Genomic DNA, 115,343 nt, shown 5'->3' on the forward strand with positions numbered 1-115,343 from the left:
AACGCACGCGCCACCGCCAGCATGGCCAACACCGTCAGCACTGCCAGCGCCAGCAGGCTGATGCGCAGCGACCACCCCTGGGTCACGCGCGTCGTGGCCCACGCGCCCGCGGCTCGTGGCCCACGCGCCCGCGGCCATCGCGAACTGGCTCAGGCCTTCCACCGCCCCGAGCACCCGCCCGCCCGCGGACAACGGGATCAGACTTTGGATCTGCACCTGGCCGGCCATCATCACCAGGGCACTCCCGGCGCCGAACGCGATGGTGGAGGCGAGCACGACGGCATAGTGCGGAGCGGCCGCCATCAGCGTCAGGGCTGTGGCCATGACGGCCCCGGCGACGACGAACCACGGGCCCAGCCGCCGCTTGCCGATCGCACCGAGCGCCACCCCGCCCAGCAATCCACCGCCGGCAATCAGCGCGGTCAGCACGCCGGGTCCGGCCTTTCCCCAGTGCAGCAGGTCGATGGCCAACGGCACGACGAAGACTTCGCTCGCCGCCAGCATCAGAAAGGCCAGCGCGGTCACGACGACGATCGAACGCACGTGGGGTCCGGCGACGGTGCGGACCCCTTTGGCGGTTTCGCGCAGCGCATGCCGGGGACCATCGCCGGTGGCGCCGTGCAGGCGCGCCGCGACGTCCACCCGCACGGTCATTACCGCGGCCACGGCCCCCAGGGCGAAGACGGCGGAGACGCTGAGCGCCGCGGCGGGTGACGTGGAAGCCAGCATCAGGCCGCCCGCGACCGGCCCGATCAGGATTCCCATCTTGTCCGTGGTGCCCAGCGCCGCGTGCGCGCGAACCAGGTCCTGGGGTCGCTGGGTGATGGACGGCAGCAGCGCCGCGGTCGTCGGCCGCACGAACATGGTGGTGGTGCCTTCCACCCCGATCACCGCGACCAGGATGGACACCGCCGGGAAGAATGCCGCCGAGACCGCCGTGACCACAATCGACACCAAGCGCATCGCGAACACCCCGGTCAGGATGCGTTCGTGCGGATACTTGTCGATGACGTAGCCCAGCGCCGGCGACAGCAACGCGGCCGGCAGCACAGCGGCGACGCTGATGGCCCCGACCGCGCCCACCCCGGAGAGGGTGAACGCGTACACCGTGGTGACGGTGTACCACATCCACTCGGCGACCGTCGCCAGCAAGCGCCCCACCACGAGCCGCCGCAGCTTGGGGTTCCGCGACACGGACTCCGGGGTCTGCAGGCGCACCCATCCCACATACCCCCGCCGAGTAACGCCAACCTTCACGACAAACGAAGACGAGACGCGAGTTGCAGCCGCGGGACGAGACGACGACCGCGTGTCATGGGCAAACCGGTGGTGAGCATGAATTTGCAATGATTCGCATAACCATGCAGAATCGACGAAATGGCCGACGTGATAAGAGTGGCGGTTGCCGGTGCCAGCGGCTATGCCGGCGGGGAGATTCTGCGCCTGCTGCTCGGGCACCCGGCCTACGCCGACGGCCGGCTCACGATCGGCTCGGTGACCGCCGCGGCGAGTGCAGGCAGCTCGCTCGGCGAGCACCACCCGCATCTCACACCGCTGGCTCAGCGCGTGGTCGAGCCCACCGAGCTCGACGTGCTCCGCGGGCATGACGTGGTCTTCCTGGGCCTGCCGCATGGGCATTCGGCGGCGCTGGCCGAACAGCTCGGTCCCGAGACCCTGGTGATCGACTGCGGCGCGGACTTCCGGCTCACCGATCCCGCCGCGTGGGAACGGTTCTACGGATCCCCGCACGCGGGGAGCTGGCCCTACGGCCTGCCGGAGTTGCCCGGCGCCCGGGAGCGGCTGCGTGGCACGCGCCGTATCGCGGTGCCGGGTTGCTATCCGACCGCGGCGCTGCTGGCATTGCTGCCCGCAGTGGCCGAGGACCTGGTCGAACCGGCCGTCACGGTGGTCGCGGTCAGCGGCACCTCCGGAGCGGGACGCGCGGCCAAACCCGACCTGCTCGGCTCCGAGGTCATCGGGTCGGCGCGGGCCTACAACATCGCCGGCGCCCACCGGCACACGCCCGAGATCGCCCAGGGGCTGCGGGCCGTCAGCGATCGTGACGTCACAGTGTCGTTCACCCCGGTGCTGATCCCCACCTCCCGCGGCATCCTGGCTACCTGCACCGCGCGCACCAAGGCGCCACTGTCGCAAGTGCGGGCGGCGTACGAAAAGGCTTACGACGCCGAACCTTTCATCTACCTGATGCCCGACGGCCAGTTGCCCCGCACCGGCTCGGTGATCGGCAGCAACGCCGCGCACGTCGCTGTCGCGGTCGACGAGGACGCCGAGACGCTGGTCGCGATCGCCGCGATCGACAACCTGGTCAAGGGGACCGGCGGCGCCGCCGTGCAGTCGATGAACCTGGCGCTCGGTTGGCCCGAGACCCAAGGACTTTCGGTGGTCGGGGTGGCGCCATGACCGACGTCGTCCCCGAAGAGCCCACCGAGGCGCCCGCTGCGCGGCTGGTGCGCACCCAGGGTGTCACCGCGGCCGCCGGCTTCCGAGCGGCCGGAATCGCCGCCGGGATCAAGGCTTCCGGCGCTCGCGACCTCGCGCTGGTGTTCAACGAAGGGCCCGACTATGCCGCCGCCGGGGTGTTCACCCGCAACCAGGTCAAGGCCGCGCCGGTGCTGTGGACCCAGCAGGTGCTCACCACCGGCCGGCTGCGCGCGGTGATCCTCAACTCCGGCGGTGCCAACGCCTGCACCGGGCCCGGCGGATTCCAGGACACGCACGCCACCGCGGAGGCGGTTGCGAGCGCGTTGTCGGACTGGGGAACCGAGACCGGCGCCGTCGAGATCGCCGTGTGCTCCACCGGGCTGATCGGCGACCGGCTGCCGATGGACAAGGTGCTCGCCGGCGTCACGCACATCGTGCACGAGATGCACGGCGGGCTCAGTGGCGGCGACGAGGCCGCCCAGGCCATCATGACCACCGACACGGTGCCGAAAAAGGTTGCGCTGCATCATCAAAGCAACTGGACGGTGGGCGGGATGGCCAAGGGCGCGGGCATGCTCGCGCCGTCGCTGGCCACCATGCTGTGTGTGCTGACCACCGACGCGGTCGCCGACTCCGCGGCGCTCGACCACGCGCTGCGCGCCGCCACCGCGCGCACCTTCGATCGGCTCGACATCGACGGCTGCTGCTCCACCAACGACACCGTGCTGCTGCTGGCCTCCGGTGCCAGCGGGATCACGCCGTCTCAGGCCGAACTCGACGATGCCGTGCGGCAGGTTTGCGACGACCTGTGTCTTCAGCTGCAATCCGACGCCGAGGGGGTGACCAAACGTGTCAGCGTGACGGTGACCGGCGCATCGTCGGAGGCCGAAGCCGTGATGGCCGCCCGCTCGGTCGCCCGCGACAGCCTGGTCAAGACCGCGATGTTCGGTTCGGACCCGAACTGGGGCCGGGTGGTGGCCGCCGTCGGCCTGGCACCGGGGGTGTTCGTGGATCCCGATCGAATCACCGTGTCGTTCAACGGGTTTATCGTATGCGCCAACGGGACCGGGGCTCCGGGCTCGCGCGACGTGGACCTGTCCGGAACCGACATCGACGTCACCGTCGACCTCGGCCTGGGCGACGGCGAAGCGTCGATCCGTACCACCGACCTGTCGCATGCCTATGTCGAAGAGAACTCGGCCTACAGCACATGACGGCGAACATCAACACCGACGAACTGTCCACTCACGTCAAAGCACAAGTGCTCGCCGAGGCGCTGCCCTGGCTCGTCCAGCTGCACGGCAAGATCGTCGTGGTCAAGTACGGCGGCAACGCGATGACCGACGAAGCACTGCGCCGGGCCTTCGCCGCCGACATGGCATTTCTGCGCAACTGCGGAATTCATCCCGTCGTCGTGCACGGCGGTGGCCCGCAGATCACCGCGATGCTGCGCCGGCTCGGCATCGACAAGGGTGACTTCAAGGGCGGATTCCGGGTCACCACACCGGAAGTGCTCGACGTCGCACGGATGGTGCTGTTCGGACAGGTGGGCCGCGAACTGGTCAACCTGATCAACGCCTACGGTCCCTACGCCGTCGGCATCACCGGCGAGGACGCTCAGCTGTTCACCGCGGTGCGGCGCAGGGTCACCGTCGACGGCGTGGCCACCGACATCGGCCTGGTCGGCGACGTCGACAAGGTCAACACCGCCGCGGTGCTGGATCTGATTGCGGCGCGGCGCATTCCGGTGGTCTCGACACTGGCGCCGGACGCCGAGGGCGTGGTGCACAACATCAACGCCGACACCGCCGCGGCCGCGCTGGCCGAGGCGCTGGGCGCCGAAAAGCTGTTGATGCTCACCGATGTTGAGGGCCTGTACACCAGCTGGCCGGATCGCGATTCGCTGGTCAGCGAAATCGACACCGCCACATTGGCGCAACTGCTACCCACTTTGGAGGCGGGCATGATCCCGAAGGTCGAAGCGTGTCTGCGGGCGGTCACCGCGGGCGTGCCCAGCGCTCACGTCATCGACGGCCGGGTCAAGCACTGCGTGCTGGTCGAGCTGTTCACCCACGCCGGGACCGGCACCAAGGTGGTGGCGACGTGACGACCCTTCGTGTCGCCGAGCGTGACACTCGGGAAGGTGGTGGCGCCGTGAGTCGCGCCGGCGACGATGCAGAACGCAGTGATGAGGAGGAGCGGCGCCATGACTGAAGCCGACACCATGCGGCAGCGGTGGGAAGCCGTGATGATGAACAACTACGGCACCCCGGCGATCGCGCTGGCCAGTGGTGAGGGCGCGGTGGTCACCGACGTGGACGGCAAGAGCTACCTGGACCTGCTCGCCGGCATCGCGGTCAACGTGCTCGGCCACGGCCACCCGGCCGTCATCGAGGCTGTCACGCAACAGCTCTCGACGCTGGGGCACACGTCGAACCTGTACGCCACCGAACCGGGTGTCGCGCTGGCCGAGGAACTGGTAGCCCTGCTGGGGGCCGACGCCACCACCCGGGTGTTCTTCTGCAACTCGGGCACCGAGGCCAACGAGATGGCGTTCAAACTGTCGCGACTCACCGGCCGCACGAAACTGGTTGCCGTGCAAGAGGGTTTCCACGGCCGAACGATGGGCTCGCTGGCGCTGACCGGCCAGCCTGCCAAGCAGGCGCCGTTCGAGCCGTTGCCCGGCGACATCACGCACGTGCCCTACGGCGACGTCGATGCGCTGGCGGCCGCCGTCGACGACCAGACCGCGGCGGTATTCCTGGAGCCGATCATGGGGGAGAGCGGCGTCGTCGTCCCGCCTCCGGGCTACCTGGCCGCGGCCCGCGAGATCACCACACGACACGGCGCCCTGCTGGTGCTCGACGAGGTGCAGACCGGAATCGGGCGCACCGGAGCCTTTTTCGCCCACCAGCACGACGGCATCACCCCCGATGTGGTGACGCTGGCCAAGGGGCTCGGTGGCGGACTGCCGATCGGAGCCGTGCTGGCCGTCGGGCCGGCGGCCGACCTGTTGACACCCGGCCTGCACGGCAGCACGTTCGGCGGCAACCCGGTGTGCACCGCCGCGGCGCGCGCGGTGCTGCGGGTACTCGTCGACGAAGACCTGATCCGGCGTGCCGAGGTGCTGGGCAAGTCGTTGCGCCAGGGCATCGAATCGCTGGGCCACCCGCTGATCGGCCATACCCGCGGCCGCGGGCTGTTGTGCGGCGTGGTGCTGGCCCAGCCACGGGCCAAGGACGTCGAGGCCGCCGCGCGTGCGGCCGGATTCCTGATCAATGCCACCGGAGCCGACGTCATCCGGTTGGCGCCGCCGCTGGTGATCACCGAGGCCCAGATCGACAGCTTCCTGACCGCGCTGCCCGGGATCCTGGACAAGGCCGCGGCGTGAGGCACTTCCTGCGCGACGACGACCTGTCGCCGGCCGAACAGGCCGAAGTCCTCGAACTGGCCGCCGAGCTGAAGAAGAACCCGTTTAGCCGTCGCCCGCTGGACGGGCCGCGCGGGGTCGCGGTGTTGTTCGACAAGAACTCCACCCGGACGCGCTTCTCCTTCGAGGTGGGTATCGCGCAGCTGGGCGGGCACCCCGTCGTCGTCGACAGCAGCAGCACCCAGCTGGGCCGCGACGAGACGCTGCAGGACACCGCACGGGTGCTGTCCCGCTACGTCGACGCGATCGTGTGGCGCACCTTCGGCCAGGACCGGCTGGAGGCGATGGCTTCGACCGCGACGGTGCCGGTGATCAACGCGCTGTCCGACGAGTTCCACCCCTGCCAGGTGCTGGCCGATCTGCAGACCATCGCCGAGCACAAGGGGTCGCTGCGCGGATTGTCGCTGTCCTACTTCGGCGACGGCGCCAACAACATGGCGCATTCCCTGATGCTCGGCGGGGTCACCGCCGGCATGCACGTCACGATCGCGGCCCCGGAGGGCTTCACGCCGGACCCGGCCGTGCTGGCCGCCGCCGAGCAGCGCGCCGCCGACACCGGTGGCTCGGTCAGCGTGACCGCCGATGCCGAGTCGGCGGCCGCGGGCGCCGACGTCCTGGTGACCGACACCTGGACGTCGATGGGGCAGGAAGCAGACGGGCTGGACCGGGTCAAACCGTTTCGGCCGTTCCAGATCAACGCGCGGCTGCTGGAGTTGGCTGACCCGAAAGCCATTGTGCTGCACTGCCTTCCGGCTCACCGCGGCGACGAGATCACCGACGAGGTGATGGACGGACCGGCCAGCGTGGTCTTCGACGAGGCCGAAAACCGGCTGCATGCCCAGAAAGCGCTGCTGGTGTGGCTGCTGGAGTGGTTCCGATGACGCCGCGCCGCCGACGATGCAGTGGGGGCACCCCCAGCCGCGCAGCGGCGAGGGGGACGAAGCGACGAGGAGGAGCGGCGCAATGACGCGCAGCAGGGCCACCGCCGACATCACCCGGGCCGGGCGTCAGGCCCGCATCGTGGCGGTGCTGTCGTCCTCGTCGATCAGCAGCCAGAGCGAGCTGGCTGCCAGGCTGGCCGACGAGGGCATCGAGGTCACCCAGGCCACGCTGTCGCGCGATCTCGAAGAGCTCGGCGCGGTGAAGCTGCGCGGCGCCGACGGCGGCGTCGGGGTCTACGTCGTCCCGGAGGACGGCAGTCCGGTGCGCGGCGTCGCCGGCGGCACCGCGCGCTTGTCGCGACTGCTGAGCGAGCTGCTGGTGTCCACCGATGCCAGCGCGAACCTCGCGGTGCTGCGCACTCCGCCGGGCGCAGCTGACTATTTGGCCAGCGCAATCGATCGCGCGGCGTTACCGTACGTCGTCGGCACCATCGCCGGAGACGACACTCTGTTCGTGGCCGCCCGGGAGCCGATGACCGGCGCCGAGCTGGCCCGAACATTAGAACAGCTCAAGTAAACCTAGGAGATTGATTCATGTCAGAGCGCGTCATCCTGGCGTATTCCGGCGGTCTGGACACCTCGGTGGCCATCAGCTGGATAGGCAAGGAGACCGGCCGTGAGGTCGTGGCGGTTGCGATCGACCTCGGCCAGGGCGGCGAGGACATGGAACTCGTGCGCCAGCGGGCGCTGGACTGCGGTGCGGTGGAAGCGGTCGTCGTCGATGCCCGTGACGAGTTCGCCGAGGGCTACTGCCTGCCGACGGTGCTCAACAATGCGCTGTACATGGACCGCTACCCGTTGGTGTCCGCGATCAGCCGGCCGCTGATCGCCAAGCATCTGGTCGCGGCGGCCCGCAAGTACGGCGGCAGCATCGTCGCGCACGGATGCACCGGCAAGGGCAACGACCAGGTCCGCTTCGAGGTCGGATTCGGTTCGCTGGCACCGGATTTGGAGGTGCTCGCGCCGGTCCGCGACTACGCGTGGACACGGGAGAAGGCGATCGCGTACGCCGAGGAGAACGCGATCCCGATCAACGTCACCAAGCGCTCGCCGTTCTCCATCGACCAGAACGTGTGGGGTCGCGCGGTGGAAACCGGCTTCCTGGAACACCTTTGGAACGCGCCCACCAAGGACGTGTACGACTACACCGAGGACCCGACCCTCAACTGGAGCACACCCGACGAGGTGATCGTCGGCTTCGAGCGGGGCGTCCCGGTGTCGATCGACGGCAAACCGGTGACGGTGCTCGAGGCGATCGTGGAGCTCAACCGACGGGCCGGCGCGCAGGGGGTCGGACGCCTGGACGTCGTCGAGGACCGCCTGGTGGGCATCAAGAGCCGGGAGATCTACGAGGCGCCCGGCGCGATGGTGTTGATCACCGCGCACGCCGAACTCGAACATGTCACCCTCGAGCGCGAATTGGGCCGATTCAAGCGCCACACCGACCAGCGCTGGGCCGAGCTGGTCTACGACGGGCTGTGGTTCTCGCCGCTGAAACTCGCCCTGGACAGTTTCGTCGCCAAGACCCAGGAGCACGTGTCGGGCGAAATACGAATGGTGTTGCACGGCGGGCACATTGCGGTCAACGGCCGGCGCAGCGCGGAATCGCTCTACGACTTCAATCTGGCCACCTACGACGAGGGTGACAGCTTCGACCAGTCGGCGGCCAAGGGCTTCGTCTACGTGCACGGGTTGTCGTCCAAGCTGTCAGCCCGCCGGGACCTGGCCGCCGAGGCGTGAGTGTGAATTTCACGACGAGACACGCCGTCGAACCGTCGCAGGGTTCACACTCGCCTCGGCGTGCGGGCGGAGTGAGGGCCCGGCGTGCGGGCGGAGTGAGGGCCAGGTGACCACCAACGAGGGATCCCTGTGGGGCGGACGGTTCGCCGACGGCCCGTCGGATGCGCTCGTCGCGCTGAGTAAGTCGACGCACTTCGACTGGGTGCTGGCGCCCTACGACATCACCGCGTCGCGCGCGCACACGATCGTGCTGTTCCGGGCCGGGCTGCTCACCGAGGAACAGCGCGACGGGCTGCTGGCCGGCCTGGACAGTCTGGCCGAAGACATCGCCGACGGCAGTTTCGGCCCGCTGGTCACCGACGAGGACGTGCACGGCGCGCTGGAGCGTGGGCTGATCGACCGGGTCGGCCCCGAGCTGGGCGGGCGGCTGCGGGCCGGGCGGTCGCGCAACGACCAGGTGGCCACGCTGTTCCGGATGTGGCTTCGCGACGCGATCCGCCGGGTCGCCGCCGGGGCGCTAGACGTCGTCGCCGCGCTGGCCGTCCAGGCCGACGCCCATCCGACGGCGATCATGCCGGGCAAGACGCACATGCAGTCCGCCCAGCCGATCCTGCTGGCCCATCACCTGCTCGCGCATGCCCACCCGCTGCTGCGCGACGTGGACCGCCTCGCAGACTTCGACAAACGCGCGGCGGTGTCGCCGTACGGTTCGGGAGCGCTGGCCGGCTCGTCGCTGGGCCTGGATCCGGACGCGATTGCGGCAGACCTGGGTTTCGCCACCGCCGCCCCCAATTCGGTCGACGCGACGGCCGCCCGCGACTTTGCCGCCGAGGCGGCGTTCGTGTTCGCGATGATCGGGGTCGACCTGTCCCGGCTCGCCGAGGACATCATCATCTGGAGCTCGACCGAGTTCGGCTACGTCACGCTGCACGACTCCTGGTCGACCGGCAGCTCGATCATGCCGCAGAAGAAAAATCCCGACATCGCCGAGCTGGCCCGCGGGAAGTCGGGGCGCCTGATCGGGAACCTGGCCGGGCTGCTGGCCACGCTGAAGGCACAGCCGCTGGCCTACAACCGTGACCTGCAGGAAGACAAGGAACCGGTGTTCGATTCGGTCGCCCAGCTGGAGTTGCTGTTGCCGGCGATGGCCGGGCTGGTCGGCAGCCTGACGTTCCACGTCGAGCGGATGGCGGCGCTGGCCCCGGCCGGCTACACCCTGGCCACCGATATCGCGGAGTGGCTGGTGCGGCAGGGAGTGCCGTTCCGGTCCGCGCACGAGGCCGCGGGTGCGGCCGTACGCACGGCCGAAGGCCGCGGTGTCGGCCTCGAGGACCTGACCGACGACGAACTGGCGGCCATCAGCCCGACCCTGCGGCCCGACGTCCGTGAGGTGCTGACGGTCGAGGGCTCGGTGTCCTCCCGCGACGCCCGCGGAGGCACCGCGCCCGACCGCGTCGCCGACCAACTGCGCGATGTCCTGGAAAGCTGCGCCGAACTGCGGTCAAGGTTGGCCGCGCAGATCGAAAGATGACTTACGCCGCATAATCGGCGGTTTGCTGTGGCCATTCTCTCAGGTCAGGGCCTTATTGCGGCGGTGCTGGCACAAAAGGAATAAACTTGCGGCTCGTAACCACAGGCTTGAACCCGTCGACCTGCATGTTCGTCACCAAGGGGTGGGACCAATGAGCGTCATCGCAGGAGTATTCGGTGCGTTGCCGCCGTATCGCTATTCCCAACGAGAACTCACCGACTTCTTCCTCAGCATTCCCGGCTTCGAGGACTACGAGGACATCGTTCGGCAGCTGCACACCAGCGCCAAGGTCAACAGCCGCCATCTGGTCATCCCGCTGGAGCGTTATCCCCGGCTGACCGACTTCGGCGTCGCGAATCAGATCTACATCGACAATGCCGTTGAGCTGGGCAGCGAGGCGCTCGCCGGCGCGCTCGACGACGCCGGCCTGCAGCCACGCGACGTCGACGTGCTGTTCACGACCACGGTCACCGGGCTCGCGATCCCATCCATCGACGCCCGGATCGCCGGTCGGCTCGGGCTGCGCGACGATGTGCGGCGGGTGCCGCTGTTCGGCCTGGGCTGCGTGGCCGGGGCGGCCGGTGTGGCCCGGCTGAACGACTATCTGCGCGGCGACCCGGACGGCGTGGCGGCCCTGATCTCGGTCGAACTCTGCTCGTTGACCTACCCGGGGTACAAGCCCTCGCTGGCCGGTCTGGTCGGCAGCGCCCTGTTTGCTGACGGCGCCGCATCCGTGGTTGCCGTCGGTGCGGACCGCGCGGCGGCGATCGGCGCCGGCGGCCCGGACGTCCTGGATTCGCGCAGTCATCTCTACCCCGATTCGCTGCGCACCATGGGCTACGACGTCGGCACCGAAGGGTTCGAGCTGGTGCTGTCCAAGGACGTCGCGGCCGTCGTCGAGCAGTACATCGAAGACGACGTCACCGGTTTCCTGGGGGCGCACGGGCTGACCGCGACCGACGTCGGCGCCTTTGTCAGCCACCCCGGGGGCCCCAAGGTCATCGAGGCGATCACCGCGGCACTCAGCCTGCCGCCGGACGCCCTGGAACTCACCTGGCGATCGCTCGGCGAGATCGGCAACCTCTCGTCGGCGTCGGTGCTGCACGTGCTGCGTGACACCATTGCCAAGAAACCGCCCAGCGGAAGCCCGGGTCTGATGCTCGCGATGGGGCCCGGTTTCTGCTCGGAGCTCGTCTTGCTGCGCTGGCACTGATGCGAGCGTATGGATCCTGGCTCGTCTCGTAGCCCCATGAATAGCACTCCTGATGAGCTGATCAAGGCGCTGCGCGCGTCGCTCAAGGAAAGCGAGCGGCTGAAGCGGGAGAACCGCGAGTACCTGGCGTTGCTCACCAAGGAAGCGACTGAGCCGGTTGCCATCGTCGGGATGGCCTGCCGGTATCCGGGCGGGGTGGACTCACCAGAAGCCCTGTGGGACATAGTGTCCGAAGGCCGCGACGTCGTCACCGACTTCCCGGCCGACCGCGGCTGGGATCTGGCCGAGTTGTTCGACCCCGACCCCGACGCGACCGGCAAGTCGTACAACCGCTGCGGTGGATTCCTTTCCGACGTCGCCGATTTCGACGCCGCGTTCTTCGGGATCGCGCCGAGCGAGGCCCTGGCGATGGATCCTCAGCAACGCTTGCTGCTTGAGGTGTCGTGGGAGGCGTTGGAGCGGGCCGGGATTGACCCGATCACGCTGAAAGGATCGGCCACGGGCGTGTTCGTCGGTATCTTCCACGGTTCGTACGGCGGTCAGGGCCGCGTCCCGGGGGATCTGGAGCGGTACGGCTTGCGCGGTTCGACGCTGAGTGTCGCGTCGGGCCGGGTCGCGTATTCGCTGGGCCTGGAGGGCCCGGCGGTATCGGTGGACACGGCGTGCTCGTCGTCGCTGGTGGCGTTGCATCTGGCGGCGCGTTCGCTGCGCTCGGGTGAGTGCGATGCCGCGCTGGTCGGCGGCGTGACCGTGATGGCCACCCCCGCGATGTTCGTGGAATTCAGCCGCCAGCGGGCGCTGTCGGCCGATGGTCGGTGCAAGGCGTATGCCGGTGCGGCCGACGGAACCGGCTTCTCCGAGGGCGTCGGCGCGCTGGTGCTGGAGCGGCTGGCCGACGCGCGGCGGCTGGGTCACCGGGTGCTGGCCGTGGTGCGGGGTTCCGCGGTGAATCAGGACGGCGCGTCCAACGGGCTGGCGACCCCCAACGGCCCGGCCCAGCAGCGGGTGATCCGGGCGGCGCTGCAGAGTGCCCGATTGGGCACCGCGGACGTGGATTTGGTGGAGGGCCACGGGACCGGCACCACGCTGGGCGATCCCATCGAAGCCCAGGCGATCCTGGCGACCTACGGCCAGGATCGGCCGGCCGATCGGCCGTTGTGGCTGGGCTCGATCAAGTCCAACATGGGCCACACGTCGGCGGCGGCGGGCGTGGCCGGGGTGATCAAGATGGTGCAGGCGATGCGGCACGGCGTGATGCCCCAGACGCTGCACGTGGATGTGCCTACGCCGCATGTGGATTGGTCGGCGGGCGCGGTGTCGTTGCTGACCGAGCAGCGGTCGTGGCCCGCGCTGGATCGGCCGCGCCGCGCGGGGGTGTCGTCGTTCGGGATCAGCGGCACCAATGCGCACGTGATCCTGGAACAGGCTCCGGTGGTGGAAAGCGTTGCGGCTGAAAGCGATATGCCGGTGGCCCCATGGGTGTTGTCTGCCCGGTCGCCCGAGGCGCTGGTAGGTCAGGCGCGCCGACTGCTGGCACACGTGCAGGCCGATCCGCGGCTCGGCATCGCCGACGTGGGGTGGTCGCTGGCGTCGACGCGCTCGGCGTTCGATCATCGGGCCGTGGTAGTCGGTGCCCGCGACGAGCTGATGGCCGGGCTGGCCGGCCTGGCGGCGGGGGAGCCGGGCGTCAACGTCGTGGCGGGGCGTGCGCAGGCCGTGGGCAAGACGGTGTTCGTGTTTCCCGGCCAGGGCTCGCAGTGGGTCGGCATGGGGGCCCAATTACTGGACACCGCACCGGTATTCGTCGAGCAGTTGAACCGGTGCGAGAAGGCGCTCGGCGAGTACGTCGAGTGGTCCCTGATCGATGTGATCCGCGGCGCCGCGGGTGCCCCGGGGCTGGATCGGGTCGACGTGGTGCAGCCGGTGCTGTGGGCGATGATGGTGTCGCTGGCCGAATTATGGCGCTCGATGGGTGTGCGGCCCGACGCGGTCATCGGCCACTCGCAGGGCGAGATCGCGGCGGCCTACGTGGCCGGTGCGCTGTCGCTGGAGGACGCGGCCCGGGTGGTGGCGCTGCGCAGCCGGCTGCTGGTGCAACTGTCGGGCGCCGGGGGCATGGTCTCGCTGGCGTGCGGCCAGGACCAGGCGCACGAGCTGTTGGCGCCCGCCGGAGATCGCCTGAATATCGCTGCGGTCAACGGCGTTTCGGCCATCGTCGTTTCCGGAGAGGTCGACGCCCTCGAGGAGTTGATGCGCCGTTGTGAAGGTGCCGGTGTGCGAGCCCGCCGGATCGACGTCGACTACGCCTCGCATTCGGCGCAGGTCGACGCGATTCGTGAGCCGCTTGCCCAGGCCCTGGTCGGCATTGAGCCCCGATCGTCCTCGATCACCTTCTTCTCCACCGTCACCGGTGAGCCCCTCGACACTTCGGCGCTGAACGCCGATTACTGGTACCGCAGCATCCGCCAGACCGTGCAATTCGCGCCGGCGGTGCGCACCGCCGGCGAGGCCGGCTTTCGGGTGTTCATCGAATCCAGCCCGCATCCGGTGTTGGTTGCCGGCATCGAAGGCACGGTTGCCGACGATGCCTTCGTCATTCCGTCGCTGGGCCGCGACGACGGCGGGCTGGACCGGTTCTGGTTGTCCGCGGGACAGGCGCACGCCGCCGGTGTGACGGTGGATTGGCGCCCCGTGTTCTCCGGTGCCCACCAGGTGCAGTTGCCGACGTACGCCTTCCAGGGCCGACGATTCTGGTTGCCCCCCATGGGCATTGGTGGCGGCGATCTCGGTGGATTGGGATTGGCCGGAACCGAGCACGGCTTGCTGGGTGCCGTGGTGCAGCGGCCCGATTCCGGCGCGGTGGTGCTGACCGGTCGACTGTCGCTGTCCGCCCAGCCGTGGCTGGCCGATCACGCGGTCGCCGGGGTGGTGTTGTTCCCCGGCGCCGGGTTCGTGGAGCTGGCGTTGCGGGCCGGCGATGAGGTCGGCTGCTCGGTGGTCGATGAGCTGACCCTGTCGGCCCCGATGCTGTTGCCGGCGTCCGACGGCGTCGCGGTGCAGGTCGTGGTCGGGCCCGCGGGCAGCTCGGGGCGCCGGACGGTCTCGGTGTATTCCCGTGGCATGCAACCTGATTCGGAATGGACACTACATGCCGACGGTGCGTTGAGCGCTGGCGGGGAGCATACGGGCGCGAACTTGTCGGTATGGCCACCGGTCGGGGCGACGGCCGTGGACGTCGCCGATGCCTACGAGCAACTGACCCGGCGGGGCTACGAATACGGCCCCGCTTTCCAGGGCCTGCAGGCCCTGTGGCGCCTCGGGAATGAGGTCTTCGCCGAAGTCGCCGTGCCCGAGGTCGCCGGGATGAGGGTTGACGGTTTCGGAATCCATCCGGTGCTGGTCGACGCCGCGTTGCACGCGATGGGTGTGGTCGGCGACCAGGCCGAGACCATGCTGCCGTTCTCCTGGCAGGGCGTGTGTTTGCATGCCGCCGGCGCGTCCCGGGCGCGGGTGCGGATCGCCCCGGTCGGGGTGAGCGCGGTGTCGGTGGACCTGGCCGACGGCGCCGGCCTGCCGATCCTGTCGGTGCGCGAGCTGGTGGTCCGGCCGGTCTCGACGGCCCAGCTGACCGCGGGGGCCGCGGCACCCCGCTCCGGCGGCGGATTGCTGGAGGTGACCTGGTCGCCGGTTACCTTGCAGCCCAATGCTGTTGGCGGACAAGATGTGACGGTGTGGGAGCCGGGTTCGGGCACCACGGTTGAGTCGGTGTATGCGGCCACTCGTGAGGCGTTGGGTGTGTTGCAGTCGTGGTTGGCCGGCGGCGATGCGGGACGGTTGGTTGTGCTGACTCGCGGCGCGGTGGGGCTGGCCGGTGAGGGTGTGTCCGATCTGGCGGGTGCGGCGGTGTGGGGGTTGGTGCGGTCGGCGCAGGCCGAGCAGCCGGGCCGGGTGGTGCTGGTCGATTCGGACGGTTCGCTGGATGTTGCCGAGGTGATCGCTTGCGGTGAACCGCAATTGGTGGTGCGTTCCGGCGTCGCGCACGCGGCGCGGCTGATCCCGTCGCGGTCGGTGTCGACATTGCCGGCGGGGCAGTGGCGGATGAGCGTGGGTGGCGGGGGCACCCTGGAGGATCTGGTCGTGCGCCCGCTTGCGCGCGCGGAGTTGGGCGCCGGGCAGGTGCGGGTGGCGGTGGCCGCGGTCGGGGTGAACTTCCGGGATGTGTTGGTGGCGTTGGGGATGTATCCCGGGGGTGGCGAGCTCGGCGTCGAGGGCGCCGGCGTGATCGTCGAGGTCGGTCCGGGGGTTGCCGGGTTGTCCGTGGGCGATGCGGTGCTGGGCTTGCTGGGGGTGGTCGGATCCGAGGCGATTGTGGATGCGCGGTTGGTGGCGGTGGTGCCGGCGGGCTGGTCGCTGCCGCAGGCGGCGAGCGTGCCGGTGGTGTTTTTGACCGCCCTGTACGGGTTGTCGGCGTTGGCCGGGCTCAAGGCCGGGGAGAAGGTGTTGGTGCACGCCGCGACGGGTGGGGTGGGGATGGCGGCGGTGCAGTTGGCCCGGCATTGGGGTGCGGAGGTGTTCGCCACCGCCAGCCGTGGCAAGTGGGACACGTTGCGGGCGATGGGCTTTGACGACGACCATATCGGCGATACCCGGACGGTGGATTTCGAGGAGAAGTTCCTGGCGACCACCGGCGGGGCCGGGGTTGATGTGGTGCTCAACTCGCTGGCCGGGGAGTTTCTCGATGCCTCGCTGCGGTTGCTGGTCGGCGGCGGACGGTTCATCGAGATGGGCAAGACCGACCTTCGCGACCCCGCGTCGATGGCACCGGGCGTGCTGTATCGCGCCTTCGACCTGATCGAGGCCGGCCCGGACCACATCGCGACCATGCTGTCCGGCCTGATCGAACTGTTCGACGTCGGCGTGCTGAAGCCGTTGCCGGTCAAGACCTTTGACGTACGATCCGCGTCGTCGGCGTATCGGTTCGTCAGCCAGGCCCGCCAGATCGGCAAGGTAGTTCTGACCCTGCCGGACGGCCCGGACGATCCGGTGCTGGCGAGTTCGGGCGGCGGCCTGGCGGGCGGCAGCGTGCTGATCACCGGCGGTACCGGGATGGCCGGCTCGGCGGTGGCCGCCCACCTGGTGGCGCGCTACGGGGTGGCCCATGTCGTGTTGGCCAGCCGCGGCGGCGCCCAGGGCGAGGGGGTGGCGGAGTTGGTGGATCGACTCAGGACGGCCGGGGCCGAGGTGTCGGTGGTGGCCTGCGACGTCGCCGATCGGGATGCCTTGGCGGCGTTGATCGCCGGGTTGCCGGCGCGGTACCCGCTCAAGGGTGTGTTCCATGCGGCCGGGGTGCTCGACGACGGGTTGATCGCGTCGTTGACGCCGCACCGCATGGACACGGTGTTGCGGAGCAAGGTCGATGGTGCGTGGAACCTGCACGAGCTCACCCGGGACATGGATCTGTCGGCGTTCGTGATGTTCTCCTCGATGGCCGGCATCGTCGGGTCCCCGGGCCAGGGCAACTACGCCGCGGCCAACAGCTTCCTCGACGAATTGGCGACCTACCGGCGAGCCCACGGCCTGGCGGGATTGTCGATCGCCTGGGGACTGTGGGAACAGGCCAGCGGCATGACCCGACACCTCGACGAGCGCGACAAAGCGCGCATGAGCCGAATCGGGCTCGCCCCCATGGCAACCGAGCAGGCACTGCGCCTGTTCGACACCGCGATGCTGGCCGAACGCCCGGTGCTGGTCGCCGCGCGCATCGATCCCGCCGCGTTGGCCGACAACGGCGCAACACTGCCCCCGCTGCTCAGTCAGCTCGTCGCCCGCCCCATCCGGCGTGTCATCGACGAGACCGACACCACCGCCGCCTCGACGACCAGCCTCGTCGCCCGCTTGCAGGGTCTGTCCGCTGAACAGCGGCACAGCGAACTGGTCGACCTGGTCAGCCGCAACGCCGCCACCGTGCTGGGCCGTCCCAATGCCGGAGACATCAACGCGGGCAGCGTCTTCCAGGACCTCGGGTTCGACTCGCTGACCGCTGTCGAACTGCGTAACCGGCTTAAAACAGCCACCGGACTGACCCTTTCGCCGACCCTGATCTTCGACTACCCGACACCGATCGTCCTGGCCGAACACCTCGACACCCGGCTGGTGGTTCCTCATGCTCCGGACTCCGCCGGGCAGCCCGACCTGATGGCCCGTCTCGCACGTTTCAATGACATCACCCGGGAGCTGCAAACGCTGCTGAACCAACCCGATTGGCAGCCAGAAGACAAGCCGCACTTGACCACCCGCATCCAGACGTTGCTGACCACCCTCAGCGCCCACCTGGATCCACACGACCAGCGGGAAGGCGACGACGAGGACATCCACACTGCCAGCGAGAGCGAACTGTTCGCGATCCTCGACGAAGAACTCGGATCGTAAGACGCCAAGGAGCGCCCGTGTCGGACACCGACAAACATCTTGATTACCTGAAGCGGCTGACCGCCGATCTGCGGCGCACCCGGCGCCGGGTGGCCGAACTGGAGGGCAAGCTGTCCGAGCCGGTTGCGGTGGTCGGGATGGCGTGCCGGTATCCGGGTGGAGTGGATTCGCCGGAAGCATTGTGGGACATGGTGGTTGAGGGCCGTGACGCCGTGTCGGATTTTCCTCCGGACCGGGGCTGGGACGTGGCGGGGTTGTACGATCCCGACCCCGATGCCCCCGGCAAGATGTACGTGCGGCAGGGATCATTTCTCGGCGACGCCGGCGATTTTGATGCCGGGTTCTTCGGTGTCGGCCCCAGCGAGGCGCTGGCAATGGATCCACAGCAGCGCTTGATGCTGGAGCTGTCGTGGGAAGCGCTGGAGCGCGCGGGAGTCGACCCGCTGGGGTTGCGGGGCTCGGCGACGGGCGTGTTCGCCGGCGTGATCCATGCCGGTTACGGCGGGCAGGTGGAAGGCGAGCTGGAGGGCTACGGGCTCACCGGCTCGACGCTGAGCGTGACCTCCGGCCGGGTGTCGTACGTGCTGGGCCTGGAAGGCCCGGCCGTATCGGTGGACACCGCGTGCTCGTCGTCGCTGGTGGCACTGCATCTGGCCGCGCAGTCGTTGCGATCGGGGGAATGCGACTTGGCCCTGGTCGGTGGCGTCACGGTCATGGCCACCCCCGCCGCCTTCGTCGAATTCAGCCGGCAGCGAGCCTTGGCCCCCGATGGCCGCTGCAAGGTGTACGCCGGGGCCGCCGACGGCACCGCCTGGTCGGAAGGCGCCGGTGTCCTGGTGGTGGAGCGGTTGGCGGATGCACGCCGCGCCGGGCACCCGGTGTTGGCGATCGTGCGGGGCACCGCCGTCAACCAGGATGGCGCGTCCAACGGGCTGACCGCCCCTAACGGGCCCTCCCAGCAGCGCGTCATCCGCACCGCGCTGGCCAGCGCGGGCCTGACCGCGGCCGACGTCGACGTGGTCGAGGGCCACGGCACCGGAACCGTGCTGGGCGATCCGATTGAGGCGCAAGCGTTGTTGGCGACCTATGGCCAGGATCGTCCGGCGGACCGTCCGCTGTGGCTGGGGTCGATCAAATCCAACATCGGTCACACCTCGGCCGCCGCCGGCGTCGCCGGGGTCATCAAGATGATCGAGGCGATCCAGCACGGGGTGTTGCCGCAAAGCTTGCACGTGGATGTGCCTTCGCCGCATGTGGATTGGTCGTCGGGCGCCGTGTCGTTGTTGACCGAGTCGCGCGCCTGGCCGAGTGGCGACGGGCCGCGGCGGGCCGGCGTGTCGTCGTTCGGGATCAGCGGGACGAACGCCCACGTGATCATCGAGCAGGCACCGGCTGCCGAAGCCGAAGACGTTGTCGCCGAACCGGATCCGCGCGAGACGGCGTGGGTGCTGTCGGCTCGCTCCGAGCAGGCCCTGGCCAATCAGGCCAAGCGGTTGCTCGCCCACGTGGCCGGGGACGCGAAGCTGAGCCCGGTGGACGTGGGGTGGTCCCTGGTGACGACACGCGCGGTGTTCGACCATCGGGCCGTGGTGGTCGGCGCGGACCGGGACCGCCTGATCGCCGGCCTGAGCGAGCTGGCCGCTGGTGACCCGGGTGCCCGCGTCACGGCAGGGCGGGTCCGCTCGGCGGGCAAGACCGTGTTCGTGTTTCCCGGCCAAGGCTCGCAGTGGCTGGGGATGGGCCAGCAGCTTTACGAGCGCTTTCCGGAGTTCGCCCGGGCGTTCGACGAGGCGGTCGCCGCACTGGATCCGCATCTGCGGTTGCCGCTGCAGCAGGTGATCTGGGGCGAGGACGCCGAGCTGCTGCAGAGTACTGAGTTCGCGCAGTCGGCGCTGTTCGCCGTCGAGGTGGCGGTCGCGGCGTTGCTCGCGCATTGGGGCGTGCAGCCCGACGTGGTGACCGGGCATTCCGTCGGTGAGATCACCGCGGCCTACGTCGCGGGCGTGCTGTCGCTCGCGGATGCGGCGAAAGTGGTTGCGGGACGCGGCCGGTTGATGGCGGCGTTGCCGGCCGGGGGCGCGATGGTCGCGGTTGCCGCCGGCGAAGCCGAAGTCTTGCCGTTGCTGAGCGCGGATGTGAATATCGCGGCGATCAACGGCCCTGACGCCGTGGTGATTTCGGGCCCCGAGGCCGCGGTCACCGCGGTGTCCGACGAACTCGCCGCGCGGGGCCGGCGGGTACATCGACTGGATGTCTCGCACGCTTTCCACTCCGCGCTGATGGAGCCGATGCTCGGGGAGTTCGCGCGGCTGGTTGCCGCAGTGACACCCGCACCGCCGCGAATCGGGTTGGTGTCCAACCTGACCGGCGAATTGGCCGGGCCAGGCTACGGGTCGCCGGAGTACTGGGTCGAGCATGTGCGCCGGCCGGTCCGGTTCGCCGACGGGGTGCGCACTGCCGAGTCGTTGGGCGCCCGGGCTTTCGTGGAGGTCGGTCCGGGTCGCGGTCTTACCGCTGCCGTCGAGCAGTCGTTGACCACCGAGCAGGCGACATCGGTGGTCACAGTGGCCAAGGACCGCCCCGAAGCGGAGTCGGCACTCCAGGCGCTCGGGCAATTGTTCACGATCGGCGTCCCGGTGGACTGGGCCGCGGCGGTGGGACACGGGCACCGCGTCGACCTACCCACGTACGGCTTTGTCCGGCAACGATTCTGGCTGCCCCTCGGGGCGGTGGGTTCGGGCAATGTGAGTAGCGTTGGGCTGGCCCGCGCCGCACATCCATTGCTGGGCGCGGTGGTGGAGCGGCCCGACTCCGGCGGCGTGGTACTGACGGGCTCGTTGTCGGTGAGCGGATCGCCCTGGCTGGCCGATCACGTCGTCGACGGTGTGGTGTTGTTCCCCGGCGCCGGGTTCGTGGAGCTGGCGCTGCGGGCCGGTGACGAGGTCGGCTGCTCGGTGGTCGACGAGCTGACCTTGTTGGCGCCGTTGGTGTTGCCGCCGGGCGGCACCGCGCGCGTTCAGGTCGTCGTGGACGCCGCGGGCGAGTCGGGTTCGCATGCCGTGTGGGTGTATTCGCGTGGTGCGGCGACGGATTCGGTCTGGGTGCTGCACGCCCAAGGTGCGTTGAGTGCGGCGGCGCCCGAACCCGCCGCGGACATGTCGGTGTGGCCGCCGGTCGGGGCGTCCGTCGTCGAGACCGGCGACGTGTACGAGGTGCTCGCGGCTCGGGGCTACGACTACGGGCCCGCGTTCCGGGGTCTGCGAACCCTGTGGCGGCGCGGCCAGGAGGTCTTTGCCGAAGTGAGTGCCGGCGAGGGTGTGACCATGGGCGGCTTCGGGATTCATCCCGTGGTGCTGGATGCTGCGTTGCACGCCTGGGGGATTGCCGAAGGTGGTGATTCCACCATGCTGCCGTTCTCCTGGCAAGGAGTCTGTTTGCATGCCGCCGGGGCCTCCCGGGTCCGGGTGCGCATAGCACCGGCCGGCGCCGGCGCGGTGTCGGTGGACCTGGCCGACGGAACGGGGCTGCCGGTTTTGTCGGTGCGGGAGCTGGTGGTTCGACCGATCTCGATCGGTGCGCTGTCGGCCGCCTTGGCCGCTGCTGCCGGCGGCGGTGGTGGTCTGTACGAACCCGCATGGTCGCCGGTTGCCCTGGAGGCCAAAACCATTGGCGGACAGGACGTGACGGTGTGGGAGCCGGGTTCGGGCACCACGGTTGAGTCGGTGTATGCGGCCACTCGTGAGGCGTTGGGTGTGTTGCAGTCGTGGTTGGCCGGCGGCGATGCGGGGCCGTTGGTTGTGCTGACTCGCGGCGCGGTGGGGCTGGCCGGTGAGGGTGTGTCCGATCTGGCGGGTGCGGCGGTGTGGGGGTTGGTGCGGTCGGCGCAGGCCGAGCAGCCGGGCCGGGTGGTGCTGGTCGATTCGGACGGTTCGCTGGATGTTGCCGAGGTGATCGCTTGCGGTGAACCGCAATTGGTGGTGCGTTCCGGCGTCGTGCACGCGGCGCGGCTGAGCGCCGTCGGGGCCGGGGCCGTGCTGGAGCTGCCGCCCGGCGGCTGGCGACTGGCCGCCGGCGGCGGCGGCACCCTGGAAGACGTGGTGGTCGCTCCGGCCGCACCGGCGGAGTTGGTTGCCGGGCAGGTGCGGGTGGCGGTGGCCGCGGTCGGGGTGAACTTCCGGGATGTGTTGGTGGCGTTGGGGATGTATCCCGGGGGTGGCGAGCTCGGCGCCGAGGGCGCCGGCGTGATCGTCGAGGTCGGCCCCGGGGTCCAGGGGTTGTCCGTGGGCGATGCGGTGCTGGGCTTGCTGGGGGTGGTCGGATCCGAAGCGATTGTGGATGCGCGGTTGGTGGCGGTGGTGCCGGCGGGCTGGTCGCTGCCGCAGGCCGCGAGCGTGCCGGGGGGGGTTTTGACCGCGGTGTATGGGGTGTCGGGGTTGGCCGGGTTGAGGGCCGGCGAGCGGGGGTTGGTGCACGCCGCGACCGGTGGGGTGGGGATGGCGGCGGTGCAGTTGGCCCGGCATTGGGGTGCGGAGGTGTTCGCTACCGCCAGCCGTGGCAAGTGGGACACGTTGCGGGCGATGGGCTTTGACGACGACCATATCGGCGATACCCGGACTCTGGATTTCGAGGAGAAGTTCCTGGCGACCACCGGCGGGGCCGGGGTGGATGTGGTGCTCAACTCGCTGGCCGGGGAGTTTCTCGATGCCTCGCTGCGGTTGCTGGTCGGCGGCGGACGTTTCATCGAGATGGGCAAGACCGACCTTCGCGACCCCGCGTCGATGGCACCGGGCGTGCTGTATCGCGCCTTCGACCTGATGGAGGCCGGCCCGGACCACATCGCCTCGATGCTGTCCGGCCTGATCGAACTGTTCGACGCGGGTGTGCTGAAGCCGTTGCCGGTCAAGACTTTTGACGTACGATCCGCGTCGTCGGCGTATCGGTTCGTCAGCCAGGCCCGCCAGATCGGCAAGGTGGTGCTGACCCTGCCGGACGGCCCGGACGATCCGGTGCTGGCGAGTTCGGGCGGCGGGCTGGCGGGGGGCAGCGTGCTGATCACCGGCGGTACCGGGATGGCCGGCTCGGCGGTGGCCGCCCACCTGGTGGCGCGCTACGGGGTGGCCCATGTCGTGTTGGTCAGCCGCGGCGGCGCCCAGGGCGAGGGGGTGGCGGAGTTGGTGGATCAGCTCAGGACGGGCGGGGCCGAGGTGTCGGTGGTGGCCTGCGATGTGGCCGATCGGGATGCAGTGGCGGCGTTGATCGCCGGGTTGCCGGCGCGGTACCCGCTCAAGGGTGTGTTCCATGCGGCCGGGGTGCTCGACGACGGGTTGATCGCGTCGTTGACGCCGCAACGCATGGACACGGTACTGCGGAGCAAGGTCGATGGTGCGTGGAACCTGCACGAGCTCACCCGGGACATGGATCTGTCGGCGTTCGTGATGTTCTCCTCGATGGCCGGCATCGTCGGGTCCCCGGGCCAGGGCAACTACGCCGCGGCGAACAGTTTCCTCGACGAATTGGCGACCTACCGGCGAGCCCACGGCCTGGCGGGATTGTCGATCGCCTGGGGACTGTGGGAACAGGCCAGCGGCATGACCCGACACCTCAGCGATCGCGATAAGGCCCGGATGAGCCGGGCCGGGTTGGCGCCGCTGTCCACCCCGCATGCGCTCCAGCTGTTCGACGAGGCCATGCTCGCCGACCGTCCGCTGCTGGTGGCCGCCCGCATCGACGCGGCCGGGCTGGGCTCGGGTGGCGCCGTCCCGCCGGTGCTGCGTGACCTGGTCAGGCGACCGGGTCGGCGACTGATCAGCGACGCCGACGCGGCGGTGTCGACATCGGGTCTGGCCACCCGGTTGCAGGGACTCAGTCCCGAGCAGCGTCACCACCAGTTGGTGGAACTGGTGTGCACCAACGCCGCCACCGTGCTGGGCAGGTCCAACGCCGACATCGAGGCTCAGCTGCCGTTCCAGGACCTCGGGTTCGACTCGCTGACGGCGGTGGAACTGCGCAACCGCATCAAAATGGCTACCGGACTTACCCTTTCACCGAGCCTGATCTTCGACTTTCCCACTCCCGCGGCGCTTGCCGAACACATCGACGGACAACTCGGCTCGGTGACCACGAGCGCGCACGCGGCCGCGCCGGACCAACTCGCTCGCTTCAATGACATCGCCCGCGAGTTGCAAACACTGGTCAACCAACCCAATTGGACGCCGGACGAAAAAAGCCGCTTGGCCGCCCGCATCCAGGCGATCGCCACCGAGCTGGCATCCCCACCACCGCTGACCAGCGAATCACACGTCATCGACGATGACATCACCACCGCCACCGAACGCGAACTCTTCGCGATCCTCGATGACGATCTCAGCCCCTGATGTCAGCCACTGACGTCGCAGTCATCGGCCTCGCCTGCAGGTTGCCCGGTGCCGCCACCCCGCGGGATTTTTGGCGGCTCGTTCGCGAGGGGTTGGAGGAGAATCGGCTACCCGGCGACATCGCCGAGTTCGACGCCGACTTCTTCAATCTGTCGCCCCGCGAGGCCAGTGCGATGGATCCGCGTCAGCGGGTGGCCCTCGAACTGGCCTGGGAACTGTTCGAGGACGCCTTTCTGGTACCCGAAACCCTGCGTGGCGAACAGGTTTCCGTCTACCTCGGGGCGATGACCGACGATTACGCCGTGCTGACGCTTCGCGACGGCGAGGACAACCTCGACCATTACTCCTTCGGCGGGGTCACGCGCGCCATGATCGCCAACCGGATCTCCTATGCGCTCGGCTTGCAGGGGACCAGCATGATCGTCGATTCCGGCCAGTCGTCCTCGCTGGTCGCGGTGCACCTGGCCTGCGAAAGCCTGCGCGCGGGCGAGTCTGCGCTGGCGATAGCCGGCGGGATCCACCTCAACCTGGCCGACGAAACCGCGATGCTGGAAACGGAATTCGGCGCGATGTCGACATCCGGCCACACCTACGCCTTCGACAGCCGCGCGGACGGCTACGTGCGGTCCGAGGGTGCCGGCGTGGTTCTGTTGAAGCCGCTGGCCGCCGCGCTGAGAGACGGAAACAGAATCCGCGCTGTCATCCGCGCCAGTGCGGTCGGCAATGCCGGCCACAGCTCCGCCGGCCAGACCGTGCCGTCGGTTCCCGGGCAAGCCGACGTCATCCGGCGGGCGCTCGCCCGGGCCGGCCTGGGCGCCGACGACATCGACTATGTCGAGGCGCACGGCACCGGAACGGAAGTCGGTGACCCGGTCGAGGCGCGGGCACTGGGTGAGATTTTCGCCGAGCGCCAGCAGAACCCGGTACGGGTGGGCTCGGTGAAGACCAACATCGGCCACACCGGCAGTGCCGCCGGAATCGCGGGCCTGCTCAAAGCGGTTCTGGTCGTCGAAAACGCGGTGATTCCGCCAAGTCTCAACTACGACCCAAGCGCTGTCGGCAATGACCTGAAAAGCTATGGGCTGCAAGTCAATACCGCACTGACGCCGTGGCCGAACGGGAACCGGCCGCGGCGGGTCGGTGTGTCGTCGTTCGGAATGGGCGGGACGAATGCGCATGTGATCGTCGAGCAGGCGCCCGCGCAGCCGGAAAGTGTTGTCGCCGAACCGCAACAAGTGACCCCGCTGCCCTGGGTGCTGTCGGCGCGCTCGGAGCAAGCCTTGATCAACCAGGCCGGGCGGTTGGCCGCCCACCTCGCCTCCGACGACGCCGCGACCGTGACGGACGTGGCGTGGTCGCTGGCGACCACGCGGACGGCCTTCGAACAGCGGGCGGTACTGGTGGGCAGCGATCGTCCAGCGCTCACCGCGGGCTTGACCCGGTTGGCCACCGGAGAGCGGGCCGCGATCACCGGCCGCGCTCGAGCAGCCAAGACCGCGTTCGTGTTTCCCGGCCAAGGTGCGCAATGGTTGGGGATGGGCCGCCAGCTCTACGACCGCTTTCCGGTCTTCGCCCGGGCATTCGACGAGGCCCTCGACGCGTTGAATGTCCACCTGCGTTCGGGGTTGCGCGACGTGATCTGGGGCGTCGACGCAGAGTTGTTGGCGAATACCGAGTATGCGCAGCCCGCGCTGTTCGCCATCGAGGTGGCGGCGGCGGGATTGCTGCAAAGCTGGGGAATCGAGCCGGATCTGGTGATGGGTCACTCGGTGGGGGAGATCACCGCTGCGCACATCGCCGGCGTGCTCACGCTCGACGACGCCGCACACCTCGTCGCGGCCCGGGGCCGCTTGATGGCGGCGCTGCCGGCCGGTGGCGTGATGATCGCGGTGGCCGCCAGCGAGGACGCCGCAACCCCGTTGCTCACCGACGGCGTGGCCATCGCGGCGGTCAATGCCCAGAACTCCGTGGTGCTTTCGGGCGCCGAAGCCCCGGTGGCCGCCGTGGCCGACCGGCTGGCGCAGCAGGGGGCGCGGGTACATCGCCTCGCGGTCTCGCATGCGTTTCATTCGGCGCTGATGGAGCCGATGATTGACGAATTCGCCCGCTTGATAGCTGACGTCAAAGCCGACGAACCGCGGATTGGCTTGGTGTCCAACGTGACTGGTGAGCTCGCCGGCGCCGACTACGGAACGGCAGAATACTGGGTTGAACACGCGCGCCGGCCGGTCCGCTTCGTCGACGGCGTTCGGTTGGCGGAATCGTTGGGGGCCAACACGTTTGTCGAGGTCGGCCCCGCCGCGGGCCTGAGCGCTGCGGTGGAGCAGTCGCTGAACACCGAGCACGCCGCCGCGGTGGCCACGCTGGTCAAGGAGCAGCCCGAAATTGACGCGCTCATGAGCGCGGCCGGGCGACTCTTCGTCAACGGCGCGGCGGTCGACTGGCCGTCGATCGTGGCCGGTCTGGGTGGACGGCGTATCGATCTGCCGACGTACGGCTTTGCCCGGCAACGGTTTTGGCTGGGGTCACGCGCGGACGCACCGGCGCTGCTAATCGACCGCGCGGCGGATCTGGCCGAGCAGTTGCGCGCGATGGCACCCGAGGACCAGCACCGTCAGCTGGTGGAACTGGTGCGCGCGCATGCGGCAACGGTGCTGGGGCACTCGAGCGCTCGCGACATCGACACCGAGCGCGCCTTTTCCGACATAGGCTTTGAATCGCTCACCGGCGTCGAACTCCGCAACCGTCTGAAAGCCGCCACCGGGTTGGCCTTGTCGCGCACGCTGATCTTCGATTTCCCCACCCCGTCGGCGTTGGCCGATCAGCTGCGTCGGCAACTGCTGCACGGCGAACGCGAAGCGTCCGACGACGAGAAGACGTGGGCGGCGCTGAGGAAAATTCCGTTGGGCGACCTTCGGCGAACGGGCTTGCTCGACAAGCTCTTGCTGCTCGCGGGCGACGCGGAAACCCCGCGTGCCGATCCCCAAGTCAACGAGGACGTCATCGACTTGTTGAGCACCGACGCGTTGATCGCTATGGCGTTGGAGTCCAATAAATCCGATGATGGTGAATGACGAAATCCCTGCTGGGGGGCCTGATTCCGCGCGACTCTCCCGGGCTGTATCCGACACATGTTGAATAGCCGTATCTTTGCGGCCCTGAACCAGACCGCATAAACTTCCGTGCAATGGGGAGGGAACCGTTTTAGGTAGAGGTCAGGTATGAGCGTCATCGCAGGTGTGTTCGGTGCAGTGCCGCCGCACCGTTACAGCCAGGGCGAGATCACCGACCAATTCGTCAAGTTCCCGGTCTTGCAGGAGCACGAAGCGATCGTCCGGCGTCTGCATGCCGGCGCGAAGGTCAACAGCCGCCATCTCGTGCTGCCTCTCGAGCAATACCTGTCCCTGACCGATTTCACCGAAACGAACGAAATCTTCATCGAAAATGCCGTCAACCTCGGCTGCGAGGCGCTACTGGGTGCTCTCGACGAGGCGGGACTGCAACCCCAGGATGTCGACATAATCGCCACCACGACCGTCACCGGCGTCGCGGTGCCGTCGTTGGACGCCCGCATCGCCGGGCGGATCGGCCTGCGCCCGGATGTGCGCAGGATTCCGCTCTTCGGCCTGGGCTGCGCGGGCGGCGCGGCAGGGGTGGCGTCCCTGCATAACTACCTGAGGGGCGCGCCGGACGGCGTCGCGGCCCTGGTGTCCGTCGAGCTGTGCTCGCTGACCTTTCCGACGGTCAAGCCGACCGTATCGGGGCTGGTCTCGACCGCGATGTTCGGCGACGGGGCGGCCGCCGTCGTGGCGGTCGGCGGTCGTCGCGCCGACCAAGACGGGCAATTGCGCGCCAGCGGGCCCGACATCGTCGACTCCCGCAGTCGCCTCTACCCGGAATCACTGCACATCATGGCGTGGAACGTCGGCCCCGCCGGGCTGCAGCCGGTGTTCTCCCCGGAGCTCGCCACGATCATCGAGCGCCACCTGGCCGGCGACGTCGACCGGTTCCTCAGCGGGCACAGCCTGACCAGGGCCGACATCGAGGCGTGGGTGGCCCATCCCGGTGGACCCAAGGTGATCGACGCGATCGGCAAGAGCCTTGAGCTGCCTCCCGAGGCACTCGAGCTGACCTGGCGCTCACTGGGTGAGATCGCCAACCTCTCGTCGGCGTCGGTGCTGCACGTCCTGCGTGACACCATCGCCAAGCCGCCGGCCAGCGGCAGCCCGGGCCTGATCGTCGCGATGGGCCCGGGATTCTCCTCCGAGCTCGTGCTACTGCGCTGGCACTGAGTCGGCGATTTCGACGACCAGTCCCGGGGTGGGACTGAGCGCGGCGAGGTTGGCCGCACGGATTCGCTGAGCGGGCAATCGCAGCGTCGTCCGGGCCACCAGCCGGGCCAGCATGACCGTCATCTCGGTCGTCGCCATCACGGCCCCGATGCAGCGGTGCAGCCCGCCACTGAACGGAATGAACTCATGCGGTGCGGGCTTGCGGTACTCCGGCGCATCCGGGTCCCAGCGGGCCGGGCGAAACGCGCGTGGGTCCGGCCACACCTCGGGCAGCCGGTGGGTGACATAGGCGCTGAAGATCAGCAATCGGCCGGCCCGGATGCGGTGTCCGTCGAAGGCGAGGTCGCGCATCACCCGGCGGGCGGAGATCACGCCGGGGGAGTACAGCCGAAGCGTCTCCTGCACGACGCCGTGCAGGTAAGTCAGCGCGTCAAGGTCGGCGGCGGCGGGCGGCTCGTCGCCAAGTATCCGCCGGACCTCGTCGGCGGCGGTGTCCCAGGCGCCCGGCAGGGTCAGCAGCGTGTAGATCGCCCAGGCCAGCGCACCGCTGGTCGTCTCGTAGCCGGCGGTGATCAGCGAAATGATCGAGTCGCGAATCTCGTTGTTGCTCAACGAATATCCCTCGTCGTCGCGACCATTGATCAACATGGTCAGCATGTGGTCGTCGGGTCTGGGCGCGGTGCGGGCGTCGGCGATCAGGCTGTCGATGAAGTCGTCGAGGCGCTCGCGGGCAGCCATCGCGCGCCGCCATCCGCGGGAGTTGAGACGCCGCTGCAGCTCCACGACCTGGGGCAGCTGGTGGGTGAGGTCCAGTAGCGGCTGGAGTTGTTCACCGAGGAAGTCGGAGTGCATTGCCAGGCGTGGGCCGAACAGGCTCTCGGCGGTGCTGCGCCGCACCGCGAAGCGGCACTGCTGGTAGATGTCCAGCCGTTGCCCTGGCCGCCAGCCGTCGATCACCGCGTCGATGTTGGAGACCATGGTCTGCACGTAATCCTGGATCTGCCGGTGACGCAGCCCCGGGGCCACCACGCTGCGGCGACGGCGGTGATCGTCCCCGTCGCTGACGATCAGCGCGGTGGGCCCGTCGACCCAAGCGAGGCTCTGGAAGGTCTGCGCCCAACTGAACGCGTCCGCGTTGGCAAACACGAACTTGTTCGCCTCGGGGCCGAGCAGATAGGTGTAGCCGTGCCGGCCGACGCCGGAATTGATCACCGGGCCCCGCAGCCGGTACAGCGCGAGCAACCCTTCGCCGGGAAGGTAGCGAACCGGTCCGTGCGTCTGCTTCCTCATCGTGACTACTCGAGCACTTCCGAGAGCTCGAGCCACCGGCTCTCCAGCGTGGTGACTTCGTCTTCCAGGCCGCGCAGCTCGCCGGTCAGCCGGTGGATGCCGACGTGGTCGGACTGGTCATGGTCGGCGAGTTCGACGTGTTTGGCCGCGATCCGGTCGGCCAGCCGGGCGAGCTGGCGGTCCACCGACGCGAGCTCCTTTTCGGCGGCGCGACGTTGGGCGCCGGACATCGCCTCGGGTTCGGGTGTCGCGGGCGCCGATGGTGCAGCACCCCTCGACCGGGCGGCCAGGCGCAGGTACTCGTCGACGCCGCCCGGCAGGTGGCGCAGGCGGCCGTCGAGAATCGCGTACTGCTGGTCTGTGACGCGCTCCAGCAAATAGCGGTCGTGCGAGACGACGATCAGGGTGCCCGGCCAGGAGTCGAGCAGATCCTCGGTGGCGGTCAGCATGTCGGTGTCGACGTCGTTGGTGGGCTCGTCGAGCAGCAGGACGTTGGGCTCGGAAAGCAACGTGAGCATCAGCTGCAGTCGCCGCCGCTGTCCGCCGGACAGCTCGCCGACGCGCGCCGAGAGCTGGCCGCGTTCGAACCCGAGCCGCTCCAGCAGCTGGGTGGGGGTTACCTCGCGGCCCTCGACCTCGTAGCCACCGCGCAGGCTGGTCAAGACGTCGGCGATCCGATCGTCGACATACTGGTTCAGCAGGTCGCCCTGTTGGTCGAGCACCGAGAGCGCAACGGTCTTGCCGCGCTTGACCCGCCCGGTGTCGGGCGTGACGGTGCCGGCGATCAACCCCAACAGCGTCGACTTGCCCGCTCCGTTGGCGCCGAGGATGCCGGTCCGTTCACCCGGGCCGATGCGCCATTCGACGTCGCGCAGCACCGGATGCCCTTGAAAAGGCGGGAACGAGACCGACACGTCCAGCAGATCGATCACGTCCTTACCGAGCCGGGCGGTGGCGAGCTTGGCCAGCTCGACGGTGTTTCGCAGCGGCGGCACGTCGGCGATCAGCTCGTTGGCGGCATCGATGCGGAATTTCGGCTTGGAGGTCCGCGCCGGCGGACCCCGGCGCAACCAGGCCAGCTCCTTGCGCATCAGGTTCTGCCGCTTGGCCTCCACCGCGGCAGCCTGCCGGTCCCGTTCGACGCGCTGCAACACGTACGCCGCGTAGCCGCCCTCGAAGGGTTCGACGATTCCGTCGTGCACCTCCCAGGTCGTGGTGGCGACCTCGTCGAGAAACCAGCGGTCGTGCGTCACGAGCAGTAGCCCGCCGGTGTTGCGCGCCCAGCGCTGTTGGAGGTGGCCGGCCAACCAGGTGATGCCTTCGATGTCGAGGTGGTTGGTGGGCTCGTCGAGGGCGATGACGTCCCACTCGCCGATCAGCAGCTCGGCCAGCTGCACCCGCCGCCGCTGCCCACCACTGAGCGTGGAAACCGTTGCATCCCAATCGATATCCGCTACCAGCCCACCGACAACGTCGCGGATGCGCGGATCGCCGGCCCACTGGTGCTCGGGCATCTCGCCCACCAGCGCCCAGCCGACGGTGTGTCCGGGGTCCAGAGTGTCGGCCTGGCTCAGCGCGCCGACCCGCAATCCGCTGCGCTGGGTGACCCGTCCGGAATTGGGCGTCAGCTGACCGCTCAGCAGGCGAAGCAGGCTGGACTTGCCGTCGCCGTTGCGACCGACGATGCCGATGCGCGCGCCGTCATTGACCCCGAGCGAGATCGAATCGAAGACGACTTGAGTCGGGTATTCCAGGTGAACGGCCTCGGCCCCCAGTAGGTGCGCCACCGGCCGACGCTAGCAAGGCGGGCCCGGACGCCGCGGCTAAGGCTGTTGTTGAAGATCCCCGAGCTGCTGCTGGAGAGCGCTGACGACCGCCGCGACGGTGTCTTGGAGCTGCTGCTCTTCGTCTTCGGAGGCCGCGATCGTGGCCGCCTGCGCCTTACGTAGGGCCTCGTTGAGGCGCTGCTGAACCGTTTCGGCGCCCATCCGCAGCAGACCGGGTTCGATCCGCAGGCCAGTGAGCCAGCGATCTCCGTTGACGGTTACCGTTACGGTCTCGGTTTCGTCTGTGGCAGTGAAGGTTCCGGTGCTCATGCGAAATGCGTCATCCTCGAAGGCCGAGACGAACCGCTGCAAATGCTGCAGCGCTTCGGTCACCTGCGGGTCGGTCTGGCCGGTCATCCGAAGTCCTCACTCGCGGCACACTTTCGCCGGAGCATACCGATTGTGTTCTCGGCCGGGCCGATCGTCGGTGTACAACGTTTTAATGCTGGGTGACCGAAGAAAGTTTCGCGCCCGGACCCCAGCGGCGGCGCTGTTAAGCTGACGCCCCACATGGCGTCACGCAATCGGCACCGGGCGTATGCCGACCAGAACGTGCTCGTTGACAGATCCGGCTGGTGTAAAGGGGCTGCGTCGAATGGTGAACTGGGCTAGCTTAACCAGTCTGGTTTTGAAACTTACGGCTAACTCCGCAGGCGCCTGGAAGAGTTACGCCCTGGATGGCGATATCGCCGGTATGAGCATCAGTATCGGCACGACATTTCAATTGGTTCTCCAGGAAGGGTTAAAGGCGCTCCCCGGTGACGGCATCAAAGATATGCTCGAACTGAAGCCGACACTCTACCTCGAGAACGCCGTCGCGCTGGTCAGCCTGTTGGAATGGTTCAACGGGTTCGGCAAACCCGACAAGGGGACAGTGCTGTCGGACGCGGCGAAACCGAATTTCGATGCGGCCCTGGCTAACTTGAAACTCGCGGCGCCTGATGACCTGCACTGGTCCGGCAAGGCGTCGCTCGCCTACGGGCAGTTGATCCACGAGTTGCAAGAGTGCATCAAGGCGGTGCAATCTACCGACAAGGACCTGCAAGGCTATCTGAAATCCGAAGCCGAGCTGGTTTTCAATGTGCGGCAGCAATTCGGATATACAAAAGCCGCACTCGCCGCGTGTATTCCGGTGGCCTGGGCGATCTACTTTTATGCCTTGGCTGCAGCCTCCGCCGAAAATGTCCTTTGGATCCCCCCGCTTACTCCTCAGATAATTGCTCTGCAAACTACCAAGAGATGGCAGATTGCATTCATCGTGGCCGCGCTCGGAGCCCTCGGGGTCGAGACGGGAATTCACATTGACAAAGTCGCGTCGAACGCTGCCGCGATGCAGGCCGCCGTGCCGGCGAAGTATGACGCCGCTCGCGGCGCCCTGACCATGCCGAATCCGTCGAATGCCGCCGGAGCCCACCAGGCGGTGTCGGCGGCAGGCGGGGGATCGATTGCCCCCGGCTTCCGCACGCCGTCCGCTGTCGGGGGCACCGCCTCGGGCGCCCCTTCGGGGCGGCACGCCGTGGCGACCGGCACGAGGGCGCGCGGAGATCTCCCGGCGAGGGAGCACGCGCAACCGGAAGCGCCGGGCGCAGTGCCGAGCGAGGCCGCTGCAACGGCTCCGCCCGCACCGGCGTTCACGTCGCCCGCCGTCTCGCACCCGGTGCCAACCGCGGTGTCGCAGCCCGCGAGACACCGCAAAGAGACTGGGGCGGCGGCCGGGCAGGCCACCGGCGGAGAGTCCGCGCCCGGGGTAGAGGTCGCCGATGTCGGAGCGGCTGCCGGTGCGGCGGGTGCCGAGCGTGCGCCGATCGACGTCGAGTCGGTCACCGCCGAGCAGGCACCGGATGCAAGCGCGACCAGTCGTTAGGGAACCAAACCTGTTGCAAGAGAAGCAGTTTCGTTCAAGGAGACCAGCGCTGTGGAAAATGTAATAGTCGATCCGACCTACATCGACAAGCTGCGCGACGCCCTTGCCGCCGTCCGTACCAGCGTTGACGCGGCCTTTGGGGCACCACGATCTGTGACAGGCGGATACCCCGACAAACTCATAGACAGCCACGGGCTTACCGCCCGCGCGGGCGCCAACGCCATGATGGCAGCGCTGGATGGGAACCGCGCCGCCGTGCAAGCGCGCCTCGCCGCATGCCTGACAGCGTGCGACCAAGCGCTGCAGGCGGCCAAGGCGATGTACGCGGCGACCGACGGGGCGCAGCGTGATGCGCTCGACCATCAGCTGGATGCCGGCAACTGACCGAGGTACACGACTCGAAGAAAGAGAATGCGATGCCCCGAGACGACGACGGCCAGGACGACGTTTCCGCCCTTGTCTTCTTCGATACCAACCAGCCCGGTGCTGACGACGACGGGACCGCGGACAGACAAGCCCTGACCTTCGACGCCGGCGGCGATGTCGATGCGCCCTCGGCTGTCGATGCGTTGCGAGCTCAGGGGACGACGAGTCAAGCCGTGGACGCGGAGCGAGAAGACGACGACGGGTCCGGCTTCCTGGCCAAGGTGACCAATCCCCCCGGAACGGTCTCGATCACCGCGCTGCCGGATGGCAGCGTCGTGCAGATCGACCTTTCTCCGAAGGTGACGAGCATGACGGAAGCAGCGCTCGTTGACGAAATACTTGCCATGGCCGAGCTGGCCCGGCAAAAAGGACTGGCCGGCCAGCAGGCGTTTGTCGTCGATGCGGTGCGGGCTCTGGGATTGGGTCCTGGCGACGGAGTGGACGACGAACTCATCGTCGGGGCCGCGGAATTGCCGACACCGGAACAGGCCGAGGCGGCACAAGCGCATCTGTTCGCCAGCCGCTACGTCAATACCGACTGATCGTTCGACACGGCGTTTCAGCCGCTCCGCGCTGTCAACACTGCAGACGAGGAGAGGACATGACGATGGTCTATCCCGGCGTCGGCCCCCAGGCCGAATCCGTCCCATGGCCCGCCGAACAAGCATTCCGTGCCGGTGCACGCGCGGAGCAGGCATTCCTGCGGGCCAGAGCGGCGCAGCGGTCCGCAGCAATAAGCTTGGACCACTCCGCGGCCAGTCAGGACCGAACGGCCAAGGCCTTCGAAGACGTGGCCGAACGCCAGCGCTGCGACCGTCAGCGTGACCGATATCTGGCCTACGCCGCCCGACACCGCGCGTTCGCGCAAGAGGATCGCGAGATGGCCTGCCGGCTACGCCAGACTGCCACCACCTGACTCACTTTGTGCCGTCGGCGGCTTCCGGCGGAGGCGCAACAGGTTCGACCCGGCGTGGCCGACGGCCAATGACACCTTCGGTCCACGGCCGTTCCTCGGTGTAGATGGCCGAGTCGTCGGGATCCACGCGTTTAGCTTTGCTGGCGTTCTGGTCCTGCGGAGGCATGCCGGGCATCGGGGGCATGCCACCGACCTTCGCGCCATGAGCTCCCGCGGCGGAGTCCGACGCCGAGCCGGGGACACGAGGCGTGAGCTCCGAGGCGGGCGCGGGCCGCGGGCCTCCCTGCGGGAGGCCCGGCCCCTGCACCGGAGCGTGCACCGGGGGTGCCAGCGGATGTTCCACTCGCGGCGGCGGGCCGGCGCCGGCGCCGGCGAGCGGTATGTTGACCCCGCCGCCCATCGTCCCGCCCGCCCCGGCCCCGTGCGTCACGTTGGGTACATGCCCGCCCGCGGGGGTACATGCCCGCCCGCGGGCAGCGGCGGCACCCACGGCACACCCGGCTTGGTACCGCCCGGGGGTACGGGAGGCGTCTTGGCCGCCATCCCTTTTGCCATGTTCGCGAACTGGTTTACCGTGCCCATCAATTTCGACACCGACGGGACCTTCGGCGTGCCGGCGCCGACCGACTTGGCCAGGGCGGCTTGCTGAGCGCCCATGGATTTGGCGAACGCCTGCTGCTGCTCCTTGGCCTTCTCGTGTGCCTCGTCGGCCATGTCTTGTGCCTGTTGTCGTGCCTTGCGCGCCTCTTCCTGCGCATCTTGTCGCGCCTTGCGCCCCTCTTCGAGTGCTTCCCGCCGCGCCCTGCGGGCCTCTTCTTCGGAATCCTGCCGTGCTTTACGCGCCTCTTCTCGAGCCTTCTCCGCCTCTTCCTTCTGCGCTTTCAGCATCGCTTGCATCGGCTGCATCGCCCGTTGCTGTTGCTTCTCCGCTAGCTCCTCCGCCTTCTGCTCGGGCGTCTTGAAGAGGTCCGCGTCGGCGCGGTCCGGTGGCATCGAAAGGTTGATGAGCGACCACGGCAATCCGGCCTGTTTGCGGTATTCGGCCCGCACGTCCTCGGACATTTTCTGCAGCCGCTTATAGGCCTCGTAGTCCCGGCTGGAGATCCTTTTCGCCAGCAGTTTGTTGTGTAGCGGCTCTACCTGTGCCGAAGTGGGGTGTTGAACGACGGCGACACAGTGTGCCGACGCGAGCGCCCGCGCCTGTTGGCCGAGTAACGCGCAGTTTGCTGCCATCTGGTTCAGCCAGACCCGGTGCTGCTCGAACTGCTTCTCGACCTGGGTAACGGCCGTGCCGCGCCATGATTCGAACGGCCGGAACCGAATCGCGGCGTCGCGCAATTTCCCTTCGTACATGCTCCAGCTGTCGGCAAATCGGAACAATGCCGTCGCGCGCGCATCACCCGCGTTGATTTGTTTCGCCGCGTCCCGCACCCGAAGAAATACGTTATCCGACTGTGCCACCAACAATTTCGATCCGTCCCCGATCCATGACGGGGTGGCGGGCGGGGGGACGAACGAGCCGACAGCGTCGGGTTGGAGCTGATATGTGGACGGTTGCCTCAGCGTGGCCGAGAAAGCCGGCATGGCCGATGCCACTTTGTTCGCGGCGTCCGCGTCGACCCCTTCGTATTTTTTGGCGGCTTCGACCAGCAACTGGGCCAGACGCCGCCACCGCTCTTCGCCCGCCTTGAGGGCCATCGCCACGTTGTCGGCGGATCGCTGCAGCACCGTGGCTGCATTCCGGACCATCGCCAGCTCGCACGGAGCCTTGGGCTGTTCATCGGGCCATTGCGGCAGGGCTTCGGCCAGCTGCTTGGCCCTGTCGATCAACTCCTGCGGCTCGACACTGAGCGTCGATTGCGGACGTTCCGGCGGCTTGACAACACTCGGCACGCGCGGTTGCTGGACGCTGATCGCCGGCAATCCGCGTGACGAAGGTGGGAGTTTCACCATCGCAATCCTGTTCTGCGGCTACCCATCCAGTAAGCACAGGGGGTGTCGCTATGAGCCGATCCGCATTACCGCCGGGGTGATTTGTCTTCCCGAGACAAACCCGACCTCTGGGAGCCTAAACGACAATCGACTTTTCGTCGTGAGATCACCGCAGTTTCGGCGATGAGTCAATCCTGTAGTCGCACTGGCGGATTGATTGAACAACCGGTGTAGAGAAAGTTAATCGGGGACCGCCGCCGCGGATTCGTCGTAAAAGTCGGCTGTTCGCCGGCGATAGGCCGGATCGTTAAGCGCGGCTGCGTGCAGTGCGGCGAGGTATTTCCAATACAGCCAATCGGCGATTGCCGAGCGCCGAGTCTCCGCGTCGACCCGACGGTGCGCCGCCTTGAGGGAAAGCTGTTCGGCCTGAGCCGCATAAGCGTGAAACGCCCGCAGGTGCGCATCCTCTCGGCCGGTGTCGGTGCTGAACATCGGCTCCATGACCTCGAACCAGAGCATGCCCTCTTCTTCGGCCGGAGGGCTGACTTCGACGGGGGCGGGCGGCAATCGGTCGCGCAAACTCTCGTCGGGGACTGCGGCCAGCCACTCGGCCGCCTGCGGATCCACCACCTCCAACCTGGACCGACCGATCATTTCCCCGCTGTCCGGAATGTCGTCCGGCTGCAGCAGGAACTTCTCCACCCCGGGTTCGGTATCGGCCAGCTGTTCTTCGGTCGCGATGACCGCCCGAAGCTGGTAGCCGTGGTGATTCGCCCAGCCCTGCACGGCGATCACCGGGTAGGTCGCCCAGCTCGCCCGGTCAGCCGCCGCGATCTCGTCGTCGGCGCTGGCCAGGAACACCGGTTCGGGCAAGTGAACCCCGTCCGGGATGTAGGCGATTCCATAGCTGTTCGCCAACACAATCGCACCGTCGGTCGTCACCGCGGTCACCCAGAAGAAACCGAGATCGCTCGCGCCGTCGTCTGAGTCGTTACCGTCGTCGCCGTCCTGAGCGTTCAACGCGGCGGCGATGCGCCGGGCCAGCAGCAGCGGATCCACGCCGTCGCGTCGCGACGCGTCGGTAGTGGCGGCCTGGGCGACGGCATCGCGTTCGGCCAGCGCCGCCGACACCGGGATCGATGCCATCACCGCATCGCGGCCGCGCGGCGCCGACGGCGCGGCGAGCGACGCGCTCGCCGGCTTGGATCCGGTATCGGTGCTCGGCTCGGCGGCGACGGGGGAGGTGGCCGGCGTCGACGGCTGTGCTGGCAGGCCCGGCGAAGCGGCGGCCGCCGGACCGGATCCGCCGCCGCCCGTCTCCGGCATCGCGGACGGCGCAGGAGCCTGCGGCATGGCCGGAGCTGCGTGTGAGATCGGTGAGGCCGTCGGACTCAGCGGCACGGCGGGCGCCGCCGGAGCCAGTGGCGCCGCGTGCCCGCCGCCGGACCCGACCGGCATCGGGCGAGACTGCTGGCCCGGTGCCGACGGCGGCGGCGCCGTTGGGGGGTGTGCCGGCGCGGCGTGCGCTGCCGCGGGTCGGTGTGGCGCGACCGCCGGCTTCGGCGAGCCCGCAAGGGACTGCGGGATTCCCCGGCCACCCGCGCCGGTACCGGCTTGGGAAGCCGAAAACAACCCGCGACCGCCCGCTCCGGCACCCCGCTGCGGCACCGACGCCGGCCGATCCTTTTGCGCTGCTGGATCGGTCGCGGCTCGCGGATCGCCCGGTTGTTTCGCACCATCCGGTGTTGCCGCACCCGGGCCGTTTTGCGTGCCCGGACCGGGCTCGACCGGCCCATCCGTCGGTCCCGGGCCATCGGCCGTATCCGCATCATTCGTCGTTCCCGGGCCACCGTCCGTCCCGGGAGCATCGTCGGTGCCCGGACCATCCGGGTCCAGCTGATCCCCGGGGTTTCCGGACGGGTCCTGATCCGCCGGTCCGTCGCCCGAATCGGTCGCGCCGTCGTAGGAGGCGGGTTTCACCGCGCCGTCCGCTGCTTCCGGATCGGCGACACCATCCCATGCCGCGGAGTTGAAAGGGTCGTCCGCCCCTTCGGCTGCGGGTGGCCACGCCATGGGGTTGAACGACTCCTCGGCCGCTTCCGGATTCGGCGCGGAAGCCGGCCCGCCGCCGGCGATGCCCGGGTCGGATGTAGTCGGACCCCCAGCGCCCGGCGCCGTCGGGTGCGGCGATTGCTCCTGGGCCGGGGGTGGTGCAGAAGTAAGCTGCGCGCCGCCGACCGCTGCCTGCGGTGCGGGTGCGGACTGCGTGGCGTTGAGCTGTGGTTTAGCACCTTTGCTGTTGTCGCCGGTGAATTGCGCCCGGTCGAGTTGGTTGCCCAGCTTCTTGTCGGTCTCGGCGTACATGCGGGCCGCGGCGGCGATCTTTGATCCCGTCGCCGTGATGGCGGCTTGGGCGGCGGGTAACCCCTCAGTCACCGGGGCCTCGATCATCGGCATGGTCACGTTGAGCGCTTCGGACACCGCATCCGCCCCGGTCGCGGTCAATGGCGGCGGCGGCTCGGGCAGCATCTGACTCTGTAATGTGGCGCCGGCGAGCTCGAGATGGAACGGGTCGACGATCAGGTGTTCAGGCATCGCCCAAACCCATTGCGTAGCAACGCATTCGATACCCCCCGACGCAGTACATCGGTTGCAACACGATCGCGAACCGGCCCGCAACAGCGAGCAAACACAACGCCGGGCCGTCGGGAGCTTAACAGTTACCCGACCCGCGGCTGGAGATGTTTCAACGGCGTTGGCCTGGCGGGCGTACAGGCGTAACCATGCAGCCTCTGACTTCGCCGCGCGAGCAAACAGCCTGACCAGAACCGCCAAGGACGGCGATGTGCCATGATGTCTCAGCTGTCGAGAGTGGGGAGCAGCGGTGGATCTGAACTTGTCGATGATCACGCGGCCGGTGGAACGACTGGTCGCGACGGCCCAGAACGGCCTGGAGGTCTTGCGGCTGGGGGGCCTCGAGACCGGCACCGTTGCGTCGCCGTCGCAGATCGTCGAAAGCGTGCCGATGTACAAGCTCCGGCGCTACTTTCCGCCCGACAATCGCCCCGGCCAGCGTCCGGTGGGCCCGCCGGTGCTGATGGTGCACCCGATGATGATGTCGGCGGACATGTGGGACGTGACCCGCGAAGACGGTGCGGTCGGCATCCTGCATTCGCATGGGCTGGACTGCTGGGTCATCGACTTCGGTTCACCCGACAAGGTCGAGGGCGGCATGCGCCGCAACCTGGCCGACCACATCGTCGCACTGAGCCAGGCGATCGACACGGTCCGCGACGCCACCGGCGCCGATGTGCACCTGGTCGGGTATTCGCAGGGCGGGATGTGGTGCTATCAGGTCGCCGCCTACCGCCGTTCGAAGGCGCTGGCCAGCATCGTGACCTTCGGCTCGCCGGTGGACACCCTGGCCGCGTTGCCGATGGGCATCCCGGCAAACTTCGCCCCACCCGTCGCCAACTTCATGGCCGATCACGTCTTCAGCCGCCTGGCCATCCCGGGTTGGATGGCGCGGGCCGGCTTCCAGATGCTGGATCCGCTCAAGACCGCCAAGGCCCGCGTCGACTTCGTGCGTCAGCTGCACGACCGCGAGGCGCTGCTGCCCCGCGAACAACAGCGCCGGTTCCTCGAGCGCGAGGGTTGGATCGCCTGGTCCGGTCCGGCGATCTCCGAGCTGCTCAAGCAATTCATCGCGCACAACCGGATGATGACCGGCGGGTTCGCTGTCAACGGACAAATGGTCACGCTCACCGACATCACCTGCCCGGTGCTGGCCTTCGTCGGTGAGGTCGACGACATCGGCCAGCCGGCGTCGGTGCGCGGTATCCGGCGCGCCGCACCCGACGCCGAGGTCTACGAAGCCCGTATCCGCACCGGTCATTTCGGCCTGGTCGTCGGATCCAAAGCGGCAGAACAGGGTTGGCCCACCGTCGCCGCGTGGATCGAGTGGCTCACCACCGGTGGCGACAAGCCCGACAACATCGACCTGATGGCCGATCAGCCCGAAGAGCACACCGACAGCGGCGTCGCGCTGAGTTCGCGGCTTACGCATGGCATCGGCGAGGCGTCGGAGGCGGCGATCGAGCTGGTGCGCGGCGCCACCGGCGCGGTGGTCGCGGCCAACAAATCCATGCGGACGCTGGCCGTCGAGACCGCGCGTACGCTACCCCGGCTGGCCCGGCTCGGGCAGATCAACGACCACACCCGAATCTCGTTGGGCCGCATCATCACCGAGCAGGCCCGCAACGCGCCGCGGGGCGAGTTCCTGCTGTTCGACGGTCGTGTGCACACCTACGAGGCGGTCGACCGCCGCATCAACAACGTTGTCCGGGGCCTGATTCAGGTCGGCGTCCGGCAGGGCGACCGGGTCGGCGTGCTGATGGAGACGCGACCCAGTGCGTTGGTCGCGATCGCCGCACTGTCCCGCCTCGGTGCCGTCGCGGTGGTGATGCGCCCCGACGCCGACCTGACCGCATCGGTGCGGCTCGGGCGGGTCGGCGAGATCATGACCGACCCCACCAACCTCGAGGCCTTACGCGACTGGCCGGGCCAGGTGTTGGTGCTCGGTGGTGGTGAGGCGCGCAACCTGCATCTGCCCGAGGACGGCTCGAAGCAAAACCAGGTCATCGACATGGAGCAGATCGACCCGGATGCCGTCGAGCTCCCCGCCTGGTATCGGCCCAACCCGGGATTGGCCCGGGATCTGGCGTTCATCGCATTCAGCGCGGTCGGCGGCGAGTTGGTGGCCAAGCAGATCACCAACTACCGGTGGGCGGTGTCGGCGTTCGGAACCGCTTCGGCGGCCGGCCTGGACCGCCGAGACACCGTCTACTGCCTGACGCCGCTGCACCACGAGTCCGCCCTGCTGGTCGCCCTGGGCGGCGCGGTTGTCGGCGGTACCCGCATCGCGTTGTCGCGCGGGCTGAACTCGGACCGGTTCGTCCACGAGATACGGCAGTACGGCGTCACCGTCGTGTCCTACACCTGGGCGATGCTGCGCGACATTGTCGACGACCCCGCCTTCGTGCTGCACGGTAATCATCCCGTCCGGCTGTTCATCGGCTCGGGTATGCCGACCGGATTGTGGGAGCGCGTCGTCGACGCGTTCGCGCCCGCGCACGTCGTCGAGTTCTTCGCCACCACGGACGGACAGGCGGTGCTGGCCAACGTGTCCGGCGCCAAGATCGGCTGTAAGGGCCGGCCGCTGCCGGGTGCCGGGCGAGCAGAACTTGCCGCCTACGACGCCGAACACGACCTGATCCTGGAAGACGAGCGAGGCTTCGTGCAGGTTGCCGACGTCAACCAGGTCGGGGTGCTGCTGGCGGCTTCCAACGGGCCGATCGATCCGACGGCGTCGGTCAAGCGCGGGGTTTTCGCGCCCGCCGACACCTGGATCTCCACGGAGTATCTGTTCCGCCGCGACGAGGACGGTGACTTCTGGCTGATGGGCCGGCGCGGCTCGGTGGTGCACACTGCCCGCGGGCTCGTCTATCCCGAGCCGGTCACCGACGCGCTCGGCCTGATCAACGGCGTGGACCTCGCGGTGACCTACAACGTGCCGTTCGGCAACCTGGAAGTGGCGGTGTCAGCGGTGACGTTGCTGCCCGGAGCCACCATCACCGCGGCGGATTTGACCGAAGCTTTCGCCGGCATGCCGCTCGGGCTGGGACCCGACATCGTTTGTGTGGTGCCGGAGATGACGTTGAGCGCGACCTACCGTCCCACCGTCAGCGCCCTGCGGGCGGCCGGGATTCCCAAATCCGGGCGGCATGCCTGGTATTTCGACACCGCCAGCTCGCAGTACCGCCGGTTGACTCCGGCGATACGGTCCGAACTGGCCGCCACGTATCGAGGTGACGATGCTTGACCAGACTCTGCTGAGCATTCTGGTGTGCCCGCAGGACCGCGGCCCGCTGCTGCTCGTGTCCCCAGAAGACGGCGACGAGCTGCTCTACAACCCACGGCTGCGCCGTGCTTACCGCATCGAGGACGGTATCCCGGTGCTGCTGATCGACGAGGCGCGCGACGTCGACGAGGACGAGCACGCCCGCCTCACCGAACGGGGCTAGCCGGCGGTGGCTTCCACGATGCTGAACGGCGAGGGTGTCGACACAATCTGAGTCATCTGAAATCCGCTCTGCTGCAACAAATCCCGATATTCATCCCGGGTGCGCTCCCGGCCCGCATTCATGACCAGCATCTCGAGATCCGTCCATTTGGCAAGAGCATCTCGATCGTGCGGGGGTATCACGCATTCGACCAGCAAGACGGTTGTTCCGGTGTGGGTTGCGGCGCGCAGGGTTTTGAGGATCTGCTGGGCTTGGTCGTCGGGCCAGTCGTGGATGATGTTCTTCAGCACGTAGAGGTCGCCGTCATCGGGGACCGCCTCGAAGAACGATCCCTCGATGATTCGCACGCGCTCTGCGACGCAGTGTCTGGACAGCAGTGGTTCGGCGCCGGCGACGACGTGCGGCAGGTCGAAAAGAATGCCGGTCGTCGTTGGGTTTTTGGCGAGGATGCCGGCCAGCAACCGGCCATGCCCGCCGGCAACGTCCACGATGGTGCGATAGCCGGCGAAGTCGTACGCGGCGATCACCGCATCAACGGCCATCTCGGAGACGTTCGTCATCGCCGCATCGAAGACCGCACTGAGTTCGGGGTGGCCCGAGAGCCATTCGAACCCGTCCATGCCACGTAACTTCGGAACGACCGCCTCGCCCGTGCGAACCGCATCGACGCAATGGCTCCAATGTTCCCGCATCTCCGGCGTGCCGACCATCCGGGCCATCCCAGCCACGGAATCGCGTGCGTCCCACCGCAGCGTGCCTGCGAGCGACGTCAGCCCGTACCGGCCGTCGCGGTGCCGGCAGAAGATGCCGCGGCCGATCAGGGCCCGCAGCAACCGGCCCAGCGCGTCCTGTTCGGCGCCGACCCTGGCGGCCAGCTGATCGAGTCCCAGGGGTCCCCCGTCCAGCGCATCGGCGATGCGGAGTTCGGCGGCGACGGCGATCGCCTGGGCCACCCAGGCCCCGGACACGAGTTCCGCCATCACCGCCGGTGCGGGGGCCAGGGACTGGTGAAGCCGCAGAAGCTGCTGACGAAACCGCTGTACTGCGTTGACCATCGGGACCGGCGGGACTCGGGTCGCGATTTTCATGGGGATTCCTCTCGGTGCATCGCTTTGCATTTCGGAACGACTATCCGGCGCCGTGGCGTCGACACCATCGGCCAGAACGCGGAAAAAATGCGGGTGGGGGTCGGAGAACCGCACGACGGCCACCGAAATCTGCGCGGTTTCGCGGATGTTATGGCGCTGGCGAACACTGATGCTGGCTAACATGAGCGAGATTGACCCACGCGCGGGGATACCACCGATGAACGAGAGCGACGTAGGGCTGACAGAGCTACCGACCGGCACGGTGACGCTGCTCCTCGCCGATATCGAGGGGTCGACGCGGCTCTGGGAAACGCAGCCTCACGAAATGGCGCAAGCTGTCGCGCGGCTCGACCGCGCACTCACCGAGCTTATTGCCGCCCATCGCGGTGTGCGCCCGGTTGAGCAGGGCGAAGGCGACAGTTTCGTCGTCGCGTTCGACCGCGCCACCGACGCGGTCGCATGCGCTCTCCAACTGCAGTTGGCGCCCCTGGCGCCGATCCGGCTGCGGATCGGTCTGCACACCGGCGAGGTCCAATTGCGGGACGAAAGCAACTACATCGGACCGACGATCAACAGAACCGCGCGGCTCCGCGACCTGGGGCATGGCGGACAGACCGTCCTGTCCGGCGCAACCGAAGAGATGGTGGCCGACCACTTGCCGCCCGACGCCTGGTTGCTCCCGCTGGGAAGCCACCAGCTGCGTGATCTTCGCCGCGCCGAGCGGGTGATCCAGCTGTGCCACCCCGACCTGCACAACCAGTTCCCACCCCTGCGCCTCCCGGCCGCGGTGTCGGTGGGGCTGCCACCTCAGCTGACCAGCTTCGTGGGCCGCCAGGACCAGATAGCGGAGCTGACGCGCATCATCGCGGAGAATCGACTCGTCACCCTGACCGGCCCCGGCGGCGCGGGCAAGACCCGCCTCGCCGTGCAGGTCGCCGGCCGGATCGCCACCGAATTCGGCGACGGCGCACACTACGTCGACCTGGCACCGATCACCGAATCCGACCTCGTCCCCGCCACGACCGCCCGCACACTCGGGTTGACCGACATTCCCGGGCGCTCCGCGGGTGACGCCATGCTGGGTTTCATCACCGACCGGCAGATGCTGCTGGTGTTGGACAACTGCGAACACCTGCTGGATGCGACCGCCGACCTCGTCGGCCCTATCCTGCGGGCCTGCCCCGGTGTGACAGTGCTGACGACCAGCCGCGAGCCGATCGGCATGACCGGTGAAGTGATCTGGCGGGTGTCGTCCCTGTCGATCATCGATGAAGCGGTCGAGTTGTTTACCGACCGTGCGCGTCTCGTCAGGCCCGAATTCGTCATCACCCAGGACAACGCCGCCGCGGTCGAAGAGATCTGTCAACGCCTTGACGGCATGCCGCTGGCGATCGAACTCGCCGCGGCGCGAGTGCGGGCCCTGTCGGTCACCGACATCCTCACCAGCCTGCACGACCGGTTCCGCCTGCTGACCGGGGGGAACCGCACCGCGGTCCGGCGCCAGCAGACCCTGCGGGCATCGGTGGATTGGTCGCACGCGCTGCTCACCGACGTCGAACGTCTGATCTTCCAGCGGCTGGCGGTGTTTCGCGGCGGATTCCACCTCGATGCCGCCGAAGCCGTTGCCACCGACGATCAGGTGCAGCGCCACCAAGTGCTCGACGAGCTCACCCTGCTGGTGGACAAGTCGCTGGTGATTGCCGAAAACATCAGCGGCCGAACGCGATACCGGCTGCTCGAGACGGTTCGGCAGTACGCCTTGGAGAGGCTTGGCGAATCCGGTGAATCGGATGCGGTTCGCGCCCGGCACCGTGACCACTACACTCAGCTGGCCGTGGTTCTGGATCAGCCGAACTCCGCCGGCCGACGCGAGCATGTCGAACAGGCTGAGAGCGAAATCGACAACCTGCGAGCCGCATTCACCTGGAGTTGCGATACCGACGACGGCAACCGGGCGCTGCAACTCGCGTCCGCCCTGCAGTCCTTGTGGCTCACCCGCGGGCGCGTCCGGGAAGGCCTGTCGTGGATCAAGTCGGTGCTGTCCGACGGGTACTCGCCGCAGGACGGACTGGCGCCCGCCGTTTACGCGCGGGCGCTCGCGGACCACGCGGTGCTCGCCGCAGCGGTAGGTGATCCGATCGGCATGGAGGAACCTCAACGTGCCCTCGCGCTCGCGCGTGAGATCGGGGAGTCCGGCCCGCTGCTCCATGCGCTGGTCGCGTGCGGCTGCACCGCCGCTTTCAACCCAGAGATCTCCGGCCCTTACCTCGATGAGGCGGCAGGTCTGGCCCGCGAATCCGGCGACAAGTGGAGATTGAGTCAAATCCTCTGGTGGCAGAGCTATGCGGCGATATGCGGCGGTGATCCCACCGCCGCGCTCAGGGCAGGGGAGGAAGGTCGCGACCTCGCCAACGAGATCGGCGACGGGTTCCTTTCGCGAATGTGTCGATTCTGGGGTGTCGGAACGGCGTACGTCATGCGTGGGGAACTCGCGCGCGCTAAAGCCGAATTCCTGCAGATCATGGCGGAGGCCGAGGCCGAGCACGACTTGCTCATGCGGGAACTCTGTCACTGCCACCTGGGCCATACCCTGGCGTGGATGGGAGAGGCCGAAGCCGCCGTGGCGGCGGCGGCCGCCGCGGTCGAAGCCGCGTCCGAATTCGGTGATATGGCCGAAGGCATGGCGGGCGGCCCGTTGGCTCTCGCACAACTCGCGGCGGGCGACGTTGCGGCCGCGGTGCAGACCAGCGAGCTGGCGGCACGACGCATAAGCGCGCAGCAGGGACACACCGTGGTCAATGCCAACCCGATCGCCGATGTCCTGCTGGTGCGCGGTGACCTGCCTGCGGCCAGAGGGTGGGCCGACGCGGCGGTTGCGGTAACGGCGGGCTGCCACTTGATGATTGCGCTCAACACTCGCGCCCGCGTCGCGACCGCGCAGGGTCAGCCCGACCAAGCCGAGCGCGATGCCCGCGAAGCATTGGCCATCGCAGCCGCGCTCGGTGCCCACGTGGGCACCCCGGATGCCCTTGAGTGCCTTGCCGGGCTGGCCGGTGGCGCCGGCAGCCACCGTGAGGCGGCGCGCCTTTACGGCGCGGCTGACGCGGTCCGGCAAAACACCGGCGTGATGAGGTTCAAGGTCTACGACGACGCTTACGTCGCGGCGCGCGACGCGGTCCGGGAAGCTCTGGGGCACATCGATTTCGAGAGCGCGTGGGCCGAGGGCGCGGCGCTGTCCGTCCAGGAAGCGATCGCGTATGCCCGTCGAGGGCACGGCGACCGTAGGCGGCCGACAACCGGTTGGGGTGCGCTGACCCCCACCGAGCATGACGTAGTGCGGCTGGTCAGCGAAGGGTTGGCCAACAACGACATCGCCGCACGGCTTTTCGTCTCGCCGCGCACGGTGCAGAGCCATCTCACCCACGTCTACAACAAGCTCGGCATCGGCTCGCGGGTGCAACTCGTGCAAGAGGCGGCCCGGCACCAGTAGGAACGGCCCGACGTCGGCGAAGTTGCCCTGCTGGAAATTTCCGCTTCAGTCCGGCAGATGCGGCAAATCCCCGGTGAGGTAACGCTGCAGGTTGGGCGCGATGGTGCGGGCGATCTGTTCGGCCGGCAGCGACGCGAACGGCTCGAGTTGAAATATGTAGCGTGCCATCACCACTCCCACCAGCTGAGAGGCGACGAACTGGATGCGGATGACGCCGCTGCCCGGCGGATCGTCGACGCGGGAACCCACTTCGACCGCGATGATGTCCTGGATGAACGTGCGGAACAGGTTAACCTCCGCGCCGGCCAGGACCGACCGCAACACCGCAATGAACCCGGTGCCCAGCTCGGAATCCCACAGCGGCAACAACATCGACGGCAGCCGGTAGCCGATCTCCTCGACCGGCACCTCGCGCAACGGACCGATGATGTCCATCGGGTCGATCGGGATGTGCACAGCCGCGGCGAATAGCTTTTCCTTGGTGCCGAAATAGTGATGCACGAGTGCCGAATCGACACCCGCCGCCGCGGCCACCGCGCGAATCGAAGTATTACGAATACCCTTGCTGGCGAACAACTCTCGGGCGCTGGTCAAGATGCGATCGCGGGTGTCGGAATTGCCGGCCGGGCGCCCGGGTCGTCTGCGCCCGGTCTTGGCGGCCGTCACGTTATGGCGTCCGTCGCCGCAGTGTCGCCGCGGCCAGGCACAGCGCCGCGAACGCCGAACCCGCCACCACGGCGATGTCGCGCACCGCGATGCCGGTCAGTTCGGTATGCGAATTGACTTGTTGCAGAGCTTCCAGCGCGTAGCTGGCCGGCATGACGTTGCTGATCCATTGCAGCCAGTCTGGCATCAGCGCTCGCGGGACGATGATGCCGGCCAGCAGCAGCTGCGGCACCATCACCAGCGGGATGAACTGCACGGCCTGAAACTCGGTGCGGGCGAACGCACTACACAGCAAGCCCAGGCCGACACCCAGCACCGCGTTGACGATCGCGATCACGAACACCCACACCCAGCTGCCCTTGGTATCGAAGCCGAGGAACCAGAACGACACGGTGCACGCCACGGTCGCCTGCGCCGCCGCGGCGATCGAGAAGGCGGTTCCGTAGGCGATCAGCAGGTCGAGCCGGCGCAGGGGAGTGGTCAGGATGCGCTCCAGCGTCCCCGAGGCCCGCTCGCGTTGCATGGTGATCGCGGTGATGATGAACATCACGAACAGCGGGAAAAGACCGAGCAGGATCAGGCAGGCATTGTTGAACGGCGCCGGCGTGCCGGGCGGGTGATGGGCATTGCGAAACATGAAGTACATCAACGTGATAACCAGAACCGGAACGGCCAGGATCATCGCGACACTGCGGTGATCGGCGGCCAACTGACGCAGTATCCGCGTCGTGGTGGCGGTGTATCCCTTGAGACCTAGCCGGCTTCGCGCATGATGGTGCGCTTGATGATGGACAGAAACGCGTCCTCCAGTGACGTGCATCCGGTGTCCCCTCGTAGTTGGGTCGGCGTGGTGTGGGCGAGCAGGTTCCCGTCGCGCATCAGCAATAGGTCCATGCAGCGGTCGGCCTCGTCCATCACGTGACTCGAGACCAGCAGGGTGGCGCCCGCACGGGCGAGGTCGTTGAACTGATCCCAGAGGTCGGCGCGCAGCACCGGGTCGAGGCCGACCGTGGGCTCGTCGAGCACCAGCAGCTCGGGCTGGCATACCAGTGCGCAGGCTAGCGACACTCGGGTGCGCTGGCCACCGGAGAGGTTGGCGCAGAACGCGGTCCGGTGATCGGTCAGCCCGACCCGCTCGATCGCAGCGTCGGCGGCGCGGCTGTCGAAGCCGTAGAGCGACGCGAAGTAGCGAACGTTGTCGGCGACGCGCAGGTCGTTGTAGATGGTCGGGTCCTGTGGCAGATAGCCGACCCGGCGGCGCAATCCGGCGGAGCCGGCGGGTTTGCCGAGCACGGTCACGGTTCCCGAAGTCACGATCTGCGTGCCGACGATGCTTCTGATCAGCGTGGTCTTGCCGCAGCCGGACGGGCCGAGCAGGCCGGTGATGCTGCCCTTCCTGATCTGCACCGAAAAGTCGTGCAGAGCTGGGCGTTTGCCGCGGATAACGCGCAGATGGTCGATGTCGATGGCGACTTCGCCGCCGGGGGTGATTAATTCATCACGAGATGAAATCATCATGTGATGAATATTCATCCTCGCGGTGAGGCTTGTCAAGGGATGGTCTGGAGTCAGCCGGGTGAGCCGGGGCGGCGCAACGGCAGATGACCGTGCACGCCCTCGGCGTAGGCGGTCTCGGCGTGCTGGGTGAAGTCGACGCCGGTCGTCTCTTCCTCGGGGCTGAGCCGGAAACCCATCATCCGCTCGATCACCTTCGCGAGGACGAACGTCACCGCGAACGCATAGACCGCGACGACGACGATCGCGAGCGTCTGCTTGCCGAGCTGGCCGAAGCCGCCCCCGTAGAACAGGCCCTGCGGGCCCGACGTCATGACGGCCGTGGCCAGCAGCCCGATCAGGAAGACCCCGACCACCCCGCCGACGAAGTGCACACCGACGACGTCGAGCGAATCGTCATAGTTGAAGCGCAATTTCGCCGTCACCGCGAATGCGCAGACTACGCCCGCGGCGAGGCCGACGGCCGCGGCGCCGAGCGTGTTGACGGTGCCGCACGACGGGGTGATCGCGACGAGGCCGGCCACCACACCGGACGCCGCACCGAACGTCGTGGGCCTGCCGTCGCGGATCTGCTCGACCGTCAGCCAGCCCAGCATGCCGAGGCAGCCGGCGACGAGCGTGTTGAGGAAGATGGCCGCGGCAGTTCCGTTGGCGGCCAACGCAGAACCGGCGTTGAACCCGAACCAGCCGAACCACAGCAGTCCGACACCGACAAAGAGCAGCGGCAGATTGTGCGGCCGCATGGCGTCTTTCTTGAAGCCGATGCGGGGTCCCAGCACCAGCGCCAGCGCCAGCGCCGAGGAACCCGAGACGATCTCGACGACCAGGCCACCCGCGTAATCCAGCACGCCGAGCTTGCCCAGCCAGCCGCCGGGGCCCCATACCCAGTGCGCGACAACCGAATACACGACAATCGCCCAGATCGGGACGAACACCATCCAGGCAGCGAAGCGGGCGCGGTCGGCGATCGCGCCACTGACCAGGGCCGCCGTGATGATCGCGAAGGTCAATTGGAACGTCGCGTAGAGCAGTTCGGGAACCGTGCCGTGCAGGCTGTCGGGCGTGATGCCGAGCATCCCGAGATGACTGAGGTTGCCGATGAACCCGCCGGCGCCGTCTTCGGAGAACGCGAGCGTGTAGCCGAGCAGCAGCCAGGCCACCGTGACAAGCGGGATCGAGACGAAGCTCATCATCATCATGTTGAGCACCCCGGTGGTGCGGACCATCCCGCCGTAGAAGATCGCCAGGCCGGGGGTCATCAACAGGACCAGTGCGGTACTGGCCAGCAGCCACGCGGTGGCAGCGGGGTCGATTGCATGCATTGTTTTGGCTCCTTCGCCACGCGGCAACCGGGAGTTTGCCATGTTCGGGCTCTCGGTAGGTTCGGTGGGTGGGTGCACGCAAGCTGGTAGTCGACCCCGTCGCGGCGGCGCACCGGCTGCTCGGCGCCACCCTCACCGGCCGGGGCGTGCGCGCGATCGTCGTCGAGGTGGAGGCCTATGGCGGAGTTCCCGACGGGCCGTGGCCGGACGCGGCGGCACACTCCTACCGGGGACCCAGCGGCCGCAACGCCGTGATGTTCGGGCCGCCGGGGCGGCTGTACACCTACCTCAGTCACGGGATCCACACCTGCGCCAACGTCTCGTGCGGGCCCGACGGCACGGCCGCCGCGGTGCTGCTGCGCGCCGCCGTGATCGAGGACGGCGTCGACATCGCCCAGGGCCGCCGCGGCGAGGCCATCCGCACCACCGCGCTGGCCCGTGGTCCCGGCAATCTGTGCGCTGCGTTGGGAATTACGATGTCCGACAACGGAATTGATCTGTTCGACCCGGACTCCCCGGTGTCGCTGGCATTGAACCAAACCGACGGCGCGGTGGCGGGCCCGCGGGTGGGTGTCAGCCAGGCCGCCGACCGGCCGTGGCGGCTGTGGCTGGCCGGTCGACCGGAAGTCTCGGCGTACCGGCGAAGTCCGCGGGCACCTGCCCCCGGCGCCAGCGACTAGATTCTTACCCCATGATCCTCGACGAGCTGGGCTGGCGTGGACTGATCGCGCAGTCCACCGACCTCGACGCCCTGGCCGCCGAATCCCAGCGCGGACCGCTGACGGTGTACGCCGGCTTCGACCCGACGGCGCCGAGCCTGCACGCGGGACACCTGGTGCCGTTGCTGGCACTGCGGCGTTTTCAGCGCGCCGGGCACCGGCCGATCGTGCTCGCGGGCGGGGCGACCGGCATGATCGGCGACCCGCGTGAGGTCGGGGAACGCAGTCTCCACGAGGCCGGCACCGTCGCCGAATGGACCGAACGGATTCGCGGACAGCTGGAACGCTTCGTCGACTTCTCGGATTCGGGGGACTCACCGACTGGCGCGATCGTCGCCGACAACCTCGAGTGGACGTCCCGGATGTCGGCGATCGAGTTCCTGCGCGATCTCGGCAAGCACTTCTCGGTCAACGTGATGCTGGATCGCGACACCATCCGGCGGCGCCTTGCCGGCGACGGGATCTCCTACACCGAGTTCAGCTACATGCTCCTGCAGGCCAACGACTACGTCGAACTGCACCAGCGCCATGGTTGTGTGCTGCAGATCGGCGGCTCGGATCAATGGGGCAACATCATCGCCGGGGTTCGGCTGGTGCGCCAGAAGCTGGGCGCGACGGTGCACGCACTGACCGTCCCGCTGGTGACCGCCGCCGACGGCACCAAGTTCGGCAAATCCACCGGCGGCGGCAACTTGTGGCTGGACCCGCAGCTGACCAGTCCGTATGCCTGGTATCAGTACTTCGTCAATACCGCGGACGCCGACGTGATCCGCTACCTGCGGTGGTTCACCTTCCTGTCCGCCGAGGAGTTGGCCGAGCTGGAACAGGTGACTGCCGAACGTCCGCAACAACGCGCCGCCCAGCGGCGGCTGGCCACCGAACTCACCGTCCTGGTGCACGGCGAGGCGGCCACCGCGGCTGTCGAACACGCCAGCAAGGCGCTGTTCGGCCAGGGCGATTTGGACCGTCTCGACGAAGCGACGCTGGCCGCCGCGCTGCGCGAAACGTCGGTCGCCGAGCTCAAGCCCGGCGGCCCCCGCGGCATCGTCGACCTGTTGGTGGCCAGCGGCCTGTCGGCGAGCAAGGGCGCCGCGCGACGCACAATCGGCGAGGGCGGCGTCTCGGTCAACAACATTCGGGTCGACAGCGACGAATGGTCGCCGCAGGACTCGGATTTCCTCCACGGCCGGTGGCTGGTGCTGCGTCGCGGAAAGCGCAACATCGCCGGCATCGAGAAGGTCTAGAAGAAGTATTCAGCGGAGATCCCGTCAATCGGAGGGGAAGCCGATATGAGAGGAGGGGAGCCTCGTTTGGAAGGAGCGACGAGATCCCCGCTGTGAGAACTAGTTTTCCCGGATCGAACGCTCCCGGGTATCCGTCAACCGGTTGAATCGCGGGTGGAAATCCGGTGTCCCCCATTCGGGGGACACCACCGTCTGGCTTGAGCGCGTTTGTGGTTTCAAATCGCTTGGGCGACAACAGATTAGGTGTACCGAGCTGGTCGTCGGTCGGCGGCGGGCCATCAGCGGCGGACCATATTGCACCCGAGATTGTCAAGACGTCAGAGCAAAACGCGGTGGTGTGCAAACCTTTACCTGGCCGTGCCCTAAACGTGACACTCGTTGGCCACTGTAGTCACAATGAATTTGCGCAGCCACCACACAATCGACGAGAGCGAGAGATGACGGCGCAATCAATGGCGTACCAGTGGACCTTGCGGGCCGGTGCCCAGGTCAAGGCCTTCGGGTTTATGGTCTTGACCGCGGCTTTGATCGTCGCGGCGGCATCGATGGCCGCCCCCATTCGCGCTGACATAGCGAGCAACGCCTTCCTGTCCAGGCTGACCAATGCCGGTATTGCCGTCACTGCGCCGGCCGCCACACTGGCGCAGGGGCAGTCGGTCTGCCCGATGCTGGTCCAGCCGGGTCGGTCGTTCGATTCGGTCGTCTCGGAAGTGTCCAGCGGCAACGGCATGACCGAGAAAAATGCGGGCATCTTCACGATCATCGCGATCGCGACCTTCTGTCCTTCGATGATCGCGCCGTTGGTTCCGGACCGGTTCAAGGCGTAGCGAGACCCACACCCGGGTGCCCGTATCCTTTTCGAGGAGACCGGAGCGATCGAGGTGAACGACACGAGTGGGCGACGATAGACAGCGTCACAACGGCGAACGACGCCCGCGCACGGGATCTGGGGGCGCACCGAAGCGGCGCACGGGCCGTGACGTTCCGTGGTCCGGACCGGGCCGCGCCCGCATGGCCCAGCCGCGCAACGCTGCGCAGGACCGCGATCGCCCGGCGGACAGCGGGCCCCCGATACCGCCCGACGTGGACGCCAAACAGCTGGCTCCCGAAATCCGCGGCGAACTGAGCACGTTGGACCGCGCGACCGCCGATGCGGTGGCACGCCACCTGGTCGCCGCCGGTGAGCTGATGGACGAAGACCCGGAAGCCGCCCTGAACCATGCCCGTGCCGCGCGCGCCAGGTCCAGCAGGATCGCCGCCATCCGCGAAGCGGTCGGCATCGCCGCATACCGCACCGGCGACTGGGCCCAGGCGCTGTCCGAACTGCGTGCCGCCCGCCGGATGGGCAGTAAGTCCTCGCTGCTGGCGTTGATCGCGGATTGTGAACGCGGCCTTGGCCGGCCGGAGCGGGCGATCGAACTGGGCCGCGGGGAAGAGGCGGCCCAGCTGTCCGGCGACGACGCCGACGAGCTGCGCATCGTGATCGCGGGTGCCCGCTCCGATCTCGGCCAACTCGAACAGGCGCTGACGCTGTTGTCCACGCCGCAACTGGACCCGAGCCGCTCCGGCGCCACGGCCGCCCGGCTGTTCTACGCCTACGCCGACACCCTGCTGGCGCTCGGCCGCAATGACGAAGCGCTGCAATGGTTTTTGCACTCCGCGGCCGCCGACGTCGACGGCGTGACCGACGCCGAAGACCGGGTCAGCGAGCTGGGCTGACGATGCTGGGTTCGATCAAATGAAAAGCATTGCGCAGGAATATGATTGCCTGCTCATCGATCTGGACGGGACGGTGTTCCGCGGCCACAGTGCCACCGACGGCGCGGTGCAGACGCTCGACGAGGTCAGTAGCCGCAAGCTGTTCGTCACCAACAACGCATCCCGCAGCGCCGACGAAGTAGCGACCCACCTGCGTGACCTCGGCTTCACCGCCACCGGCGACGACGTCGTCACCAGCGCCCAAAGTGCCGCACGACTGCTTTCCGTTGAGCTGCCGCCGGATTCGCCCGTGCTGATCGTCGGTACCGACTCGCTGGCCAACGAGATCTCCGCGGTCGGGCTGCGTCCGGTACGCCGCTTCGACGACGACCCGGTCGCGGTCGTGCAAGGACTGTCGATGACGATAGGCTGGCCCGATCTGGCCGAGGCCGCACTCGCCATTCGGGCCGGCGCGCTGTGGGTGGCGGCCAATATCGACGCCACGCTGCCCACCGAGCGTGGTCTGCTGCCCGGCAACGGATCTCTGGTGGCCGCGCTGCGGGCGGCGACGGGGGCCGAACCCAGGGTGGCCGGAAAGCCCGCCCCGACACTGCTCGACGATGCGGTCGCCCGCGGCGACTACCGTGCGCCGCTGGTGATCGGCGACCGCCTCGACACCGACATCGAGGGCGCCAATGCCGCGAGGTTCCCGAGCCTGATGGTGCTGACCGGGGTGAGCAGCGCGCGCGACGCGGTGTACGCGAGCGCCGAGCAGCGGCCCACCTACATCGGCCGCGACCTGCGCGCCCTGCACCAGGGCAGCAACCTGCTCGCGGTCGGGCCGCAGCCCGGCTGGGCGATCGACGTCGCCGACGGTGCGGTGACGGTCACCGGCAAGGGGCCCGGTGAAGCAGACGACGGGGACGGGTTGTCGATCGTGCGGGCCGTCGCCGGCGCGGTGTGGGGCGGCGACTTTGACGGGCGGCCGGCGCGCATCCGGCCCGGCGACGACCGCGCGCGCGACGCGCTCGAGCGCTGGTCTCTCGTGCACGGGGACTAGCGGATGGCTACCGTAGAACCGCAATGAATATCGATCCCGAACAGATTCGCGCCGACATCGACAACCTGCTGGCGCAACTGCCCGACCTGGCCGACCCGGAAAACCGGGAGACCGGGCCGTCTCTCGCCGAGCTCGAAGACATCGCACGCCGGCTATCGCAGGCCCATGACGTGCTGCTGGCCGCGCTGGAGTCGGCGGAGAAGGGCTGAGGTGCGGGCATGGCACGACGCGCCCGCGTTGACGCCGAGCTGGTGCGCCGCGGACTCGCACGATCCCGTCAGCAGGCCGCCGAGTTGATCGGCGCCGGCAAGGTCAGCATTAACGGCATGCCCGCGGTCAAGCCCGGCACGGCCGTCGCGGCGACCGCGGCCCTGACCGTCGCCGACGACGGCGAGCGCCGGTGGGTGTCGCGCGGCGCACACAAGCTGATCGGCGCGCTCGACGTGTTCGGAATCCCGGTCGCGGGCCGCCGCTGCCTGGACGCCGGCGCGTCGACCGGCGGCTTCACCGAGGTCCTGCTGGACCGTGGCGCCGCCGAGGTGGTGGCCGCCGACGTGGGCTACGGCCAGCTGGCCTGGTCGCTGCGCTCGGACTCGCGGGTGATCGCCGTCGAGCGGACCAACGTGCGTGACCTGTCGCCCGAGGCGATCGGCGGGCGTGTCGACCTCGTGGTGGCTGACCTGTCGTTTATCTCCCTGTCCACCGTGTTGCCCGCGCTGGCTGGTTGCGCCAACCCCGGCGCGGATATCGTTCCCATGGTGAAGCCGCAGTTTGAGGTCGGGAAGGGCCAGGTCGGTGCCGGCGGGGTCGTCCACGACCCCGCGATGCGCGCCGACTCGGTGCTGGCCGTCGCGGGACGTGCCGGCGAGCTGGGCTGGCACACCGTCGACGTCACGGCCAGTCCGCTGCCGGGACCATCGGGCAATGTCGAATACTTCCTGTGGTTGCGCGCCGACACCGAGCGGGCGCTGACCGCCGACGGTCTCGTCGACGCGGTGCGGCGCGCGATAGCGCAGGGCCCGCAATGACCGGCGAACGCACCATCCTGCTGGTCGTGCACACCGGACGCGACGAGGCCACCGAGACCGCGCGGCGTGTTCAGAAAGTGCTGAGCGACAACGGAATTGCGCTTCGCGTCTTGTCGGCCGAGGCCGTCGATCGGGGACCGCTGCCGCTGTCTCCCGACGACGTACGGGCGATGGGCGTCGAGATCGAGGTGGTCGACGCCGAGCCCGACGCCGCGGAAGGCTGCGAATTGGTGCTGGTGCTCGGCGGCGACGGAACCTTCCTGCGCGCCGCGGAATTCGCGCGCAATGCCGGCATTCCGGTGCTGGGCGTCAACCTGGGCCGCATCGGATTCCTGGCCGAGGCCGAAGCCGAAGCGATCGACCGGGTGCTCGAACATGTGGTCGCGCAGGACTACCGGGTGGAGGAGCGTCTGACGCTCGACATCGCGGTACGCCATCGCGGCAAGGTGATCGACCAGGGCTGGGCGCTCAACGAGGCCAGCCTGGAGAAGGGCCCGCGGCTGGGTGTGCTCGGCGTGGTCGTCGAAATCGAGGGACGGCCGGTGTCGACTTTCGGCTGCGACGGCGTCCTGGTGTCGACGCCGACCGGGTCGACCGCCTACGCCTTCTCCGCCGGCGGCCCGGTGCTGTGGCCGGACCTCGAGGCGATCCTGGTGGTACCCAACAACGCTCACGCACTGTTCGGGCGGCCGATGGTCACCAGCCCGGATGCCGCGATCGCGATCGAGATCGAGGCGAGCGGCAACGACGCCCTGGTGTTCTGCGACGGCCGTCGCGAAATGGTGCTGCCCGCGGGTGGCCGCCTCGAGGTGAAACGCTGTGGCACCGCGGTGAAGTGGGCACGGCTGGACAGCGCGCCGTTCACCGACCGTCTGGTGCGCAAGTTCCGCCTGCCCGTGACCGGTTGGCGCGGAAAGTAACGGCGCCGCAGCGGTGCTGACACCATGCTGACCGAAATCCGCATCGAGTCGCTGGGTGCGATCAGCTCTGCCGTCGGGGAGTTCGACCGCGGCCTGACCGTTCTGACCGGTGAGACCGGCACCGGCAAGACGATGGTGGTGACCGGGCTTCATCTGCTCGGCGGCGCCCGCGCCGACGCCAACCGGGTGCGTTCGGGTGCCGAACGCGCGGTGGTCGAAGGCAGGTTCACCACAACCGATCTCGATGACGCCGCGATCGCGCAGCTGGATGAGATGCTGGACGCGTCCGGCGGGGAGCGCGACGAGGACGGCAGCGTAATCGCGCTGCGTTCGGTCAGCCGTGACGGGCCGTCGCGCGCTTATCTTGGCGGTCGCAGCGTGCCCGCGAAATCGTTGGGGGGCTTCACTACCGGGCTACTGACCCTGCACGGCCAGAATGACCAGCTGCGGTTGATGCGGCCCGAGGAGCAACGCGGCGCGCTGGACCGGTTCGCGAAGACCGGCACCGCGCTGGAGCGCTACCGCAAAGTGCGCGACGCCTGGCTCACGGCGCGGCGCGACCTGTTCGACCGGCGCAACCGCATGCGCGAACTCGCGCTGGAAGCCGACCGGCTGAGCTTCGCGCTCAACGAGATCGATGCCGTGGACCCGCAGCCCGGCGAGGACGACGCCCTGGTCGCCGATATCGTGCGACTGTCCGAGCTGGACACCCTGCGCGAGGCCGCGGCCACCGCCCGCGAAGCGCTCTCGGCCGAGGATCTGTCGGGTGGTAGCGCGGCCGACGCCCTCGGACGGGCAAGGGCCGCACTGGAATCCACCGACGACGCCAAGCTGCATGCGTTGGCCGAGCAGGTGCGCGAGGCGCAGACCGTGGTCGCCGACGCGGCCCAGGAGCTCGGCGGCTACCTGGAAGAGCTGCCGGTCGATGCCAGCGCGCTGGAGTCCAGGCTGGCCCGCCAGGCCGAGTTGCGGACACTGACCCGCAAGTACGCCGCGGACGTCGACGGCGTGCTGGCCTGGGCGGCCGAATCTCGCGACCGGCTTGCCCAACTCGACGTGTCCGAAGAAGGGCTGGCGGCGCTGGAACGCCGAGCCGAGGAGCTAGCCGGTGAATTGGCAGAAACCGCAATAGATCTCAGTAAGGCCCGGCGTAAGGCCGCGAAGAAACTGGCCAAGGAGGTGACCGCCGAACTGTCCGGGCTGGCGATGGCCGATGCCGAATTCGCCATCGAGGTGAGCACCGATATCGCGACCGAGAAGGACGACCCGGCCGCCCTCACGCTGCCGTCCGGCGAGCTGGCCCGCGCGGGCGGCGACGGCATCGACCAGGTCGAGTTCGGCTTCGCCGCGCACCGTGGCATGACGGTGCTGCCGCTGGCCAAGAGCGCCTCGGGCGGTGAGCTGTCCCGGGTGATGCTGGCCTTGGAAGTGGTGCTGGCCGCTTCGGCGGCGGGCACCACGATGGTGTTCGACGAGGTGGACGCCGGCGTCGGTGGGCGGGCGGCCGTCCAGATCGGGCGGCGGCTGGCGCGGCTGGCACGCACTCACCAGGTCATCGTGGTGACCCATCTGCCGCAGGTCGCGGCGTACGCCGACGTGCACCTGGTGGTGCATCCGGCCGGGCCGCGGGGAACCAGTGTGGTGCGGCGGGTCACCGACGACGAGCGGGTCGCCGAGCTGGCGCGGATGCTGGCCGGTCTCGGCGAATCCGACAGCGGCCGCGCGCACGCCCGGGAGCTGCTCGCCGGCGCCCAAAACGACGAGATCTGACGGCCCCCTAGTGAGGCCGCCGAGTGTGGGCCCTACGTACGAAACCGGCCCAGTGATCGTCCGTAGGCCACACTCTCGGCGACGCAAAGTCAACTACGAGCCTGATACAGATGTGACACGATGTAACTTCTGGGGCTAATGTTACGGCGCGCCTCCACCCCTGAGCCGCCGATCGCGGACAGAATCGCCCCCATGAAGATGTCAGGGCTGCTCACACGTAATGCTTCCCGGCCGGGTCTGACCGGCACCGCACGGGTGGACCGCAACATCGACCGCCTGCTGCGCCGGGTCTGCCCGGGAGACATCGTGGTTCTCGACGTCCTGGACCTGGACCGCATCACCGCCGAGGCGCTGGTCGAGGCCGACATCGCCGCCGTCGTCAACGCATCGCCGTCGGTCTCCGGCCGTTACCCGAACATGGGCCCGGAGGTGTTGGTCAACAACGGCGTCACGCTGATCGATGAGACCGGGCCGGACATCTTCAAGAAGGTCAAGGACGGCGCCAAGATCCGGCTGTACGAGGGCGGGGTGTACGCCGGCGAGCGTCGGCTGATCCGCGGCACCGAGCGCACCGACCACGACATCGCCGACCTGATGCGCGAGGCCAAGAGCGGCCTGGCCGCCCACCTGGAGGCGTTCGCGGGCAACACAATCGAGTTCATCAAGAGCGAGAGCCCGCTGCTGATCGACGGCATCGGCATTCCGGACGTGGACATCGACATGCGCCGCCGCCACGTGGTGATCGTCGCCGACGAGGACAGCGCCGCCGACGACCTACGCTCGCTGAAGCCGTTCATCAAGGAGTACCAGCCGGTCCTGATCGGCGTCGGCCACGGCGCCGACGTGCTGCGCAAGGCGGGCTATCGCCCGCAGCTGATCGTCGGCGACCCGGAGCAGATCAGCACCGAAGCACTCAAGTGTGGCGCCCACGTCGTGCTGCCGGCCGATGCCGACGGCCACGCGCCCGGGCTGGAGCGCATCCAGGACCTCGGGGTCGGGGCGATGACCTTCCCCGCCGCGGGTTCGGCCGTCGACCTGGCCCTGCTGCTGGCCGACCACCACGGCGCGGCGCTGCTGGTGACGGCCGGCCACACCGCCAACATCGAGACGTTCTTCGACCGGACGCGCACTCAGAGCAACCCGTCGACGTTTTTGACCAGGCTTCGAGTCGGGGAGAAGGTGGTCGACGCGAAGGCTGTCGCCACCCTCTACCGCAACCACATCTCGGGCGGTGCGATCGCGCTGCTGGCACTGACGATGCTGATCGCCGTCATCGTCGCGCTGTGGGTGTCGCGCACCGACGGCGTGGTGCTGCACTGGGTCACCGACTACTGGAATCACTTCTCTTTGTGGATTCAGCACCTGATCACGTAGTCCGTTCTAAGGGGGTGCGCTCATGATCTCGTTACGCCAACATGCCTTCTCGCTGGCCGCGGTCTTCCTCGCGCTGGCCGTCGGCGTCGTGCTGGGCTCGGGCTTTCTGTCCGACACCCTGCTGTCCAGCCTGCGCGACGAGAAGCGCGACCTCTACTCGCAGATCAACGGCCTCAACGACCAGAAGAATGTCCTCAACGAAAAGCTCAGCGCGGCAAACAATTTCGACAACCAGTTGATGAGCCGGATCGTGCACGACGGGCTGGCCGGCAAATCCGTCGTCGTCTTCCGCACTCCGGACGCCAAGGACGACGACGTCGCCGCGGTCTCCAAGATCGCCGGCCAGGCCGGTGGGACCGTCACGGGGACAGTGGCACTGACGCAGGAGTTCGTCGACGCCAACTCGGCCGAAAAACTGCGGACCGTGGTGAACTCGTCGGTGCTGCCCGCCGGCCAGCAACTCAGCACCAAACTCGTCGACCAGGGATCCCAAGCCGGTGACCTGTTGGGTATTGCCCTGCTGATCAACGCCAACCCGGCGGTCCCGCCGGTCGATGAGACGCAGCGCGACACCGTGCTGGCAGCCCTGCGCGAGACCGGATTCGTCACCTATCAGCCCGGCGACCACATGGCGGCGGCGAACGCCGCGCTGATCGTCACCGGTGGCGCCCTGCCGCAGGACGCGGGCAATCAGGGAGTCAGCGTGGCCCGCTTCGCCGCGGCGCTGGCGCCGCACGGCTCCGGCACGCTGCTGGCCGGGCGAGACGGATCGTCGACGGGCGGTGCCGCGGTCGCGGTGGCACGCGCCGACGCCGGCATCAACTCCGCGATCAGCACCGTCGACGACGTCGACGTCGCGCCGGGCCGGATCACCGCGATCCTCGGGCTGCATGACCTGCTCAACGGCGGCCATGTCGGGCAGTACGGCACCGGCCACGGCGCCACCTCGATCACCGTCCCGCAGTAGCTGCTGTCCGGTTGCCGGGCGTGTTAGCCGCGCCCTGGGGTCGCTGGTGTTAGGGTGGATTTCCGTGGGTCGGCAGGCCCAGCTTCTTAAAAGCTAGACGAAAACGACGCCCTGCCCGTCTTCACGGAGGTCGCCTGTGCGTAAGCACCCGCAAACCGCCACCAAGCATCTCTTCGTCAGCGGTGGGGTTGCTTCCTCGCTCGGCAAGGGGTTGACCGCGAGTAGCCTTGGCCAGCTGCTGACCGCCCGCGGATTACATGTGACGATGCAAAAGCTCGACCCGTATCTCAACGTGGACCCGGGCACGATGAACCCCTTCCAGCACGGCGAGGTGTTCGTCACCGAGGACGGCGCCGAGACCGACCTCGACGTCGGCCACTACGAGCGGTTCCTCGATCGCAACCTGTCCGGATCGGCGAATGTCACTACCGGGCAAGTGTATTCAACCGTCATAGCCAAGGAGCGGCGCGGCGAGTACCTGGGCGACACCGTCCAGGTGATCCCGCACATCACCGACGAGATCAAACGGCGCATCCTGGCGATGGCCGAGCCCGACGACAACGGGCGCCGCCCGGACGTCGTCATCACCGAGATCGGCGGCACGGTCGGCGACATCGAATCGCAGCCCTTCCTCGAGGCGGCCCGTCAGGTCCGCCATGACGTCGGCCGCGAGAACGTCTTCTTCCTCCACGTGTCGCTGGTGCCCTACCTGGCGCCGTCCGGCGAGCTCAAGACCAAGCCGACCCAGCACTCGGTGGCCGCGTTGCGCAGCATCGGTATCACCCCGGACGCGCTGATCCTGCGCAGCGACCGTCCCGTTCCCGAACCGTTGAAGAACAAGATCGCGCTGATGTGTGACGTCGACATCGACGGCGTCATCTCCACGCCCGACGCGCCATCGATCTACGACATCCCCAAGGTGCTGCACCGCGAGGAGCTCGACGCCTACGTGGTGCGCCGGCTCAACCTGCCCTTCCGCGACGTCGACTGGACCGAATGGGACGACCTGCTCCGCCGGGTGCACGAGCCGCATGAAACCGTCCGGATTGCCTTGGTGGGCAAGTACGTTGACCTCTCCGATGCGTACCTCTCGGTGGCCGAGGCGTTGCGGGCCGGCGGCTTCAAACACCACGCCAAGGTCGAGATGCTGTGGGTGCCCTCCGACGACTGCGAAAGCGCCGCGGGTGCCGCCTCAGCGCTGGCCGACGTGCACGGCGTGCTGATCCCCGGCGGATTCGGCATTCGCGGCATCGAGGGCAAGATCGGCGCGATTCGCTACGCACGGTCGCGCGGGTTGCCGGTATTCGGGTTATGTCTCGGGTTGCAGTGCATCGTGATCGAAGCCGCCCGCTCGGTCGGCCTAACCGAGGCCAACTCGGCCGAATTCGAACCGTCCACACCGGATCCCGTGATCTCGACGATGGCCGATCAGGAGCACATCGTGGCGGGCAAAGCCGACCTCGGCGGCACCATGCGCTTGGGGGCATACCCCGCGGTGCTCGAGCCGGATTCGATTGTGGCGCAGGCATATGGGGCTACCCAGGTGTCCGAGCGGCACCGGCACCGCTACGAGGTGAACAATGCCTACCGCGACAAGATCGCCGAAAGCGGCCTGCGGTTCTCCGGCACCTCACCCGACGGCCACCTGGTGGAATTCGTCGAATACCCGTCGGACATTCACCCGTTCGTCGTCGGCACGCAGGCCCATCCCGAACTGAAGAGCCGGCCCACCCGGCCGCACCCACTGTTCGTCGCATTCGTCGGCGCGGCCATCGACTACAAAGAAGGTGAGCTGCTTCCGGTGGAGATCCCCGAGCACACGTCCAATGGCAACCAGCATCGAGACAGCGCCGAGCGGTCGATACCTGAACCCGCCACCCGTGGCTGACCACGTCTTCGAGACGGCGTCGAGCGAAACGCTCTACACCGGAAAGATTTTCACCCTGCGCCGCGACGAGGTGCGGATGCCCGGCGGCAACACCGCGGCGCGCGAGGTCGTGGAGCACTACGGCGCCGTCGCCGTCGTGCCGATGCGCGACGATCACAGCATCGCGATGGTCTATCAGTACCGGCACACCTTCGGCCGGCGGTTGTGGGAGCTACCGGCGGGCCTGCTCGACGCCGAGGGCGAAGCGCCCCACCTCACCGCGGCTCGCGAACTCGAGGAGGAAGTCGGTCTGCACGCCGACACTTGGCAGGTACTCGTCGACATCGACACCGCGCCCGGATACAGCGACGAATCGGTACGGGTCTTCCTGGCCACCGGCCTCAGCGATATCGGCCGTCCCGAAGCGCACGACGAAGAAGCCGACATGCAGATGCGCTGGGTCCCGATCGAGGAGGCGCTGCGGCTCGTCTTCAGCGGCGAGATCGTCAATTCCATTGCCGTATCCGGGATTCTGGCCGCACACGCCGTGACGACAGGGTTGGCCCAGCCGCGTCCGGTGGACATCCCGTGGCCGGACAAGCCCACGACATTCGCCGCTCGAAAAGCGGCCGCGCAATGACGACCGCGCTGACGCTCGAGTCGCAGATGCAAGGCTATCTCGACCATCTGACGATCGAGCGGGGAGTAGCGGCCAACACGCTCAGTTCTTACCGGCGCGACCTCCGCCGCTATTCAAAGCACCTGGAAGAACGTGGAATTCACGATCTGGCCAAGGTCGGTGAGGACGACGTCAGCGAATTCCTGGTCGCACTGCGCCGCGGTGATCCCGAGTCGGGAGTGGTGGGTTTGTCGGCGGTGTCGGCCGCACGGGCATTGATCGCGGTGCGCGGACTGCATCGCTTCGCCGCCGCCGAGGGGCTGGCCGAACTGGACGTGGCGCGCGCGGTGCGGCCGCCGACCCCGGGCCGCCGGTTGCCCAAAAGCCTGACCATCGACGAAGTGCTGGCGCTGCTGGAAGGCGCGGGCGGGGAGAGCCCGTCCGACGGTCCGCTGACGCTGCGCAACCGGGCGCTGCTGGAGCTGTTGTACTCCACCGGATCACGCATCTCCGAAGCTGTCGGACTCGACGTCGACGACATCGATACCCAGGCCAGATCGGTGCTGCTGCGCGGCAAGGGCGGTAAGCAGCGACTGGTGCCCATCGGGCGTCCCGCCGTCCACGCGCTGGATGCCTACCTGGTGCGTGGACGCTCGGAGCTGGCCCGCCGGGGCCGCGGCACGGCCGCGATATTCCTCAATGCCCGCGGCGGACGGCTGTCGCGGCAAAGCGCATGGCAGGTGTTGCAGGACGCCGCCGAGCGCGCCGGCATCACTTCGGGGGTGTCGCCGCACATGCTGCGGCACTCGTTCGCCACGCATCTGCTGGAGGGCGGGGCCGACGTGCGCGTCGTACAGGAGCTGCTCGGCCATGCCTCGGTGACCACCACGCAGATCTACACGTTGGTCACCGTGCACGCGCTGCGCGAAGTGTGGGCCGGAGCCCACCCGCGCGCGACGTAACCCTCATTTCACCCCAGGTACTCGGACTCCAGCACCAGGTCGGACACCATCGACTGATATTCCAGGTGGGCCTTGTGCTCCACGGTGTTCCACACCTTGCCCTGCTGCTGGCGCATGTACTCGCGGTACTTCGGCGCGCCGGGCACCCGGACGTTGTCGGCCACCGCGATCGAGCCCCTATGCAGCCAGCCCCGGTCCATGATGCTCAGCAGATCAGCGAGGTAGGCGTTCTTGTCGTGGTCGAGGAACAGGAAATCGAGTGCGCCAGAAGCGAATCCGTGCTCGCTGGCAAGCGCGCCGAGCGTGCGCCCGCCGTCACCGATGGTGCCGACGACGCACGTCACCCGATCGGCGACACCGGCGTGCGCCCAGATCCGCCGGGCGTTGGCGGCGTTGGCCTCGGCGAGCTCGACGGAAAACACCTTGGCGTTCGGCGCGGCCCGGGCGATTCGCAGCGCGCCGTAGCCGCAGTAGGTGCCCAACTCCAGGGCGAGCGCGGGATCGGCCCGGCGCACCGCCGCGTCGAGCAGCAGGCCCTTCTCGTCGCCGACATTGATCAGCATCGACTTCTCGTAGGCGAATTTGTCGATGGTGGCCAGCACGTCGTCGATGTCGCCGGCGCGGGCGTTGGCGACGACGTAGTCGACCGCGGCCGCCTCGCGTCCGTCGCCGATCTGGCCCGTCGTGGTGATGTTGCGAGCTCCGGCGGCCATCCGCCATACCGACCACCGCAGCAGGGGTATCCGTCGTTTGAGGTCCATGGGCCCCACCCTAGCCCCGGCAAGCATGGGCCGAATGTGGCTGGTGTGACTGAAGTTAACTCTGAAAGCCCCGGCGGAGGCCAGTCGCGAAATCCGCACATTTTCCCTGGTTATCTCGCCTGCGGGTCGCCCGGTTTACGTGCGCCTACCCGTTAGACTTTCCGACGATGTTCACCTCCGCAACACCCCGGGCATGACGACCGAGCACCCGGACAGCGCCGTCGAGATCGGCTTGACGGGGCGTCCGCAGCGGGCGATCCCGGAGCCGCAGCCGCGCACCTCGCACGGCCCGGCCAAGGTTATTGCGATGTGCAACCAGAAGGGTGGCGTCGGGAAAACCACGTCGACGATCAACCTGGGAGCCGCGCTCGCCGAGTACGGCCGGCGGGTGTTGCTGGTGGACATGGATCCGCAGGGCGCGCTGTCCGCGGGTCTCGGCGTCCCGCACTACGACCTGGAAAAGACCATTCACAACGTGCTGGTCGAGCCGCGGGTGTCGATCGAAGACGTGCTGTTGTCCACCCGGATGAAGTACCTGGACCTGGTGCCCAGCAACATCGACCTGTCGGCCGCCGAGATTCAGCTGGTCAACGAGGTGGGTCGGGAGCAGACGCTGGGCCGGGCGCTGCATCCGGTGCTGGACCGCTACGACTATGTCCTGATCGACTGCCAGCCGTCGCTGGGCCTGCTCACCGTCAACGCGCTGGCCTGCTCCGACGGCGTGGTCATTCCGACCGAGTGCGAGTACTTCTCGCTGCGCGGCCTGGCGCTGCTCACCGATACCGTGGACAAGGTGCGTGACCGGCTCAACCCGAAGCTCGAGATCAGCGGCATTCTGCTGACCCGGTACGACCCGCGCACGGTCAACGCCCGCGAGGTGATGGCCCGTGTCGTCGAACGCTTCGGTGACCTGGTGTTCGACACCGTGATCACCCGGACCGTGCGTTTCCCGGAGACCAGCGTGGCGGGCGAACCCATCACCACCTGGGCGCCGAAGTCGGCGGGCGCCATCGCCTATCGCGCGTTGGCCCGCGAGTTCATTGACCGATTCGGCGCGTGAACGACACAGCGAATGGTGAGGCGGCAGCGCAGAACGGCTCCTCCACCGGTTTCCAAGTCCGCCTCACCAACTTCGAGGGGCCGTTCGACCTGCTGCTGCAGCTGATCTTCGCGCACCGCCTCGACGTGACCGAAGTGGCGCTGCATCAGGTCACCGACGACTTCATCGCCTACACCCGCGAGATCGGCGCCCAGCTGGACCTGGAGGAGACCACCGCGTTCCTCGTGGTCGCCGCGACCCTGCTGGATCTCAAGGCCGCGCGGCTGCTGCCGGCCGGGCAGATCGACGACGAGGAAGACCTCGCCCTGCTCGAGGTGCGTGACCTGCTGTTCGCCCGGTTGCTGCAGTACCGCGCGTTCAAGCACGTCGCGGAGATGTTCGCCGAGCTGGAAGCCACCGCGCTGCGCAGCTACCCGCGCGCGGTGTCGCTGGAGGACCGGTTCACCGAACTGCTGCCGGAAGTGATGATCGGGGTCGACGCCGAGCGTTTCGCCCAGATCGCGGCGGTCGCGTTCAGCCCTCGGCCGGTGCCGACGGTCTCGATCGGCCACCTGCACGAGCTCAAGGTCTCGGTGCCCGAGCAGGCCCAGAAACTGCTGTCGATGCTCGAAGCCCGGGGCAGTGGCCAATGGGCGACGTTTTCCGAGTTGGTCGCCGACTGTGAGGTGCCGATGGAGGTGGTCGGACGCTTCCTGGCGCTGCTCGAGCTGTATCGGTCCCGGGCGGTAGCATTCGACCAGTCGGAGCCGCTTGGCGTGCTCCAGATTTCGTGGACCGGGGAGCGCCCGACCACCGAAATACGGGACGAATAAATGACTGAAGAATTGCCCGACCTCGATCTCGGCGCGGGTATCGAAGGCATCCCCGACATCGCCGAAGCAGCGCCGCTCGACGACGAGGAGCTGCGCGGCGTGCTGGAGGCGCTGTTGCTGGTGGTGGACACCCCGGTCGCCGAGGAGGCGTTGGGCGCCGCCACCGGGCAACCCGTCTATCGGATAGCGGCGAAACTGCAGCTCATGGCCGAGGAGCTCGCGCACCGCGACAGCGGCATCGACCTGCGCAAGACCGGCGAAGGGTGGCGGATGTACACCCGCGCCAAGTACGCGCCCTACGTCGAGAAGCTGCTGCTGGATGGTGCGCGCTCCAAGCTCACCCGGGCCGCGCTGGAGACCCTGGCCGTGGTGGCCTACCGCCAGCCTGTGACGCGTGCGCGGGTCAGCGCGGTGCGCGGTGTCAACGTCGACGCCGTCATCCGAACCCTGTTGGCGCGCGGCCTGATCACCGAGGCCGGCGTTGACGAGGACAGCGGCGCGGCCACCTTCGCCACCACCGAGCTGTTCCTGGAGCGGCTGGGGCTGGAGTCGCTGACCGACCTGCCCGATATCGCACCGCTGCTTCCCGACGTCGACACGATCGAGGACCTGAGCGAATCCCTGGACAGCGAGCCACGTTTCATCAAGTTGTCGGGCGGCCAGACGCCCGAACAGTCGCTGTCGTTTGACGTGGACCAGGATTGATGGCCGAAGATCAGGGAATCCGGCTGCAAAAAGTCTTGTCCCAGGCCGGAATTGCGTCGCGCCGGGCCGCCGAGAAGTTGATCAGCGACGGCCGCGTCGAAGTGGACGGGCAGGTGGTGACCGAGCTGGGCACCCGCGTCGACCCCGATGCCTCGGTGATCCGCGTGGACGGTGCCAGAATCGCCCTGGATGAATCGCAGGTGTATCTGGCGCTGAACAAGCCGCGCGGGATGCACTCGACGATGTCCGACGATCGTGGCCGGCCTTGCATCGGTGACCTGGTCGAGCGGCGAGTGCGGGGCAACAAGAAGCTCTTTCACGTGGGACGGTTGGACGCCGACACCGAGGGGCTGATCCTGCTGACCAACGACGGCGAGCTGGCGCACCGATTGATGCACCCTTCCCATGAAGTCCCGAAGACGTATCTGGCGACGGTCGCCGGCACGGTGCCGCGCGGGCTGGGCAAGCAGTTGCGGGCCGGCATCGAGTTGGAGGACGGCCCGGCGCGTGTCGACGACTTCGCGGTGGTGGACGCCATTCCGGGAAAGACGTTGGTGCGCTTGACATTGCACGAGGGACGGAATCGGATTGTGCGCCGGATGCTGGCGGCGGTGGGTTTCCCGGTGGAGGCGCTGGTACGCACCGAGATCGGTGGGATCGCGCTGGGCAAGCAGCGGCCGGGCAGCATCCGGGCATTGAGCCAGGGCGAGATCGGCCAACTGTACAAAGCGGTGGGCCTGTGAGTGGAACGAGCGGCGTCGTGGTAGCGATCGACGGCCCGGCGGGAACCGGAAAGTCCTCGGTGTCAAAGGGATTGGCGGAGGCGTTGCGGGCGCGTTATCTGGACACCGGCGGGATGTACCGGATGGTGACGCTGGCCGTGTTACGCGCCGGGGTCGACCCGGCCGATGCCGACGCGGTCGCGCGGGTCGCCGATACGGTGCGAATGTCGATCGACTACCACCCCGAAGGTGATCGTTATTTCCTTGACGGAGAAGATGTCTCGGCCGAGATTCGTGGCGACCGGGTGACTGGCGCGGTGTCGGCGGTGTCGTCGGTTGCCGCCGTTCGGGCCCGGCTGGTCGCCCTGCAGCGCGAGATGGCACATGGGCCGGGCAATGTCGTTGTCGAGGGGCGCGACATCGGGACGGTGGTATTGCCGGACGCGCCGGTGAAGATCTATCTGACCGCATCGGCCGAGACCCGCGCCCGTCGGCGCAATGACCAGAACGTCGCCGCGGGTTTGGCCGACGATTACGACGGGGTCCTGGCCGATGTGCGCCGCCGGGATCATCTGGACTCTACCCGCGCGCTGTCGCCGTTGCGACCGGCGGCGGACGCGGTGATCGTCGACACCAGCGACATGACCGAGGCGCAGGTAATCGATCACCTGCTGGAGTTGGTCAAGCAGCGAAGTGAGGCAGTGCGGTGAGCCAGGACGGCACGTGGTCCGACGAAAGTGATTGGGACGTCGTCGATTCCGATTCGGGAGACTTCGACGAGCCCGGTCCCGCGCCGGTGGTGGCTATCGTCGGGCGGCCCAACGTTGGCAAGTCGACGTTGGTCAACCGGATCCTGGGCCGGCGCGAAGCGGTGGTGCAGGACATTCCCGGCGTGACCCGCGACCGGGTTTCCTACGACGCGCTGTGGACCGGTCGCCGGTTCGTCGTGCAGGACACCGGGGGATGGGAGCCCGACGCCAGGGGCCTGCAGCAGCTGGTGGCCGAACAGGCGTCGGTGGCGATGCGTACCGCCGACGCAATCATTCTGGTGGTCGACGCCACGGTCGGGGCCACCAGCGCCGACGAGGCCGCCGCGCGCATCCTGCTGCGTTCCGGCAAGCCGGTCTTTTTGGCCGCCAACAAGGTTGACAGCGAGAAGGTCGAATCCGACGCGGCCGCGCTGTGGTCGCTGGGTCTGGGCGAGCCGCACGCGGTCAGCGCGATCCACGGCCGTGGGGTGGCGGATCTGCTCGACGAGGTGCTGGCCGTGTTGCCCGAGGTGTCCGAGGCGGCACCGGCGGTCGGCGGCCCGCGCCGGGTGGCGTTGGTCGGCAAGCCCAATGTCGGCAAGAGCTCGTTGCTGAACAAGCTGGCCGGTGACGAGCGTTCGGTCGTGCACGACGTCGCGGGCACCACGGTCGATCCGGTCGACTCGCTGATCGAATTGGGCGGCAAGATCTGGCGTTTCGTCGACACCGCGGGGTTGCGCCGCAAGGTCGGGCAGGCCAGCGGGCACGAGTTCTACGCATCGGTGCGCACGCACTCGGCCATCGATTCGGCCGAGGTGGTGCTCGTGCTGATCGACGCGTCGCAGCCGCTGACCGAACAGGACCAGCGCGTGCTGAGCATGGTGATCGAGGCCGGCCGGGCGCTGGTGCTGGCCTTCAACAAATGGGATCTGGTCGACGAGGATCGCCGCGAGCTGCTGGACCGCGAAATCGACCGTGAGCTGGCGCAGCTGCAGTGGGCGGAGCGGGTCAACATCTCCGCCAAGACGGGACGGGCCGTGCAGAAGCTGGTGCCGGCGATGGAGACCGCGCTGGCGTCGTGGGACGCCCGGATCCCGACCGGTCCGCTGAACAGCTGGCTCAAGGAAGTCGTCGCGGCCACGCCGCCTCCGGTGCGCGGCGGCAAGCAGCCCCGCATCTTGTTCGCCACCCAGGCCGCTGCCCGGCCGCCGACGTTCGTCCTGTTCACCACCGGCTTCCTCGAAGCCGGCTACCGACGCTTCCTGGAGCGGCGGCTGCGCGAGACGTTCGGGTTCGCCGGCAGCCCGATCCGTATCAATGTGCGGGTCCGCGAAAAGCGCACTGCCAAGCGCCGCTAAGCCTCGGGGCGCTGTATGCCCCTTCCCATCGCGTCGGGTGCGCGTCCGGGGCGCCCTGAGCGCACACTCGCCACCCTGACCGCACCGTCAACGACGTGTCGGGCACTAGATCCCACAATGCGGTCGATGACGTCTTGTATCACAGGATTCAACGTTGACTTTCGCCATGCCTTCGCATTAACGTGCTCTTGTATAGCGGGATATAATGCCCGTACTGCGGGATTTGATGGAGGCATCGTGAATGCGTCGCGATTCAGCGTGCAGGACAAGTCGATCCTGATCACCGGCGCGACCGGCTCCTTGGGCAGCGCGGCGACCCGGGCCCTGGCCGAGGCCGGGGCGCGACTCACCCTGGCCGGAGGCAACACCGAGCGGCTGGCCGAGCTCGCTGCCGAGACCGGCCGGCACGATCTGGCGGTGGTGGTCCGGCGCCCCGATACCCCGGCCGACGCCCAAGCCATGGTCGATGTGGCGGTGGCCAAGCATGGTCGGCTCGACGGCGTCCTGGTTGCCTCGGGCATGAACCACGTCCAGCCGATCACCGAGATGGCCGTCGACGACTTCGACGACGTGATGAAGGCCAACGCGCGCGGCGCCTGGTTGGTATGCCAGGCGGCCGGGCGGGTGCTGCTAGAGCAGGGCGGGGGAGGCAGCGTCGTGCTGGTTTCCTCGGTGCGCGGCAGCCTGGGTCATCCCGCCGGTTACAGCGCCTACTGCCCGTCGAAAGCGGCGACCGACTTGCTGGCCAAGTCGTTGGCCGCCGAGTGGGGTCCGCAAGGGATACGGGTAAATGCTGTGGCGCCAACGGTTTTCCGCTCGGAACTAACCGAGTGGATGTATGCCGACGACGAGAAGGGGCGCCAGACCCGCGAGGCGATGTTCGCGCGAATCCCGTTGCGCCGCTTCGCCGATCCGGAGGACTTCGTCGGCGCGCTGATCTATCTACTCAGCGACGCGTCGAGTTTCTACACCGGCCAAGTGATGTACCTGGACGGCGGCTACACCGCATGCTGATACGAAAGGACCTGTCGTGACTATGGCCTGGCCGCTTGGCGAAGCCGAATCGAAGCTGGAGTTCTACGATCTGTCCCACCCCTGGGGGCATGGTGTGCCTGCGTGGCCGTACTTCGAGGACGTCAAGATCGAACGACTGCACAACATGGCGCGAAGCCGCGTGCTCACCCAAAAGATCACCACGGTAATGCATTCCGGCACGCACATCGACGCGCCGGGCCACGTGATCGAAGGCACTCCGCTGCTCGACGAGATTCCACTGAGCGCGTTCTTCGGCACCGGGGTTGTCGTGTCGATCCCCAAGAAGAAGTGGGAGGTCGTCACCGCCGCGGACCTGGAGAAGGCCATGCCGCAGATCCGGCCCGGCGACATCGTCATCGTCAACACCGGCTGGCACCACACCTACGCCGACAGCGCCGAGTATTACGCCTACTCGCCGGGCTTCTACAAGGAAGCCGGGGAGTGGTTCGCGGCCAAGGGCGTCAAAGCCGTCGGCACCGACACCCAGGCTCTCGACCATCCGTTGGCCACCTCGATCGGCCCGCACGGCCCCGCCGAACACACGGGTGGCCTATTGCCCTGGGCGGTAAAGGAATACGAGGAGCAGACCGGCCACAAGGTACTCGACGACTTCCCGGAATGGGAGCCCTGCCACCGCGCGATTCTGTCCAAGGGCATCTACGGCTTCGAGAACGTGGGCGGCGACCTGGACAAGGTCACCGGAAAACGGGTCACCTTCGCGGCTTTCCCGTGGCGCTGGGTCGGCGGCGACGGCTGTATCGTGCGCCTGGTGGCGATCACCGACCCCACCGGCAGCTATCGGCTCGAGACCGGAGCCTGACATGAGCGTCGACGCAGAAGAGGCCCGCGGCAGCGGAATTCAGGTCATCGCGCGCGCGGCCGAGATGCTACGGCTGCTGCAGGCGTATCCCGGCGGGTTGAACCAGGCCGAGATCGGCGAGCGGCTGGGCATGGCGCGCTCGACCGTGAGCCGGATCCTCAATGCGCTCGACGACGAGGGCCTGGTGGCCTCGCGAGCGGCGCGGGGGCGCTATCGGCTGGGACCCGAGATCGCCCGCATGGCCACCACCGTGCGCCGCAGCGTCGTGTTCGACGTGCACCCGTTCATCGAGGAGCTGTCCCGCGAACTGGAGGAGACCGTCGACCTGTCGATCCTGGACGGCGACCGCGCGACGTTCGTCGACCAGGTGGTCTCGCCGCACCGGCTGCGGGCGATCAGCGCGGTGGGAGAGTCGTTTCCGCTGCACTGCTGCGCCAACGGCAAGGCGCTGCTGGCCAATCTGTCGGCCGAGCAGCAGGCCCGTGCGCTGCCGAGTCGGCTCGCCAAGCTGACCGTGAACACGATCACGACGCCGGCGGCGTTGCGCAAAGAGCTCGACCGCGTCAAAGCCGACGGCGTGGCGTATGACCGCGAAGAGCAGAGCGAAGGCATCTGCGCGGTGGGTGCGGTGCTCAAGAACGTGGGCGACGAGATGGTCGCGGTGAGCGTGCCGGTTCCGTCGCAGCGGTTCTATCGTCGGGAATCCGAGCTCGCTGGGGCGCTGCTGGTCTGGGTCGAAAAGGTCGAGGCCTGGTTCGCGAAGAAGGGCGATCACGAGACTCGCAGGTCAGCCGGGCAATAGCGGTTAGCCGCCTCGGCTGCGGTAGGCTGTCGACCTGCTGCCGGTGGACTCACCGGCACACGGGCTGTGGCGCAGTTTGGTAGCGCACTTGACTGGGGGTCAAGTGGTCGCAGGTTCAAATCCTGTCAGCCCGACCAGAGTTCATGCAGATGAGAGGCGGTTTTGGAGAAATCCGGAGCCGCTTTTTCATACCCCATGGGGGTGTGGATAGCAACGCGGATAGCAACGGTTGCTCAGTCCGGCAGACCAAGCTGATCGGCCAGACCCGCCACTGCCGCGCGCGCCGTGTCGTCGCTGGTGTGCCCGTAGATGTCCCCGGTGATCGCGATGGAGGAGTGGCCGAGCAGGTCGGCCACCGCCTTGATGTGCACCTTGGACTCCAGCCAGATCACGGCGGCACTATGGCGCAGCGTATGGACGCCGATGTCGGACATGCCTGCCTTCTGAGCCGCGATTTGGACAGTCCGCAGGATATTGCGCGGGTCTACCGGCGTTCCGAACTCGGTGGCGAACACCAGCTCGTTTTCCTGCCACTGGTCGCCCGCCGCTACCCGTTCGGCGTTCTGGTCGGCGCGGTGTGTCCGCAGCATGGTGACCAGGGGAAGGGCGATCGGTACGGTCCGCCGCGAGCGGTCCGTCTTCGGCTCGGTGATGATCAGCTTGCCGCCGACCCGTCCGAGGGTGCCCCGGACAACCATCATCCCAGCGTCGAGGTCGACATCGGACCAGTGCAGGGCCAGCGCCTCGCCACGCCGCAACCCGGTGGTGGCGATGAGGACCAGCACATTCCGGTAGCGCAGGCCATTGGCGCACAGCATGAGCTTGCTCACGTCGACCGCGCTGGCATGCCTGGCCTCCCTGCGGGCGACGCCCGGACGCTTCACGGCGGCAACCGGGTTCTTGGCCAGCAGGCCGTCCCGGACAGCACCGTCTAGTCCGGCCCGCAGAACTGTGTAGGTCTGCCTGATCGTCGCGTCGGACAGTGCCCGGACCGGCTCAGAGGTGAGGTTCTGCTGCGTGCGCTTGCCCGGTTTGGTCTTTGCACGCATCGCCAGTATCAGCGCCTCGATGTCGCTGGGTCTCAGCTTGTCGAGCCGGATCGCCCCGAACGGCTCAGGCTCGAGGTGTCGGCGGCACAGGTTGGCATACAGCTCGCGGGTGGACTCCTTGCGGTCTGAGGCGGCCAGTGTGGTGGCCCGCCAGTGCGCCAGCCAATTGGCCACGGTGCGCTTGGAGTCCTTGACCGCCACGCCATTGTCGAGCCGTTCGCGTGCTTGTCTCATTTTGTCGCGCACGTCGGCACGGGTCTTCCCGTAAACCACGTGCCGCTTGAGCTGCCCTGCGTCGTCGGTGTGGCTGACGGCACCGATGTAGCCGGTGTGCCGCCCGTTGCGCATCCGCTTGTAGATGCTGCCCTCGCCGTTCGCATTAGCCATGTTCTGCCTCTACGCCTTCTTCTGGCCTTGCTTCGTTGGCGGTAGATAGCCCGCTTTGCGCGCCTTGTCGACGTATGTCGAAGCCATCCGATTCGCCACACCAAAGTGTTTGCTCACGGCCTTGGTTGGCCCACTGCGGAAATTCGCTCGGTACACCTCGGCCACCAATCTCAGATGGCTGTCAGTGATCATGCGGCGCTCCCGCGGGAGTCGTTGCCGCTCGGTGAACTTGGCGGCCACGCGCCTAGCCTTCTCGGACTCCCGCTTTGCCTGCTTCAGCAGCGCAACGCTTTCGTCGACGTAATCGGCGTAATCGGCCTCCGATTCCGGGTCCTTCGACTGGCGAATTTGCTCGATCTGCACGCCGACATTGCCGCCCCGGCATGGGTGATCGGTGGTCAGGGTGCTCGACACCAGATCTCTCACCAACTTGGCTAGGTCGATTTGACGCAAGTGCTTCTGACGGATCTCGCTCTGATGAGGTTGCGACGTCCAGGCCAATTCGACGATCTGCGGCGCACCGTCTCGAAGCTCGACTCGAATGCGCATGTCTGGATCGGCACCGCCTGAGGTAGTGAGTTCGATCCATGTCGGCACCTTGTAAGCCTCAATGGTCTCGGACGTCTCTGACACGCGCCTGAGGGTCTCGCGGTCGTCCGCTGACAAGGTGATCAGGCATTCGTGCCCCTCATGACGGAATTGGACATGGATGTCACCGAGCTCGGTTCGGCCAGCCACTCAAAACCTCCCGGAAAGCACGCACTGGGATGTTGCAGACTCTGCATATATCCCTGCAGTCTTGCGATAACCGCCAGCGTACAGGCGGAGACGAACGATCGGAGGCAGGCGGGATATGCAAACCGTCAAGCGGCTCGTGTCAATCCCCGAAGCGCGCCAGATACTGGGTGGCATCGGCCACACCACGCTTTACGAGCTGATCAAGAAGGGTGAGATCAACAAGGTGAATATCGGCCGTCGGGGATTCGTAACGTCGGAATCCCTTGAGGCTTATATGGATCGGCTCAGCGCAGACCCCAGGGGCACTGATGCCGCGTGCAAGACCAGAACGTCTGCTATCGGAGACGCCGCGCCACAATCGAATATAGGCGGCGGTGATGGCGGCGCATGACAAAACCAAAGACAAGCCGCCGTCGGCGAGGGCGCGGGTCCCGAGATCTCCGGCCAACAACAGCATCCGACTGCCGACTCCGGGGCCACCGGCCCCGGCGAGCAGGCGCGCGCAATCGGGACTTCGATGTTCTCTTTGAGCGTCTCGGCCAGGACTACGACGATGTGCTCGTCAACTTCGAGTACAACGACGAGCCCGCGGTCGTCGCAATCGTGGCGTTGCCGGTGTGGGCCCGGTGGTGGGACTCGGCCTTCAAGACCTGGCGCATCCATCCCGGCTATGCCGACCGGCTTGCGGCTTGCCTGCGGAGCCGCGGCTACGTCGTTGTCGAGCATGGTGATCGATGATGATGTCGGGCGGAATCGCAACGACCGAGCCCGGTGAGCCATCGGGCGTATCCGGTGATGCACGAGCGTTTCTCGTCTATTTCCAGTGTATTTTGCTCCCTCTCGTCCGAGAAGAGATGAGCGGGGAAGTCCTGCTCGGCTTCGGTCGCCGCAGACCGGCTGGGGGCAAGATGATTGATGACGAGCAGGCCGAGGTGCTTACCACCCGGGATCTAGAAAAGATGCTCAAGGTCCCGCGCAAGACTCAGATGGACCTGCGGGCCCGCGGCGGTTTCATCCCACACTTCTTTGTGGGACACAAGGTGTTCTACCGCAAAGAGGCTGTCCTGCAGTGGATTCGGGAACAAGAGTCCACTGCGACGAGGGGTCCCGATGGCCGCTCCTAACGTGACAATGCTCCGAGCTGAGCAGTCCGCCGACAGCCACGAGGATGCTGATAGCACAAGCGATATCAGCGGGGGCCTGGTTGGTGACGGTGCCGAGCGGGCCGACGTCCGGCTGTTTCTCGACTCCGTGTTCGGTAGCGATACCGGGATAGTGGTCTTTGCGCTGGGAATCAATCCTCGCCGCAATCCCAATAGTGGCAAGTACGAGCACGGCTCTTGGAGTGAGCGCAATGGGGAGAAGATCGTGTTCGGGTGGCCGGAGGAGGCTGAGCAGATCTGCGACGCGATCGACCAGTACGCCCACCGGGGTGATCTCTACGTCGTTCCGTATCTGAGGCGTAGTCGGGCGCGCCGTAAGGGTGACGCGGTGATCCTGCGGCTGGTGCACACCGACGGGGATAAGGGACTCGATCAGGAGAAGATCGACCGGCTCGCCGATCTCGGCGCATTTGTGATCGGCTCGGGGTCACCAGGCAATGGGCATGTATATGTACCGCTGAATGAGGAAGTGAGCCAGGTTGCGCATATTGCATTGTGCAGGGGGCTCATTGAGTATCTGGACGGCGACAAGGCCAAGCACAGCGACAACGACTTGTTGAGGCCGGTGGGTGGCTACAACTTCAAGTCCACCGTCTTCGAGGGCTTGCCTGCTCGTCAGGTGCAATGGCTGATCAAGCCGAACGGGACGCGGGTGGATCCGCACACTCTTGCCGCTCTGCTCGGGGTGGACCTCGCCGCCGCCGAGGAGAGGGCCAAGACGAACGGCCGAGCCAACAAGGAGAAGGCCAGGATCACCGGGACGGCACGAGTGATTTCTCAGCACCATGCCGAGGATCCCAAACCGATCGATTTGGAGAGATATCCGAAGGTGGGGGAGGCGCTGGCGGAAGTGAGCGAGCCACCTGACCGCTCCCGGGACCTGCACCGTGTGGTGCGTGCGGTCTACGACGCGAATCTGACCGAGGCCCATGCAGTATGGGCGGTGCAGCAGCGCGACGATCTGGCCGATCGCCTCAGCGAACACCCCGATGACGTGGCCCGTAGCTGGTCGAAGATTGACGTTGAGCAGCGATTGGCGCATACCGACAAAGGCAACGCCACCCAGCTGGTCGCCGAGTATTCGCCGGGCATCCGCTACGTGCCCGAGATCGGAAAGTGGATGCACTGGAACGGGGTGCTTTGGCATTTCGACCCTGATACCGGGACGATCGACACCGCGGCCGGTCAAATTGCCACCGAATTGCCGGGGGCCACCAAGAGAGACCGCAGCCACCGCAAGCGGTCGTTGTCGGCCGCGGGCATCGGCGCGATGGTGCGGCTAGCTCGTTCGGATCCGGCGATGCGGTGCAGCCGTGACCGACTCGATGCCAGCGGTTGGCAGCTCAACACCCTCAGCGGGATCGTGAACCTGCGCACCGGGGAGATCTGCGATCATCATCCTGATGCCTGGCACACCAAGATCACCGGTGTGGGCTATGACCCCGAGGGCGATTGCCCGCGGTGGACGGAGTTTTTGAGAACCACTTTTGAGGGCGATGAGGAATTGATCGCCTATGTACAAGGCTTGTGCGGGTATGCCGCCATCGGCAAGGTGCTGGCCAATATCCTTCCGTTCTTCTGGGGAGCCGGGCAAAACGGGAAGACGGTATTGCTTGAGGTAATTTCGAGGGTGCTGGGTGATTACGCCATCGCGGCACCGGCCAACTTCCTGCTGGCGGGCCGCGATAAGCACGAGACCGAAATTGCCCGGCTGGCCGGAGCTCGTTTTGTGGTGTGCTCGGAGATCAATCAAGGTACCCGTTTCGATGAGGCCAAGGTCAAAGTACTGACCGGCGGTGACACACTCACCGGCCGCTTCATGCACGGCAATTTCTTCGATTTTTCTCCATCGCACATGTTGATCCTGGTTGGAAACCATCAACCCGCGGTCGGTGCCGGTGGGTATGCGTTTTGGCGTCGGGTCCGCCTTGTGCCATTCACGCACCAGGTCCCCGAGGACAAGAGAAACAAACACCTCGCCGACGAACTTGTCGCGGCCGAGGGCCCGGCGATCTTGGGCTGGATCGCGAGGGGTGCCGCCACAGTGGCCTCCGATGAGTTGGTCACCCCCGAGCGCGTGATGACGGCCACGGAGGAATACGAAGAGTCGGAGGACCGCACAAAGCAATTCCTCGATGACTGCACGACCCGGGGCACCGGTGAGGATCGAGAGTTGGTCGGTGACGTGTACCAGCGCTACATCGAGTGGTGCCATGCCAACCGGTTCAAGGACCCGCTGGAAAGCCGTGTCTTCGCCCGGGAGATTTATTCCAGGGGATATCAGAAGGCCAAGTCGAACGGCAAGCGCTACATCCACGGCCTTAAGCTCACCCGGCAAACCTGGGACCGGCAGCAGCAATGAGAGCACATAGCAAAGGGTCATATCCGGTCGCCTATATGTCCCTTTGGATTCCCTGCCGAGATTCCGCAAGGGTCGTGCAGTGTCATCGAGGGACAAACTGTAGGGACATCTGATTGTGCTCTTTTACCAGATCAAAGTCCCCAAGGGTCGTGTAGGGTCATCAATTCCCACCTTGCAAAAGGTACAAAAGAAACTCCTTCAGACTATTAACGAAGAGTTACTGCGGAACCAATAGCGAAATGTTGTTTAATGACCCTGCTTGGTAAGCAGCAAACACGGGGCGGATCCTCGTTGTGTGCTCCACCCCGCCCCCCGGCTGGATCGTTCGATATGGCCGTGCGTCTTTAGTGGCGCAACGCATTAAAGCGGAAGTCAAGTACTGGCTTAGTTCGCGGCAAATAAACCACCTGGCGAACGGCACGCTTCGGAGCGCGGTTAGCAGTCGATAGATCAGCCCGTTGTGTTCGCGACCAGGCGTTTTACCCCATAACACCCCAGAGATCGTCAAATTTTTGTCAAAGATATGGATTTAAGTGACGCAAAAGTCGCCCGATTTGACCTGAACTCGACGAGTGTGACGACCCGAGAGAACCGATCCCTACTGCGCATCGCCGATGCCGATGTCCTCCTCAGTGATCCCGGTGTTCGTCGCCGATGTTCATGGAGACCTGAGTCGGCGTCTTGCTCATCCTCATCGTGCTACGGGATCCGCATATCCCACGACCGTCGGCCGATTCAGCTCGCGCATCGTCGTTGGAGCTCAGCATGAACGTCCTTGAGCTTCTCCGCGTTTTGCGTGAAATCGGTGCCGAATTGCCTGTCGGAAGGAGTCGGGCCCACTGAGGTCGGTGATACCGACTGGCTCTCGGCCACCCAGCGCTTCCATTGCTCGAACAGGTCGCGGTTGATCGCCACCATCGCATCCGCCTCGGACCGTAGACCCGGTGAGCTGATCCGGCCCGCGTAGGACTGCAATTCGTTAATCATGTTCCGATAAGCGACTTCCGTCTTGCTGTTGTTGGCGTCGGGTTCCTGCGCCGCTGTCCGGGCCGAGGCGAGCTGGGACTCGTAGTAGCTCCACATGGCCCGCGCCGTCGCGCAATCGGCCGCCTTGCCTCCGGCCGGTCGGACCAGTAGCCAGACCGAGGCGACCATCAACACCGTGAAGATTCCCACCGCGGCGAATCGCAGTGCCCGACGGGAAGAGTGCCTCGTGGCTGCGGTCAATGCGGAGCCGTCATCACGGGAACGGTTGGTGTCGGTAATTTGCCGTTCACGATCGGAATGGAGCCACCGCAGCCGTCCGGTAGGTAGAACGTCTTACCCGGGTACATCGCGGACGTATTCATGATCTCGCCCAGCGAGACCGGCTTCCACGGCATCGCCATCGGGTAGCCGGTGATACCGCCTAAGCTGCCTGTGCCTTGCAGGACCTTCGTGGTCTCCATCTCGTACGTGTTCTCGATCCACCGGGCTGAATACCACTTCCCGTCGGCACCCTGGACCATCTTGGTGATCCCGGTGGCCTGGCCCCCGGTGAGTCGGATCTTGTAACCCTGTTGCACGTCAAACCCGTTGGCGGTGTTGCTAAGTCCCGTCTTGTCCGTGGTGAGCAGGCCGGTGGACGGACCGGTCGCAAGCTTCTCCGGAATGGTCGTTGGCTGCCATGGGACGTACGGCCCCTGAGGGGGCGAAAAGGGATCGTCGTACGAGCGCGATGTGTCGAGCTGCCATTGGCCGGTCGTGCTGTTCTGGCCCGCAGGTGGGGTATCCAGCTGCCCTCCCGGTATCCGCACACCGCCGGGACCGGGTGAAATCGGGATGTCGCCGTCGGCCATATTGATCGCGGTCGCAAGTTCCTGGTCGACTGCGTTGGCTTCGGTGAGAATCGCGTCCAGGCGCGGCTGCAGTTGTTCTTCGGCGATGAACGCTTCCATGGGTAGGGCGGTCGACGTCGGGACGACCTTGTTGGTCACCGGATCGATCATCATGTGCATTTCGGCTGCATCATGACGCAACGTGCGCAGCTCGGACTGGACATGCTCGATGTCTTCAGCGGCTTTCCCGGCCGCCGCGCCGACCGCCAAGGATTCATTCCCGTGAGCATCAAGGTCTTGGCGGATGGACGCGTTGCTATGTCTCCGAGCCTCCGCGGTGGCTCCTTCCCAGCTGTCGAACACCGCCAACGAACTCAGGTGCTGCGAAGCCTCCAAAGTGGCTTGCCCACGGGCATTGGCTGCATGGAAGACGGTGCGCACCGCATCAGCGCTCCATCGATCAATATCGGCCACCGTCAACATCATCGATCACACCCCGGCCGAACCAGCTATCCCGCCGACACCTCGTATGACCGCGCGGACCTTCTCGACGTTCTCCTGCTCCATCGTGGCGAAGGTGATTCCATCGGTGTTCAGGTCGACCGCATGGCCGCCGACCCGGCCCACGAGCCTGCGCGACGTCTCCAACCAGGTCTCCGTCTTCACGGCGAGCGCTGCCGCGGAGCTGCCCACCCAGCCGGTCTGAGCGGACACAATCTGGTTGTCCGATGACAAGTGGGCGGTCGCGAGATCCTCAGCCTGCCCGCCGACATGCGCCGCCGACGATGCCAACGCTTCCAGGTCGACTTCCAATTTCCCGTCTGCCACCACTGCCCCCTTGCCCTAGGCCGGACCCATGGCTCCATAGCACTAGAGCGAGTACCCCTCTGCAAGTCACCGCTAATCCCAGCCCCAGAACAAGAGTTGACATGCAGGAATTGTCGGATTAACTGGGATTCGACAAGGCCCTCAGATAGCGCTGTTCCACGGAGGCAGTTCCATGCAAATCCTCGCCGTCGCAGGTATCGCCGCGGCGTTTGCGCTCATCTGCTTGGCCATCTACCTGTTCGGCCGGTACCTACAACGCCGGGGCCACGACCTCACCTACGTTGACCCGCGCTACCCCGACTCCATGCAGGCAGTGGATCCAAAGATGGACGTCCCACCGCCGGGTCGGCCATACACCAGCCTCACTCACGAGGATGATCAAAACCCGCCCACACAACCCCGCTAGCGAGAACCGTCGCGGGGCAGGGCCAGCCTCGCTGCCGATACCGAACTTGGCAACGAAAAGGACTGGGGCCGAGGGTGCTTGAAGTTGATGTTGGACTGGCTCGGTTCGGGTGAGTTGGCTTTGGCCTGGCGGACTATGGGTTTGCTCCAAAGAGCTGCGCCGCGGGAACCTGCAGCGCCTCGGCGATATCGAATAGCCGCTCGTAAAGCAAGCCTCGTCGGCCAAGCTCGACGTCGATAAGCACGTTGCGGGTGACACCCGATCGGAGCGCCAGAGCCTCTTGCGTGAGACCCCGCTCTGTGCGGAGTGTCCGGATTCGCTCGCCAACTTCGCGGCGGCGGACTTCCCAGGCGGCGACGCGTTCAGGATCGTTCTGACTGGGTCGCGTCGGCACCTGTCCCAGTAGTCGGGCAAAGGACACCCATGTCTGCCCTACTAGTAGTACTCTGTGTGTACGCATGAGGTCCGGGCGGAACTGCCGAAGTCTTTGGAGGGAACGGGAATGAAGACTATTGCGGCACTGATTACGGCCACAGCCGCGGTGTTCCTGCTCGGTACCGGCACGGCCAGGGCTGATTGTCAAACGCAGTGCTATGACAGCGGCAATACCGGCTATCACTGCGTGACTTCATGCAATTAAAGCAATATACGACTGCGGCCCTGACCGTCTCCCTAGCTGTGCTGTCGATGGGTGTTGCTCACGCCGATAGCAACGACGACGACTTCGTCCAGAAGGCGAACAACAATGGGGTCGTTGGGGCTCCGGCTGATCTAATCCGGATCGCGCATCAGGTTTGCGGAGGTCTCAATAACGGAACTGGTCCGGACGCCATTGCCGATGCTCTTGTCTCTCAGCTGGGCCTGCGATCGGATCGGGCGGCGATCTTTGAGGCGCTTTCAGCGACGCACTACTGCCCGAAATACGGCAATCTGCAGTTCAAGAATCCCCATTAGGCTCGGCAAGCAGTGCGGACTACCTCTCCGGGAATGCGACGGTCCAAATGAAAATCACCAGACTATTGGCCGGACCGGTTGGCGCTCTGGCGTCAGTCACAGCCGCTACCGCGACGTTGGCCCCCGTCGCCCATGCCGAGACGCCGTACTCCTACTGCCTCAAGTCAGATGGGGTGCCCTTTGACTCCAAGCCGGACATGTATATCGCGGTGGGCAAGAAGGTGCTCTACTACGAGCAGCACGGCCAATCCTTCATGCAGGTCGTTCAGGAGCTAGAGCGAGAGGGAGCCCCCGCGAACGAAGCAGCCGCCATCGCCGCCTGTGCCCAGAAGGTGAATTGCACCGACCTGCTGCACTGTGGACCCTAATCGCCCCGATCGAACCTTGAGGAAGACAAATGATGAACCGGCATCGTGCAGGGAGTCGTTGGAAAGACCGGTACGGGTGGGTGGTTGCACAAGGAGGTCGCGAAATGAAAGCAGCACTCGCAGCAGCGCTGGCGGTCGGTGCGACGCTATTCGCTTCGATCCCAATCGGATTCAGCGATTCTCCCTGCGTCGTAGATCCGGTGCACCCCTGGTTCGACAACGGGCAATGCCCATGGGACACACCGCCGCCAGGTGGTTATCGGCCTCCGCCAGCGGGCCCAGGGGCGCGGTTCGGCAACCCCGGTCCAAATTGCGGCCCTGGGGCATTCGCCCAGTGCTAAGGCCCGCATTCGCTGAAAATCTCCAACGGCCGCGGCCCCTAATTCGTTGTGGTACTACTTCTTCGGCCCGTGCAGGTAGTTGGGATCGGTCAGCCGTGGTCACATGCGCGCTCATGGAATCTGCTGCGGATACGGACATTTCCTCGTTAGGCTCCGAGCCGTGAAGCGGATAGTGCTTGTGGCGGCTGTTGTCGCGGGATTGAGCATCGCCGGGATGCCGGATGCCCACGCTGAGCAATACGTGAGAACGGAGTCGGGCAGGGTGCACTGTATGGTCACCGCGAATGATCAAGGTCATGGAGGGGGCCCAGCGGCTGTTTGCGATGCATCGGGGCCCGGCAGCACCGGCTTCCTGCAAGCGCCCATTTCGATGCCTGAATCGCAATGCAGATACTCGCCATGTCCCGGAGGTCTGCATTGGGGTTTGGCCGTAGTCACTGCCGCAGGCGCGTTCAGGTGGGCGCAGGGAAACATCGCCGCTGGCTCCGGCGTCCAATACTCCACCCTGAATTACGGGCAAACCTATGACATGGAGGGCTGGACTATCGTGCCAACCCAAGACGGCACGCGCTTTACCAACGACGGCACCGGCCACGGCATGTTCGTCAGCATCGAAAACGTTTCGTCCTTCTGAGTTCGCCAGTGATATTCACCCGGGTAGCAGAGTCGACGAGGAGCAACAGATTGACCGGATACACGATGTTGGTCATTACCGTGCTCGCCGAGATGGCCGGATTAGGCGCTGTTGACGCAACACCGGCTAGCGCTGACCCGGCAAGCGCCTGCCATGCCGCATCCCCGAACTGTGCCGTCGTACCGGGCATGAAAGACGGATATGTGGGCCAGCCTTGCTCAAGTTGGACGCGGTACGTCTATGGGTTTGGGCCCCGCGGTGAAATTCTGGCGTGTCGTTCCTTCGACGGAGGAAAGTCCGGCCAATGGGCGCAAGGTGGAAGCCTGACTGGGGTCCGGGAAATTGGGACGGCATGTTCAAGTTGGCAGGTAGGGCAGGGCCCAGATGGTCGCCCTCTCTGGTGTTCACTCAGGGCCCCTACCAGGCGTCAGGGGATCCTAATCATCCCGACGGCACATGGACGCCGCTCTCAGTTCCCGGCGGAGGTGGATAGGCAATGACAAGAAGCCACGGATCTGCACCTCCATTTCGAGGAGCGGCTTGGGGTGGGGTTCTGCTGTCGATCGTGTTGCTGTCCGCCGGTTGGGATCTGCCAGTCGCGGTGGCCGATGATCCGACGCCGGTCGTGCGCAGCTGTTCTCTCCCGCCGGAAGTCCGGCCAGCATCGATAATGTTGTTGTGCGACAACACTTTAAATGTTGACAAAATAGTATGGAGCAAATGGGGAATTGATGGCGCGACGGGCCGCGGCATTGAGTTTCGAGTGATCTGTGAACCAAACTGTGCGAATGGAAGGGCGATCTATTCCCCGGTGATCGTTACCCTCAGCGGTGCCGTCCCTCCCGACTTCCACTTCACAAGCGCGACTATCAATAACCCTGCCACCGGCGGCTCCCAGGCGGTCCCGCTCGGTTAGCCAACCCGGGCCACGATCTGAGAGTTGGGTAAACGTTTCTAGAAATTGGTACGACAAATGCAAGGAAGAAGTCTTCGAGCTTGGTTGGTCGCCATCGCAATGGCTGTCAGCTTCGCAGCCTGTAGCTCAGGACCGACTCGTGATGCGCGGTCGTACCAGGCCGGCTACCAGCAGGGAGCGGATGGAGCCATGAACATGATGAGGTCGGGCGTACCGCCCGTTATGGCTTGCAAGAACATGGCGGAGGCGGCGAATGGATGGAACCCTAACCTGTACAACCCACTCGACTATGAGGCAGGCTGCGAGCAGCGTCTTCGCGATCTCGGACAGTGGAGCGGCCGCTCTATAGACAGATGATGGCGCAACTCGATTGCGACCTACTCAAACTTCGTGCACGAAGGGCGTGCAGGATCCCGGCTCTTCCGATCGCCTCCTCATGCCGGTGCCTGTAGAACGAGATCTTGGCCGCCCGTATGCGCCTGGCACCGGGGAACAACCGGATCTTGTCACCCAGTGTGTACAACGGCAAGTTGGCAGAAGCGTGCCTAGAAGGCCAAAGAAAACTTTGTTCGAATCTCCTCCGGCTGGCGATATTGGCTCGTTAGCCTCTGGGCCATGAAGCGAATCGTGCTTGTGGCCGTCGTGGTCACCGCGTTGGGAATCGCTTTTGCGTCCGCGGCCGGGGCATCCTCATACGTGAGGACCGAATCTGGCCGGGTTCGGTGCATCGTCCAGCCGGACAGGGTCGCGTGCGAAGCGAGTGGGCCCGATAGCACGGGCTTTCCCCAGGCACCGATATCTCTTCCGGAATCACAATGCCGAAATCCATGTCCAGGTGGCATTCACTTCGATCTGGCCGAAGTGACGGCCTCAGGCGGCTTCAGCTGGAACGACGGCAATATCGGCGGGGGCGGTACACCGCAAAATGATCTCGTCCTCAACTACGGTCAGACTTATCACATCCAGGGTTGGACGGTATTGCCCGGCAGCGACGGCACCCGCTTCACCAACGACGGCACTGGGCACGGCATGTTTGTCAGTGTCGAAAACGTCTCCTCGTTCTGACCCCGAATCCCGGGGCGGAAGCTCGGATTCCTCGTTGCGGCGCGGTATGAAGGACACTGCCGACCGAACACCAGCGACCGTTGCAGACTTCAACTCCGGCAACGGGTTTTGCGAAATCGGTGTGCTGCCGGTCTGCGTGTGCCTACGCTTCTCGGCGTCTTATCTAATCGTGCAAGGGCGTCAGATGTTTCGTGTGTCGATCGGAGCGGCGGCCATCGCTGCGGTCATCGGGTTGCCATTCACCGCGAGCCGCGATGTTGGGGTCGTCGGAAATCTGAGTGAAATACCGAAGCAGCCGATTCCGTTGAGCCAATGTCCACCCGGCTACTACACAAACAGCTACGGGACTTGCGTCGAACGGCCTGACCAAAACCCGGGCAACCCGACGGCGCTCTGTTGCGATGGAAGTGAATCCCACAGTCAGCACAGAAGCGGTACGTGTTCAAGCCACGGTGGCGTCTGCCAGTGGAACAGTCTAGGTACCGGCAATCCCAACGATCGGTCCGCCGACCGACAGCGTTGGATGTGAACGCGACGATGTGGATCCCCTGCAGTCTGGCGGGAGCAGGGTTGTCTGGCATCTGGCAGCGGGCCTGCGGCATCCCTGATACTGCTTATGGATGAGCGGGCGTTCGGGCGTTACCGGCTGATCGAGGTGATCGGCGAAGGTGGCATGGGCAAGGTGTACAAAGCCCACGACACCGTCATTGACCGCCATGTCGCGGTCAAGGTGTTGTCCACCGAACTCGCCACCGAACCCGGATTCCGAGAACGCTTCCGCCGCGAGGCTCATACGGCCGCCCGGCTGACCGAACCGCACATCATCCCCATCCACGACACCGGCGAGGTCGACGGCCGCTTGTATCTGGTCATGCCGATCATCGACGGCGTCGATGTAGGCACCTTGCTCAAACAAGATGGCCCAATGAACCCGCGGCGAGCCGTCATGGTCATCGAACAGCTGGCATCAGCACTAGACGCTGCACATGCCGCTGGACTAGTGCACCGAGATATCAAGCCTTCGAACGCATTAATGGCCAACCGCGACTTCACTTACTTAATCGACTTTGGCATCGCCCACAACGTCGCGGCCACCAGGGTGACCAAAACCGGTGCCATCATTGGGACCTTGGCCTACATGGCCCCCGAACGTTTCACCACCGGTGTCGCAGACGCTCGATCCGATGTTTACTCGTTGGCCTGTGTGCTGCACGAGTGCCTGACCGGGGCACCACCGTATCCGGGTGATAGTGCCGAGCAGCAGATCACCGGCCATCTCACCCTCGACCCTCCGAAACCCTCGATGCTCAACACCACTGTTCCAGCCGCTTTCGACAATGTCGTTGCCCGCGGCATGGCGAAGCAGCCGACGGAGCGTTTCGCTTCAGCGGGCGAACTCGCCATAGCAGCAAGCGCTGCGGCAGCAGTCTCGGAGTCACCAACAATGTCTGCTACCGGTCTTGACCAGCAAGTCAGCACCCGCCAGTTTTTAGATCGCTGGCCTAATCCGGAGGGAACCGGATACACCCCATACCCCGATCACTTCCGCGTCCCCGAATCAACAGAACGCAAATTCGGGACCGGACGACTGGTGCTGGTTGCCGGAGCCGTGACAGCGTTCGTGGCAGCCACGCTGATAGCGGGGTTGCTGATCTTGCGGAACAACCAGGGATCCCCGAATGCCTCCCACTCAGCTGCGTCGACGGCACCAACTACTAGCGTGGTTACTACCGAATCGCCTAGTACCCGAGCGTCTTTGACGACGAAGGCGAAGCCTCAACTCAGCTTGCCAGATACCGATGCGCAGGGGTTCGTGGGTTATCCCGCCGGTCGGTGCGACCCAGGAAGTACGCCAGCACTGCTGGGGCGCACCACCCAATCGCTGATCGTGGTATGTGAGGACGGTCCAGCCAATTACTACTACCGGGGGCTCCGACTTAGCGACGGTGCCAGCATCGAATTGGCCAACGCAGTGCGATCTTCGGGCGGATTCGACGTCACCAATCCCGTCGACGGGACCCGCTATCAGGTGCGATCGAACGGCGTCTCAATCACCACACCCAGCGGTCAAGTGTTCACCGAACCAATGATCGAGTACGCGGCGAGGTGATCGACCCATGCCGCTGACTAACGGTCAGACTTTCGCTGGGTACACCATCGTTCGCTTGTTGGGTTCTGGGGGGATGGGCGAGGTCTACCTCGCGGAGCATCCGCGACTCCCGCGCCGGGACGCCCTGAAATTGCTTCCCCGAGAGTGGTCGCGCGACGAAGAGTTCCGGGCCCGGTTCAACCGGGAAGCCGATCTCGCTTCTACGCTCTGGCATCCGCACATCGTCGGGGTGCACGACCGCGGTGAGGAAGATGGGCAGCTGTGGATCTCGATGGATTTCGTCGATGGGCTCGATGCGGCACGGCTTCTGGCCGATCGCCACCCGGCTGGCATGCCGGTCGAGGAAGTCGTTCGTATTGTCACCGCGGTCGCCAGCGCGCTCGACTATGCCCACAAACAAGATCTGCTGCACCGTGACGTAAAGCCCGCGAACATCATGATGACCCACCTCGACGATGACGGAGAGCAGCGAATTCTCTTGACCGACTTTGGAATAGCCCGCAACGCGAACGATATCAGCGGGCTGACCAAGACCAATTTCACTGTAGGAACGGTGGCATACTCTGCCCCCGAACAACTTATGGGTGAAGACGTCGATGGCCGGGCTGATCAGTACTCATTGGCGGCCACGGCATTTCATCTGCTGACCAGTTCGGAATTGTTCCCGAATTCCAACCCGGCTGTAGTTATCAGTCGCCATCTCAACGTGCCACCACCGGCCGTCGCTGATAAGCGACCAGAGCTCGCCGCGTTGGATCCGGTGCTCGCCGTGGGCCTGGCCAAGCGACCCGATGGCCGGTTCAGAAGCTGCTCTGAATTCGCACGCGCCCTCAGTGACCGGGTTGATTCAACCGGTGCCTCGAGTGCGGCGACTCACGTAGCACTCCAGCCGTCCGAGGCACCCCCTGCATCGGCAGCTAGCCCTCCCGCCAAATCAACAGCCGGGTCTCGGCGTACCTGGGCGCTCGCGGGCGGCGTCGCCGCGACCATCGTTTTGATTGGGGCTGCCATCGTGATGTGGCGGGAGTGGCAACACAATAGCCCGCATGCTGGGATCACAGCTGTCCCCCAACCCGGAGCGTCATCATCGCCGATACCCGGCCCTCCACCACCGGCATCGCCAACCCGGGCCAATGAAACCGATATTCAAACGACGACCGCAGTCGTCAATGGTCAACCCGCTATTGGCTTCCGTGAAGTGCATAACTCGAACGCCGACCTCCCCTTGAATTGTGAGACCACCTCGAAGGCGGCGGTGACCGCAAACGTCTACTACTGCAGTCCCAACTCGGCAAGCGCAGACATTTGCTGGTCGGCACCTCCAAGATCTATGTTGTGCCTTGACAATCCGTGGGACAAAGAGCTGCGCCGGTTTCCACTCAGCACATTTCCCTTGCCTTCGGTCCAACATGGTGTCGATCCTTGGCCGTACGCCCTTGAGCTAGACAACGGTGCCAGATGCCGCCTGCTGGTCGGCATGCGTGACGTGCGACCCGACGGTGACATACCTGAATATGGTTGTGGTTCGGGTCAGAGCGGTTTCGCGGTCCTCATGAGCCGTGACTCCACCAACCCCATCAACCGGTCCTTAGCGATATGGACAGTCAAAGCCGGGCCGCTCGGGTCCATGGCGCAAACTCGCACAGTAACCAAAGCGTGGTTCGTCGGAGCTGAATAGTTTCGGGCGCAGTCGGCGGCGCGGTCAGCATGAAATCGATCAGCATGTCCCGCTTCTCTTGACGACGAGTGTTTCGGTGGGAAGGGCTGGGAGGCTGCGCAGACCACCAAATCGACCAAGCCCAGACCCAACTGAACACTGTCACAAAATAGATGACCTACGAGCGTCTCAAAACTTCGTGTATAAGAATTCGTGAACATCGATGGTCGACGGGTAGTGCGTGTCGGCGCGCCTGTCGGCGTCGGAAGCCAGCTACATGGCTGGACCGCTTGCCTAGCGCCGATCACCTGCGGAGGTATCAGCTAAGCCGCTATCGTGCTTGCAGCTTGCAGCCTAGTGACGGAGGAGGCGGGGTGCAGGGTACGCCGTTCGGTCGGTACTGGTTGGTGGAGTTATTGGGCCGTGGCGGTATGGGTGAGGTCTGGCGAGCCCGTGACACCGTCACCGACCGCGTCGTCGCCATCAAGGTCTTGCCTGCAAGTCTTTCCGAGGACGCGGAATTCCAACATCGATTCCGACGAGAAGCCCACGCAGCCGCTCGATTAGACACCCCACATGCGGTTCCCATCTACGACTACGGTGAAATCGATGGCCGACTGTTCGTGAGTATGCGGCTGATCACGGGTAGCGACCTGGCCGCGGTGCTCGCCGACGGACCGCTAGAACCTGCCCGCGCGGTGCGCATCGTCGACCAGGTTGCTAAGGCCTTGCATGCCGCACACAAGATTGGGCTGATCCACCGCGATATTAAACCCTCCAACATCCTGCTCGATGACGACGATTTCGTCTATCTCATTGACTTCGGAATCGCCCGTGCGGCAGATGAGACGCGGATGACGAAGTCCGGCAATATAATCGGCAGTTTCGCCTATATTGCACCTGAACGTCTTGACCCCCAAACGGAAGAGGATGCCCGCGCAGACATCTACTCGCTGGCCTGTGTGCTGTATGAAGCCCTAACCGGACAGCCACCATTTCCCGGCAGTACTGCCGTGCATTTGATGTATGCACATGCCAACACCCCGCCACCTCGACCGTCGGCCGTTCAACCGAACGTGCCGACGAACCTCGACGAGGTCGTCGTCCGCGGTATGGCTAAGGAGCCCGACAGCCGATATGCGACCACCGTCGAGTTGGCAGATGCTGCCCGCGGCGCGATCACCTTCCCCACCCAGCGGCCGCAGAGTTCGGCATCCGACCCGACGCTCCCAGCCACTCCCATGGGCCCGACACTGGCGGCCACCCAGCTCTCCGATGCCGACCTGGCCCATAACATTGCCCAGCTGCGGGGTGCGGGAGCCGAGCGCAACGTCGAACAGCAGCTTGAGGGCCATGCCCAGCAGGCCCGAATGCACCGGACCCTGATCATCGTTGGCGCGGTCGCCTCGCTTGCCGTCATCGCCGCGGTGGTGATCATCGTGATCAACAACAGAAACGACCAGAACAGCAGTGCGACAGTAATGACGACCCCTGCCAGAGCAACGGCTACGTCTGCCAGCAGTTCCGCGGCGACCGCAACGACTGCACTGCAGACCGGTCAGGTGCCGCCGTTGCCGCCGTTTCGGCCGTCAGCCAGCGTGGGCGCAAATTGCCAATACCAGGCGACACCGCAAGAACCGGCCGCCAAGCCGGTCAAGCCGCCGCGGACCGGCAAGGTCCCGACCGATCCGGCGCAACTGACCGCCAGTATGGTGACCAGCCAGGGCAACCTGGGCTTGATGCTGGCGAACAACGAATCGCCCTGCACCGTCAACAGTTTCGCCAGCCTGATGGGCCAGAGATACTTCATTAACACAAAATGCCACCGTCTGACCACCAGTCCGGACCTGGCCGTGTTGCAGTGTGGCGATCCCCGGGGCGACGGCACCGGAGGGCCGGGCTACCAGTTCGCCAACGAGTATCCGACCGACCAGTACCCACCGAACGACCCGAAGCTGCAACAACCGGTCATGTATCCGCGCGGCACCTTGGCCATGGCGAATGCCGGGCTCGGCACCAATGGCAGCCAATTCTTCATGGTCTATAGGGATTCCGAGCTGCCACCGGCTTACACGGTGTTCGGCACCATCGACGAGACGGGGTTGGCGACGTTGGACAAGATCGCCGCTGCCGGGGTGGCCGGGGGTGGACAGGACGGTCCACCAGCGCTCGACGTCGTGATCAACTCGCTTCTGCTTGATTAAGGCGAGCGAACAGCGACTTGCCCGGGAAAAGGCCGATGACACCGATCCTGGCCGGGATCAAGTGGTCTTCGCACCTGCAAACCCAGCTGAACCCAGCGATGCCCCGTCTCGAAATAGACCACATGTGAGACGCCGGGCGGATGGCCTCAACCGGTTCGATCCGGCCAGGTCGATCTGTCTCAAAACTCCGTCTCGGAAATAAGACTCGCAAAACCGCGATTCTCATACATATGAGTCAAGAGAACGACGTCGACAGGCATCCGGTCGGACAACGGATTGGCTACACCCGAGTCTCTACCGTTGCCCAAACCCTCGATCAGCAAAACCAAGCCCTTGAAGCGGCAGGGACGACAAAAATCTTCTCCGACACCATATCCGGCGCTCGGGATGACCGTCCCGGCCTGGCGGCGCTGATGGATTACGTCCGGGAGGGCGACGTCGTTGTGGTCTGGAAATTGGATCGGCTGGGCCGCAACATGTTGCACATCTTGGAGACCGTCAAAGAGCTGACCGACCGCGGTGCCAAGTTGATCTCCACCAGCGATGGCATCGACTCGTCCACTCCGGCCGGGCGCATGATGATCGGTGTGCTCGGGTCCCTGGCCGAGTACGAGCGCGAATTGATAAAGGAGCGAACGGCGTTGAAGCGGAATGCCTCTCGCGCTAACGGTACTAAGTTCGGGCGACCTCGAAAGGTCGCCGACGCCGAGCACATCTCCACCGCGAAGCGGATGAAATCCGACGGTCACTCAGGAAAGGCGATTGCCAAGTACCTCGGGGTCAGCCGCGCGACGCTGTATCGCTACCTTTTAAAGGAGCCCGCCATATGAGGGCCAAAAGGCCAGGCCACTTGGGGCCCTTGAGTGTCAAGTTGCATGGGCTGACTGTTCAAACGTAGTCGCCTCGGCGCGGCGCGCTAGTAACTGGAAGCGAATCCGGACTGGACAACTGCAGGACGTCGCTTCCAGGCGTGCTCCGCGCTAGTCTCCGGTACATGCCAAATTGATGCATTCCGGGATTGGCTGGGTCGTTGAAATTCCATTGTTCGACCGAAAAGCTGCATGCCCGGGATACTGACTCGCGCGCAGGGCATGGGTCACATCTTCAGGCCGTTAGCTGCGGTAACCTACGTGAACGATGCTGAGGCGGCTGTCCTTCACCAACTTCAAGTCATGGCCCCGCGTTGATCTGTCGTGCGGGCGTGTCACCGGGCTGTTTGGGCCAAATTCCTCAGGCAAGACGAGCATCTTGCAATTCCTTCTGCTGTTGAAGCAGACCAAAGAGGCCACCGATCGGCTCCTGTCGCTGGAGATGAACGGCGACTACGTCGAACTGGGGGCCATCCGGGATGCCATCCATCGTCACGATGAGAATTTGGCGATCGAAACATCCATTTCATTCGAACGGACCGCGCAGCTGGTTCTGCCTGATCCGTCGGACCCGCGGACCGACCTCGCCGCCGACAACACTTTCACGCTGGCGTCCCGTACCGTTGTTGAGAAGCAGGTGGCTCGCACGGTACAGCTGGCCTACACGCTCGGCGGCCATGAGTTCGGACTTAGACCCGGGCCAAAAGCCAACGAATTCAGACTGACCTACCAGGGCGAGGGCCCGTTCCGGTTCGTTCGCACCCAGGGCAGGGCATGGAGACTTCCCGCGCCTATCAAGAATTATGCGTTTCCCGACCAGGCGCGCACGTACTACCAGAACGCACAATTTCTATCTGATCTTGAGGCGGCATATGAACAGGCGCTCGATGGCATTTTCTACTTGGGGCCACTGCGTGAGTACCCACAACGCGACTATCTATGGGCTCGCTCCCGGCCCGCCGATGTCGGGCGACGCGGCGAGAAAGCGATCGATGCGATCCTCGCCGCAACCGCTAGTGGCGAGACACTGAATCTGCGACCTAGGGCACGCCTCCTGCCTTTCCAAGCCATGGTGGCGTATTGGTTGCAGCATCTCGGGTTAATCCATCGCTTTAAGGTCGAGGAGATCGCGGAAGGCTCTAATCGTTGGCAGGCGAAGGTCGTTACCCGGCCCGGAGCTAGCGAGGTGTTACTGACCGATGTTGGGTTCGGCGTTTCGCAAGTGTTGCCCGTAATCACCCTTTTGATGTACGTGCCCGAAGAGTCCACCGTTCTGCTCGAACAACCCGAAATCCACCTGCACCCGCTCGCACAGGCCAACCTTGCCGACGTTCTGCTTTACGCAGCTACACGTCGACGTGTTCAGGTGCTGCTAGAGAGCCATTCCGAGCACTTGCTCCTCCGATTGCAACGCCGTATCGCTGAAGAGGCCCTGAAGGCCGACGAGGTAAAGCTCTACTTCTGCGACGTCAACCGTGGTAGCTCTGCATTGACGCCACTATGGCTCAATGTTCTTGGCCAAATTGAAAATTGGCCCGTGAACTTCATGGGCGATGCGTTCGGCGAAGCAGCTCTGGCTGAAAAAGCACGGTTGCGACGCCTTCGAGATGCCGCTGACTGATGCAGGTTGTTGTTGACACAAATGTGCCAGTCGTGGCCAACGGCCGACCCGACCCCGCCAACGGAGGCCGCACTCCGTCGCTGAGCTGTCGTGAGGCCGCCATCGACTTCTTGATCGAGGTGACGCGTAGCCACCAAGTTCTCGTGGACTTGGCAAGGGACATACAGGCTGAGTACGCGCACAAACTCAATTCGGACGGGGAGCCAGGCGTTGGCGACCGTTTCTATTTTCAGATCCTGATGAACGGTCCGATGCGGGTCGAGAGGATCGACCTACCTCGGTCCGCAGATGGCAGCTACGCCGACTTTCCGGTCGACCCCGAGCTTGAACGGTTCGATCCGAGCGACCGCAAATTCGCGGCGTTGGCGCGGCGCATGCGCGCACCCGTGGTGAACACGACAGATTCGGATTGGCTTCACCACCGAGATCCATTGGCGAGGAACGGTATCGCGGTACTGTTCCTGTGCGGTTGCGACCGGGGCGAGTGGTTCGAGTCGTGATCTTCGCTTATCAAACTTCGACCCCAACAAGTTGGATTTCACAGGCGGCCCAGTCGGCTTGTGGCAGCGCGGGCCAAGATGTTTTCGACCATGGCGGGACCAAGAATTCTTGTCGGGTATGTCGCATCGAAGTTGTTGTTGTCGAGGCCAGAGTCGCGTCGCCCGATCCGGTGGACCTCATCGAATTTGACGTTGAATTGATGCGGCCCCTCAACAAGCCGCGGCGAACCCGGAACGCCGGGCCCCGTGAGCGAGACCAGCGTGGCCCAATCAAAACCAACAGCGCGCTTGCGGGCAATTTGATCTGATCGATCGCGTGTCAGGTTGTAGTAACTAAATCTGGCTGCTTGATGAGTACATCGATTGCGGCGAGCCGCTTGACATCGGAAAGCGCTGTGACCCTCCACATTCCCAGCTCATCAACCTCGAACGAAAGCGCGCAGTGACATGGGATCCGGTTGAGATCACCTTGCTCGTCAATTGAGAGCGCCAGGCTTAATCTCGTGCGCTTCTGGCCTGACGGGCTGTGAACTTCGAAGGCGATTGTGTATTCCCCAACGTCAACTCCGCCTGCCTCGATCACACAGATCAGCGCAAGCGACATCGGTGTCGGAATTAGGACGACGTCGTAGTACGACCAGGCTCCGTTGATCACGTGCGCGAGCCCGTGGTCGACCGCTACATAATTGGCGGGCATTAACGCGGAAACCAACAGTTTGTCCGATACTTTCCGTTCGCCCGATCCTGCGAGGCCACCCTTGCCGCCCGGTGCTACTAGCCTGATTTCGCCACTTTCGAAGATGGTGTCGCCTCCATCAGCGCCATCAACCCCCGCAATGTGCGCCTTTCCCCGAGTTCCGCGGCCGACATGTGGTATCCACGGGCCTTCGTAGTTGGAAGCACGCGCGGCAACGACCAAGATCTCCGCACGGCGTGTCGTAGGCGGCGTCAGAGGTGTAAAAGAGCCAGCCCCCACCGAGTGATCCGGTTCCGATGACACCGCCGCCACCGCCTCCTCCGCCGAGTTGGCCACCCATTCCGCCGTTGTAGATCGTGTCGGCGATGACCGTGATGGTCGAGCGCTCGGACTTGGCGATGACTTCAGCAGCTTCCGCATCGGTGAGCGGCCAACCTGCTTCAATTCCGGCGGCAGCCGCCTGATCATACTCCGCCAGCTGTGCCGCTTTCCATTGCAGCAGCAGCTCTTTCGGAAAATCTTCCACGCGCCCCTCCGCGTCCACCAGCTCGGAATGAAATAGGCAGAGAAGCAAGAGGTTTTCAGCGCTGCGATTCTCTTCGCTCGCCATATGGGCATCCCATCGGGGCCCGTTCTCAGATCGCGCGCAGATATGCGCGATCCGCGAGTTGAGAGTGCGATTTCCGTCTAGGTCCTTCCGGTAAAGGGGTTCCGTGCAGTCGGAAGCCGCACAGCGTATCGCGTTGGCGTAAAGAGCTTTCGCGGTCGCATCTGTGACCTCAGGATGCTGGTGGGCAGGCACAGGGCGAATCCGGCTAGGCGACGTTCCGTATGGAATCGAGCATTGAGACGAATGCCGCCGCCTCACCGCTCAGCCATGCATCAAACCCCCTGCGGCGTCGAGCGGGCTGGTAGATGCGCTGGCGGCGCACATCGAGTACCGCTGGGCGGCAGCCACTTTCAGGAAATGTGATCTCGATGAGGCGGATAGCTGCCTGGACACCATCACGTGAGAGCTCGGGGTCTTTGAAATACGGCCAGACCAGGTGCTTCTCGTGCCGCTGCTGCCACGTGAACTTCGGGGATACGCGGACTTCGAGTGCCCCGTCACGCCAACGGAGCGGCTGCGAAAAGACTTCCAGGTCCTTTCTCCGCCGCCATCCCGCCCATCCGGTGGCAAGTGACTCGTAGGAGGCCCTGCGTCGTGGGCTGCAATCTTGGACGGCTCGTTGCATCCGGGAGACGTCGTCGCCGTTGGCGATGCCTTCGCGAATCGCGAGACGGATGCCGCGGTAGAAGTCGTGGCCCGGGTTGTAGTCGCCGAACTCGTTATCGATCACGTTATGCACGGCGGTGATGCGCCCGCTCGCCGTAGCGGCGGCGAAGTCTACGAAGCCGCCGAGGCTGATAGTTGCGCTGATTGGGTTGGTCACCTTTTAGCCCTTCGGCGGATACGGGTCATTGGCGGGCGGCACGGTGTTCGAATCGCGGATGCGGCCGTCGCGACCATGCAGCCGACGCTCACCGCCGCCGGAGTTACGGAGAATTTCGTCGGCACGCCGCGCCGCGTCCTGTTGGGTGCCGGTATGGGCGCTTGCACGCTTGGCCCCCGGCTTCTTGACGTCCCAGCCGCCGTTCGGATTTGGCACCACGTGCCGGACATTGGTCCCCTCTGGCTTTGCCATTGGTCTACTCCTTGGAGTTCATCTCGCGTGCGGACCGTCCGCACGTTTGACGAAACCCAAGGTCGGATATCGGCGGGTTACCGCTATCCCCAGCCAGGGCTGGTGTTACCGTCGAGGTGCCTACCAAGCAGCCAAGCGGTTCCAGACCAGGGGCTTCGAGTCCAAACCGCCGTTGGTCTGGGCTGCTTGGATTTTATGCCCGTCGCCCCACGACACCGGGGATCTCAAACCGACATCGGTATCGCAACGTTCGGGATAACCCCGTTGTCGTAATCCACAAGCTGTGGCGAAAACAACGATACTCGCAGGTCAGAGGGCCCGCGGTGTTGGTTACACCAGTGTAATTCTTTGTGGATTAGTTTGCCGAAATTGCCTATTCATCGGCGTGTCGCGCACGCCGGTCGTTTCGCGGTGCGCCCTGCCTCTAAACACTGGCCCCTCGCGGTTCGTCGATGTTTGCTTCCGGCGGACGCAAGAAGCCGCGGCCGTACTAGAAGCTCACGTTGACTACGTCCCCGGCCGAAGATGTCGTTGACCACCTATCGTCGGTGAAGTTGTTGTTGTCCACGTCTCGGACGATGAATTGATGCGGCCGCTGAACGAGCCAGGGCGAATCCGCAAGCGGCGGACACCGTGAGCGCCCAGCCCGGCCGAACCGAGGTTTCCGCGGGATTCGGGCGATAACGATGATGACCACATCGCAAAGAAGGCTGGGCACCATGACCAAGGGATGGACGAAAGGCATGATGCGGTGTGGCCGTTACGACTACCGGGAGGTCGCGGTGCACACGACCAATCCTGATCACCTAGTTCCGCGGCAGCCGTCGCCGACGAGCGTGCCGCCTCTGCGGATCTCCGGGCCGTATGCCGCTGGGAGGCCTAAGACCCCGCGGGCATGAGAGGCTCGACTGGCGGTGACTGCCGAACCACCGGCCATGGTCAAGCTCGGCCTGCCAGTTTCCGGTAGCGACTGATCCAATATCGGCGTAGATACCACAGCAGGATCCTCTGGCGGGGTACAACTTGGTGCCGCGGAGTCGCGGCCGAAGCGGAACTTGACGTTCTACACACGTGGCCGGGGCCGAAGTCGACCGTCTTGGTGTCCTTGCCGAAGTTGATGTTCTACACATCCTCGGCGAGGTTCTTGTCGGGGGTTCTTGTCGGCCTGGCGCGGAGCTGCGGCCCCGCTAGGCTGGCGTGAATTGATCGGCAAGAGGGGACTCTGATGCGCCGCAGAATATTCAGCACTCCCATGGTGTCCTCGGTCAACGCTGCCGTGGCCAAGCTCATGGGTGTGCCGCTGTTGGGCAGTGTCGTGCGCCGAAACACGGTGATGATTTCCTACGTCGGCCGCCGCTCAGGCAAGACGTTCACGACACCAGTTAGTTACCGGCGGAATGGTGATGAGATTGTCATCCGTGTCATGCTTCCCGACGCTAAGAACTGGTGGCGAAACTTCCTGGACGGCGGCAGCCCGATTACGCTGCAGCTCAACGGAACCGACCGAACTGGGCACGCCGTCGCGACCCGCGACGATACGGGCCGGGTGACGGTCACCATCAAGCTGGATGGCCGGTAGCCGCGATTCTCGTCGAGATCCATCGCCGATTACGTTGCCGAGTTTGGCTGGAACCTACCGACACCGGGGCCGTGCCCAAGATGCGCCACCCGCCATGCCAGACCAACGGCGGAAGGGCACGGCTCCGGATAGTCATCCGCCCAGGGGAATTTTTCGATTTCAACGCCCCGAATAGCTGCTCGTCATAAGCTCCCGTCCACACGAAGGGTGTCCGCCTGTGACGATCAGCAGAGAAACGAATCCGACTTCTCGTCGCGGCGACGATCGTAATTCTCACGGTGGTTTTGTTCGTATTCTTCGGCATCATTCCCTCGTTACGTCCGGGGCCAGGATCATCGCCGGAGATCACAACGGAAGTAATGCCGCTGCCCCGCAAAGGGCCGCCGTACGCCAATTGCGAGGAAGCCCACGCAGATGGCCGCTACAACATCCCCCGAGGCGACCCCGCCTACAACCCCGCGCTAGACCGCGACGGCGACGGAACCGCCTGCGACCGTTAGGCAATCCGAGTGGCTGTCCGAGGAGGAGCAGTAATGAAGGCGTTTCTAGCGGTAACCGGAGCAGTAGCTATCGCCGTCATGCTCGGCGCAGCGCCGCGGGCGCGGGCCGACGACCAGAGCTACCTGGACTACCTTGCCCAGCACCACAACGACGTGACCGGAGGTATCTCACCCCCGGTCCTGCTGCTGGGCGGACACCGGATGTGCATGTTCATCCAGGGCGGCATGACGCCCCCACAGGCAGCTGCCACGGCCGGATCGCCGCTAGGCCCGGCCGTAACAGACGCCGCACAGCACGAGTTGTGCCCGGACACGCTGCAGCATTGAGCTATTGCTTGCGCCGCGCGGTTGTCCGTCATCGGTCGAAGGTGTCCGCCTGGCCAGTTAGCTATACCAGCCAACCCACCAGCGCGGCCATGGTGCCCCGGTGTTTGAGGATGGTCATCGGCCCGCCGCGGCCGAAGTTGACGTTCTACACGTCGTCGACGACGTTGACGTTGAGCAGCCGCCGGTCGGCCAACGGGCTGAAAGGTCTCACTGGCCATACCGGGGCCGAAGATCTTGTTGTCCAACGACTCGGCCTCGAAGTCCCTGTTGCGCGGCCCCTCAGCCTGCCGAAACCACCAAGTAGCTGGATAGCAACGTCACTCAATTTGTGAATGTCCGCGAGTATGCGCCGATATACGAAAAGTAGCTCCGAACTGCTCCGATAAGGGCATCTCGGCGAACGACATCGCGAAGATGTTGAGTGTTTCTCGCGCCACTGTCCACCGCTATCTCGCCGACGGTGCGTCGCTGACTGCCTGACTACGCATCTCGCGGAGCGGTCGCCATTCGAAGCAGGTGGACCTGTCCCGCTACCGGGGACATTTGCGGTCGGTGCACAGCGATCACTCGCGCCAGGTCAACTTGGAAGCTGCCGATCGCGTAGTCGGGGTCGGGTTCCGGCGGCCCAGTCAGTGCTTCGCCCGAAGCGTCGAGGAGTTCGACTTCGTAGTAAGCCCTTGCTCCGAGTCCGAATAGCTTCTGCAGATGTTCGAGATGCTGGGGATCGGGCATGCACACCGCCCAGGCGTGCGCGAAGTCGCGGTTGGAAGTGACGTACAACTTGTTGAGGTCGTAGATGCGCCCGCTGGCGAAGTCTGCGACTTTCGATTGCGCACGGGCCTTCTCAATGCTTCCGCGCAAACAGTGGGCGTAGAAATTGTCCTGCTTCGCGATCGGCAGCAGCAGCTCACCCACTTTGCGTCCAGACCATCCAGCATGCCAGTAGCGCACCGGTCTCTTTTCGCGACCCTTACGGCTCACGGATCAGGCAGTACGTTCGGCGGAGCTGGTTGGTCGGCACGCCATCACGGTAAGACCGTCCGCCGCCAAAAGTCCGGCACGACACCTGACCGATATGCGACGAAGACCGACACCTTGTCGGTCCGAGGTGATACGACTGGCCGCGAGCTTGCTTTCAGCGAACCGGAACCGGGGGAGTTGCGATGCGGGTGCCATCAGGTTGGTACCAAGGCCATCGACAATGAGAAGAGGAGAGATGGTGGGGCGGCAACCGATTCGGCAGGTGACAGAAGTGACAGGCACCTTGACCAACCTGTTGGCCCAACTCGACCCCGAAAGCAAGAAGCGCAAGGGCGACCAGTTCGAAGCCATCTGCATGTGGTTCCTGGAGAACGACCCGCGCTTTAGGCACCTGGCCCAGGTGTGGCTGTGGGACGACTGGCCCGACAACTGGGGGCCTGACAACGGCATCGACCTCATTGCAAAAGACAACGAGGGGCGCATCTGGGCGATCCAAGCCAAGGCATACGAGGCTAACTACTGGATCAAGAAGGCCGATGTGGACACCTTCTTGACCGAGTCCGGACGCAAGTTGATCGACTACCGGCTGCTGATCGCCACGACCGACCACCTGGGTGAGAACGCCGAGCGGGTGATTGACAGCCAGGAGAAGCCAGTGACGTTCCTCGGCCTGTCGAAGATGGTTGCCGCACAGGTCAACTGGCCCGCCTTACTATCGGATCTTGTGGCCGCGCCGCTGCCGCCGAAGCGACCAGAAGGCCAGTGGGCGTATCAGGGCGAAGCGATGAATGCGGTGGTGGATGGATTCAACGAGTCCGACCGCGGGCAATTGATCATGGCCTGTGGGACGGGTAAGACCCTGACGGCTCTGTTCGTCAAGGAGAAGCTGGGGGTCGCCCGCACACTCGTGCTTGCCCCGTCGCTGTCACTGCTGAGCCAGACGCTGATCGAGTGGACGGCCAACGCAAAGGTGGCCTTCGAGTACCTGCCGGTGTGCTCGGATGAGACCGTTGCGGACTCGACGATAAACAGCGCCAGCGAGTTGGGCGACCGGGTTACCACCGATCCTGTCAAGATCGCCGACTTCCTGCGCACGGCAGGTCCCCAGGTGGTGTTCGCCACCTACCAGTCATCGCCGGAAGTCGCCGCCGCGTGCGCGCTAGACGGGGTGGCCCCCTTCGATCTCGTCGTTGCCGATGAGGCGCACCGCACCACGGGACTCAGGACCTCGGTGTTCGCCACCGTTCTCGACGACGCGAAGATCCCGGCGACGCGGCGGCTGTTCATGACTGCGACCCCGCGCTACTTCACCGGGCGAGTGATCGGCGAGGCGTCGGCGTTCGACTTCGCGGTCGCCTCGATGGACAACGAGGCCATCTACGGTCCTGTGTTTCACCGCTTGCCGTTCTCCGAAGCCATTGGACGCGGCCTGCTCACCGACTACCAGGTCGTCGTGATCGGCGTCGATGAGGCCGATTGCCACGAGATGGCCGACAAGGCCAGATTCGTTCGCTCCGAAGGCATCAGGAACACCGACGCCCGCACGCTGGCCGCACAGGTCGGCCTCGGCAAGGCGATGAGGCACTACGACCTGCGCCGGGCCATTAGCTTCCATTCAAGGGTCATTGGTGCGCGGAAGTTCTCTGGATCGTTGGCCGAGGTGATCTCCTGGATGCCTGGTGACCAACGCCCCACCGGTGAAGTGTGGGCGAGCTATGTCTCGGGCGAGATGTCCGCCCGCCAACGTGCGATGCGGCTGCGCGAACTCGGCAACATCGACACCGACCACCGCGGGCTGCTGTCCAACGCACGCTGCCTAACCGAGGGTGTCGACGTGCCCACTCTGGACGGCGTGGTCTTCATCGACCCGAAACGGTCCGAGGTCGACATCGTGCAGGCCGTCGGTCGTGCCATCAGGTTGGCCCCCGACAAGACCGTCGGCACAATCGTGATCCCGGTCTTCGTGAGCAGCCGCGAGGACCACGAGACCGTTCTGGACGACTCGTCGTTCAAGACAGTCTGGGAGATCGTCAAGGCTCTGCGACTACATGACGAGGAGTTGGCCGATCAGCTCGATGCATTGAGGCGAGGTATGGGCTTGCGCGGCGGTGGTCAACCGGTTCTGCCGGAGAAGATTCACCTCGACCTGCCCACCCACATCACCGTCGACTTCGCACGGGCCTTCGACACTCGACTTGTAAACAGCGTCACCGCTCCCTGGATGGAGTGGTTTGGGTTGCTGCAGAAGCACTACGAGGACACCGGCACGACTCGTGGTCTGCCACAGGGCAATCTGCTCGATAGATGGAGCCAGAAGCAACGTTTCCTCTACCAGAAGAACAGACTTCTCGCGGATCGCGCCGAGCTACTGAGCAACTTGGGGGACTGGAGTTGGGAGCCGCGTAACGACCGGTGGGAGAGGATGTTCGAGCTGCTGAAGCAGTTCATAGAAGAGAACGGCCACGCACTTGCACCTAACTCCGACGCGCTCGGACGATGGGTTGTAAGGCAGCGCAGCAGGGTTGACGATGGCACTCTTCCCGCCGAGTACCGAGACCGGCTCAACAAGATCCCGGAGTGGACATGGGACCCCAAAGGTGATCAATGGGAGGAATGGTTCAGCCGACTCCTGCGCTACGTCAGTGAGAACGGTCATGCCAGCATCCCGAAGTCGTACACCTTCGACGGCTACCCGCTTGGTACGTGGGCCGCGAAACAGCGCGCTAGACGCGCCCGAGGTGTACTCCGATCCGACCGTGAGCAGCGACTAAAGGAACTGCCAGGATGGTCATGGGCAGTCAAGGCCGACCAGTGGGAAGTGGCCTTTCGCCTACTTCTGGAGTACGTCAGGGCCAATGGCCATGCTCGCGTTCGTGCGTCTGACGAGGTCGACGGCGTCCGACTGGGCAGATGGGCAATTAAACAACGAGCCTGGCGTGCCAAAGGGGACCTTCCTCCCGACCGAGAACAACGGCTAAGCGATCTGCCGGGCTGGTCGTGGAACGTCGGCGAAGACCAATGGGAGGAGGGCTTCGGTCGCCTTCTGGAGTACATCAAGGTCAATGGTCACGCCCGCATCAAGGCTGCCTTTAAGACCGAGGACGACTATCGCCTGGGCCAGTGGGTCACCGTTCAGCGTCAGGAACGCACCCGAGGAACCCTAGAAGCAGACCGTCAGCAACGGCTTCAAGACATACCTGAATGGACCTGGGACCCCCTCGCTGATCTCTGGGAAGAGGGTTTCCGGCACGCGCAGGAATACGCCAAGGTCAACGGTCACGCCGCGGTTCCGCAAAACCACGTAGCGGACGATGAGTACGCCCTCGGAGCTTGGATTGCCACCCAGCGATTTAAGTACAGTAAGAACGCCCTTCTGGCCGAACGCGTGCAGCGTCTGAGTGATCTCACCGGCTGGGTCTGGGACACCCGAGCCACCAAGTGGCCGGAGGGGTTCGGGAAGCTCCAGGAGTATTACGGAGCGAACGGCACCACTCGCGTCTTGCAGACATACAAGGCCCCGGACGACTATCCACTCGGAACATGGGTCAGCACACAGCGCGGCACCTATCGCAAGGGTGCCATGCCCGCCGACAGAATCGCGCTTCTGGAAAACCTGGGCGATTGGACATGGGACACACGCGCATGACCGAGCAGGCCGACATGGGTGAGGCCGCCAAGGCTGCGACCGAGTGGGAGCGAGCGATTGCTGAGGGCTTGCGATATCCGGGGCTGGAGGAGCACCGTGCCATCGAGTTCCTGGCAGCCACCGACGACGGCTCCGCCATAGACGGCTGGCACTGGCTGATCGAGTGGACGACGACGTCGTTCTACATCAAGTCGATGAACCCGGCCATCCAGGGAGCCAAGGTCAGCATCCATGGGCCCGACGCCCAGCACCCAGGCCGAGAGCACTTCCGCTTCGACGTTGAGAGAACGAATCCCGATCGCGCCGCAAGGGCGACCCGTGCTGGTGGGCGCTGGCTCACCGACACCAGCGACTTGCCCTACCTGTTCACTGGTCGGGGGGTGAGCGAGCACGTCGATCACATAGTGCGTTTCAGTGCGGGACACGACGCGTTCGTTGCCGGAGCGCCTCCTGCGCACGGTTCCGACTGGCCGAAGGAGAAGGCGACCATGAGAGGTCTTCTGCCGATACCCGGCGAAGGGCGCGTCATCCACGTGGACGTCTTCGTCAGCTACGACGGCGACCCCTATTGGCCGAATACGGAGGCGATCCGTGCTCAGCGAGCGGGGTTGGGGTTCATGACCAACTCATTGGGCTGGAAGCTCTCGGTGGTCGTCTTCGACCGCCCCACTGGTTCCGAACCCGACCCGTGTGGCGACTTTCGCAGCGAATTCTCTGTAGATCGGTGCTTTCGCGGCATAGCCGCAACGGTCGATGACACGGGCCTACTTTGGCTGTGCGAGAAGCTCTTTCCCTTCGATGAGGTCGAGGAACCGAGGCCAGACTGTTGACACCGAACAGTTCACTGGGAACGCCCTGGTGTTGCAGAGGGCACGGTGACGGCTTCATTGCCCGGCGTTGTCGGAGTCATGGGTAAGGCCGAATTGATGGCATACCAAACGACCACTACGGTTAGTTGGCGAATGGGATGCACGAGTGCCTCGACGCCGCCCGTCGACGTGCTGAGGAGGGCGTCACGCCTGGCCGACGCGACGAGTCGCCTTGCGGCACAGCCCGCCTACTCGTCGTCATGGATAGCAACGCGGATAGCAACGGCACCCGATTCGGGGACATCCACCATCGTCCGTCGGCGTCCTCGAAACGTGTGTGACCTCGCTGAACGGGACACCGGCGAACACATACGGACCCCTTCGACGACACTGGGGGTCAAGTGGTCGCAGGTTCAAATCCTGTCAGCCCGACACAGGTCAACCCCTTCCCGCCGGCTGCGGCGAAGTCACGCACGTAGCGACAAGATTCTGACTAGACTAGCCGCCCCACACCGGCGAAATTTTCGGCCAGATCTGCCGCCTTGGCGGCGCTTTGGGCGGCAGTCGTCATCCGGCTGGCAAGCTCGCGAGCTCGGATTGCGTACTCAGGTGCCAGGATCCGGCGCAGGTCTGTGACGAGCGATTCACGGGTGGTGCCCGCTAGGCGACGGTGTGTGCCCACCTTCAGGCGTCGTTTCACCTGAGCTCCCCAGATCATCTGATTAACGTCGACGGAGAGGATCAACGTCGGTATTCCGGCTCGCAGACTTGCCGCTGTGGTGCCCGACCCGCCGTGGTGCACGGCAGCGCGGCAGGCAGGAAAAATGGACGCGTAATTCACCTCGTCGACCACCTTGACGTGATCGGAATGCGGGATGCGGTCGAAGTTGCTTCGGCCGGTGCAGATCAGAGCGCGTTCACTCAGCTGTGCGCAGGCGCCGCTGATCATTTCGATCGTGTCGACCGGAGAGTCCACTGGCATGCTGCCGAAGCCAAAGAAAATGGGCGGTGTTCCCGCAGCTATCCATGATGCGGCTTCCTCGTCGGCGCTCGTCGCCAATTCCAACGTCAGTGCTCCCACGAAGGGCCGTTGAGGCTGCCATTTTGCCCATTCGGCTGCCAGGCCCGGAAAGACAACCTCGTCGTACGCCTGAATCTCCAAAGATCCCCACTCGGCAATTCGCTGCGGAGAGCCGCACGTTGCCTTGGCTAGGCCGAGTTTGCTGCGCTGAGCATTCTCGACTCTCTTGATCGCGCGCCACCACAACCAGTCGTGCACCGTCAGCGCGAGACGCGAGGCCGGGGCCGGCACGATCGCCACCACCTGGCCGTTGGGCCGCATCGGGACGTGGTGCAGCGTGACCAACGGAAGGCTATGATATTCCGCCACATTGGCGGCGATCTCCTGGTACGTCTGCCCGGCGAGCACCAGGTCGGCTCCGTACGCCAGCGATGTCAGCGTCTCGTTCATCTGCACCCAGGCCTGGGTACTGATCTCCCACAGTTGACGTGCCCACTCCGATTTCTCCCGAACGCTGCCGAACGCGTTGACTCGGGACGTGAAAAAGCTTCGGAACATATCCAGCCACGCCCGCGTCTCCGATCCGTAGGGCATCGCGGTAAGCCCTGCCGATTCCGCGAAGCCAACTAGGTCGGGCGGGACTGCGATGGAGACGCCATGCCCTCGACGCTGCAGTTCGCAGCCAACAACAATCGACGGCTCTATGTCACCCCGAGTTCCATAGCTTGCCAACACAAATCTCATTGCGTGTTCAAACTTTCGGTTGTCGCGCCCTGCGCCGACGCATCGCTGCTGCCCCCGGCCTCCCATTCCCGGTTGTGCCAGAGCCTAGACACTCATGGACGGCGAAGGTCCGTTTCCGTGTTACTCAAGTCGTGCAGGTCTTGCTAGTTGTTGCACAAGCCTGGCGCTCGGGATCCAGGCTGGATGTACAACCGAATGGTTAGTTGGTCGGCGCGACCGATCGACTAGCCCAAAGTTGGATAGTCGGATTCCGCGAGCGAGTGCAACTCTGAAACGACAGCGGGCGTCCGGTTATGCTGCGGTCGCCTGAGCCGCGGGCGCTGCACCGCCGCTTCCAATCCGACGATGTGCCAGGGGAACTGAAGGGTCAAGATCCGCGATGAAATTTGTGCTCGCAAATTGGGGGACGCGCGGCGAGGTCGAGCCCTACCTCACTGTCGGCCGTGAGCTACTGAGGCGCGGACACGACGTGACGATGGCTGTCGCGCCGGAGATGGTCGACTTCGTCGAGTCGATCGGTCCGGCTGGGGTCGCTTACGGGCCCGAATTGAGGGTCATCCTGGACCCGCACCGCGACTACTGGACCTACTGGTTCGCCAACCCTTGGAAGCTTCGGAAGCTGGACAGGATGTGGCGGCAAGTTGTGGAACCGCTTACCCAATGCCGGGCGGAGGTCAGCAGGACGCTGACGTCGTTGGCAGATGGGGCCGACCTGCTGGTGACCGGCATGAACTACGAAGACACGGCCGCGAACGTCGCAGAGCACTGCGGGATTCCGTTGGCTACGCTCCACCACTTCCCCTGGCGGATCAACGGGACGATGGTTCCTTTCGTGCCTACACCCTTGGGTCGCGCCGGGATGACGGTCTACGAGTGGTTATTGTGGCGCGGATCGAAGCAGGCCGACGCCGCGCAGCGCCATGACCTAGGTCTGCCGGCAGCCACAAGCCCGTGGACGCGGCGGATCGCCGAACGGGGATCGCTGGAAATTCAGGCGTACGACGCGGCCTGCTATCCGGGACTGGCAGCCGAGTGGTCGAAGTGGAACAACCAGCGGCCGTTCGTTGGCGCGCTGACCTTGGAGTTGCCCACGGACGCCGACGCCGACGTCATGTCGTGGATCGCCTCGGGACGGCCGCCGATTTGCTTCGCGTTTGGCAGCGCTGCGGTTGAATCCGCTGCCGACACCCTCGCCATGATTGCCACAGCGTGCGCGCATTTGGGTGAGCGGGCGCTGATTTCGGAAGCGGGGACCGACTTCAGAAGCGTCTCGCAGTTCGACCACATCAAGGTGGTCGACGCCATGAACTACGCGACGGTCCTGCCCGCCTGCCGCGCCGTCGTTCACCACGGGGGCGCGGGCACCACGAACGCGGGTCTGCGCGCAGGTCTCCCCACGCTGATTCTGTGGACGTTGCCCGATCAAGCAATTTGGGCGGCTCGGATCAAGCGGCTGAAGTTGGGCAGGGGGCGGCGTCTTTCCACAACTACTCAGGAATCGCTGGTCTCGGACCTGGACACCATTCTTGCGTCGAAATACCGAACACGGGCTCGCGAATTCGCTTCAACGATGACCAAGCCCGCAGACAGCGCTGCGGCCACCGCCGATCTTGTTGAGAATTTCGCCCGCTCCAGGTGGGTTCGCTGATCGGGAATCTCCTTGTAGACAGGCGAACTCAGTCGTGAGGTGTGTAGGTAGGTATCCGGCGGCAGGAAAGTATTGTCAGCATTCAGAATTAAGAAATTCGTCGAGGTAGGCGGGTGGCTTCAGGTTGAGCAATCGGTTCCGGTCCGCGGCAAGATCTGCATATTGAAGTGCTTCGACTTGTGCATCCGAGTAGGGCAGCAGCGTGCTCGGAGCTCCCCTTCGTATGACGCCTACGCCGAAATCGCAAGCAAGCACAGCCATCCGTAGGTCCCCCCGGGTGCTGCGCAGTAGAACGATTGCTTTCCAGACATCGCCGCTCCAAAGGATGGCCAAGGTGCCGGACGTGGTGAGTCCCCGGGAAACATCCCTCCAACGATGCCGAGCGCGAAAATCCGCATACGACTCCGCGGGGCAAGCGATCGAGGCACGCGTGGGATTGCAGTCGTGTACGAGAATGACACCGTCGTCGCGCAAGTAGCGCAGCGTGTTCTCAACGTCGCGTACGACTTGTCGGTAGGTGTGGAGTCCATCGATGAAAGCGACATCGATACCGCGCTGTTCGAGGAACGCCGTTTCGTTTGCGAAGAAAGCGTCGCTACTTGTTTCGAAATAGTGAGTAGCCGATGACTTTGCCGCAGCGCGCTCGCGGGTACGCGCCGAGAGCGCGAAGGCTGGATCGACGGCGATCTTCTCTTCGGCGGCTATGTGTCGAAACGCCGTTCCGGTCGACACGCCGATCTCGAGGTAGACGCGTCGCCGCCTGCCGTCCAGCGCCCTCTGCACGGCCTTGATGCGGTTCATGTGAACACCCTACGAGGATGCCTGGGTCCATCCGAGGATTGGAGCTACCGGCATGCCGGGCCTCGATCCGGCGCAGCGAAACATCCACCCCACCGGCGTCAACGTGGATTCGCCCCGGAGGGTCCGTCGCTCCCGGCTTTGCCGCTCCGGTCGGAGCGAGCATCCTATAAGCCGCAGTGCCGAGGACTTTGACCGGTACCATTGGCCTCGCCTACGCGCGCGTGACAGTTGAAAGGCCCGGATTTGCAATGAAATTCGTGGTGGCGAGCTACGGATCTCGCGGTGATATCGAGCCCTGCGCCGCCGTCGGCCGCGAGTTGCTGCGCAGAGGGCACGAAGTGTTTATGGCCGTCCCACCCGACCTGATTGCGCTGGTCGAATCGGCTGGGCTCGCGGCGGTCGCCTACGGCACGGACACGCGCGAATATATGGACGCACAGCGCAGGTTCTGGACGTGTTTTTTCCGCAGCTTCTGGAGGATCCGGGACCTGATCAGGTTGGGGCGCGAGGTTTCCGCCCTGTCTGTCCAGTGCTGGAACGAGGTGTGTGCGACGTTGACATCGCTAGCCGATGGGGCCGACCTGCTCTTCACCACCATTCCTTTTGAACAAGCCGCATCGAATGTCGCTGAGTACTACCACATTCCGCTGGCAACCCTGCACTACTATCCGATCCGGCCCAACGGGCAGCTGCTCCCAGTCGTGCCTGGGCCGTTGATCCGCTGCGCGATGGCGGTATCCAAGTGGCTCTCGTGGCGAGTGAACAGGGGATTCGAGGACGCGCATCGCCGTGAGCTGGGCCTGCCGAAGTCAACAAGTCCCACATACCGGCGAATCGCCGAACGGCGTTCGCTGGAGTTGCAAGCTTACGACGAGTTTTGTTTCCCTGGATTATCTGCCGAATGGGCGGAATGGGGTGATCGACGGCCTTTTGTGGGTGCACTGACGATGGATTTGGTCACGGATGCCGATGACCACGCGCGGGGCTGGATAGCCGCGGGAGCGCCGCCGATTTGCTTTGCGTTTGGCAGCATACCGGTCGAATCTCCGGCCGCCACAATTGAAATGATCAGCCAGGCCTGCGCATCGCTAGGCGAGCGAGCTTTGATTTGTGCGGGTGTAACCGACTACCCCCAGGTCCGGCATGCTGACCACGTCAAGGTGGTGGGGTCGATCAATTACGCGGAAACGTTTCCCAATTGCCGCGCGGTGGTCCACCACGGGGGCGCGGGCACTACGGCCGCAGGCTTGCGCGCAGGTGTCCCCGAGCTGGTCCTGTGGACCGAACACGATCAACCGATCTGGGGAGCGCAGGTGAGGCGTCTGAGGGTGGGGACCACTCGTCGCCTGTCGACCACTACCCGGGAGTCGTTGGTTTCAGACCTGCGCCGGATTCTCAAACCGCAATGCACCGCCCGTGCTCGTGAAGTCGCCGCACAGATGACCAAACCAGCTGAAAGCGCTTCGGCGGCCGCTGATCTAGTCGAGGGCTTCGCCCGTCTGGGGCGAGTTCGGTGATCGGGCCAGGATGAATCGGCCCGAGTGCCTCTCCGCAAGGTTGGTCGCGAAGTATGGGAATTACTATCCCGGCGCTCCAAAAGCCGGGACCGGTCGCCGTGGGTTGAGTATGGTTTGGACCGGCTACACAGGTAGATCAGGCGCTACAGGGGGAGTCGGTGTTCGTCGATTCGTCGCCAAGCACAGGTGATTGTGTTGTCCTCTTACCCGACGAATCGAAACACAACGTGCGGCCGAGGATCTCCGGCGCCGTAACCGGCGCTAGGCGGCTAATTTGGGTATGATTTACCGCGCCGGATTCTCGGAATGCGTCGGACGGCACCCGACCGGTGTAGAGCGTAAGCGAGCGCGACACGCCGCCGACGGTCAGGCCATTTATCTGCAAAACCGTTCAGGAGTTATGGCTTCGGATGGATCTTGATCGCGAAGCGCTGCCGCTCACGCGTGGGCAGTTGGACATATGGCTGGCACATGAAATGGGCGAGGGTGGCGCAGAGTGGCAGCTCGGTCTGTTGGGGAGAATCGACGGCACGGTAGACCGCGATCATCTCCATCGGGCAATTCGCCAAGCGGTGCACGAGGCCGAACCGGGCAGAGCCGCCTTCTTCGAGATCGATGGGCAGGTTTTCCAACGGGCTGTCGAATATCCGGATACGCCGTTGGATTTTTACAATCTGATCGACTCGGATAATTCCGCACAAAAAGTGCACGAGATATCGTTGGCGATCCAACGAGCACCGATGCCGCTCACCGGACCCCTTTTCAAGTTTGCGCTATTTCAGACTGATCTCAATGAATTTTATCTGTTCGCATGTTGCCACCACATAGCCATGGACGGGCTGGGTATGGCGCTCGTCAGCCGCCGAGTCGCCACTGTCTACTCCGCGATTGCTTCCGGTCAAACGATCCCTCCGAACCCCTTTGGTTCGTTGCAGGACCTAATCGACTGCGAGTCGGAGTACGAAGCGTCCGCCGACTTCATTGCCGACGAGGCCTACTGGACGACCAAGCTTCCAATCGATCCTGGCTCGCACTATCGGGCACTTAAAGCCACTGGCGAATCAGAAAGTATCCGGCCTTCAGCGCGGGTTCGGCTGGACCCGTTGGTCGTCGGCCAACTGAAATACCTCTCCAAGGATTTGCGCGTCCGGCGGTATTCGTTGATCACCGCCGCGTGTGCTCTGTTGGTGCGTGGATGGGGCGCCGACGGTCCGGATGTGGCGCTCGACTTTCCAGTCAGCAGGCGAGTAACCCCGGCGTCGACAATGCTTCCCGGAATGCTCACAGGCGTTTTACCGCTGATTTTGAAAGTTGCGCCCGACGTCACGATCGCCGATTTTTGTCGGGATGTCGACTCACGCATTCGGGAGTTGTTGCAACATCAGCGGTTTCCGCTGAATGCTCGCGGCGGCGAAGGCGCTCTTTCAGGCAGGCGGCAGGCATCGAATCGGTTGGCAGTCAATTTCATTCCGTCCCGACTCATGCTGGACTTCGCCGGCGTCCCGGCGACGGCGACATATACCAGCCACGGCCCGGTAGATCACTTCGGGTTCTTTTTCCAAGGTTTTGGGGACCACCTTGATCTCAGCGCCGCTGGTTCCGGGATGCCGTTTTCAAACTTCAGCGTCTCAGACTTAGCGCGACGACTGCAGCAGGTGTTGGTGGCTATGGTCGATGAGCCGGGGCGGCGGTTGTCGTCGATCGATGTGATTGGTGAGCGGGAACGCAGCGTGCTTGCCGGGTGGGGTAATCGGGCGGTGTTGAGTGCTCCGTCGCCGGCATTGGGGTCGATTCCGGTGGTGTTCGCCGAGCAGGTGGGCCGGTCGCCGGGGGCGGTGGCGGTGACGTGTGGGGGCCGCGGACTCACCCCGCCGCAGCACCGGCGAGGTACGAATCAAACGGGCCATGCGCACCAGCACAGGACCCTAAAACACAACACGAGTGTCAAGGATCAACCGAAACAGAAACGTCACCCATCAACCGACTCTGAACAGCGCTGTGATACCTCGGTTGATGCTCAACATCCCGGTTTCGGGTGATGGCTGACAGTGTTTCGGCTGATGGTTGACAGCTACTTCGGTTGATCCTTGACACTCCCGAGATGAGGGAGTTGCTGCACGTGGCCGGGCTGCGGTCTGCGGCCGTGTTGGCGGTGATCGGTGGTGGGTCGTCGATTTCGCAGGTCGCCGAGAAAGTGGGAGTGTCGCACGTTGCACCGGTCGCATCGGCCGGCGAGTTGTCCGCACCAGATGCCAGCGGTGGCAAACCTGTTAGCCTGCTCGGTGCACTGTCCCGGGAGGACGATTGAGCGCCGACACCACAGTACGTACCGCCGTGGTCTTCGTGCATGGTCTGCGCGAGCGCCGGCCAATGGACACCTTCGACGACTTCGCCAAGACGGTGTTACGCCCGGGCGACGAAGGTTGGGAGTACTACTCCCATCCCATCGAGATCACGGATTCCTACGAGGCGCGCCGCTACGTTGCGCCGTCGATCGGAGTCGAACTCTTCGAGTACGACTGGTCGTTTCTGATGAAGAGCCCCCGGTATGCCGGATTCATGGCAGCGCTCGCGCGGGTGTTCCTCCGCCGACCTCGGCACGTGCCCGACCAGTTGTTTGGTATCTGGCGCCTGATCTGGCTGGCTCTGCTCGTCCCGCTCACCGTGCTGGCGGTGCTGTTTGTGGTGGGCGGCTACTTCCTCCACACCGGGGTGGCCGGATGGATCATCGGCCTCGCCACCAGCGTGGTGGTGGTGACCATCGGGCTGGCCTTGCTCCGCATCGCGCCGCGTGCGTTGACCCGCAGCTTTCTCACGATGGGCTTTGTCAACGTCGCCCGTTACTTCGACCCCTTGCCCGAATCTCACGCGGCCAGGCGGGCGATCCGGGGTGGGCTCGTCGACCTGTTGAACACGCTGCACCAAGGCCGCTACGCACGCATCGTCGTGGTCGGACACGGCATCGGCGGCTACATCGCCTATGACTCCCTAACCACGTTGTGGGACGAAACGCACGAACTCCGCGCGGCACCGGCCGAGGGCCCCGGTGGCCTCAAGTCGTTGGGCGGCCTCGAGAAAGCTGCCGACCGGCTGGCGGCCGACGCCGAATCGCAGGCTGCACTCGACGATTTCCGGGCCATGCAGTTCGGCCTGTGGCAGGACGTGCGAGCGCAGGGAAATCCCTGGCGAATAACAGATTTCGTAACTGTCGGCACCCCGATGGCGCTGGCCGACCTGTTCATAGCGCGACCGCCGATCCTCGGCGGTCTCAGCTCCTCCGACGGGCGGCGGCGCGAGTTGTTCGACGGGCTGACCCGCAGGGGCGTGGTGGTCAGTTGCCCACCTCGGTCGGAGGCGTTGCCTGTCGACACCGTCGGGAACGGACCGGCGAGCTACGGTGCGTCCGGTGTGCTGGGAGCGCAGTCCCCGTTCGCCGTGACCCGGTGGACCAACATCTGGTTTCCGGTGCGCCGAGGCAGCGTCCGCGGTGACTGGTTCGGCGGTGTACTTCGCCCGTTGTTCGGACCGGGCATCCGC

The 115,343-nt window shown here is 65.7% G+C and carries 96 protein-coding genes, 1 tRNA gene and 2 pseudogenes (3 of these 99 only partly in view); 72 read left to right on the top strand and 27 right to left on the bottom strand.

Annotated features, from left to right (window positions below; genetic code table 11):
• On the bottom strand, positions 1-23 hold the 5' end (the start) of the coding sequence (locus MAAFP003_RS12040; protein ID WP_243393977.1) for a cyclic nucleotide-binding domain-containing protein. Its footprint begins 781 nt before the window's first position; only the first 23 of its 804 coding nucleotides appear in the window; the start codon lies at positions 21-23; the stop codon falls past the left edge of the window.
• Positions 1-1,218, bottom strand: partial view of an MFS transporter gene (locus MAAFP003_RS29560; RefSeq protein ID WP_133160846.1) — the 5' portion only. The gene continues 36 nt to the left of window position 1, outside the view; only the first 1,218 of its 1,254 coding nucleotides appear in the window; the start codon lies at positions 1,216-1,218; its stop codon lies beyond the left edge, outside the window. The genes MAAFP003_RS12040 and MAAFP003_RS29560 overlap by 59 nt, the downstream gene beginning before the upstream one ends.
• Before the next feature lie 143 nt (positions 1,219-1,361).
• On the opposite strand from MAAFP003_RS29560, the pseudogene argC reads away from it, so the two are divergent.
• The 13 genes and pseudogenes from argC to MAAFP003_RS12110 all read left to right on the top strand — a co-directional run bounded on the left by argC (position 1,362) and on the right by MAAFP003_RS12110 (position 28,392).
• Positions 1,362-2,421, top strand: a pseudogene (gene argC, locus MAAFP003_RS12050) (N-acetyl-gamma-glutamyl-phosphate reductase).
• Positions 2,418-3,656 (top strand): bifunctional glutamate N-acetyltransferase/amino-acid acetyltransferase ArgJ, encoded by a 1,239-nt coding sequence (argJ, locus tag MAAFP003_RS12055; RefSeq protein WP_096287195.1) that lies wholly within the window; start codon positions 2,418-2,420, stop codon positions 3,654-3,656. The pseudogene argC and the gene argJ overlap by 4 nt, the downstream one beginning before the upstream one ends.
• The gene (gene argB, locus MAAFP003_RS12060; protein WP_096287197.1) at positions 3,653-4,549 is read left to right on the top strand and encodes an acetylglutamate kinase; all 897 of its coding nucleotides are present in this window, start codon (positions 3,653-3,655) and stop codon (positions 4,547-4,549) included. Before argJ ends, argB begins: the two co-directional genes overlap by 4 nt.
• A gap of 81 nt (positions 4,550-4,630) precedes the next feature.
• Complete coding sequence (locus tag MAAFP003_RS12065) at positions 4,631-5,833, top strand: acetylornithine transaminase (RefSeq protein ID WP_423790876.1); 1,203 nt, start codon at positions 4,631-4,633, stop codon at positions 5,831-5,833.
• Complete coding sequence (gene argF, locus MAAFP003_RS12070) at positions 5,830-6,753, top strand: ornithine carbamoyltransferase (RefSeq protein WP_096287201.1); 924 nt, start codon at positions 5,830-5,832, stop codon at positions 6,751-6,753. The genes MAAFP003_RS12065 and argF overlap by 4 nt, the downstream gene beginning before the upstream one ends.
• 82 nt (positions 6,754-6,835) lie before the next feature.
• Positions 6,836-7,330 carry an arginine repressor gene (locus MAAFP003_RS12075; protein WP_096287203.1) on the top strand — a complete coding sequence of 165 codons (495 nt, stop codon included), beginning with the start codon at positions 6,836-6,838 and terminating at the stop codon, positions 7,328-7,330.
• Positions 7,331-7,347: 17 nt separating this feature from the next.
• Positions 7,348-8,553, top strand: a complete 1,206-nt coding sequence (locus MAAFP003_RS12080) for an argininosuccinate synthase (RefSeq protein WP_096287205.1) — start codon at positions 7,348-7,350, stop codon at positions 8,551-8,553.
• A gap of 106 nt (positions 8,554-8,659) precedes the next feature.
• Positions 8,660-10,084, top strand: a complete 1,425-nt coding sequence (gene argH, locus MAAFP003_RS12085; protein WP_096287207.1) for an argininosuccinate lyase — start codon at positions 8,660-8,662, stop codon at positions 10,082-10,084.
• Positions 10,085-10,235: 151 nt separating this feature from the next.
• Positions 10,236-11,297 carry a type III polyketide synthase gene (locus tag MAAFP003_RS12090; RefSeq protein WP_096287209.1) on the top strand — a complete coding sequence of 354 codons (1,062 nt, stop codon included), beginning with the start codon at positions 10,236-10,238 and terminating at the stop codon, positions 11,295-11,297.
• A gap of 36 nt (positions 11,298-11,333) precedes the next feature.
• Positions 11,334-17,726, top strand: coding sequence for a type I polyketide synthase (locus tag MAAFP003_RS12095; RefSeq protein ID WP_096287211.1), 6,393 nt, complete (start codon positions 11,334-11,336; stop codon positions 17,724-17,726).
• 17 nt (positions 17,727-17,743) lie between these two features.
• Positions 17,744-24,100: a type I polyketide synthase gene (locus MAAFP003_RS12100; RefSeq protein WP_096287213.1), complete on the top strand. Its 6,357-nt coding sequence runs from the start codon at positions 17,744-17,746 to the stop codon at positions 24,098-24,100.
• Complete coding sequence (locus MAAFP003_RS12105; protein ID WP_096287215.1) at positions 24,100-27,174, top strand: type I polyketide synthase; 3,075 nt, start codon at positions 24,100-24,102, stop codon at positions 27,172-27,174. Before MAAFP003_RS12100 ends, MAAFP003_RS12105 begins: the two co-directional genes overlap by 1 nt.
• Before the next feature lie 147 nt (positions 27,175-27,321).
• Positions 27,322-28,392, top strand: coding sequence for a type III polyketide synthase (locus tag MAAFP003_RS12110; protein WP_096287217.1), 1,071 nt, complete (start codon positions 27,322-27,324; stop codon positions 28,390-28,392).
• Here the strand turns inward: MAAFP003_RS12110 and MAAFP003_RS12115 are convergent.
• The 3 genes from MAAFP003_RS12115 to MAAFP003_RS12125 are packed head-to-tail and all read right to left on the bottom strand — an operon-like array spanning position 28,375 to position 31,865.
• Complete coding sequence (locus MAAFP003_RS12115) at positions 28,375-29,682, bottom strand: cytochrome P450 (protein WP_096287219.1); 1,308 nt, start codon at positions 29,680-29,682, stop codon at positions 28,375-28,377. The two genes, MAAFP003_RS12110 and MAAFP003_RS12115, sit on opposite strands and share 18 nt — an antisense overlap.
• 5 nt (positions 29,683-29,687) lie before the next feature.
• A complete protein-coding gene (locus MAAFP003_RS12120) occupies positions 29,688-31,469 on the bottom strand; it encodes an ABC-F family ATP-binding cassette domain-containing protein (protein WP_096287221.1) in 1,782 nt (593 codons plus the stop codon).
• Positions 31,470-31,505: 36 nt separating this feature from the next.
• Complete coding sequence (locus MAAFP003_RS12125) at positions 31,506-31,865, bottom strand: YbaB/EbfC family nucleoid-associated protein (protein ID WP_096287223.1); 360 nt, start codon at positions 31,863-31,865, stop codon at positions 31,506-31,508.
• Positions 31,866-32,103: 238 nt separating this feature from the next.
• On the opposite strand from MAAFP003_RS12125, the gene MAAFP003_RS12130 reads away from it, so the two are divergent.
• The 4 genes from MAAFP003_RS12130 to MAAFP003_RS12145 are packed head-to-tail and all read left to right on the top strand — an operon-like array spanning position 32,104 to position 34,714.
• Entirely contained in the window at positions 32,104-33,372 is a 1,269-nt protein-coding gene (locus MAAFP003_RS12130; protein ID WP_133160847.1) for an EspA/EspE family type VII secretion system effector, read from the top strand.
• Between the two features lie 51 nt (positions 33,373-33,423).
• Positions 33,424-33,756 carry a type VII secretion target gene (locus tag MAAFP003_RS12135; RefSeq protein ID WP_096287227.1) on the top strand — a complete coding sequence of 111 codons (333 nt, stop codon included), beginning with the start codon at positions 33,424-33,426 and terminating at the stop codon, positions 33,754-33,756.
• Between the two features lie 32 nt (positions 33,757-33,788).
• A complete protein-coding gene (locus MAAFP003_RS12140; RefSeq protein WP_096287229.1) occupies positions 33,789-34,340 on the top strand; it encodes a secretion protein EspD in 552 nt (183 codons plus the stop codon).
• A gap of 59 nt (positions 34,341-34,399) precedes the next feature.
• Complete coding sequence (locus MAAFP003_RS12145; protein ID WP_096287231.1) at positions 34,400-34,714, top strand: hypothetical protein; 315 nt, start codon at positions 34,400-34,402, stop codon at positions 34,712-34,714.
• 1 nt (position 34,715) lies between these two features.
• Here MAAFP003_RS12145 and MAAFP003_RS12150 read toward each other — a convergent pair whose 3' ends face one another.
• The 3 genes from MAAFP003_RS12150 to MAAFP003_RS29920 all read right to left on the bottom strand — a co-directional run bounded on the left by MAAFP003_RS12150 (position 34,716) and on the right by MAAFP003_RS29920 (position 39,241).
• Positions 34,716-35,144: a hypothetical protein gene (locus tag MAAFP003_RS12150; protein ID WP_133160848.1), complete on the bottom strand. Its 429-nt coding sequence runs from the start codon at positions 35,142-35,144 to the stop codon at positions 34,716-34,718.
• Positions 35,141-36,637: a PPE domain-containing protein gene (locus MAAFP003_RS12155; protein WP_096287235.1), complete on the bottom strand. Its 1,497-nt coding sequence runs from the start codon at positions 36,635-36,637 to the stop codon at positions 35,141-35,143. The genes MAAFP003_RS12150 and MAAFP003_RS12155 overlap by 4 nt, the downstream gene beginning before the upstream one ends.
• Before the next feature lie 249 nt (positions 36,638-36,886).
• Positions 36,887-39,241: a hypothetical protein gene (locus MAAFP003_RS29920; RefSeq protein ID WP_096287237.1), complete on the bottom strand. Its 2,355-nt coding sequence runs from the start codon at positions 39,239-39,241 to the stop codon at positions 36,887-36,889.
• 307 nt (positions 39,242-39,548) lie between these two features.
• On the opposite strand from MAAFP003_RS29920, the gene MAAFP003_RS12165 reads away from it, so the two are divergent.
• The gene (locus MAAFP003_RS12165; protein WP_243393979.1) at positions 39,549-42,527 is read left to right on the top strand and encodes an acyl-CoA synthetase; all 2,979 of its coding nucleotides are present in this window, start codon (positions 39,549-39,551) and stop codon (positions 42,525-42,527) included.
• Positions 42,520-42,729 carry a Trm112 family protein gene (locus MAAFP003_RS12170; RefSeq protein ID WP_096291082.1) on the top strand — a complete coding sequence of 70 codons (210 nt, stop codon included), beginning with the start codon at positions 42,520-42,522 and terminating at the stop codon, positions 42,727-42,729. Before MAAFP003_RS12165 ends, MAAFP003_RS12170 begins: the two co-directional genes overlap by 8 nt.
• On the opposite strand, the gene MAAFP003_RS12175 is transcribed toward MAAFP003_RS12170, so the two are convergent.
• Positions 42,726-43,817, bottom strand: a complete 1,092-nt coding sequence (locus MAAFP003_RS12175; protein WP_096287241.1) for a methyltransferase — start codon at positions 43,815-43,817, stop codon at positions 42,726-42,728. The genes MAAFP003_RS12170 and MAAFP003_RS12175 overlap by 4 nt on opposite strands.
• Before the next feature lie 169 nt (positions 43,818-43,986).
• Here MAAFP003_RS12175 and MAAFP003_RS12180 point away from each other — a divergent pair, with 169 nt between their 5' ends.
• On the top strand, positions 43,987-47,307 hold the full coding sequence (locus tag MAAFP003_RS12180; RefSeq protein WP_096287243.1) for a LuxR family transcriptional regulator: 3,321 nt from the start codon (positions 43,987-43,989) through the stop codon (positions 47,305-47,307).
• A 45-nt stretch (positions 47,308-47,352) separates the two neighbouring features.
• Here the strand turns inward: MAAFP003_RS12180 and MAAFP003_RS12185 are convergent, their stop codons facing one another.
• Genes MAAFP003_RS12185 through MAAFP003_RS12200 form a run of 4 tightly spaced genes read right to left on the bottom strand, consistent with a single transcriptional unit; the run spans position 47,353 to position 50,810 of the window.
• A complete protein-coding gene (locus tag MAAFP003_RS12185) occupies positions 47,353-47,973 on the bottom strand; it encodes a TetR/AcrR family transcriptional regulator (protein WP_096287244.1) in 621 nt (206 codons plus the stop codon).
• Position 47,974: 1 nt separating this feature from the next.
• A complete protein-coding gene (locus MAAFP003_RS12190) occupies positions 47,975-48,793 on the bottom strand; it encodes an ABC transporter permease (protein ID WP_096287245.1) in 819 nt (272 codons plus the stop codon).
• Positions 48,727-49,491: an ABC transporter ATP-binding protein gene (locus MAAFP003_RS12195; protein ID WP_096291083.1), complete on the bottom strand. Its 765-nt coding sequence runs from the start codon at positions 49,489-49,491 to the stop codon at positions 48,727-48,729. Before MAAFP003_RS12195 ends, MAAFP003_RS12190 begins: the two co-directional genes overlap by 67 nt.
• A gap of 50 nt (positions 49,492-49,541) precedes the next feature.
• Positions 49,542-50,810, bottom strand: coding sequence for an ammonium transporter (locus tag MAAFP003_RS12200; protein ID WP_096287247.1), 1,269 nt, complete (start codon positions 50,808-50,810; stop codon positions 49,542-49,544).
• 68 nt (positions 50,811-50,878) lie between these two features.
• Between MAAFP003_RS12200 and MAAFP003_RS12205 the strand changes: the two genes are divergently transcribed.
• The 14 genes from MAAFP003_RS12205 to xerD all read left to right on the top strand — a co-directional run bounded on the left by MAAFP003_RS12205 (position 50,879) and on the right by xerD (position 65,038).
• A complete protein-coding gene (locus MAAFP003_RS12205; protein WP_096287249.1) occupies positions 50,879-51,490 on the top strand; it encodes a DNA-3-methyladenine glycosylase in 612 nt (203 codons plus the stop codon).
• A gap of 11 nt (positions 51,491-51,501) precedes the next feature.
• Entirely contained in the window at positions 51,502-52,773 is a 1,272-nt protein-coding gene (tyrS, locus tag MAAFP003_RS12210; protein WP_096287251.1) for a tyrosine--tRNA ligase, read from the top strand.
• A gap of 437 nt (positions 52,774-53,210) precedes the next feature.
• Entirely contained in the window at positions 53,211-53,600 is a 390-nt protein-coding gene (locus MAAFP003_RS12215) for a DUF732 domain-containing protein (RefSeq protein ID WP_243393887.1), read from the top strand.
• Between the two features lie 184 nt (positions 53,601-53,784).
• Positions 53,785-54,492, top strand: coding sequence for a tetratricopeptide repeat protein (locus MAAFP003_RS12220; protein WP_165796356.1), 708 nt, complete (start codon positions 53,785-53,787; stop codon positions 54,490-54,492).
• A 19-nt stretch (positions 54,493-54,511) separates the two neighbouring features.
• On the top strand, positions 54,512-55,531 hold the full coding sequence (locus MAAFP003_RS12225) for an HAD-IIA family hydrolase (RefSeq protein ID WP_096287255.1): 1,020 nt from the start codon (positions 54,512-54,514) through the stop codon (positions 55,529-55,531).
• A 23-nt stretch (positions 55,532-55,554) separates the two neighbouring features.
• Positions 55,555-55,740, top strand: coding sequence for a hypothetical protein (locus MAAFP003_RS12230; protein ID WP_096287257.1), 186 nt, complete (start codon positions 55,555-55,557; stop codon positions 55,738-55,740).
• A gap of 9 nt (positions 55,741-55,749) precedes the next feature.
• Positions 55,750-56,559 carry a TlyA family RNA methyltransferase gene (locus MAAFP003_RS12235; protein WP_096287259.1) on the top strand — a complete coding sequence of 270 codons (810 nt, stop codon included), beginning with the start codon at positions 55,750-55,752 and terminating at the stop codon, positions 56,557-56,559.
• Complete coding sequence (locus MAAFP003_RS12240) at positions 56,556-57,479, top strand: NAD kinase (protein ID WP_096287261.1); 924 nt, start codon at positions 56,556-56,558, stop codon at positions 57,477-57,479. Before MAAFP003_RS12235 ends, MAAFP003_RS12240 begins: the two co-directional genes overlap by 4 nt.
• Positions 57,480-57,503: 24 nt before the next feature.
• Positions 57,504-59,249, top strand: a complete 1,746-nt coding sequence (gene recN, locus MAAFP003_RS12245; RefSeq protein WP_096287263.1) for a DNA repair protein RecN — start codon at positions 57,504-57,506, stop codon at positions 59,247-59,249.
• A 192-nt stretch (positions 59,250-59,441) separates the two neighbouring features.
• On the top strand, positions 59,442-60,623 hold the full coding sequence (steA, locus tag MAAFP003_RS12250) for a putative cytokinetic ring protein SteA (protein ID WP_096287265.1): 1,182 nt from the start codon (positions 59,442-59,444) through the stop codon (positions 60,621-60,623).
• A 22-nt stretch (positions 60,624-60,645) separates the two neighbouring features.
• Positions 60,646-61,590, top strand: a complete 945-nt coding sequence (locus tag MAAFP003_RS12255) for a copper transporter (RefSeq protein WP_096287267.1) — start codon at positions 60,646-60,648, stop codon at positions 61,588-61,590.
• 136 nt (positions 61,591-61,726) lie between these two features.
• Positions 61,727-63,478 (top strand): CTP synthase, encoded by a 1,752-nt coding sequence (locus MAAFP003_RS12260; protein WP_096287269.1) that lies wholly within the window; start codon positions 61,727-61,729, stop codon positions 63,476-63,478.
• The gene (locus tag MAAFP003_RS12265; RefSeq protein ID WP_096287271.1) at positions 63,471-64,097 is read left to right on the top strand and encodes an NUDIX domain-containing protein; all 627 of its coding nucleotides are present in this window, start codon (positions 63,471-63,473) and stop codon (positions 64,095-64,097) included. The genes MAAFP003_RS12260 and MAAFP003_RS12265 overlap by 8 nt, the downstream gene beginning before the upstream one ends.
• The gene (xerD, locus tag MAAFP003_RS12270; RefSeq protein WP_096287273.1) at positions 64,094-65,038 is read left to right on the top strand and encodes a site-specific tyrosine recombinase XerD; all 945 of its coding nucleotides are present in this window, start codon (positions 64,094-64,096) and stop codon (positions 65,036-65,038) included. Before MAAFP003_RS12265 ends, xerD begins: the two co-directional genes overlap by 4 nt.
• 8 nt (positions 65,039-65,046) lie before the next feature.
• On the opposite strand, the gene MAAFP003_RS12275 is transcribed toward xerD, so the two are convergent.
• On the bottom strand, positions 65,047-65,799 hold the full coding sequence (locus tag MAAFP003_RS12275) for an O-methyltransferase (protein WP_096287275.1): 753 nt from the start codon (positions 65,797-65,799) through the stop codon (positions 65,047-65,049).
• A gap of 193 nt (positions 65,800-65,992) precedes the next feature.
• On the opposite strand from MAAFP003_RS12275, the gene MAAFP003_RS12280 reads away from it, so the two are divergent.
• The 10 genes from MAAFP003_RS12280 (at position 65,993) to MAAFP003_RS12325 (ending at position 73,999) form a co-directional block, all read left to right on the top strand.
• Positions 65,993-66,859 carry a ParA family protein gene (locus MAAFP003_RS12280; protein WP_096287277.1) on the top strand — a complete coding sequence of 289 codons (867 nt, stop codon included), beginning with the start codon at positions 65,993-65,995 and terminating at the stop codon, positions 66,857-66,859.
• Positions 66,856-67,671: a segregation/condensation protein A gene (locus MAAFP003_RS12285; protein WP_096287279.1), complete on the top strand. Its 816-nt coding sequence runs from the start codon at positions 66,856-66,858 to the stop codon at positions 67,669-67,671. The genes MAAFP003_RS12280 and MAAFP003_RS12285 overlap by 4 nt, the downstream gene beginning before the upstream one ends.
• A complete protein-coding gene (scpB, locus tag MAAFP003_RS12290) occupies positions 67,672-68,376 on the top strand; it encodes an SMC-Scp complex subunit ScpB (protein ID WP_096287281.1) in 705 nt (234 codons plus the stop codon).
• The gene (locus MAAFP003_RS12295) at positions 68,376-69,119 is read left to right on the top strand and encodes a pseudouridine synthase (RefSeq protein ID WP_096287283.1); all 744 of its coding nucleotides are present in this window, start codon (positions 68,376-68,378) and stop codon (positions 69,117-69,119) included. Before scpB ends, MAAFP003_RS12295 begins: the two co-directional genes overlap by 1 nt.
• Entirely contained in the window at positions 69,116-69,808 is a 693-nt protein-coding gene (cmk, locus tag MAAFP003_RS12300) for a (d)CMP kinase (RefSeq protein ID WP_243393889.1), read from the top strand. The genes MAAFP003_RS12295 and cmk overlap by 4 nt, the downstream gene beginning before the upstream one ends.
• On the top strand, positions 69,805-71,205 hold the full coding sequence (der, locus tag MAAFP003_RS12305; protein WP_096287285.1) for a ribosome biogenesis GTPase Der: 1,401 nt from the start codon (positions 69,805-69,807) through the stop codon (positions 71,203-71,205). Before cmk ends, der begins: the two co-directional genes overlap by 4 nt.
• Before the next feature lie 237 nt (positions 71,206-71,442).
• Entirely contained in the window at positions 71,443-72,219 is a 777-nt protein-coding gene (locus MAAFP003_RS12310) for an SDR family NAD(P)-dependent oxidoreductase (RefSeq protein ID WP_243393890.1), read from the top strand.
• 16 nt (positions 72,220-72,235) lie between these two features.
• The gene (locus tag MAAFP003_RS12315; RefSeq protein ID WP_096287287.1) at positions 72,236-73,060 is read left to right on the top strand and encodes a cyclase family protein; all 825 of its coding nucleotides are present in this window, start codon (positions 72,236-72,238) and stop codon (positions 73,058-73,060) included.
• A 1-nt stretch (position 73,061) separates the two neighbouring features.
• Positions 73,062-73,862, top strand: coding sequence for an IclR family transcriptional regulator (locus MAAFP003_RS12320; RefSeq protein ID WP_096287289.1), 801 nt, complete (start codon positions 73,062-73,064; stop codon positions 73,860-73,862).
• Between the two features lie 60 nt (positions 73,863-73,922).
• Positions 73,923-73,999, top strand: a tRNA-Pro gene (locus MAAFP003_RS12325).
• Positions 74,000-74,095: 96 nt separating this feature from the next.
• On the opposite strand, the gene MAAFP003_RS12330 is transcribed toward MAAFP003_RS12325, so the two are convergent.
• Positions 74,096-75,298, bottom strand: coding sequence for a tyrosine-type recombinase/integrase (locus MAAFP003_RS12330; protein WP_096287291.1), 1,203 nt, complete (start codon positions 75,296-75,298; stop codon positions 74,096-74,098).
• A 9-nt stretch (positions 75,299-75,307) separates the two neighbouring features.
• Positions 75,308-75,931 carry a hypothetical protein gene (locus MAAFP003_RS12335; protein ID WP_133160849.1) on the bottom strand — a complete coding sequence of 208 codons (624 nt, stop codon included), beginning with the start codon at positions 75,929-75,931 and terminating at the stop codon, positions 75,308-75,310.
• Between the two features lie 220 nt (positions 75,932-76,151).
• Here MAAFP003_RS12335 and MAAFP003_RS12340 point away from each other — a divergent pair, with 220 nt between their 5' ends.
• From MAAFP003_RS12340 to MAAFP003_RS12355, 4 genes are all read left to right on the top strand, one after another.
• Complete coding sequence (locus tag MAAFP003_RS12340; RefSeq protein ID WP_096287295.1) at positions 76,152-76,427, top strand: helix-turn-helix domain-containing protein; 276 nt, start codon at positions 76,152-76,154, stop codon at positions 76,425-76,427.
• 164 nt (positions 76,428-76,591) lie between these two features.
• The gene (locus tag MAAFP003_RS12345) at positions 76,592-76,774 is read left to right on the top strand and encodes a hypothetical protein (protein ID WP_096287297.1); all 183 of its coding nucleotides are present in this window, start codon (positions 76,592-76,594) and stop codon (positions 76,772-76,774) included.
• 116 nt (positions 76,775-76,890) lie between these two features.
• Entirely contained in the window at positions 76,891-77,160 is a 270-nt protein-coding gene (locus MAAFP003_RS12350; RefSeq protein ID WP_165796357.1) for a helix-turn-helix domain-containing protein, read from the top strand.
• Between the two features lie 367 nt (positions 77,161-77,527).
• Entirely contained in the window at positions 77,528-79,561 is a 2,034-nt protein-coding gene (locus tag MAAFP003_RS12355; protein ID WP_165796358.1) for a DNA primase family protein, read from the top strand.
• A 735-nt stretch (positions 79,562-80,296) separates the two neighbouring features.
• Here the strand turns inward: MAAFP003_RS12355 and MAAFP003_RS12360 are convergent.
• The 3 genes from MAAFP003_RS12360 to MAAFP003_RS12370 all read right to left on the bottom strand — a co-directional run bounded on the left by MAAFP003_RS12360 (position 80,297) and on the right by MAAFP003_RS12370 (position 82,206).
• A complete protein-coding gene (locus tag MAAFP003_RS12360) occupies positions 80,297-80,716 on the bottom strand; it encodes a hypothetical protein (protein WP_133160850.1) in 420 nt (139 codons plus the stop codon).
• 68 nt (positions 80,717-80,784) lie between these two features.
• Positions 80,785-81,852, bottom strand: a complete 1,068-nt coding sequence (locus tag MAAFP003_RS12365; protein ID WP_133160851.1) for a hypothetical protein — start codon at positions 81,850-81,852, stop codon at positions 80,785-80,787.
• A 15-nt stretch (positions 81,853-81,867) separates the two neighbouring features.
• On the bottom strand, positions 81,868-82,206 hold the full coding sequence (locus MAAFP003_RS12370; protein ID WP_165796359.1) for a WXG100 family type VII secretion target: 339 nt from the start codon (positions 82,204-82,206) through the stop codon (positions 81,868-81,870).
• A gap of 172 nt (positions 82,207-82,378) precedes the next feature.
• On the opposite strand from MAAFP003_RS12370, the gene MAAFP003_RS12375 reads away from it, so the two are divergent.
• A complete protein-coding gene (locus tag MAAFP003_RS12375) occupies positions 82,379-82,612 on the top strand; it encodes a hypothetical protein (protein ID WP_096287309.1) in 234 nt (77 codons plus the stop codon).
• A gap of 133 nt (positions 82,613-82,745) precedes the next feature.
• Here MAAFP003_RS12375 and MAAFP003_RS12380 read toward each other — a convergent pair whose 3' ends face one another.
• Entirely contained in the window at positions 82,746-83,006 is a 261-nt protein-coding gene (locus tag MAAFP003_RS12380; protein ID WP_096287311.1) for a helix-turn-helix domain-containing protein, read from the bottom strand.
• 236 nt (positions 83,007-83,242) lie between these two features.
• Here MAAFP003_RS12380 and MAAFP003_RS12385 point away from each other — a divergent pair, with 236 nt between their 5' ends.
• From MAAFP003_RS12385 to MAAFP003_RS12440, 12 genes and pseudogenes are all read left to right on the top strand, one after another.
• Complete coding sequence (locus tag MAAFP003_RS12385; RefSeq protein ID WP_096287313.1) at positions 83,243-83,566, top strand: DUF732 domain-containing protein; 324 nt, start codon at positions 83,243-83,245, stop codon at positions 83,564-83,566.
• A gap of 47 nt (positions 83,567-83,613) precedes the next feature.
• On the top strand, positions 83,614-83,934 hold the full coding sequence (locus tag MAAFP003_RS12390; protein ID WP_096287315.1) for a DUF732 domain-containing protein: 321 nt from the start codon (positions 83,614-83,616) through the stop codon (positions 83,932-83,934).
• Between the two features lie 765 nt (positions 83,935-84,699).
• The gene (locus MAAFP003_RS12395; protein ID WP_096287317.1) at positions 84,700-84,909 is read left to right on the top strand and encodes a hypothetical protein; all 210 of its coding nucleotides are present in this window, start codon (positions 84,700-84,702) and stop codon (positions 84,907-84,909) included.
• Positions 84,910-86,440: 1,531 nt separating this feature from the next.
• Entirely contained in the window at positions 86,441-86,890 is a 450-nt protein-coding gene (locus MAAFP003_RS28940) for a hypothetical protein (protein ID WP_133160852.1), read from the top strand.
• 184 nt (positions 86,891-87,074) lie between these two features.
• Positions 87,075-87,419: a DUF3761 domain-containing protein gene (locus tag MAAFP003_RS30015; RefSeq protein WP_096291087.1), complete on the top strand. Its 345-nt coding sequence runs from the start codon at positions 87,075-87,077 to the stop codon at positions 87,417-87,419.
• An 87-nt stretch (positions 87,420-87,506) separates the two neighbouring features.
• The gene (locus tag MAAFP003_RS12415; protein WP_096287323.1) at positions 87,507-89,000 is read left to right on the top strand and encodes a serine/threonine-protein kinase; all 1,494 of its coding nucleotides are present in this window, start codon (positions 87,507-87,509) and stop codon (positions 88,998-89,000) included.
• Positions 89,001-89,007: 7 nt separating this feature from the next.
• Entirely contained in the window at positions 89,008-90,678 is a 1,671-nt protein-coding gene (locus tag MAAFP003_RS29925; protein ID WP_096287325.1) for a serine/threonine-protein kinase, read from the top strand.
• A 152-nt stretch (positions 90,679-90,830) separates the two neighbouring features.
• A pseudogene (locus MAAFP003_RS29575) lies at positions 90,831-91,784 on the top strand (serine/threonine-protein kinase); the annotation flags it as partial.
• A 243-nt stretch (positions 91,785-92,027) separates the two neighbouring features.
• Positions 92,028-92,861 (top strand): peptidylprolyl isomerase, encoded by an 834-nt coding sequence (locus tag MAAFP003_RS29580; protein WP_423790894.1) that lies wholly within the window; start codon positions 92,028-92,030, stop codon positions 92,859-92,861.
• A gap of 230 nt (positions 92,862-93,091) precedes the next feature.
• Positions 93,092-93,691: a recombinase family protein gene (locus MAAFP003_RS12430; protein WP_096287329.1), complete on the top strand. Its 600-nt coding sequence runs from the start codon at positions 93,092-93,094 to the stop codon at positions 93,689-93,691.
• Between the two features lie 307 nt (positions 93,692-93,998).
• The gene (locus MAAFP003_RS12435) at positions 93,999-95,351 is read left to right on the top strand and encodes an AAA family ATPase (RefSeq protein WP_096287331.1); all 1,353 of its coding nucleotides are present in this window, start codon (positions 93,999-94,001) and stop codon (positions 95,349-95,351) included.
• Between the two features lie 32 nt (positions 95,352-95,383).
• Positions 95,384-95,851 (top strand): hypothetical protein, encoded by a 468-nt coding sequence (locus MAAFP003_RS12440; protein WP_096287333.1) that lies wholly within the window; start codon positions 95,384-95,386, stop codon positions 95,849-95,851.
• 319 nt (positions 95,852-96,170) lie between these two features.
• Here the strand turns inward: MAAFP003_RS12440 and MAAFP003_RS28945 are convergent, their stop codons facing one another.
• From MAAFP003_RS28945 to MAAFP003_RS12460, 4 genes are all read right to left on the bottom strand, one after another.
• Complete coding sequence (locus tag MAAFP003_RS28945; protein ID WP_133160853.1) at positions 96,171-96,770, bottom strand: hypothetical protein; 600 nt, start codon at positions 96,768-96,770, stop codon at positions 96,171-96,173.
• On the bottom strand, positions 96,676-97,158 hold the full coding sequence (locus MAAFP003_RS12450) for a hypothetical protein (RefSeq protein WP_096287337.1): 483 nt from the start codon (positions 97,156-97,158) through the stop codon (positions 96,676-96,678). Before MAAFP003_RS12450 ends, MAAFP003_RS28945 begins: the two co-directional genes overlap by 95 nt.
• A gap of 205 nt (positions 97,159-97,363) precedes the next feature.
• Positions 97,364-97,981 (bottom strand): hypothetical protein, encoded by a 618-nt coding sequence (locus MAAFP003_RS12455; RefSeq protein WP_096287339.1) that lies wholly within the window; start codon positions 97,979-97,981, stop codon positions 97,364-97,366.
• A gap of 3 nt (positions 97,982-97,984) precedes the next feature.
• Entirely contained in the window at positions 97,985-98,233 is a 249-nt protein-coding gene (locus MAAFP003_RS12460) for a DUF2188 domain-containing protein (protein WP_096287341.1), read from the bottom strand.
• A gap of 1,252 nt (positions 98,234-99,485) precedes the next feature.
• Here MAAFP003_RS12460 and MAAFP003_RS12465 point away from each other — a divergent pair.
• The 4 genes from MAAFP003_RS12465 to MAAFP003_RS12480 all read left to right on the top strand — a co-directional run bounded on the left by MAAFP003_RS12465 (position 99,486) and on the right by MAAFP003_RS12480 (position 101,119).
• Complete coding sequence (locus MAAFP003_RS12465; protein ID WP_243393891.1) at positions 99,486-99,812, top strand: nitroreductase/quinone reductase family protein; 327 nt, start codon at positions 99,486-99,488, stop codon at positions 99,810-99,812.
• 359 nt (positions 99,813-100,171) lie between these two features.
• Positions 100,172-100,312 (top strand): excalibur calcium-binding domain-containing protein, encoded by a 141-nt coding sequence (locus tag MAAFP003_RS12470; protein ID WP_096287345.1) that lies wholly within the window; start codon positions 100,172-100,174, stop codon positions 100,310-100,312.
• Between the two features lie 33 nt (positions 100,313-100,345).
• On the top strand, positions 100,346-100,639 hold the full coding sequence (locus MAAFP003_RS12475; protein WP_112741650.1) for a DUF732 domain-containing protein: 294 nt from the start codon (positions 100,346-100,348) through the stop codon (positions 100,637-100,639).
• Positions 100,640-101,029: 390 nt separating this feature from the next.
• Positions 101,030-101,119: a helix-turn-helix domain-containing protein gene (locus tag MAAFP003_RS12480; RefSeq protein ID WP_279304462.1), complete on the top strand. Its 90-nt coding sequence runs from the start codon at positions 101,030-101,032 to the stop codon at positions 101,117-101,119.
• Here the strand turns inward: MAAFP003_RS12480 and MAAFP003_RS12485 are convergent, their stop codons facing one another.
• Positions 101,120-101,554 carry a hypothetical protein gene (locus MAAFP003_RS12485; protein ID WP_096287349.1) on the bottom strand — a complete coding sequence of 145 codons (435 nt, stop codon included), beginning with the start codon at positions 101,552-101,554 and terminating at the stop codon, positions 101,120-101,122.
• Between the two features lie 337 nt (positions 101,555-101,891).
• Here MAAFP003_RS12485 and MAAFP003_RS12490 point away from each other — a divergent pair, with 337 nt between their 5' ends.
• Together MAAFP003_RS12490 and MAAFP003_RS12495 are read left to right on the top strand one after the other, a co-directional pair.
• On the top strand, positions 101,892-105,266 hold the full coding sequence (locus tag MAAFP003_RS12490; RefSeq protein WP_243393892.1) for a DEAD/DEAH box helicase: 3,375 nt from the start codon (positions 101,892-101,894) through the stop codon (positions 105,264-105,266).
• A gap of 14 nt (positions 105,267-105,280) precedes the next feature.
• Positions 105,281-106,096: a hypothetical protein gene (locus tag MAAFP003_RS12495; RefSeq protein WP_133160854.1), complete on the top strand. Its 816-nt coding sequence runs from the start codon at positions 105,281-105,283 to the stop codon at positions 106,094-106,096.
• 472 nt (positions 106,097-106,568) lie between these two features.
• On the opposite strand, the gene MAAFP003_RS12500 is transcribed toward MAAFP003_RS12495, so the two are convergent.
• Positions 106,569-107,840, bottom strand: a complete 1,272-nt coding sequence (locus tag MAAFP003_RS12500; protein ID WP_165796361.1) for a glycosyltransferase — start codon at positions 107,838-107,840, stop codon at positions 106,569-106,571.
• Positions 107,841-108,219: 379 nt separating this feature from the next.
• On the opposite strand from MAAFP003_RS12500, the gene MAAFP003_RS12505 reads away from it, so the two are divergent.
• Complete coding sequence (locus tag MAAFP003_RS12505) at positions 108,220-109,488, top strand: glycosyltransferase (RefSeq protein WP_096287355.1); 1,269 nt, start codon at positions 108,220-108,222, stop codon at positions 109,486-109,488.
• A gap of 75 nt (positions 109,489-109,563) precedes the next feature.
• Here MAAFP003_RS12505 and MAAFP003_RS12510 read toward each other — a convergent pair whose 3' ends face one another.
• A complete protein-coding gene (locus MAAFP003_RS12510) occupies positions 109,564-110,289 on the bottom strand; it encodes a class I SAM-dependent methyltransferase (protein ID WP_096287357.1) in 726 nt (241 codons plus the stop codon).
• Positions 110,290-110,537: 248 nt separating this feature from the next.
• Between MAAFP003_RS12510 and MAAFP003_RS12515 the strand changes: the two genes are divergently transcribed.
• The 4 genes from MAAFP003_RS12515 to MAAFP003_RS12530 all read left to right on the top strand — a co-directional run.
• Positions 110,538-111,806 carry a glycosyltransferase gene (locus MAAFP003_RS12515; RefSeq protein ID WP_096287359.1) on the top strand — a complete coding sequence of 423 codons (1,269 nt, stop codon included), beginning with the start codon at positions 110,538-110,540 and terminating at the stop codon, positions 111,804-111,806.
• Between the two features lie 410 nt (positions 111,807-112,216).
• Complete coding sequence (locus MAAFP003_RS12520) at positions 112,217-113,845, top strand: condensation domain-containing protein (protein WP_096287361.1); 1,629 nt, start codon at positions 112,217-112,219, stop codon at positions 113,843-113,845.
• 62 nt (positions 113,846-113,907) lie between these two features.
• Complete coding sequence (locus MAAFP003_RS12525; protein ID WP_096287363.1) at positions 113,908-114,114, top strand: hypothetical protein; 207 nt, start codon at positions 113,908-113,910, stop codon at positions 114,112-114,114.
• Positions 114,111-115,343, top strand: partial view of a hypothetical protein gene (locus MAAFP003_RS12530; protein ID WP_096287365.1) — the 5' portion only. 228 nt of this gene lie beyond the right edge of the window; the window shows 1,233 of its 1,461 coding nt (coding positions 1-1,233); it begins with the start codon at positions 114,111-114,113; its stop codon lies off the right edge, out of view. Before MAAFP003_RS12525 ends, MAAFP003_RS12530 begins: the two co-directional genes overlap by 4 nt.

The organism is Mycobacterium ahvazicum (assembly GCF_900176255.2).
In the GTDB taxonomy this organism is placed as follows: Bacteria; Actinomycetota; Actinomycetes; order Mycobacteriales; family Mycobacteriaceae; genus Mycobacterium; species Mycobacterium ahvazicum.

Excerpts from the sequence above, each read along its gene's own strand:
- MAAFP003_RS12180 (WP_096287243.1), top strand. The coding sequence starts at position 43,987 with ATGCTGGCTAACATGAGCGAGATTGACCCACGCGCGGGGATACCACCG.
- MAAFP003_RS12110 (WP_096287217.1), top strand. The coding sequence starts at position 27,322 with ATGAGCGTCATCGCAGGTGTGTTCGGTGCAGTGCCGCCGCACCGTTAC.
- MAAFP003_RS12235 (WP_096287259.1), top strand. The coding sequence starts at position 55,750 with ATGGCACGACGCGCCCGCGTTGACGCCGAGCTGGTGCGCCGCGGACTC.
- MAAFP003_RS12470 (WP_096287345.1), top strand. The coding sequence starts at position 100,172 with ATGCCGCTGCCCCGCAAAGGGCCGCCGTACGCCAATTGCGAGGAAGCC.
- MAAFP003_RS12465 (WP_243393891.1), top strand. The coding sequence starts at position 99,486 with ATGGTGTCCTCGGTCAACGCTGCCGTGGCCAAGCTCATGGGTGTGCCG.
- MAAFP003_RS12360 (WP_133160850.1), bottom strand. The coding sequence starts at position 80,716 with ATGGTCGCCTCGGTCTGGCTACTGGTCCGACCGGCCGGAGGCAAGGCG.
- MAAFP003_RS12175 (WP_096287241.1), bottom strand. The coding sequence starts at position 43,817 with ATGAAAATCGCGACCCGAGTCCCGCCGGTCCCGATGGTCAACGCAGTA.
- MAAFP003_RS12170 (WP_096291082.1), top strand. The coding sequence starts at position 42,520 with ATGCTTGACCAGACTCTGCTGAGCATTCTGGTGTGCCCGCAGGACCGC.
- MAAFP003_RS12435 (WP_096287331.1), top strand. The coding sequence starts at position 93,999 with ATGCTGAGGCGGCTGTCCTTCACCAACTTCAAGTCATGGCCCCGCGTT.
- MAAFP003_RS12280 (WP_096287277.1), top strand. The coding sequence starts at position 65,993 with ATGACGACCGAGCACCCGGACAGCGCCGTCGAGATCGGCTTGACGGGG.
- MAAFP003_RS12225 (WP_096287255.1), top strand. The coding sequence starts at position 54,512 with ATGAAAAGCATTGCGCAGGAATATGATTGCCTGCTCATCGATCTGGAC.
- MAAFP003_RS12495 (WP_133160854.1), top strand. The coding sequence starts at position 105,281 with ATGGGTGAGGCCGCCAAGGCTGCGACCGAGTGGGAGCGAGCGATTGCT.
- MAAFP003_RS12350 (WP_165796357.1), top strand. The coding sequence starts at position 76,891 with ATGAGCGGGGAAGTCCTGCTCGGCTTCGGTCGCCGCAGACCGGCTGGG.
- MAAFP003_RS12450 (WP_096287337.1), bottom strand. The coding sequence starts at position 97,158 with ATGGCGAGCGAAGAGAATCGCAGCGCTGAAAACCTCTTGCTTCTCTGC.
- MAAFP003_RS12525 (WP_096287363.1), top strand. The coding sequence starts at position 113,908 with ATGAGGGAGTTGCTGCACGTGGCCGGGCTGCGGTCTGCGGCCGTGTTG.
- MAAFP003_RS12320 (WP_096287289.1), top strand. The coding sequence starts at position 73,062 with ATGAGCGTCGACGCAGAAGAGGCCCGCGGCAGCGGAATTCAGGTCATC.
- MAAFP003_RS29920 (WP_096287237.1), bottom strand. The coding sequence starts at position 39,241 with ATGCCTGAACACCTGATCGTCGACCCGTTCCATCTCGAGCTCGCCGGC.
- MAAFP003_RS12145 (WP_096287231.1), top strand. The coding sequence starts at position 34,400 with ATGACGATGGTCTATCCCGGCGTCGGCCCCCAGGCCGAATCCGTCCCA.
- MAAFP003_RS12330 (WP_096287291.1), bottom strand. The coding sequence starts at position 75,298 with ATGGCTAATGCGAACGGCGAGGGCAGCATCTACAAGCGGATGCGCAAC.
- MAAFP003_RS12065 (WP_423790876.1), top strand. The coding sequence starts at position 4,631 with ATGAGGAGGAGCGGCGCCATGACTGAAGCCGACACCATGCGGCAGCGG.
- MAAFP003_RS12510 (WP_096287357.1), bottom strand. The coding sequence starts at position 110,289 with ATGAACCGCATCAAGGCCGTGCAGAGGGCGCTGGACGGCAGGCGGCGA.
- MAAFP003_RS28940 (WP_133160852.1), top strand. The coding sequence starts at position 86,441 with ATGAAGCGAATCGTGCTTGTGGCCGTCGTGGTCACCGCGTTGGGAATC.
- MAAFP003_RS12375 (WP_096287309.1), top strand. The coding sequence starts at position 82,379 with ATGCAAATCCTCGCCGTCGCAGGTATCGCCGCGGCGTTTGCGCTCATC.
- xerD (WP_096287273.1), top strand. The coding sequence starts at position 64,094 with ATGACGACCGCGCTGACGCTCGAGTCGCAGATGCAAGGCTATCTCGAC.
- MAAFP003_RS12115 (WP_096287219.1), bottom strand. The coding sequence starts at position 29,682 with ATGAGGAAGCAGACGCACGGACCGGTTCGCTACCTTCCCGGCGAAGGG.
- MAAFP003_RS29925 (WP_096287325.1), top strand. The coding sequence starts at position 89,008 with ATGCCGCTGACTAACGGTCAGACTTTCGCTGGGTACACCATCGTTCGC.
- tyrS (WP_096287251.1), top strand. The coding sequence starts at position 51,502 with ATGATCCTCGACGAGCTGGGCTGGCGTGGACTGATCGCGCAGTCCACC.
- MAAFP003_RS12095 (WP_096287211.1), top strand. The coding sequence starts at position 11,334 with ATGAATAGCACTCCTGATGAGCTGATCAAGGCGCTGCGCGCGTCGCTC.
- MAAFP003_RS12240 (WP_096287261.1), top strand. The coding sequence starts at position 56,556 with ATGACCGGCGAACGCACCATCCTGCTGGTCGTGCACACCGGACGCGAC.
- MAAFP003_RS12075 (WP_096287203.1), top strand. The coding sequence starts at position 6,836 with ATGACGCGCAGCAGGGCCACCGCCGACATCACCCGGGCCGGGCGTCAG.
- MAAFP003_RS12165 (WP_243393979.1), top strand. The coding sequence starts at position 39,549 with ATGATCACGCGGCCGGTGGAACGACTGGTCGCGACGGCCCAGAACGGC.
- MAAFP003_RS12295 (WP_096287283.1), top strand. The coding sequence starts at position 68,376 with ATGGCCGAAGATCAGGGAATCCGGCTGCAAAAAGTCTTGTCCCAGGCC.
- MAAFP003_RS12275 (WP_096287275.1), bottom strand. The coding sequence starts at position 65,799 with ATGGACCTCAAACGACGGATACCCCTGCTGCGGTGGTCGGTATGGCGG.
- MAAFP003_RS12130 (WP_133160847.1), top strand. The coding sequence starts at position 32,104 with ATGGTGAACTGGGCTAGCTTAACCAGTCTGGTTTTGAAACTTACGGCT.
- MAAFP003_RS12255 (WP_096287267.1), top strand. The coding sequence starts at position 60,646 with ATGATCTCGTTACGCCAACATGCCTTCTCGCTGGCCGCGGTCTTCCTC.
- MAAFP003_RS12230 (WP_096287257.1), top strand. The coding sequence starts at position 55,555 with ATGAATATCGATCCCGAACAGATTCGCGCCGACATCGACAACCTGCTG.
- MAAFP003_RS12125 (WP_096287223.1), bottom strand. The coding sequence starts at position 31,865 with ATGACCGGCCAGACCGACCCGCAGGTGACCGAAGCGCTGCAGCATTTG.
- MAAFP003_RS12340 (WP_096287295.1), top strand. The coding sequence starts at position 76,152 with ATGCAAACCGTCAAGCGGCTCGTGTCAATCCCCGAAGCGCGCCAGATA.
- MAAFP003_RS12190 (WP_096287245.1), bottom strand. The coding sequence starts at position 48,793 with ATGCACGTCACTGGAGGACGCGTTTCTGTCCATCATCAAGCGCACCAT.
- recN (WP_096287263.1), top strand. The coding sequence starts at position 57,504 with ATGCTGACCGAAATCCGCATCGAGTCGCTGGGTGCGATCAGCTCTGCC.
- argB (WP_096287197.1), top strand. The coding sequence starts at position 3,653 with ATGACGGCGAACATCAACACCGACGAACTGTCCACTCACGTCAAAGCA.
- MAAFP003_RS12390 (WP_096287315.1), top strand. The coding sequence starts at position 83,614 with ATGAAAATCACCAGACTATTGGCCGGACCGGTTGGCGCTCTGGCGTCA.
- MAAFP003_RS29580 (WP_423790894.1), top strand. The coding sequence starts at position 92,028 with ATGCACCGGACCCTGATCATCGTTGGCGCGGTCGCCTCGCTTGCCGTC.
- steA (WP_096287265.1), top strand. The coding sequence starts at position 59,442 with ATGAAGATGTCAGGGCTGCTCACACGTAATGCTTCCCGGCCGGGTCTG.
- MAAFP003_RS12460 (WP_096287341.1), bottom strand. The coding sequence starts at position 98,233 with ATGGCAAAGCCAGAGGGGACCAATGTCCGGCACGTGGTGCCAAATCCG.
- MAAFP003_RS12200 (WP_096287247.1), bottom strand. The coding sequence starts at position 50,810 with ATGCATGCAATCGACCCCGCTGCCACCGCGTGGCTGCTGGCCAGTACC.
- MAAFP003_RS12105 (WP_096287215.1), top strand. The coding sequence starts at position 24,100 with ATGTCAGCCACTGACGTCGCAGTCATCGGCCTCGCCTGCAGGTTGCCC.
- MAAFP003_RS12430 (WP_096287329.1), top strand. The coding sequence starts at position 93,092 with ATGAGTCAAGAGAACGACGTCGACAGGCATCCGGTCGGACAACGGATT.
- MAAFP003_RS12220 (WP_165796356.1), top strand. The coding sequence starts at position 53,785 with ATGGCCCAGCCGCGCAACGCTGCGCAGGACCGCGATCGCCCGGCGGAC.
- argJ (WP_096287195.1), top strand. The coding sequence starts at position 2,418 with ATGACCGACGTCGTCCCCGAAGAGCCCACCGAGGCGCCCGCTGCGCGG.
- MAAFP003_RS12215 (WP_243393887.1), top strand. The coding sequence starts at position 53,211 with ATGACGGCGCAATCAATGGCGTACCAGTGGACCTTGCGGGCCGGTGCC.
- MAAFP003_RS12505 (WP_096287355.1), top strand. The coding sequence starts at position 108,220 with ATGAAATTTGTGCTCGCAAATTGGGGGACGCGCGGCGAGGTCGAGCCC.
- MAAFP003_RS12195 (WP_096291083.1), bottom strand. The coding sequence starts at position 49,491 with ATGATGATTTCATCTCGTGATGAATTAATCACCCCCGGCGGCGAAGTC.
- MAAFP003_RS12515 (WP_096287359.1), top strand. The coding sequence starts at position 110,538 with ATGAAATTCGTGGTGGCGAGCTACGGATCTCGCGGTGATATCGAGCCC.
- MAAFP003_RS12385 (WP_096287313.1), top strand. The coding sequence starts at position 83,243 with ATGCAATTAAAGCAATATACGACTGCGGCCCTGACCGTCTCCCTAGCT.
- MAAFP003_RS12520 (WP_096287361.1), top strand. The coding sequence starts at position 112,217 with ATGGATCTTGATCGCGAAGCGCTGCCGCTCACGCGTGGGCAGTTGGAC.
- MAAFP003_RS12475 (WP_112741650.1), top strand. The coding sequence starts at position 100,346 with ATGAAGGCGTTTCTAGCGGTAACCGGAGCAGTAGCTATCGCCGTCATG.
- MAAFP003_RS30015 (WP_096291087.1), top strand. The coding sequence starts at position 87,075 with ATGTTTCGTGTGTCGATCGGAGCGGCGGCCATCGCTGCGGTCATCGGG.
- MAAFP003_RS12080 (WP_096287205.1), top strand. The coding sequence starts at position 7,348 with ATGTCAGAGCGCGTCATCCTGGCGTATTCCGGCGGTCTGGACACCTCG.
- MAAFP003_RS12090 (WP_096287209.1), top strand. The coding sequence starts at position 10,236 with ATGAGCGTCATCGCAGGAGTATTCGGTGCGTTGCCGCCGTATCGCTAT.
- scpB (WP_096287281.1), top strand. The coding sequence starts at position 67,672 with ATGACTGAAGAATTGCCCGACCTCGATCTCGGCGCGGGTATCGAAGGC.
- MAAFP003_RS12415 (WP_096287323.1), top strand. The coding sequence starts at position 87,507 with ATGGATGAGCGGGCGTTCGGGCGTTACCGGCTGATCGAGGTGATCGGC.
- MAAFP003_RS12500 (WP_165796361.1), bottom strand. The coding sequence starts at position 107,840 with ATGAGATTTGTGTTGGCAAGCTATGGAACTCGGGGTGACATAGAGCCG.
- MAAFP003_RS12140 (WP_096287229.1), top strand. The coding sequence starts at position 33,789 with ATGCCCCGAGACGACGACGGCCAGGACGACGTTTCCGCCCTTGTCTTC.